Origin of the sequence: Streptomyces sp. NPDC046977 (genome assembly GCF_040644455.1) — a bacterium.
Taxonomy (GTDB): domain Bacteria; phylum Actinomycetota; class Actinomycetes; order Streptomycetales; family Streptomycetaceae; genus Actinacidiphila.
On record NZ_JBEYWO010000002.1, the window covers coordinates 56,038 to 168,489 of the forward strand.

The following is a 112,452-nucleotide window of genomic DNA, read 5'->3' on the forward strand; positions in this document are numbered from 1 at the left end:
GGTCGCGCTCCTCCCGGACGCACTCCCGGAAGACCTCCTCCATCAGGGGGTCCAGCCCGGAGGTGGGCTCGTCGAGTATCAGCAGCTCCACATCGGAGGCGAACGCGGCGACGAGCGCGACCTTCTGCCGGTTGCCCTTCGAGTACGCGCGGCCCTTCTTCGTCGGGTCCAGCTCGAAGCGCTCCAGCAACCGACCCCTGCGCGCCCGGTCCAGCCCGCCGCGCAGCCGCCCGAGCAGGTCGATGACCTCGCCGCCGCTGAGGTTGCGCCAGAGCGTGACGTCACCGGGGACGTAGGCCAGGCGCCGGTGCAGCGGGACCGCGTCCCGCCACGGGTCCCCGCCCAGCAGTTGGGCGGCCCCGCTGTCCGCGCGCAGGAGCCCCAGCAGGACCCGGATGGTCGTGGACTTCCCCGCCCCGTTGGGCCCGAGGAAGCCGTGCACCTCGCCCGTCTCGACGGTCAGGTCCAGGCCGTCCAGTGCGTGTGTGCGGCCGAAGGACTTGTGGAGTCCGGCCACACTGATTGCCTTCGTCATGATTGTGAACGTACAGTAGATTCACGAATTTGTGAAGATAAGGAACCGTATAAACTCCGGACGGGAGGCGATAGAGGTGGCAGAGCGATCCATCGAGCCGATGACGTTCGTCGAACGGTTCGCGGCGGAACTGGTCGAGGCCGGCATGCAGCGTATGGCCGCCCGCGTCTTCGCGGCGCTGCTCGCCTCCGACACCGGCATGCTCAGCGCCGCCGAACTGGCCGAACGCCTCCAGGCCAGCCCCGCCGCGGTCTCCGGCGCGGTCCGCTACCTATCCCAGGTCGGCATGCTGACCCGCGAACGCGAGCCGGGCTCCCGGCGCGAGCGCTACCGCGTGCACAGCGACCAGTGGTACGAGACCTTCACCCGCCGCGACCGCATCCTCGCCCGCTGGGAGGGCACCCTCCGCGACGGCATCGAGGCCGTGGGCCCCGACACCCCCGCCGGCCGCCGCATCGCGGAGACCGCCGCCTTCTTCGACTTCCTCCAGAACGAGATCGTCGAGCTGATGGACCGCTGGCGCGACCGCAAAACCGAACTCCGCAAGAGCGGCCTCCTCTAGCGCCGGGCTCCCCTGTCGAGCGCACGGGCCCCGTTCGGACGGTGTGCGGTCCGACGCGTGCATGGCGAGTGGGCCGAACCTGCGCGGCTGTGACGTGGGGAAGGCCAAGCGGCCCCGTTCGGACGCTGTTCCGGTGAGCGGGCCGATGTGTGCATGGCGAGTGAGCCGAAGGGAGCGGCCGTTGCCGAAAGGGAGAGCGCGCGGAGGCCGCGAGGAACGAGCGGCCGAGCACGGTCGACCGTCGGCGACGGCTTGAGCGAACCGGAGGCGAACCGAGCCTCACAATCAAAAGGACCGCGGCACCGTCAGCCGCCACGCGCCCGGCATCACTGTCCACGTGCGCCGCCGGACCGGCCCCGCGCTCGCCGCGTCCGCGGTGTAGCGGAAGTCGCGCCCGGAGACCGTGACCGTGCGGGCGTGCACCGGGCCGGCCGGGGCGGCCCCGTCGCGGCGGACGAGGACCTCGGCGGTGCCGGGGGCGGCCATGGAGACGGACACCTCCTCGACGCAGTCGTCCAGGTCGGCCAGGACGACCCCGTCGGCCTCGACGCGCAGTCGCTGCACGCCGCGCATGGCGAGCCCCGCGGGGTGGCCGTGCAGGCTGAACGTGCGGGCGAGCGAGCGGGCGCGCCGTTCGACGGGCATCAGCCATGCCGGGGTCGCGGAGGAGATGCGCAGGGCGCCCAGCACGATGCCGCCGCTGTCGTCGAGCAGGAGGTCCAGTTCCCGTTCGGCCCCGTCGAGCACGGCCCGTGCCGCGTTCACCGCGCCGCCGGGCACGCCCAGGGCGCGGGCCAGGGCGGTGCTTCGTCCGACCGGGACCAGCCCGACCACCGCCTCGCCCAGCGCACGCGCCCCGTGCAGTGCCCGTACGGTCCGCAGCAGCGCCGCGTCGTCGCCGACCACGACCGGGCGTCGTCGCCCCCGGTGCTCCAGCACCCGTACGGCCTCTTCCTCGGACTCCGGAAGCGCGATCTTCACGGAGGGCGATCCTCCGCACAGCACATCCTTCGCGATGCGTACGGATTCGCCGTCCATGACACGGGCGGCGGGGTCGATGACCACGAGCAGGGGTTGCCCGACCGGTCGCTGAGCCGACACCTTGGTCCTTCCTCAGGTAACATCTCGGTGCAAGAGCCCCTTGCGCTGCCTTGCGCCAGGGGCTTCGTCTATTCCGGGGCACCGGTCCGACCGCTCTCCCCGCCATGGGGAGCCACGTTGGACATGCCCCGCCCGGAAGGGGTGTACGCCTGTGCCCGCACTTGTGCTGCTCGGTGCTCAGTGGGGTGACGAGGGCAAGGGGAAGGCCACCGACCTGCTCGGTGGATCCGTGGACTACGTGGTGCGCTACCAGGGCGGCAACAACGCCGGCCACACGGTGGTGGTCGGTGACCAGAAGTACGCGCTGCACCTTCTGCCCTCCGGAATCCTCTCGCCCGGGTGCACCCCCGTGATCGGCAACGGTGTCGTCGTCGACCCGGCGGTCCTGCTCTCCGAGCTGAGCGGGCTGAACGAGCGCGGCGTCGACACGTCCAAGCTCCTCATCAGCGGCAACGCGCACCTGATCACGCCGTACCACCAGACCCTGGACAAGGTGACGGAACGCTTCCTCGGCAAGCGCAGGATCGGCACCACCGGCCGCGGCATCGGCCCGGCGTACGCGGACAAGATCAACCGTGTGGGCATCCGGGTGCAGGACCTCTTCGACGAGTCGATCCTGCGGCAGAAGGTCGAGGCCGCGCTGCACGACAAGAACCAGGTGCTGGTCAAGATCTTCAACCGGCGGGCGATCAGCATCGACCAGGTTGTCGAGGAGTACCTGGGCTACGCCGAGCAGATCGGGGGCTACGTCGCGGACACGACGTTCCTGCTGAACTCCGCTCTCGACGAGGGCAAGGTCGTGCTCCTGGAGGGCGGCCAGGGCACCCTGCTGGACGTCGACCACGGCACGTATCCCTTCGTGACGTCCTCGAACCCGACCGCGGGCGGTGCCTGCACGGGCTCGGGCATCGGCCCCACCAAGATCAGCCGGGTCATCGGCATCCTGAAGGCGTACACCACCCGCGTCGGCGCGGGCCCGTTCCCGACCGAGCTGTTCGACGAGGACGGCGACGCGCTGCGGCGCATCGGCGGCGAGCGCGGTGTCACCACCGGCCGGGACCGCCGGTGCGGCTGGTTCGACGCGGTGATCGCCCGCTACGCGACCCGGGTCAACGGCCTCACCGACTTCTTCCTCACCAAGCTCGACGTGCTGACCGGCTGGGAGCGCATCCCGGTCTGCGTCGCGTACGAGATCGACGGCAAGCGCGTCGAGGAACTGCCCTTCAGCCAGACCGACTTCCACCACGCGAAGCCGGTCTACGAGACGCTGCCCGGCTGGAGCGAGGACATCACCAAGGCCAAGACCTTCGCCGACCTGCCGAAGAACGCGCAGGCGTACGTGAAGGCGCTGGAGGAGATGTCGGGCGCCCCGATCTCGGCCATCGGCGTCGGCCCCGGCCGGACCGAGACGATCGAGATCAACTCGTTCCTGTAGCCGCACCCGGGGCCGCGGGACGGTCCCACCGGACGAAGGGGCGGGCGCGCCGTACAACCTGTCGGCGCGCCCGCCCACCGGGATACAGGGTGCCAATGGGAGCCCGTCCGGGCGTCTGCTTAGCCTTGGGGCCATGACCCCTCCTTACGCAGACCCCGAGACCGGCGCCGCCGTCAAGGCCGCCGACCGCGCGCACGTCTTCCACTCCTGGTCGGCGCAAGGCCTGATCGACCCGCTCGCGGTCGCCGGGGCGGAGGGCGCGTACTTCTGGGACTACGACGGCAACCGCTACCTGGACTTCACCAGCGGCCTGGTGTTCACCAACATCGGTTACCAGCACCCGAAGGTCGTCGCCGCGATCCAGGAGCAGGCCGCGAAGCTCGTCACGTTCGCGCCCGCCTTCGCCGTGGAGGCGCGCTCCGAGGCCGCCCGGCTGATCGCCGAGCGCACCCCCGGCGACCTGAACAAGATCTTCTTCACCAACGGCGGCGCCGAGGCCGTCGAGAACGCGGTGCGGATGGCCCGGCTGCACACCGGCCGCCCCAAGGTGCTCTCCGCGTACCGCTCGTACCACGGAGGCACCGCCGCCGCGATCAACCTGACCGGTGACCCGCGCCGCTGGGCGTCGGACAGCGGCTCGGCCGGTGTCGTCCACTTCTGGGCGCCGTTCCTCTACCGCTCGCCGTTCCACGCGGAGACCGAGGAGCAGGAGCGCGACCGCGCGCTGCAGCACCTGGAGGACACGATCGTCTTCGAGGGGCCGCAGACCGTCGCCGCGATCGTGCTGGAGACGGTGCCGGGCACGGCGGGCATCATGGTGCCGCCGCCCGGATATCTGGCGGGCGTCCGCGAGATCTGCGACCGGTACGGCATCGTCCTCGTCCTGGACGAGGTCATGGCCGGTTTCGGCCGCACCGGCAGCTGGTTCGCCGCGGAGCAGTTCGACGTCGTCCCCGACCTGCTGACCTTCGCCAAGGGCGTCAACTCCGGTTACGTGCCGCTCGGCGGGGTCGCCATCAGCGAGGAGATCGCCGCGACGTTCGCCACCCGCCCCTACCCCGGCGGGCTGACCTACTCCGGCCACCCGCTGGCCTGCGCCGCGGCCGTCGCCACGATCGGGGTGATGGAGGACGAGGGCGTGGTCGCCCGGGCCGCCGAACTCGGCGAGCACACCATCGGCCCCAGGCTGCGCGAACTGGCCGGCCGCCACCCGTCGGTCGGCGAGGTGCGGGGCCTGGGCGCCTTCTGGGCGCTGGAGCTGGTGCGCGACCGGGAGACCCGCGAGCCCCTGGTGCCGTACAACGCCTCGGGCGAGGCGAACGCCCCCATGGCGGCCTTCGCGGCGGCCTGCAAGAAGAGCGGTCTGTGGCCGTTCGTGAACATGAACCGCACCCATGTGGTGCCCGCCTGCAACATCACCGAGGCCGAGGCCAAGGAGGGCCTCGCGCTCCTCGACGCGGCCCTGTCGGTCGCGGACGAGCACACGGTCTGAACCCGGCCGGCCGCGCGTGACCGACGCCACAGGCGCCGACCACCCGCGGCCGGGCCTCGCATAGGGTGAGGCGCATTCAGGCGCACGCACATCCGAGGGAGGCACCGGGCATGCGGGATGGTGCAGACGCAGGGCGCCCCGTCAGACGGAGCAGTCTGCGCCAGCAGATCGCCGACGCTCTGCGCGACGAGGTGCTCACCGGCCGCATGGCCGCCGGACGCCACTTCACCGTGAAGGAGATCGCCGAGCTGTACGAGGTCTCCGCGACGCCTGTGCGCGAGGCGCTGGTCGACCTCGCCGCGCAGGGACTGCTCGAGGTCGAGCACCATCGCGGCTTCCAGGTGCGCCGCTTCAGCGAATCCGAGTTCCGCTCCATGGTGGGGGCCCGCACCCTGGTCGTGGAGGGCATCTTCCGGCGGATCGCCACACGCGGCATGCGGGAGGTCGAACCGGCCGCGGTCGCCTCCGTCCGCCGCCGCGCGGAGGCCGCCGCGCCGGCCGCCCGGGCCGGTGAGCTGGACGTGCTCATCGGCCACGACATCCGCTTCTGGCGCGAGCTGACCGCGCTGGCCGGCAATGCCCATGTCGCCGAGTTCCTGGACCGCATCCGCATGCAGACCTGGGTGTACGAGGTGCCCTTCCTGCGCGCCCGCACCTCCCTGGAGGGGGTGTGCTGGGCGGACCACGTGGAGCTGGTGGGCGCGGTCGAGAAGCGCGATCCGGAGACCGCCCAGCGGATCATGGAGGAATTCAACGACCACTCTCTCGCCCTGATGCGTCGGCCCCCCGCCTCCTAGCCGACTACGCTGGCCCGACCACGTACGGAAGGACTTGGAGCGCCTGTGGCCTGCGACTTGTGGCTGGTTCCCCTGGTGGACGTGCTCTGCCACAGCCCGGACAACCCGTTCGCCGAGGAAATCGCCCGCTACGACAAGGCACTGAGCGACGCCGGTCTGCCACCGGTGCCCGTCTACAGCTACATGCCCGGCCTGTCCGGCGACGTCGCGCCGGTCGCCGGTTTCGACTACGACGCGCTGCACTTCCTGCGCAGGGCGTACCTGCTGCAGATCCAGGGCCTGGCCGTCACCCCTGTCGACGAACTCGGCGGGGACTACGAGCAGTTGCTGGAGATGTTCGAGACCACCGCCCAGCAGTCGCACCTGGTGTGGCACTACGACCACGCCGGCGCCTATGTGCCGCTGGACTTCCCCTTCCCGCTGGTCAACGACGAACTGCTGGAGGGCGGCGGCCCCTTGGGCTCGGCCCACGGGCTGCTGCGCGAGCTGGACTTCGTGGCGCCGGTCATCGGCATCGACCCGCTCAACCCGCCGCCCCCGCCCCTGCCGCCGGCCGGGCCCACCGAGCTGGAGGAGCCGGCCGCCGCGCCCGCTTCCGGCGACGGCGGCCCCTTCGCGCGGGAACGGCACGTGTGGCTCGGGCTGCACGCGGCCGCCACCCGGTCGCTCGGCCAGGGCTCGATGATCGTCTTCAGTTAGCCGTTCCCAAGGCGCGGTTCAGCCGGCGCGCGGCCCCTCCGGGGGCCGCTGGCGCGGCATGTTCGGCCGGCCGCCCGGCAGCAGCGGGAACCGCCCGCCGGTGCCGGGCGTACCGCCGCCCTCCGGGCTCCGCGCGCCCCATCCCCAGGTCAGGGACTGCGTGCGCAGGGGGGCGCCGCCGGCCCGGAAGTCCAGCATCCAGTCGGCGGTCTCGGACCGTACGAGCTCCGAGACGTCCTCGGAGAAGCGGCGCAGCACCGTCAGACAGCGCTCGGCCGCCTCGGCCGCGGTCCCCTCGGTGGGGCCGAGCACCTCGCGCACGGACTCCGAGGCCCAGTCGTAGCGCAGTGCCTCCAGACGGCGCTGCACGGCCTGCGCGGTGGCCACGTCCCGCATCCAGCCGGCGGTCAGGCCGAGATGGCGGTCCAGACCGACGCAGACCACGGCCAGCAGCAGCGCGGCGTACGCCCAGCGGTCGCGCACCCCCGCGCCGGTCACGGCGACGACGGCGCCGGAGGTCGCGGCCAGTGCGGCCGCGACCCGCAGCCCCCTGGCCCACAGCCGCTTGCGCACCCGGTCGGCGAGGTACCACTCGACCGTGCGCAGCGCCTCCGCCTCGGCCCAGCGGTAGAGCTCCTCCAGCCGTTCCGCGGGCTCGCCCCAGTCGCCCAGCGGGAACGAGGGTGCCCGCAGGTCCTCCCGCTGCCGGTGGAGCGCCCGCCGTTTCGGTTCCTCCCGAGGTACTTCCTCGGGATACATGTCCGGCTGGCTCACCTGCACGCTCCCTCGTGACGTCGATGACGGAGCCCCCTTCTTACCGCCGAACGGCTGAGCTTGCGAAGTGGATGACGGTAATTCCGCCCTTACGGGGTGCTTGATCAGGTATGGGCTCCCGCAGGCAGCACCCGAACGAGTGACGACCGCGGGCGTCGGGAGGGGCACGGGGGAGCCGGTGGCCAGCCGATACCCTTGGCGCCGTGAACGTCCTTGTCATCGGCGGCGGTGCCCGCGAACATGCCCTGTGCCGCGCTCTGTCCCTCGACCCCGACGTGGCGGCGCTGCACTGCGCCCCCGGGAACGCCGGCATCGCCGAGGTGGCGCGGCTGCACGCGGTGGACCCCCTGGACGGGGACGCGGTCGCGGACCTCGCGACCCGGCTGGGGGCCGACCTCGTGATCGTCGGCCCCGAGGCCCCGCTCGTGGCGGGCGTCGCGGACGCGGTGCGCGCCCGCGGCATCGACTGCTTCGGCCCCTCGCGAGAGGCCGCGGCCCTGGAGGGCTCCAAGGCGTTCGCCAAGGACGTGATGGCGGCGGCCGCGGTGCCCACCGCGCGCGCGTACGTGTGCACCACCCCCGCCGAGGTCGACGAGGCGCTGGACGCCTTCGGCGCCCCGTACGTCGTCAAGGACGACGGCCTGGCCGCGGGCAAGGGCGTCGTGGTGACCGACGACCTGGAGGCCGCCCGGGCCCACGCCAACGCCTGCGAGCGCGTCGTGATCGAGGAGTACCTGGACGGCCCGGAGGTCTCGCTCTTCGCCGTCACCGACGGCGAGACCGTCGTCCCGCTCCAGCCCGCGCAGGACTTCAAGCGCGCCCACGACGCGGACGAGGGCCCCAACACCGGCGGCATGGGCGCGTACAGCCCGCTGCCGTGGGCCGACCCGCGGCTGGTCGAGGAGGTGGAGCGCACGGTGCTCCAGCCGACCGTCGACGAACTGCGCCGCCGCGGCACGCCCTTCTCCGGGCTGCTGTACGCGGGCCTGGCCATCACCTCGCGCGGTGTGCGGGTCATCGAGTTCAACGCGCGCTTCGGCGACCCGGAGACCCAGGTCGTGCTGGCCCGCCTCAAGACCCCGCTGGCGGGGCTGCTGCGGGCCGCGGCGAGCGGCCGGCTGGCCGCCTTCCCCGCGCTGCGCTGGAGCGAGGGCGCGGCGGTCACCGTCGTGGTCGCGTCCGAGAACTACCCCGGCACGCCGCGCACCGGTGACCCGATCACCGGCCTGGACGAGGTCGCCGCCGAGGACGAGCACGCCTACGTGCTGCACGCGGGCACCAAGGCGGACGCCGACGGGCGGGTGGTGAGCGCGGGGGGCCGCGTCCTGTCGGTCACGGCGACCGGGGCGGACCTCGCCAAGGCCCGCGAGCGCGCGTACCGGGCGGTGGCCCGGATCGGCCTGAAGGGCTCGCACCATCGTTCGGATATCGCGGAAAAGGCCGCCAGGGGCTGAACCCTGGGCAAGGCCACTCCAAGGGGTGATGGCTTGCCCATCCTGCTGACGTGAGCCCGGGGCCCAACTAGGGTGCGGCGCAAGCGCACTGCGAGAGCGCACGACCACCGCACAATCGGCCCTACCGGCATTGCGGTGTCCGTGGGCGGTGCGACAGTGGGGGCATGCAGTCGCGTCAGCAGCTTGGGGGTGAGCACACCGTTGGCCGGGGAAGCAGGTGAAGGAGCCGCGCGGGCACGCGCGCTGGCCGTCCTGCGGATTCGCAGCATCGCGCTGGCGGTGGTGCTGCTGCCCGCCGCGCTGGCGGTCGTGCTGCTGGTCGGCGGCGCGACGGGCCGGATCGTCGGCGAGACCTCGGAGATCCTGCGCTGGCTGGTCGTCGGGGGCGCGCTGCTGGTGCTGCTGCTCGCGGGCGGCGTCGCGGCCGTCGTCGTCCGGGCGCGACCGGCGGTGAGCCCGACGGTCCCGGTCGCCGAGAAGTCCGCCCCGGACCTCTACCGCATGGTGCGGGACCTCGCGGTGCGCCTCCAGGTGCCCGTGCCCTCCGCGATAGAACTGACCCCGGACTGCGACAGCTGGCTGGAGGACCGCACCCACGGCACGCGCCGCAAGGCACCGCCGCAGGCGCCGGCCCTGGTGATCGGCTCGCCCTTCATGTGGTGGATGCGGGTCGCCGAGCTGCGGGCGCTGCTCGCCCCGGTCGTGGCGGGCACGGGTCCCGCGGCCGATCCGGACATCGCGGCGGCCCGCCGCTTCGTACGCGGGCTGGACGCGGCGGCCGGCGTGGCCACGGCGGCCTACGAGCCCTCGCTCACCGGATGGATACGCCGGCCCGCGTACGCCTTCCTCGGCTGGGTCGCCAAGCTGCTGCTGCGCGCCTGCCGGGTGCATGCCGCCGAGATGGAGCGCGCGGTGGCCGGCGCCGCCTCGGAGCGGGCCCAGGCGGTCGACTACGGGCTGCGGATCGTGGCCCAGGAGCAGGTGGGCCTCGCCTACGCGGGCTGGGACCGGCTGCTGACCCGGGTGGCGCTGCCGGCCTGGCGGATGGGGCGCTGGCCGTCCCGGCTGGACGCGGGCGTGGTGGCGGCGCTGACCGAGCTGTCGCGGCGGGACCGGCTGGCCGAGGGGTTCGAGTCGCGGCTGGGCGAGCGCCCCGCGTGCGACCTGCTGGAGGAGCCGGGCACTGTCGACGAGGCCGCCTCGCTGCTGGCGGCGCGGCTGTTCCACGGCGGTCCGCGGCAGCAGGGCCCGGACTGGTCGCCGGTCGCGTGGGACACCTATCCCGAAGAGGTCGTGGACCGGATCTGGCGCAGCGACGCCGCCCGCCTGATCACCGTCCTCGACGAGGCGCACGAACCGGCCGGGGCGCTCGGTCCCCGTCGGGTGTCCGTCCCCACGGGCGCGGCCGCGGGTCTGTCCGGCGCCCCCGACCAGCCCGGCCGCGCGACCCTGGCCCGGGTGCTGGACCGGCTGTCGGCGGGCGGCAGCGAGGAGCTGGCCGCCCGGATCACCCGGCACGTGGCCCGCGAGGAGGCCGCGCGGGAGGAGACCACCCGCGAGGAGGCCGCGGCCCAGGCCGCCGTGGACGGCGCGTTCGCCCCCGTCTACCACCTGCTGCCGCCCCGCACCGGCCGGGAACTGCTCACCGACCACGTCACGGCCATGGTCTGCTGCGCCGCCGTGGACACCGCGGGCGCGGCCCCCGGCCTCGACTGGCTGGACGGCCCGGCCCTGCTGGTCGGCGGGGTGCGCCGGGGCGACCTGTCCTGGCCGGTGCTCCGGCTCGTGGAGAACGGGGACGCGGCCCCGCTGCGCTCCTGGCTCACGGCGGTGGGCGTACGCCCCGAGAAGCCGATACGGCTCGTCTGACCGGAAGTTGACCGGATATGTCCCGTCGGCGTGAATCCCTTCCAATAAAACGCCACGAACAGTGACCGGGACAGCGCATTGTGTGATGTCCTGGACCTGGGCACGCGTACACCACCTCGGGGGACGGCGAGGAGGGGAAGAATCGTGGTGAGGGAGCAGGTCCACCGGTGGCAGTCCGGAGCGCTGGCGCACGGCGTCACCGACCCGTTCGGGCAGGGCCCGGTGCCCTGGCTGCGCGGGGCCGAGCAGTATCTGGACGACACCGGCCAGGTCGTTCCCTGGTACGTCGATCTGACGGCCTCCCGCGGCGAGTCGCACGGCGCGCCGCGCGTCCCGGGACCCCGTTCCGCGGACGATGTGCGCTGCCAGATCAAGGGCTTCGCCACCGGCGCCTCCGTGGCCCCGGGCGACGCGATCGACTTCCGTGTCACCGTCGACCCGCCGCAGAGCTACAACGTCGACGTCTACCGCATCGGCCACTACGGCGGCGACGGCGCGGCCCAGGTGGGCACCAGCCCGCGGCTGTCCGGCATCGTGCAGCCGGTCCCGCTCACCGCCGGCCGCACGGTCTCCTGCCACCACTGGTGGCAGTCCTGGCGGCTGCAGGTCCCCTCCTACTGGAACCCCGGCGCCTATGTCGCCGTGCTGACCACGCAGGACGGCTACCGCAGCCACATCCCCTTCACCGTGCGCGACGACCGCCCGGCCGATCTGCTCCTGCTGCTGCCGGACGTGACCTGGCAGGCGTACAACCTCTACCCCGAGAACGGCAGGACCGGTGCCAGCCTCTACCACGCCTGGGACGAGCAGGGCCGGCTGCTCGGCGAGGAGGAGGCCGCGGTCACGGTCTCCTTCGACCGGCCGTTCGCGGGCGCCGGGCTGCCGCTGCACGTGGGCCACGCCTACGACTTCATCCGCTGGGCCGAGCGCTACGGCTACGACCTGGCCTACGGCGACGCCCGCGACCTGCACGCCGGCAGGATCGATCCTTCCCGCTACCGGGGCATCGTCTTCCCCGGCCACGACGAGTACTGGACCGTCCCCATGCGGCGCGCCGTCGAGGCCGCCCGGGACGGCGGCACCTCGCTGGTCTTCCTCTCCGCCAACACCATGTACTGGCAGACCGAGCTGGGCCCGTCCCCGGCCGGTGACCCCGACCGGCTGCTCAGCTGCCGCAAGCGCCGGGACGCGCCGCCCGGCCGCAGCGCGCTGTGGCGCGACATGGGCGAGCCCGAGCAACTGGTGATCGGGGTGCAGTACGCCGGCCGGGTGCCGGAGCCGTCCCCGCTGGTGGTGCGCAACGCCGACCACTGGCTGTGGGAGGCCGCGGGAGCCGGCGAGGGCGACGAGATCGAGGACCTGGTGGCCGGCGAGGCGGACCGCTACTTCCCGCGCACCCCCCTGCCCGGCTACTCCGAGCGCATCCTGCTCGCGCACTCCCCGTACGAGGACTCCGCGGGCCGTCGGGCGCACCAGGAGACCTCGCTGTACCGGGCGCCGTCCGGGGCGTACGTCTTCGCCTCCGGCACCTTCGCCTGGTCGCCCGCGCTGGACCGCCCCGGGCATGTCGACGAGCGCGTGCAGCGGGCCACCGCCAATCTGCTGGACCGCATCTGCAAACACGGCTGACACCCCGCCTCGCGCCCGTCGGGGCGGCGTGCGGGAGAATCGGGAGCCGAACCACCGATCGGGGAGGCCCCCATGTCCGGATTCGTCGAGAAGCCCGAGCCCGTGCAGGTACCGGGACTCGTGCACCTGCACACCGGCAAGGTGCGCGATCTGTACCAGAACGAGGCCGGTGAGCTGGTGATGGTTGCCAGCGACCGGCTCTCCGCGTACGACTGGGTGCTGCCCACCGAGATCCCGGACAAGGGCCGGGTCCTGACCCAGCTGTCCCTGTGGTGGTTCGACAAGATCGCCGATCTCCTGCCGAACCATGTGCTGTCCACCGAACTCCCCGCGGGCGCCCCGGCCGAGTGGGAGGGCCGCACCACGATCTGCAGGTCGCTCAGCATGGTCCCGGTCGAGTGCGTGGCGCGCGGCTACCTGACCGGTTCCGGTCTGCTGGAGTACCGGGCCGACCGCACGGTGTGCGGGCTGGCACTGCCCGAGGGCCTGACCGACGGCTCCGAGCTGCCCGCGGCGATCTTCACCCCCGCCACCAAGGCCGCGGTCGGCGAGCACGACGAGAACGTCAGCTACGAGGAGGTCGCCCGCCAGGTCGGCGCCGACACCGCCGCCGCGCTGCGCCAGGCGACCCTCGCGGTCTACTCGCGGGCCCGTGACATCGCCCGGGAGCGCGGCATCATCCTGGCCGACACCAAGTTCGAGTTCGGCTTCGACGGCGGGACGCTGACCATCGCCGACGAGGTGCTGACCCCCGACTCGTCCCGCTTCTGGCCCGCCGAGGAGTGGGAGCCGGGCCGGGCCCAGCCCAGCTACGACAAGCAGATCGTGCGGGACTGGCTGACCTCCGCCGAGTCCGGCTGGGACCGGCGCAGCGAGCAGCCCCCGCCGGCCCTGCCGGCGCACGTCGTGGAGCGGACCCGCACCCGGTACCTCGAGGCCTACGAGCGCCTCACGGGCCTGAGCTGGTAGCCCCTGCCTCGCGGCGTCGCGGGCCCCGGTCGTTCCCGGCCGGGGCCCGCTGCCGTTCCCCCGTCCTTCCGCCCTCCTGCCCGGTTCGCCGTCCACAGCCTGTGGACGGCGGGCCAGGACGCGGCCGACGCGGCGTCAGCGCTACGCCCTTCGCGGGTGGGTGGGGTGTCAGCGGGCCGGTCCGAGCCGCAGTTCGCGGGCGAGCGACCGCTCCAGGGGACTCAGCGGCACCTCGGGGCACAGGCGTTCCGGATGACCCGGGGGCAGCCCGTCCCGGCGGGCGGCCGGCGGGACGGGCTGCGTCCCGTCGATCGCGAAGTACAGCTCGCCCAGCGCGACCAGTTCCCTGGTGAGGACTCGGCCCATGGTCCGTACGGCCTCGCGGGCCGCCGCCCGGAGGGACTTGCGCATGGGGGACCTCCTGATCGGGCACCCCGGCCGGGGCGGGCGGCGCGCGCCGCGCGGTGCCGTCAGGATCGGCGCCGCGCCCCGGTGCCCGCGCGCCGACACGCTCGGGCGGGGCGCCGCGTCCCCCTCCCGGATCGCCCCGGGAACGCCGAAGGCCCCGGTCGAATGACCGGGGCCTTCTTTCCTGAGCGGACGACGAGGCTCGAACTCGCGACCTCAACCTTGGCAAGGTTGCGCTCTACCAACTGAGCTACGTCCGCATGCGCCGCGCGTTCCCGTGCGGTGCGTCATCCACTATAGCCAACCCGGGGAGTGCTCGGCACACACCACGCCCTGTCCTTTCGCCGTGGCGTGTGCCGCGGGCCGTCCCGGCGGTCCGCGTGCCGGGCACGGCGCTGCCCCGCGCGCGGCCGCGGGAGCCCAATTCCCCAGCCCGGTACCGGTCTCGGCCGGTGTCCGGGCGCGATCCGGCGTGCCGGCGGTCTCCGGCCCCGGCGCCCCGGCCCGCCACGATGTGGGGACGGTCACAAAGCCGCGGCCGACGGAAAAGGCGAACGCGCACGAAGAAGGCCCCGGTCGAATGACCGGGGCCTTCTTTTCTTGAGCGGACGACGAGATTCGAACTCGCGACCCTCACCTTGGCAAGGTGATGCTCTACCAACTGAGCCACGTCCGCAGGACGCGACCACTCTACCCGATCGTGAAGACCGGTCGAGCAGTCAGAGCGGGTGACAGGGATCGCACACTGCGCCTTCCCCCTGGAAGGAGGATGTTCTACTACTGAACTACACCCGCGTGATCCGTGAGCCCGGCCTTTCGGCCCTGCCCTCGGCGCGCCTCTGACTCTAGCGGATCAACGGGGGTGGCTGTCCAATCCGTTCGGCCGGGGGCCGGCTCGCGGACATCAGTTGGCGGCGGCGTGCGCCTCGTAGACCTTCTTCGGAATGCGGCCGCGCGGCGGCACGTCGAAGCCGTTGGAACGCGCCCAGGCGCGGACGGTGGCCGGGTCGGAGGTCAGCGCGGTGTGCTTGTAGGTCTTGCCGAGCCGGCTGTGGCGGCGTCCGGCCTCGACGTACGGCGCGAGTGCGGTGCGCAGCGCCTCGGCGTTCCCGGAAGAGAGGTCGATCTCGTACGACTTCCCGTCGAGGCCGAAAGTGACCGTTTCCGCTGCTTCACCGCCGTCGAGGTCGTCGGAGAGGGTGACCACTACGCGCTGCGCCATGGATGCCGGTCCTTTCGTGGAGAAGGCTGGGAGCCTGCCTTGGCCCCGTTGTTCTACCGAAGTCGGCGGCCCGGGGTCAATGCTTTCCCTTTTTATATGCGGAAATCTTTTCCCGGGAGCGCGCCCGGAGAATTTCCCCGGCTGTGCCCGGGCAATCCGGTCACCCGATATTCCGGGACCATTCCGGCTTATCTACCCGCGTAGACTTTCCGGCAGGGTACGGTGGGGACATCACCGCAGCACACCACCGGGAGTGACCGTGGCACGCGTCGTAGTCGACGTCATGCTCAAGCCGGAGATCCTCGACCCGCAGGGCCAGGCGGTGCAGCGTGCACTGCCGCGCCTGGGGTTCGAGGGAATCGCCGACGTCCGCCAGGGCAAGCGTTTTGAGCTCGAACTGGAGGGTCCGGTCGACGACGCCGCCCTCGCCCGTATCCGCGAGATGGCCGAGACCTTCCTCGCCAACACCGTCATCGAGGACTTCGTCGTGAAGGTGGAGTCGTGACGGCGCGCATCGGCGTCGTCACCTTCCCCGGCACGCTGGACGACCGGGACACGCAGCGTGCCGTGCGCCTGGCCGGCGCCGAGGCGGTTCCGCTCTGGCACCGGGACAAGGATCTGCACCAGGTCGACGCCGTCGTCCTGCCGGGCGGATTCAGTTACGGCGACTATCTGCGCGCGGGGGCGATTTCCCGCTTCTCGCCCGTCATGGACTCGATCATCGCGGGCGCCAAGGACGGCCTTCCGGTCCTGGGTATCTGCAACGGCTTCCAGGTGCTCACCGAGACTCATCTCCTGCCGGGCGCGATGTTGCGCAACAATCACCTGCACTTCATCTGCCGGGACCAGAAGCTGGTCGTCGAGAACAACACGACCTCCTGGACCGCGGATTACGAGCAGGGCCAGGAGATCAGCATCCCGCTGAAGAACATCGACGGCCGCTACGTCGCCGACGAGCACGTCCTGGACGAGCTGGAGGCGGAAGGCCGCGTGGTGTTCCGCTACGCCGGCCTGAATCCCAACGGCTCGCTGCGCGACATCGCCGGCGTCACCAACGCCGCGGGCAATGTCGTCGGCCTGATGCCGCACCCCGAGCACGCGGTGGAGTCCCTCATCGGGACGGGGCGCACCGACGGCCTCGGATTCTTCACCTCGATCCTCAAGAAGCTGGTCACCGCATGAGCCGCACGCCTCTGGACACGGTCGAGCACGCGGCCGTGACCCCCGACGTCGAACTGCCCTGGGCCGAACTCGGACTGAAGAAGGACGAGTACGAGCGCGTGGTCGAGATCCTCGGCCGCCGTCCCACGGGCGCCGAACTCGCCATGTACTCGGTGATGTGGTCCGAGCACTGCTCGTACAAGTCCTCGAAGGTCCACCTCCGCCAGTTCGGCGAGAAGGCCCCGCAGTCGGACGCCCTCCTCGTCGGCATCGGCGAGAACGCCGGCGTCGTCGACGTCGGCCAGGGCTACGCCGTCACCTTCAAGGTCGAGTCGCACAACCACCCCTCGTACGTCGAGCCCTACCAGGGCGCGGCCACCGGCGTGGGCGGCATCGTGCGCGACATCATCGCGATGGGCGCGCGGCCGGTCGCGGTCGTCGACCCGCTGCGCTTCGGCGCCGCCGACCACCCCGACACCAAGCGCGTCCTGCCCGGTGTCGTCGCGGGCATCGGCGGCTACGGCAACTGCCTGGGCCTGCCCAACATCGGCGGCGAGGTCGTCTTCGACTCCTGCTACCAGGGCAACCCGCTGGTCAACGCCGGCGCGATCGGCGTCATGCGGCACGAGGACATCCACCTCGCCAAGGCGTCCGGCGCCGGCAACAAGGTCATCCTCTACGGCGCCCGCACGGGCGGCGACGGCATCGGCGGCGCCTCGATCCTGGCCTCGGAGACCTTCGACGACGCCAAGCCGTCGAAGCGCCCGGCCGTCCAGGTCGGCGACCCCTTCCAGGAGAAGCTGCTCATCGAGTGCACCCTGGAGGCCTTCCGGGAGAAGCTCGTCGTCGGTATCCAGGACCTCGGCGCGGCCGGACTGTCCTGCGCCACCTCCGAGCTCGCCTCCAACGGCTCCGGCGGCATGCGCGTCACCCTCGACGACGTACCGCTGCGCGACTCCACGCTCTCGCCCGAGGAGATCCTCATGAGCGAGTCGCAGGAGCGCATGTGCGCGGTCGTCGAGCCGGAGAAGGTCGCCCGGTTCCTGGAGATCTGCGAGAAGTGGGACGTCATCGCGACCGTCATCGGTGAGGTCACCGACGGCGACCGGCTGGAGATCTTCTGGCACGGCGGCAAGATCGTCGACGTGGACCCGCGCACCGTCGCCCACGAGGGCCCGGTCTACGAGCGCCCCTACGCCCGCCCGTCGTGGCAGGACGCGCTGCAGGCCGACGACGCGAACAAGCTGCCTCGCCCGGGGACGGCCGAGGAGCTGCGCGACCAGGTCATGCGGCTGGTCTCCTCCCCGAACCAGGCCTCCAAGTCCTGGATCACCTCCCAGTACGACCACTTCGTGCAGGGCAACACCGTGCTGGCCATGCCCGAGGACTCGGGCATGATCCGCGTCGACGAGGAGACCGGGCTCGGCGTCGCCATCGCCACGGATGGCAACGGCCGCTACGCGAAGCTCGACCCGTACACGGGCGCGCAGCTCGCGCTGGCCGAGGCCTACCGCAATGTCGCGACGACCGGCGCCAAGCCGCTCGCCGTCTCCGACTGCCTGAACTTCGGTTCGCCCGAGGACCCCGCCGTCATGTGGCAGTTCGCGGAGGCCGTCCGCGGCCTCGCGGACGGCTGCCTGCAGCTGGGCACGCCGGTGACCGGCGGCAACGTCTCGCTGTACAACCAGACCGGGGACGTCGCCATCCACCCGACGCCGGTGGTCGCCGTGCTCGGTGTCATCGACGACGTCGCCCGCCGCACGCCGGTCGCGTTCGCGGAGACGGGGCAGCTGCTCTACCTCCTCGGCGACACCCGTGAGGAGTTCGGCGGTTCGGCCTGGTCCCAGGTCGTCCACGACCACCTCGGCGGCCTGCCCCCGAAGGTCGACCTGGAGCGCGAGCGGCTGCTCGGCGAGATCCTGATCTCGGGCTCCCGGGACGGCATGATCGACGCCGCCCACGACCTGTCGGACGGCGGCCTGGTGCAGGCCGTGGTCGAGTCCTGCCTGCGCGGCGGGAACGGCGCGCGGCTCGTGGTGCCGGACGGCCTGGACCCGTTCGTGTTCCTGTTCTCCGAGTCCGCCGGACGGGCGGTCGTCTCGGTCCCGCGCAGCGAGGAGCTCCGCTTCACCGACATGTGCGGCGCACGCGGCCTGCCCGCGACGCGCATCGGTGTCGTGGACGGCGAATCGGTCGAGGTGCAGGGCCAGTTCACGATCGGGCTGGACGAACTGCGCACGGCGCACGAGGACACGATCCCGGCCCTGCTGGGCTGACCGCACGGCGCTGACGACGCGCCTCCGTGCCGCTGGGCGCGGGGGCGCGTTGACCTTTTGGTAACCGGCAGCACGGACGGCCGGTCCATACTCCACGCGTGAGCGACCGCAGAGCCCCCGGCGAACTGCCCTTGTGGCGTGCCCGCGACACCAGGCGCTGGGCGGCCTGCCGGCCGGCCGTGTGGTCCCGGCCGTGGTGGGGCGCCCTGGCGCTGGCCGTCGCCGTCGGCGCCGTCCTGGTCCTCGCGCCCGGGGGTCTTGCGGCACCGCACTGCTGGCTGGCGGCCGCCCAGGTGTACTGGCTGTTCCGGCTGCCCTGGCTCACCTTGGTGTCGGCCCCGCTGTCTGTGGCGCTGCTGGTGTGGCTCGCCGAGCCCGCGACCGCCCTGCCGGTCAGCGCGGCGCTCGCCCTGTGCTGGGCCGGCGCCCGTCACCGTCTCGCGGTCCGGCGCCGCCAGCGGCTGCTCGCGGCCAACGCCGCCGGTGCCGTGCGCCTGCGGCTGCCCGCGCCGGTGCCCGCGCTGCGCCGCCGCGGCCTCGTGCCGGTCGCCGTCGGGCTGCCGTTGTGCGCGGCCGCTGCCGTACCGTTCCTGCTCCCGGTCGCCCTGGCCGGGTTCACCCTGCTGGTCACCGGGCTGCCGGCGATGCGGCGGGCCGCGGCACTGCGCCGGGACGAACTGCCGGTGCTGCGGGTGCTGTCCCGCGAGGACGAGGACACCCGCGTGTGGGTCTACGCGGCCGACGACACCGCGGGCCGCGTGCCGGTCTTCTCCTGCCCGGTGTGGCCCGGTTCGGCGATCCCCGGCGACGCCCACGCGCCCGGCGACAGCCGGCTGCGCGACACGCTGCTGTTCGGGGCGCCCTTCGAGGGCGCGGAACTGGCCCTGCTCTCCGCCGACGTGGAACACGGACCGCTGATCGACCGGGTGGCCGGACCGGTGCGCCCGGTGGCGGGTTAACCTGCGTCCGCAAGGCAACCACCGCCACGACGAGGGGTCCTGACCGATGTACGAGTACAAGGTCGTCAACTTCCGTGAGTCGCTCATAGGGGACGCGATCGACAGCGACAAGCTGGAGAAGACGCTCAACAAGCACGCCGAGGACGGCTGGCAGCTCAAGGCGATCACCGCCGCCGACGTCAAGGGCCGCATCGGTCCCGGCGCCGTCGAGGGTCTGCTGATCACCTTCGAGCGGGCGCGCCAGGCCTGACCGCCGCGGTCCCGGTGCGGGGCCCGGCCGGCGCGTAGGCTGCACGCCATGCCGCCCGCCGCCCGCCGCCCCCGCACCTACGACCCGGCGCGGACCGCCGCCGCGCTCACCGCCCAGGCGGGACACGTCCTCGACGCCGCCCGCGCCCTGAGCACGGAGCAGCTGTCCGCCTCCTCGGGGCTGCCCGGCTGGGACGTTCTCCACCTGCTGGTGCACATGGCGCGCCAGATCGAGGTGGTCCCCCGGGTGCTCGGCGAACCGGCCCCGGCCAGGGCGGACCTGGACCTGACCGGCTGGGCCCGCTCCACCAACCGCATCGCCGTCAACCTGGACACCGACACCCGTGAGGCCGCGCTCGGCACCGCGGACGCCGCCGGGCGCCTGGAGTCGGCGGCGGCCTCCCTGCACGACGCGCTGCCCGAGGCGGTCGACCCGGCCCGGGTGATCGCCATCACGCTGGGCGCGATGCGCGCGCCGGACTTCCTCGTCACCCGCCTCGTAGAACTCGTCGTGCACAGCGACGACCTGGCCACGGCGACCGGTGTCCCCGTCCCGCTGGACCGGCAGGCGCTCGCCGCCGTGGTCCGGCTGCTGGCCGACACCCTCGCCGTCACCGCGCCCGGCAACTCCGTCGAGGTCCGCGTGCCGCCGTACGCGGCCGTCCAGTGCGTCCCCGGCCCCCGGCACACCCGCGGCACCCCGCCCAACGTCGTGGAGACCGACCCCGTCACGTGGGTGCGCCTGGCCACCGGGCGCACGACCTGGGACACCGCCCTCGCCGCCGGCACCGTCTCCGCGAGCGGCGAGCGCGCCGACCTCGCCCCGTACCTGCCCCTGCTCGGCTGAGCCGGCGAGGTCGTCCCCGTCAGGCGCCGATGCTGCCGGCGGCGCCGGTCGCCGTGATCGACTTCGCGCCGGAGGACGTGTGCCGGTCCTGATGCCTGTGATCAGGTGGCGCGTCGCCGTTACCGGAAGAGCCGGCCTGTGTGCTGGGCGGAGGTGACCCGGGGCGACCGGACCTGCGGGGGCGACCTGGTCGTGCGCCGCACCAAGGGCCCGGGCGACCTTCGCCCGGACAGCGTCAGCGACCCCCGGTGGGAACGCAGGCGCCGCGGCCGGGCCGACGGCCGTGATCCGCGACCGGGAACCACGCCCGCGAGGTCGGTCGGGACCGTGCAGGACGAAGGTCACATGCCCATGCGCCCCATGGGTTTACGCGCATAGAACACGGGTTTGTCGGGTTCCCTCGTTCGGACGACACCGCAACCTGCCCTAGACTCGGAGACGTGCCACGTGGTGACGGACGACTCAACCACGACCTGCTCCCCGGTGAGAAGGGCCCCCAGGACGCTTGCGGCGTCTTCGGTGTCTGGGCTCCCGGCGAAGAGGTCTCCAAGCTCACCTACTTCGGGCTGTACGCCCTGCAGCACCGCGGACAGGAGTCCGCGGGCATCGCAGTGAGCAACGGCTCCCAGATCCTGGTCTTCAAGGACATGGGTCTGGTCTCCCAGGTCTTCGACGAAACCTCCCTCGGCTCCCTCAAGGGCCACATCGCGGTCGGGCATGCCCGTTACTCGACCACGGGTGCGTCGGTCTGGGAGAACGCCCAGCCCACCTTCCGCGCCACGGCCAGCGGCTCCATCGCCCTCGGCCACAACGGCAACCTGGTCAACACCGCCGAGCTGGCCGAGATGGTCGCCGCGCTGCCGCAGGGCAACGGGCGGGCCACCAAGGTCGCAGCGACCAACGACACCGACCTGGTGACGGCGCTGCTGGCCGGGCAGGCCGACGCGGACGGCAAGCCGCTGTCCGTCGAGGAGGCCGCCCGCCAGGTGCTGCTCAAGGTCAAGGGCGCCTTCAGCCTGGTGTTCATGGACGAGCACACCCTCTACGCCGCCCGCGACCCGCAGGGCATCCGCCCGCTGGTGCTGGGCCGCCTGGAGCGCGGCTGGGTGGTCGCGTCGGAGTCCGCCGCCCTGGACATCGTCGGCGCGAGCTTCATCCGGGAGATCGAGCCCGGTGAGCTGGTCGTCATCGACGAGAACGGGCTGCGCTCCTCCCGCTTCGCGGAGGCCAGGCCCAAGGGCTGCGTCTTCGAGTACGTCTACCTGGCCCGCCCCGACACCGACATCGCCGGGCGCAATGTCTACCTCTCCCGGGTGGAGATGGGCCGCCGGCTGGCCAAGGAGGCCCCGGCCGACGCCGATCTGGTGATACCGACCCCGGAGTCCGGCACGCCGGCCGCCGTGGGCTTCGCCGAGGCCAGCGGCATCCCGTACGGCTCGGGCCTGGTGAAGAACTCGTACGTGGGCCGGACGTTCATCCAGCCCAGCCAGACCATCCGGCAGCTGGGCATCCGCCTGAAGCTGAACCCGCTCAAGGAGGTCATCCGGGGCAAGCGCCTGGTGGTCGTGGACGACTCGATCGTCCGCGGCAACACCCAGCGCGCACTGGTCCGGATGCTGCGCGAGGCCGGCGCCGCCGAGGTCCACATCCGGATCTCCTCGCCGCCCATCAAGTGGCCGTGCTTCTTCGGCATCGACTTCGCCACCCGTGCCGAGCTGATCGCCAACGGGCTGACCGTCGACGAGATCTGCAAGTCGCTGGACGCCGACTCGCTGGCGTACATCTCGATCGACGCCATGGTCGAGGCGACCACCATCGCCAAGCCGGACCTGTGCCGCGCCTGCTTCGACGGCGAGTACCCGATGGAGCTGCCGGACCCCGAGCTGCTCGGCAAGCACCTCCTGGAGACCGAGCTGGCCGGCGGCCCCGACGCCGCCGACGCGCTCCGTCGTCCGTAAGCACACGACGCAAGGACACCTCACAGTCATGTCCGAGAACACCGGTGCCAGCTACGCCGCGGCGGGAGTCGACATCGAGGCGGGCGACCGCGCGGTCGAGCTGATGAAGGAATGGGTGAAGAAGGCCACCCGCCCCGAGGTCGTGGGCGGTCTTGGCGGCTTCGCCGGGCTCTTCGACGCGAGCGCGCTCAAGCGCTACGAGCGCCCCCTGCTGGCCTCCGCCACCGACGGCGTGGGCACGAAGGTGGACATCGCCCGCCGGATGGGCGTGTACGACACCATCGGCCACGACCTCGTCGGCATGGTCGTGGACGACCTGGTCGTGTGCGGCGCCGAGCCGCTGTTCATGACCGACTACATCTGCGTCGGCAAGGTCTTCCCCGACCGGGTCGCCGCCATCGTCAAGGGCATCGCGGAGGGCTGCGTGCTGGCCGGCTGCGCCCTGGTCGGCGGCGAGACCGCCGAGCACCCGGGCCTGCTCGGCGAGGACGAGTTCGACGTCGCGGGCGCCGGCACCGGCGTGGTCGAGGCGGACCGGCTGCTGGGCGCGGATCGCATCCGTAAGGGTGACGTGGTGATCGCCATGGAGTCCTCCGGTCTTCACTCCAACGGGTACTCGCTCGTGCGTCATGTGCTCTTCGACCGGGCGGGCTGGGCGCTCGACCGCGAGGTCCCGGAGTTCGGCCGCACGCTCGGCGAGGAGCTGCTGGAGCCCACCCGGATCTACTCGCTGGACTGCCTCGCACTCACCCGCACCGCCGAGGTGCACGCCTTCTCGCACGTCACCGGCGGCGGCCTGGCCAACAACCTGGCCCGGGTGGTCCCGGACCACCTGCGCGTCACCGTGGACCGCTCGACCTGGACGCCGGGCGCGGTGTTCTCGACCGTCGGAGAGCTCGGCGGGGTGGCGCGCCTGGAGCTGGAGAAGACCCTCAACATGGGTGTCGGCATGGTCGCCGTGGTCCCCGAGGAGTCGGTCGACGTGGCGCTGACGACGCTGGCCGACCGGGGCCTGGAGGCCTGGGTGGCCGGCGAGGTCCTGGAGCGCGGCGACCGCGCCGAGGCCGTCGAGCTCACCGGTGAGTACGCGAACTAGCGCGCCCGGGGCCGCGCCCCACACGGCGGGCAGCACGAAACCCGGTCCGGGCGTGCCCGGACCGGGTCAGCGGTCAAGCTGGATTGGATTGTGCTGCGTCAAGCGCGACGACGTTGGGACGAGGGCTCGGACTCCTCGTCGTCCTCGTCGTCCTCATCGTCGCCGTAGAGATCCGCGTACCGTGCGTACGGGTCGTCTTCCAGCTCGTCGTCATCGTCGTCTTCCTGTACTTCCGGCGGATTTACCGGCAGCGGTGACGATGCGCCCAGCTCTTCGGCCAGACGTGACAGGTCCGTGCCGCCGCTGTTGTACTTCAGCTGGCGGGCGACCTTCGTCTGCTTGGCCTTGGCCCGGCCGCGCCCCATTGGCTCGACCCCCTCAACGTGGGGCTCGACGGCCCCGAGTCTTGACACGCGTTCACGATGTGGAACGGGCCCTCGCACGAGAGTCCCGGTCCGTAGGGCTTCAACGGTACCTGCTTCCGAGGCCGCACGGTACGTCGCCCGCACGACGCGCGTCGGAGCAGGGGCCCGCCGATGGCCCGTCCTGGCTGGTCAGTCGTGATTTTACCTTCTTCCGCCGCGGTCTGGCTGCCAGGGCGTGGTAACGACCGAATCTCCAGTCTGCGGCCCGTGTCCCGGGCGGCCGGCGAAGGCCTTGCGGGTGAACGACGGGCGCGGGCACACCGTACGACGGCGGGGCGGTCAGGTGTCCGCTTTGTGATGGAGGACACGCCCCCGCCTGACCTGGCGGGGGCGTGCTCACCGTGCCGTCAGTGGGCGGCCGAGGGCCGCAGCCAGCGGTCCGCCGGGGTGCGCTCGGCCATGCGCTGCTCGGCGAGGCGGTCGGCCGCCGCCGCGGGCGGGATGCCGTCGGCCGCGGCCCGCTCGAAGATCGCCAGCGTCGTGTCGAAGATCTTCGTCGCCTTGGTGCGGGCCCGCTCGAAGTCGAAGCCGTGCAGTTCGTCGGCGACCTGGATCACGCCGCCCGCGTTGACCACGTAGTCGGGCGCGTACAGGATGCCGCGGTCGGCGAGGTCCTTCTCGACACCGGGGTGCGCGAGCTGGTTGTTGGCCGCGCCGCAGACGACCGCGGCGGTGAGCACCGGCACGCTGTCGTCGTTGAGGGCGCCACCGAGCGCGCAGGGCGCGTACACGTCCAGCGGGGTCCTGATCAGGACGTCAGCGTCGGTGACGGCGGTGACCTGGGGGTGACGGGAGGTGATCCGCTCGACGGCTTCGCCGCGAACGTCGGTGACCACGACCTCGGCACCGTCCTTGAGCAGGTGCTCCACCAGGTGGTGGCCGACCTTGCCGACGCCGGCGACGCCGACCCGGCGGCCGCGCAGCGTGGGGTCGCCCCACTTGGCCTGGGCGGCGGCCCGCATGCCCTGGAAGACGCCCCAGGCGGTCAGCACCGAGGAGTCGCCGGCGCCGCCGTTCTCGGGCGAGCGGCCGGTGGTCCACTGCGGGTTGGCGCGGGCCACGACGTCCATGTCGGCGACGTACGTGCCGACGTCGCAGGCGGTCACGTAGCGGCCGCCGAGCGAGGCCACGAAGCGGCCGTAGGCCAGCAGCAGTTCCTCGGACTTGACGGTGTCCGGGTCACCGATGATCACGGCCTTGCCGCCACCGAGGTCCAGCCCGGCGAGCGCGTTCTTGTACGACATGCCGCGGGCGAGGTTGAGCGCGTCGGCGACGGCCTCCTCGTCGGAGGCGTACGCGTGGAAGCGGGTGCCGCCGAGGGCAGGGCCCAGGGCGGTGGAGTGGATCGCGATGACGGCCTTGAGGCCCGTGGCGCGGTCCTGGCACAAGACGACCTGCTCGTGTCCTCCCTGATCCGATCGGAACAGGGTCCACAAGGGGGAGACGAGGCCGGATGTCTGACGTACGTCGGTCACTGTGGTGACTCCCGATGTCCAGAGGTCGCCCTCCGAGCGGGTGGGGAGGGCCGGTTGCGAGAAGAGTAGAGCCACCTGGTCGTGCGCATGCTCCCAGTGTCGTGGATCACTCCCGGTGGGGGAAGCGGCATGGGACGATGCAGGGCGTATGCCGTCGTGAGGGAGCGGGTGTGGGCTTGTCTTCGGTACTGGTCCCGTACGCGTCGTATCTGCGCGTGTACGAGCCGCTGGCGGCCTTCCCGGAGCCCGAACGGGGCCGTTGGTACAGGTATGCCGCGGCGGGTGCGGAACGGACCGCACAGGACGAACTGCGCCAGTCCCTGGCCGATCTCCTGCCCGTCCCCCCGGTGCCCGTTCCGGTGCACGAGAGCCCGGACGCCTTCGTGGCCGTCGTCGACGGTGTGACGCACATCTGCCCCTGGCGCACCCGGCTGCGCGGCTGGCTGGCCCTGGAGGAGCTCACCGAGGAGTTCCCCACCGCGGTGCTGGACGCCGTGCTGCCCAAGGTCGTGCGGGAGCAGGCGGAGGCCGACTTCGCGGCGTGGCGGGCGGAGAAGCCGGAGAACGCCGACGCGCGGCCGTGGATCCGCAGCGCGACCTGGCATGTCCCGGTGCGCTGGTTCACGTTGTTCGACGACTCCGAGCGGGAGTACGAGCCGGCGGGCGCGGGCGAGTCCAAGCAGCCGGTGATGCGCTACCGGACCCCCATGGTGCAGGCCCGCCGGCGCACGGCGCGGGGCCTTCGGGTGCTGAAGGATTCACTCGAAGAGGGTGCTCTGATCGACGGCCTGGTAGATGTGGGGCGCTGGCTGGAGGAGTTCCACCCGCGGTCGCTCGTCGAACTCGACTACGGCGGTCTCGTCCACGTCATCTCCCCGGAGCGGCTCGCCGAGGACCACTCGGCCACCGATGTGGCCGACGCGCTGGCTGCGCTGCGCGACGGGGACGGCGACCGGGCCGGTGAGGCGTACGAGCGGCTCACCGACCGCTGGCGGGCTGTCCGGGAGCTGCAGTACGCGAGCTGAGGGGCCGTCGGAAGTCCTTTGGCCGGGGGACCTTGGTCCCGAGTGCGGTCGACCGGTACCTTTGGCCTAAGGGTGACGTAAAGCACCTTTGGGGGGCTTGCCCTCATCCCTACCCCCCATGACAATATGGGACATCGGGTCCGTAAGGACCTTATTCCGTCTGCTTGGGCGGAATGTCCGGTATTGCATCCCTTGAGGTGGGGCTGTTGCTCGTGGGTTGGCTGTGACTGATCGTCACTCAGGTGTGACTGTCCGTTATGGCCCGGTCCATCGGCTTCCGTCGAGCTTAGACACCTCAGAGGGCAAATCCATCGGTTTGGCCGACACGGCTGGACAGATGGTGTAGTTGTAGTGCCGAGGACAAGCCGTTCGTCCTATTACCGACTCGGCCCGCGTCCGCCATTTCGGGCAACGCGGGTCAAGGTGCAGAATTTAGAGGAAAGAACCGTGTTGGTTCGGTTCTCTCGAGGAGGCCGCTCATGACCGCTCGCACCCCTGATGCCGAGCCGCTGCTGACCCCCGCTGAGGTCGCCACGATGTTCCGCGTGGACCCGAAGACGGTCACGCGCTGGGCCAAGGCTGGCAAGCTCACGTCCATCCGCACGCTCGGCGGGCATCGCCGCTACCGCGAGGCGGAGGTCCGTGCACTGCTGGCGGGCATTCCGCAGCAGCGCAGCGAGGCCTGACCTGATCCAACGGGCGCTCGCGCAGGGCCCCCAACCTGCCGAAACGTCCACTCCAACGGGCCCCTGCCCCCATCGGGGAAGCCCAAAGGAACCTAGATCGCACCGGAGTCCGCCGGCTCCGGTGCGATCTTTTTTGTGCGCCTCATGTGTCCGTCTTGTGTAGACGTGAGGCTCATGGGCACGGTGCAATTGCACATATTAAATTGACGGCCCCCCAGGAGCCCTCAAGTTCCCCCAGAGTCGGAACACTTGACGTGACTCCCGTCACACGCCCAGGTCTTGCCCCGGATGTTCCCGGTGCGGTAGTGACCTTCCGCACGTCGTGCGGTGTGCGGCCGCCGGAACGGCAGGCGGTCCCGGCGGGTCGGTGGCGGCCCCAACCGCCCGTGGAGGGCCGGACGGTGGAGTCGGATGCCGTTGGCCGTCCGCCGACCCGCTCGGCGGCCGTCCGTCGCCGGGTGAGGCCATGAGCCAGACGTACCACGCAAGAAGGCCCGGATCCAGGGGATCCGGGCCTTCCTTTACTGCGGTCCTGACGGGATTTGAACCCGCGGCCTCCACCTTGACAGGGTGGCGAGCACTCCAAACTGCTCCACAGGACCAGGTTTCGCCGCCCTCTTTCCTGGCGACGAGGATGACTGTACAGCAGGTCAGAGGGTGAAAGCGAACCGGTTACCGGGCGGCCTGCGAGCGGACCGCCGGCATCCCCCGGGGGTCAGCCCCAGGCCTCGTCCAGCGCCTTGAAGATGCGCTTGTCGGAGACGGGGAACGCGGTGCCGAGGGCGTGCGCGAAGTAGCTCACCCGCAGCTCCTCGATCATCCAGCGGATGTCGCTCACCCGATCGGGGACGGGACGCCCGGCCGGCCGCGCGGCGAGCAGCTCGGCGTACTCGGCCTGGATCTCCCGGACCTTCTCCATGCGCGTGGTGTCGCGCTGGGCGCCGCTGGGCATCTGCTGCAGCCGCCGGTCCACGGCGACCAGGTAGCGCATCAGGTCCGGCAGCCGGCGCACCCCCGTGCCGGTCACGAAGCCGGGGTGCACCAGGGCCGCCAGCTGCTCCTTGACGTCCGCGAGGTTGGCGACCAGCGCCAGGCTCTGGGTGGCCTTCAGACGGCGCTCACAGGCCTGCCAGGCGGCCAGCACCTGCCGGACCTGCCCCACGGCCTTGATGGTCAGCTCGACCAGCTCCGCGCGCACGGAGTCGTAGAGCTTGCGGAAGGACTCCTCGTCCCAGACCGGTCCGCCGTTGTCGGCGATGAGCCGGTCGGCGGCGGCGGTCACGCAGTCGTCGAAGAGGGCGGCCACCGAGCCGTGCGGGCTGCGCGACAGGGCGAGCTTGTCCTGGTTGGACAGCCGGTCCGCGACGAACTTCGCCGGGTTGGCGGGCACGTTCAGCAGGATCAGCCGGCGGGTGCCGCGCCACATCGCCTCGGCCTGCTCGGCCTCGGTGTCGAAGAGCTGCACGCCCACGCTCTCGCCCTCGTCCACCAGCGCCGGGTACGCCTTGACCGGCTGCCCGGCCCGCCGGGTCTCGAAGGTGCGCGGCAGAGTGCCCACGGTCCACTGCTTCAGGCCCGTGCGCCGCTCGATCCCGATGGAGCCCGCCGCGTCGAAGGCCTTGGTGATGGCGGCCTTGGTCTTCGGGCGGAGGCTGAGCTTGAGCGCCTCCAGGTCCTTGTCCTCGGCCAGCTTGCGGCGCCGCTCGTCGGTCACCCGGAAGGTGATCTTCAGATGGTCGGGCACCTTGGCGAGGTCGAAGTCCTCGGCCGTGACCGGCACCCCCACCATGCGCTGCAACTCCCGCGCCAGCGTCTCCGGGAGCGGGTCCTGCACCGGTACGACACGGTCCAGGAACGCCTTCGCGTAGTTCGGCGCGGGAACGTAGTGCCGGCGGATCGCCTTGGGCAGCGAGCGGATGAGCTCGGTGACGACCTGCTCGCGCAGGCCCGGGATCTGCCAGTCGAAGCCGTCCGGGGTGATCTGGTTGAGCACCTGCAGCGGGACGTGGACGGTCACGCCGTCCGCGTCGGCGCCGGGCTCGAACTGGTACGTCACCCGCAGCTTGAGCTTCCCCTGGCGCCACGAGTCGGGGTAGTCGTCCTTGGTGACGGCCTCGGCGTTCTCGTTGATGAGCATGGAGTGCTCGAAGGTGAGCAGCTCCGGCTTCTCGCGGTGCTCCTTCTTCCACCAGGAGTCGAAGTGCGCCCCGGAGACGACGTGTTCGGGCACCACGCGGTCGTAGAAGTCGAAGAGCGTCTCGTCGTCCACGAGGATGTCGCGGCGCCGCGCCCGGTGCTCCAGCTCCTCGACCTCCGCGAGCAGTTTGCGGTTGTCGTGGAAGAACTGGTGGTGGGTCCGCCAGTCGCCCTCGACCAGCGCGTTGCGGATGAACAGCTCGCGGCTCGTCTCCGGGTCGATCTTCCCGTAGTTGACCTTGCGGTCGGCGACGATCGGCACGCCGTACAGCGTCACCTTCTCCAGCGCCATGACCGCCGCCTGGTCCTTCTCCCAGTGCGGTTCGCTGTAGGACCGTTTCACCAGGTGCTGGGCGAGCGGCTCGATCCACTCCGGCTCGATGCGGGCGTTGACCCGCGCCCACAGCCGCGAGGTCTCCACCAGCTCGGCGGACATGATCCAGCGCGGGGGCTTCTTGAAGAGCGACGATCCGGGGAAGACCGCGAACTTGGCGCTGCGGGCTCCCAGGAACTCGTTCTTGCTGTCGGTGTCCTTCAGGCCGATGTGCGACAGCAGGCCGGCCAGCAGCGACTGGTGCACATGCTGGGCGTTGACCTCGTGGTCGCCCTCGGCGAGGTGGATGCCCATCGTCTTGGCGACCGTGCGCAGCTGGCTGTAGATGTCCTGCCACTCGCGGATGCGCAGGTAGTTGAGGAACTCCGAGCGGCACATCCGGCGGAAGGCGGAGGACGACAGCGCCTTCTGCTGCTCGCGGACGTAGCGCCACAGGTTGAGCAGCGCCATGAAGTCGCTGGTCTCGTCCGCGAACCGCCGGTGCTTCTCGTCCGCCTGCTGCTGCTTGTCCTGCGGCCGTTCGCGCGGGTCCTGGATGGACAGCGCGGCCGCGATCACCATGACCTCGCGGACCACGCCGTTGCGCTCCGCCTCCAGCACCATCCGGGCCAGCCGCGGGTCCACCGGCAGCTGGGAGAGCTTGCGGCCGGTCTGGGTGAGCTTCTGGCCGTCCAGCGCGCCCAGTTCCTGCAGCAGCTGGACGCCGTCCTTGATGTTCCGGGCGTCCGGTGGGTCGATGAAGGGGAAGCGGGCGATGTCGCCGAGGCCCGCGGCGGTCATCTGGAGGATCACGGAGGCCAGGTTGGTGCGCAGGATCTCGGCGTCGGTGAACTCCGGGCGGGACAGGAAGTCGTCCTCGGAGTAGAGCCGTACGCAGATGCCGTCCGCGAGCCGGCCGCAGCGGCCCTTGCGCTGGTTGGCGCTGGCCTGGCTGATCGGCTCGATCGGCAGCCGCTGCACCTTGGTGCGGTGGCTGTAGCGGGAGATGCGGGCGATGCCCGTGTCGATCACGTAGCGGATGCCGGGGACGGTGAGCGAGGTCTCCGCGACATTGGTGGCCAGCACGATGCGGCGGCCCGTGCCGCGCTGGAAGACCCGGTGCTGCTCGGCGGAGGACAGCCGCGCGTACAGCGGCAGCACCTCCGTGAACCGCAGCTGCCGCTTGTTGAGGGCGTCGGCGGTGTCGCGGATCTCCCGCTCGCCGGAGAGGAAGACCAGGATGTCGCCGGGCCCCTCGGCCTGGAGCTCGTCGACCGCGTCGCAGATCGCGGTGACCTGGTCGCGGTCGTCGTTGTCGGCCTCTTCCGCCAGAAGCGGCCGGTAGCGCACCTCGACCGGGTACGTGCGCCCGCTGACCTCCACGATCGGGGCGTCGCCGAAGTGCCGCGAGAAGCGCTCCGGGTCGATCGTCGCGGAGGTGATCACGACCTTGAGGTCGGGGCGGCGGGGCAGCAGCTGGGCGAGGTAGCCCAGGATGAAGTCGATGTTGAGGCTGCGCTCGTGCGCCTCGTCGATGATGATCGTGTCGTACTGCAGCAGCTCCCGGTCCGTCTGGATCTCGGCGAGCATGATGCCGTCCGTCATCAGCTTGACCAGCGTGCTGTCGCCGACCTGGTCGGTGAAGCGGACCTTCCAGCCGACCGCCTCGCCCAGCGGGGTGCGCAGCTCCTCCGCGACGCGCTCGGCGACCGTGCGGGCCGCGATCCGGCGGGGCTGGGTGTGGCCGATCAGGCCGCGGACGCCGCGGCCCAGCTCCAGGCAGATCTTCGGGATCTGGGTCGTCTTGCCGGAACCGGTCTCGCCCGCGACGATCACGACCTGGTGGTCCCGGATCGCCTCGAGGATCTCGTCCTTCTTCCGGCTGACCGGCAACTGCTCCGGGTACGAGATCGCGGGTATGGCCGTGCGCCGTGCCTCGACCTTGAGCGAGGCCTTGTCGATCTCGGCCCCGATCTCCGCCAGCACCGCGGTCCGGGCCTCCGGCTTGCGAATACGGCGTGCGCCGTCGAGGCGGCGGCCGAGGCGCTGCGCGTCGCGCAGGGTCAGCTCGGTCAGCCGGGTGCCGAGCTCGGCGAATGCGGGGGTGGCGGGCTGCGTAGACATACGCGTTCCAGCATCGCATTCGGTGCGGCTCCCGGGCGAACCCATTTAGGTCACGCACCCCCGGCGCGCGACACCCGTGCGATGCGCGGGTGCCCCGGGGGGCGGGCCGCGACATGCGGCATCCCCGGAGCAGGGAGACGATCGAGGAGCGGAGTCCCCCCGGGAAGCGGGCCGTACGTCCTGGCTTCCCGCGGACCGGGGCTCCGCGCGCGTGATCCACGACCCGGCACGTCCGCAGGAAGGACCCCCACCATGGCCGCTCCCACCGTTGTGATCACCGGCGCGCTCACCGGCATCGGCCGTGCCGCCGCGGAGGCGTACGCGCGCCAGGGCGCGAACGTGGTGGTCTCCGGCCGCCATCAGGAGGCCGGAGAGCAGCTCGCCGGGGAGCTGGGCGCCCTCGGCGGCCGTGCGGAGTTCGTCAGGACCGATGTGCGTCTGGAGGCCGAGGTGCAGCGGCTGATGGAGCACGCCGTACAGACGTACGGGAAGATCGACGTCGCCTTCAACAACGCCGGCACCGAGGGCACCCCCGGCGGCGTCGAGGACATCACCGACAAGGAGTACGACGACGTCTTCGACACCAATGTGCGCGGCACGGTGCTGAGCATGAAGCACGAGTTCCGCGCCATGAAGCAGGGCGGCGGCGGCAGCATCGTCAACATCAGCTCCACCTACGGCCAGATGGGCTTCCCGGGCGCCTCCTTGTACGTGGCCAGCAAGCACGCCGTCATCGGCATCACCAAGGTGGCGGCCATCGAGGGCGCGCTGCACGGCATCCGGGTGAACGCGGTGGCTCCCGGCTTCACCCGCACCGCCATGTACGAGCGGGTCACCGCCTCGGACGCGTTCCGCCAGGCGGTGGACTCCATCCTGCCGCTGCATCGTCCGGGCACCCCGGAGGAGATCGCGGACGCCGTGGTCTTCCTCGGCTCCGACAAGGCCTCGTACATCACCGGGCAGACCCTCACCCTGGACGGCGGGCTCATGGCCGGCTGGCCGCTCTTCCCGGTCGGCTGACCTCGCGCGCCGCGGCGCCGGCGCCGGTGCCGGTGCGGACACAACGCAGAACCCCCGCCGAGGAATCTCGGCGGGGGTTCCTGCCCTTACGGGCTGCTGTGGCTGGGGCCGGGGTCGAACCGGCGACCTATCGCTTTTCAGGCGATCGCTCGTACCAACTGAGCTACCCAGCCAGCGCGGTCCTGACGGGATTTGAACCCGCGGCCTCCACCTTGACAGGGTGGCGAGCACTCCAAACTGCTCCACAGGACCTTGCTTTGCGCTTCTCTGTGCGAGACACAGTCTCGCACAGGTCAGTGCGTGCCCCCAACGGGATTCGAACCCGTGCTACCGCCTTGAAAGGGCGGCGTCCTGGGCCACTAGACGATGAGGGCTGATGGCCCGCCGGGCGGTGTTTCGGCCGTCGGGGACGTGAGAAGCATATGGGATGCGGCGGGGGATCGCCAAAACGCTTTAGCCCGCGCCCGTCGGGCGGACCCCGGGGGACGGTTCGCGCCCCGGCGTCACCTCCTCCGGCAGATGGCGGGAGACCTCGGCCGTCGACTGCCCCAGACCGCCCAGCGTGATCTCGTCCCAGGCCTGCAGGGCGTGGCTGTCGCGGTCCAGGTAGAGCACCGACGCCTCCACCTTCTGCGGCGTGTCGCCCTCCACGGCGCGCAGCCCGCCGCCGCCCGTCGTGCCCTGCACCATCAGGCGGCTGCCGTGCTGAAGGACGCTGACGTCGCGCTGATGGGTGTGCCCGGCCAGGATCAGCGGGACGGTGCCGTCCGCCTGGGCGGCCGCGATGGGGTTGTGGGCGATGGCGATGTCGACCGTCTGGCCGGCCGCGTCCTGCCGCCGGACGGAGTCGGCCAGCCGCTGCCCGGCCCGGCGTTCCGCCGCGTCGCCCGCGGCCTCGACCGAGCGGTCGGGGGTGAACTGCGGGTCGCCGATGCCGGCGATCCGCAGCCCCTTCACGACCGCCGACTCCCCGTTGTCCACCACGACGGCCCCCTTGCGCGCCGCCACCGCGCGCTGGCTGTCCATGGAGTCGTGGTTGCCGCGCACGAAGACGTAGGGCGCGCCCAGGTCCGGGATGGCGGAGGTGAAGCCGTTCTCGGCGGTGGTGCCGTGGTCCATCAGATCGCCGGTGTCGATGATGACGTCGATCCGGTACTCGGCGACGACGGACTGGATGATCTGCCAGGCCGCCGGGTTGAGGTGGATGTCCGAGACGTGCAGCACCCGCAGGGTCGACGGGTCGGGGCTGTACGCCGGCAGCGTGGACGTCGCGTCGTACAGCCGGGTCATGTTGGTGACCAGCCGGGCCAGCTCCTGCTGGTAGACGTCGAAGTCGCTGACGATGCTGCGGGCGTTGCCGACCACGGACGGCGCGCTGCTCAGCAGCCCGGAGAACTTGGGCTCCAGGACGCTGCGCGGGTTCCACGTCCCGTACGCCGTGCCCGCGCAGGCCGCCAGCACCGCCAGCGACAGACCGCCGGCGGCCAGCGCCCTGCGGGGCGTGCGGTAGACGGCCAGGCCCAGGGCGGTGGCGCCGGTCAGCACGGCCAGCGTTGTGCGCAGCGCGAGCTGCGCGGTGCTGTTCCGCACGTCCGTGGCGATCTCGTCCTGGAGCCCGCTCAGCCGCTCCGGGTGCCGGACCAGGGCCTGGGCGCGCTCGGGGTCGAGGGTGTCGACGTCCACCACCAGCCGCAGCGGCCCGTCGTGGCTGTCCAGCTGCAGGGCTCCCAGCGGAGCCACGTTCACCTTGGTGTCCCCGGTCCACGACGGGTGCAGGGACATCCGGGTGTTCATCGGCCCCACCGGTTCCCTGATGCTCCCCAGCACCACCAGCCCGAGCCAGCCGCCGATCAGGGTGACCGCGACCAGCGCGAGCGCGGTGAGCCAGGGACGGCGCGGCGCGCCGAGCCCGGGGACAGCGGGGACGGCGGGGCGGGTGCGGGAAGAGGCCGAGGGGGAGGAGCGCCGGAGGGTACGGCGCAGCGCGGACCGGACGCGGTGCGGCAGATCTCGGAGCATTGCCGACGTATGCCCTTCTCCTCCCCGGCGTATGCCCCGTCAGCCCCAGCCCAGCTCGTGGAGGCGCTCCTCCTCGATGCCGAAGTGGTGCGCCACTTCGTGGACGACGGTCGTGGCGACCTCCTCCACGATCTCCTCCGCGGTGGAGCACAGCCGCAGTGTCGGGCCCCGGTAGACCGTGATGCGGTCCGGCAGCACCCCGGCGTACCACTCGCCGCGCTCGGTCAGGGGAGTTCCCTCGTACAGGCCGAGCAGTTCGGGGTCGGCCGGGTCGGGTTCGTCCTCGACGAACACCGCCACGTTGTCCATGACCCGGGCCAGCTCGGGGGGGATCCGGTCCAGCGCGTCGCTGACCAGTTCCTCGAACGCTTCGCGCGACATCTCCAGCACACCGCCCATTGTCCGGGACGGCCGGTCGATCGGGCAGTGTCCGACGCGGACCGGATCGCACGAGCACGGCACCCGCGAAGGCGGCGGCCGCTCCCGGCCCTGGTCGGCGCGCCGCACAGTCCGGTGCCGAGCGGGAGTTGGAGCCGCGTGGACGCTCCGGCGGCGACATGCCGCCCCAGGGGCGCGGGGAACGGCGCGACCAGCCCGGGCGGACCTGTCCCGGGCGTCACGCTCGGCCGAGTGGCCGGGGCGTTCGCCCGCGCCTGGACCGCACGGTCCGTCAGACAACGCGGGGGTGCGCCGGTCGCGGCCCCGATCGCGACGAGCAGCCGGTTCATCCGCGGTCCCTCCGGGCGGTGCCGCGTACGGCCGCGGCCGTCGGGCTCCGCGACCGGAGGGCGGTGACCTGCATCACGCCCTCCCCGCGCGGCGGGACGGCGACGTAGCCGGCGGCCGCTGCACGCCGATCGCCGCGCAGCCGGCCGCGCTCACCGGGAAGGTCGCCCACGGGGAGGTCCCTGCCGCGGTGGGCGACGACAGCCCGGCCCCGGAGCGGGCGAACGCCCCGGCCACTCGGCCGAGCGTGACGCCCGGGACGGTGCCCGGGCGCCGTGGCGGGAGGGCCGGCCGGGGGGCGTGCGGGCGTGTGCGTGTCCCCAGGGGCCGCGGGCCCGTTGGGCAGCGCGGAACCCGCTCCGTCGGGCGACTGCCTCCGGAGCCTCCTCAGTCCTTCCTCCGCTCTCCTCAGACCTTCCGAGGTGCTCCCGTGACCCCTGCCACAGCCCGCGCGCGCACGGCGGCCGTACTGCTTCTCCCCGTACTCGCCCTGGGGTCCCTGACCGGCTGCATGACCGTCGGCGGCACGGGCAGCGACGCCAAGCCCGACGGGATCTCCACCGGGATCGCGGGTGAGGACGGCGGGGCCGGCGGCACCGGCTCGAACGGCGGGCTGGGCCTGCCCGCCGCCGTCCCGGGCGCCCCGGGGGGCCGGCCGGGCCGGCCGGGGCACTCCCCGTCGGCCTCGGGATCGCCGTCGGCGACCGCGCAGGAGTCGGTGCCGGGGCCGACCCAGGGCCCGGGCGGCCCGCACAGCGGCAAGCCCTCGGGGCGGCCGTCGTCCTCGCCGCGGCCCTCGACGCCGGCGTCCCCGACCGACCGGCCCTCGCCCTCGTCGTCGCCCGGCGGCGAGTCCTCGGCGCCGCCCTCCGGCGGCCCCTCGCCCGAGCCGTCGCCCTCCAGCGCGCCCTCGGCGAACGGGGCCGTCTGAGGCGTCCAGGACCGAATTGGCCAAAGCGGTCTTCTATGCGTATGCTGGCAGATCGTTTGATCCCCTTGCCCGGCGCCGAACCGAGACGCGCCGCGTTGGCGCGTTCCTTTTCTCCTGTGGCTGACCGCATAGAGGCGGTTGTAAGCAACCTCCGGAGCTGGCGCGTGCCGAAATCTCCGAGAGGTTTTAGCTTCAGCATGTCTATTGACACTGCCGACCGTTCCGCCATGCCCTTCGACACCAACGACACCGACACCGATGGCGCCGTCAGCACCGTTGACGAGGCCGTCACCGAGGAGCACTCCGCTCCCGAGGTCACCTTCGGCGACCTGGGCCTGCCCGAGGCCATCGTCCGCAAGCTGGCGCAGAACGGTGTCACCACCCCCTTCCCGATCCAGGCCGCGACCATCCCGGACGCCCTGGCCGGCAAGGACATCCTCGGCCGCGGCCGCACCGGCTCCGGCAAGACGCTCTCCTTCGGCCTGCCGCTGCTCACGCAGCTCTCCGGCGGCCACACCGAGCGCAAGCGCCCGCGCGGTGTGATCCTCACCCCGACCCGCGAGCTGGCGATGCAGGTCGCCGACGCCCTGCAGCCGTACGGCGACGTCCTCGGCCTGAAGATGAAGGTCGTCTGCGGCGGTACGTCGATGCAGAACCAGATCTACGCCCTGGAGCGCGGCGTCGACATCCTCGTCGCCACCCCGGGCCGGCTGCGCGACCTGATCGACCGCGGCGCCTGCTCGCTGGACCAGGTGCAGATCGCCGTCCTCGACGAGGCCGACCAGATGGCCGACATGGGCTTCCTGCCCGAGGTCACCGAGATCCTCGACCTGGTTCCCAAGGGCGGCCAGCGACTGCTGTTCTCCGCCACGCTGGAGAACGAGATCGACACGCTGGTCAAGCGCTACCTGAAGGACCCGGTCACCCACGAGGTCGACCCCTCCGCGGGCGCGGTCACCACCATGACCCACCACGTGCTGATCGTGAAGCCCAAGGACAAGGCGCCGGTCACCGCGGCCATCGCCGCCCGCAAGGGCCGCACCATCATCTTCGTCCGCACCCAGATGGGCGCCGACCGCGTCGCCGAGCAGCTGCGCGAGGCGGGCGTCAAGGCCGACGCCCTGCACGGCGGCATGACCCAGAGCGCGCGCACCCGCACCCTGGCCGACTTCAAGGACGGTTACGTCAACGTCCTGGTCGCCACGGACGTCGCGGCGCGCGGCATCCACGTCGACGGCATCGGCCTGGTGCTGAACGTGGACCCGGCCGCCGACCACAAGGACTACCTGCACCGCTCGGGCCGCACCGCCCGCGCGGGCGAGTCCGGCACGGTCGTCTCCCTGGCCCTGCCGCACCAGCGCAAGCAGATCTTCCGGCTGATGGAGGACGCGGGCGTCGACGCCTCGCGCCACATCGTCGGCGGCGCCGGCGCGTTCGACGAGGACGTCGCCAAGATCACCGGCGCGCGTTCGCTGACCGAGGTCCAGGCCGACGCGGCCGGCAACGCCGCGCAGCAGGCCGAGCGCGAGGTCGCCGACCTCACCAAGTCCCTTGAGCGCGCGCAGCGTCGGGCCGCCGAACTGCGCGACGAGGCCGACCGCCTCACCGCCCGCGCCGCCCGCGAGCGCGGCGACGACCCCGAGGCCGCCGTGGCCGCCGCCCAGGCCGAGGCCGCCGAGGCGGTCGCCGCCGCTGCGGCCGCCGTCCCGGCGCAGGCCGAGGCCCCCGCGGAGCCGGCCGAGCAGCGCACCTTCCAGCGCCGCGACGACCGGGGCAACTACGAGCGCCGTCGTGACGACCGTCCGTCGTACGGCAACCGCGACCGTGACCGCGGCGACCGGGACCGAGGAGGTTACGAGCGCCGTGACGACCGTCCGTCCTACGGCAACCGCGACCGTCGCGACGACCGCCCGGCCCGTCCGTCCCACGACCGCCGTGACGACCGTCCGTCCTACGGCAACCGTGACCGTCGTGACGACCGCCCGTCGTACGGCAACCGTGACCGCCGTGACGACCGTCCGTCGTACAACAGCCGTGACCGCCGTGACGACCGTCCGGCCCGTCCGTCCTACGAGCGTCGTGACGACCGTCCGTCGTACGGCAACCGCGACGACCGTCCGGCGGCCCGCTCCTACGACCGTCCGTTCAACCGCGACCGCCGTGACGACCGCCCGTCGTCCTTCGGCCGCGACCGCGACAACAACGACCGCCGCCCGTACGGCCGTCGTGACGACCACCGCCCCGGCACCACCGGTACCGGGACCGGCACCGGCTCCTTCGGCCGTCGTGACGACAAGCCGCGCTGGAAGCGCAACGGCTGACGCTCTCCGCACAGCCTGAACGAAGGGGCCCGGCAGGTGAACACCACCTGCCGGGCCCCTTCGCGTGTCCCCCGTGGCTCCGGGGCCTCCGGGGCTGAAACGGTGGCGGCCTGGTCCCGGTCCGTAGGGCGAATACGGTCAATTTCAGCCAGCGGGCGACGCATGCGGTGCCCCCGGCGAGGGAATCGCTCGGGGCATGACAATTCCAAAAGGGTCGGACGAGACCAGAGGGCCCACCGCTCCGGTCACCGACGAGGAACGCCTCGCCCAACTCGGCTACACCCAGGTGCTGGCCCGCCGCATGTCCGCGTTCTCCAACTTCGCGGTCTCCTTCACGATCATCTCGGTGCTGTCCGGCTGCCTGACGCTCTACGCGTTCGGCATGAACACCGGCGGCCCCGCCGTCATCACCTGGGGCTGGGTCGGCGTCGGGCTGATGACCCTGGTCGTCGGCCTGGCCATGGCCGAGATCTGCTCCACCTACCCGACCTCCGCGGGCCTCTACTACTGGGCCCACAAGCTCGCCCCGGCGCGCAGCGCCGCCGCGTGGGCGTGGTTCGCGGGCTGGTTCAACGTGCTGGGCCAGGTCGCCGTGACCGCGGGCATCGACTTCGGTGCGGCGAGCTTCCTCAACGCGTACCTGGACCTGCAGTTCGGGTTCACCAGCACTCCCGGCCACACCATCGTGCTGTTCGCGGCGATCCTGCTGCTGCACGGGCTGCTCAACACCTTCGGCGTGCGGATCGTCGCGCTGCTCAACGACATCAGCGTCTGGTGGCACGTCCTCGGTGTCGCGCTGATCGTCGGCGTGCTCGCCCTCGTGCCCGACCGGCACCAGTCGACCTCGTTCGTCTTCACGCACTTCGTCAACAACACCGGCTGGGGCAGCGGCGTCTACGTCGTACTGCTGGGCCTGCTCATGGCGCAGTACACCTTCACCGGCTACGACGCCTCCGCGCACATGACGGAGGAGACCCACGACGCCGCCACCGCCGGCCCGCGCGGCATCGTCCGCTCCATCTGGATCTCGTGGATCGCCGGCTTCGTGCTGCTGCTCGGCTTCACGTACGCCATCCAGTCCTACGACGACACCCTCGGCACCTCCACCGGCGTGCCGCCCGCCCAGATCCTCATCGACGGCGCCGGCACCGTCGGGGGCAAGCTGTTGCTGCTCGTCGTCATCGGCGCCCAGCTTTTCTGCGGTATGGCCTCCGTCACCGCCAACAGCCGCATGATCTACGCCTTCTCACGCGACGGAGCCCTGCCGTTCTCCGCGACCTGGCGGCACATCAACCCCCGCACCAGGACCCCCACCAACGCGGTCTGGCTCGCCGCCACCGGTGCGCTCGTCCTCGGGCTGCCCTACCTGATCAACCTCACCGCGTACGCCGCCGTGACGTCCATCGCCGTCATCGGGCTCTACATCGCGTACGTCATCCCCACCCTGCTGCGCCTCCACAAGGGCGACGCCTTCGAGCGCGGGCCCTGGCACCTGGGCCGCTGGTCCCGGCCCATCGGCATCGTCGCCGTCGCCTGGGTCGGCTTCATCACCGTCCTGTTCATGCTGCCCCAGGTGAGTCCCGTCACGGTGGACACGTTCAACTACGCGCCCATCGCCGTCCTGGTCGTCCTCGGCTTCGCCGCCACCTGGTGGCTGGTCTCCGCCCGCCACTGGTTCCTCCGCGACCACGCCCCCGCCCCCACCGACACCGCCGGCTGACACCGCGGTCGCCCCCTCCGCGACGGCGACCGCGTCCAACAGGCCCAATGCACTCGGAGCGACGGCCACCGTCCGGCTATGCTGCGGTGTGCGGGCCGTTAGCTCAATTGGCAGAGCAGTGGACTTTTAATCCATTGGTTGTGGGTTCGAGTCCCACACGGCCTACCGAGAGGATCAACAGGAAAACCCTTGTTGACCTGCGAAGATGCGTCCCGGATGGACTTCACGATCCGGGGCGCACTCGCTTTTCTGGGGCCGGGTGAGCCCGGCGTGAGCCCGGCGGTTTCGCCAACAGCCTTTGGACGGGACCTCGGAACGAGCGCCGCGGCCTTCTCGGACACCTCTCGATCGATCTCCGGGAGGAGGCTCGTATAGGTGTCCGACGTCAGGGTGATGGTCGAATGGCGCAGAGTCTCCTTGATTGTGTGGAGATCGCCGCCGCCAGCATGCGTGAGCGTTGCTGCTCCGTGACGGAGGTCACGGAGATTGATCGGCGGCAGTCCGGCGGCCTCGGAGATTCGGCGGAAGGTGCGGGACACGGTGTCCGGATGCAGCCACCCACCGTCCTCACGGGTGAAGACCTTGCCCGTGTCCTGCCACGCGGAGCCCCACTCCAGGCGCTCCCGGTTCTGCTTCGCCCGGTGGGCGCGTAGAACGGCCACTGTCTCGCTGTCGAGGTGGATGGTTGCCGCACTGCCATCCGTCTTGGGCTCGGACTCGTACGGCGCCCATCCGTCCGTCACGATCTCCTTGGCGACCGTGAGTTCGGAACGATCCAGGTTCACGTCCGTCCAGTCCTGGCCAACGGCCTCACCGCGACGCAGGCCACGGAAAGCAATCAGGTGGAAGAGGCCGTAGAGCCGGTCTTCTTCGGCTTCATCCAGGAAGCGGCCCAGTTGTGCCGGGGTCCAGACCATGACGGCGCTCGGTTTCTGACTGGTCTTTTCCCAGCGCTGGACGCGCTCTTCGGTCCAGAGCAGCGCCTTGGGGCGTTTGCCGGAGTCCAGTTCCACATGCTTGGCGGCGTTGAAGGTGATGAGCTGCCGGGCGATGGCCGCGTTCAGCGCGGCCCGCAGAGTGGAACGGATGCGCTGCCGCGTAGCGGCGCTAGTGGTCTTGCGGAACGGCGGCATCTCCGCCAGCTTGGCCCGCTCGGTCTCAAGGCGCTTGCGCTCACGACGGGACGGGGCCCCAGGCTTTCCGGGCCGGCATCTGGCCACCTGTTCGTGGCGCGCTGCGTTCTCGGCCGCGATCACTTCGTTTTCATCGCTGATGCCCTCGAACATCTCCTGCACGTGACCGACGTTCAGGCGGTCCAGCCGGAGATGCCCGATGCGGGGCCTCAGATGCACCTTCACGTGGCTGCGGTAGCCGTTTGTCGTGGTCGTGCGCGTCTTCTTCGATGCGAGCCAGGCATCCAGCCATTCGCCCACGGTCATTTCCGACCTGAGGTCGACGCCGCCGCGCAGCTTGCGCTTGGTCTCGTCCACGTCGGGGATCGGCAGCTTCTCCGCCGCAACCTTCTCCAGCAGTTCGGCAATGCGCTGGTAGCCCTCGGTGTCGCCCTTGTCGGGGATGGCTAGCAGGGCGCGGACCTTGTCCAGGTCTTCCTGCGCAGTCGTCGCGGACTCGTACCCGCCCCGCCGGAAGGTACGGCGGGAGCCGTCTTCCTTGGCCGGTAGTTCCTGCCGCAGGTTCCAGACGCCGTGCCGCTTCTGCCTGAACTTCGGACAGGCCTGGCCGTACTGCCTCCCGGTCTCGGGGTCGCGGCAGGCGCACCGTCGGAACGTGGATCCTTTCACCCCTCACCGCCTCCTTCGCTGTCAACGTGCACCAGCTCAGAGGGCAAGGCGGGAGGGGTGAAGCCCAGGGAGCGCATGCGCGACCGAATTACCTGGAGGGATCGTTCTGCCTGCGCTTGACTCGTCTTCATGCCACCCACGGCCACGTCGGTGGGCACGCCCCGCTTCTGGGCCTCCAGCGCAAAGTCCATGGCTTCCAGCCAGTTGGCCAACGAGTCATCGTGTTCTTCCCACAGCTGGGTGGGCACGTCGCTCTGGCGCCAGTCGGTTGCCGGGGATCGGTCTCTGCCGGCAAACCACTTCACCGCTTCCCAGATGTCCATCTCGCGTCCCGGGAGGACTTCCCCTCGCTCTTCGTGCCCAAGTGGCAGGAGCAGAAGTACCGGGTGGGTGCTTAGGGCTTCGGCGAGAGCCACTAGGTCATCGGCGTCAACGCGACGCTCTCCGGCCTCAATGCGGCGAAGGCCGAGGACAGGGATGGGGCGCCCGATCTCGTTGAGCCGGTTGGACAGGCCCACGTAAGTGAGTCGCTGATCCTCACGTGCGCGCCTGATGTTCTGCCTCAGCATCTCGCCCGTTGGGCCTAGTGCTGTCCTCTGCTTGGCCGCCATGTCGCGAGCATCGCATCATTTTGATGCGTGCGCAAGCTGCGCCTGATGCGCGCGCCGCATGGATTCGATGTATCGTGACCGCCATGCAGGCCTATCAAAATGATTCGCCGGGCGATGTTCTTCGACCTGTCCGCGTATGCATTCCGGACCCGGATGAAGAGCCCACCATCACCGTGTCGGCCGCAGCCCGCATTGCGGGAGTGGCCCTGAGAACCGGGTACGCCGCAGCTCAGCGAGGCGAGTGGCCCGTGATCCGAACGGGACGGGCAGTGCGAGTGCGCACCCGCCAGTTCCTGGAGCAGTGCGGCTTCTCGGCCGGCGCTGCCTGAGGGGGAGTCGATCAATGACAGCACGACGCCGCCCAGAAGCGGCCACCAAGGGGATGACCCTCGCCGAGGTGTTGGCACTGCCCGTTGCGGTGACCCTGGACGACGCGAACCGCGCCCTGGGTATCGGACGGTCCGCGGGCTACGCAATGGCGAAGAGCGGCACGTACCCATTGGAGACGCTGAAGCTCGGGCGGGCATACCGCATCCGTCGAGCAGATCTTCTGGAACTGCTGGGCATCGCTCAGCCGGAACCCGCCGTGCGCCAGCTCAGGGGGCTGAGGCCTGGTGAGCAGCGCGAACACCCTCAACTCCGCATCGTCTGACCGCAACAACGAGAACGGCGCCCCAGGTGGGTGAACACCGGGACGCCTCGATCTCACGCCATCGCCCAGAGGGACGGTCCGGGCGGTACGGACAAGGACTCGCAATGACAGTATCTCCTGCTCCTTCCGGGGCAGAGACGTGATCGGCGAGCAGGGGAATCCTCTGCTGAGCGCCGCCTTGAGCTACGCCGCGGCCGGCATCGCGGTCTTTCCGCTCCAACCTGAAGGGAAGATGCCGCTCCTCCCCTCCACCCATCCCGGCAGTGACGCAGAGGCCCGCGCGGCCCGGAAGGCATGCCAGCCGCCCATCTGCGGGGACTTGGGGCATGGCCTGTGGGACGCAACCACTGACCAGGCGACGATTGCGGACTGGTGGCTGCGAGAACCGAACGCGAACATCGGCATCGCCGCGGGACTGTCCGGACTTCTGGTCTTGGACATCGATACCAAGGACCGCAAGCGAGGGGCCGAAACTCTCGCCGACCTAGAGGCCGAGCACGGCCCGCTCCCGGCCACGTACACCGTGCGGACCTGGTCCGGCGGCATGCACTACTTCTTCAAGATGCCGGAAGCCCCCCTGGGCAACACGGCTGGGACGGAGAGGGCGGGCCTGGGACCAGACATCGACACGCGTGGGGCCGGTGGGTACGTGGTGGCGGCGCCCTCGGTCATCCGCGAGAACGACAAGGAGGGCGTCTACACGGTCCTGCAAAGCGCCCCAGTAGCCGTCCTCCCCTCATGGGTGGCCGAGAAGCTGACCAAGCCCAAGAAGGGGTTTGTAGCGCCCGGCAGGGCGACGCAGCGCCCTCCGGCTGCTGAGCACGTGGACACGACCACCGGACTGATCCTGTCCTCGGGCGAGTTGCCGTCCGGACTCCTCGCCTGGGCGCAGCGCCGTATCCGGCAGGTGGCAAATCTGGAGGTCGGAGGCCCGGCAACGCAGCCCGTCAATGACGTGGCGCTCCAGTTGGGTCATCGGGCGCACCTGCTCGGGGAAAACTGGATCCGCACTCAGCTGCTGGCGGCCGTTGACGACAACTGGGAAGACGGCCACGAGAAGGCGTACGCGGCCATTGAGACCGGGTTGCGCGACGGCATGGACGAGCCAGTGGCATGGGTGGAGCGGCCAAGCCCTACCACTGGCCGGACGGATACACGCACGTCCGGCCAGGATCTGCCGGCCACGGCGGTGGATGACGAAGATCTTCTGCCTCCGCCGTACGTTCCGGACGAAGTCGTGGAGAAGCTGCTGCCGAACTGGCAGGTAGAGGATGTTCTGACGCTGCGCCGCTGGCGTGCGGACTGGATGCGCTGGAGGGCGACGCACTGGCGCGCCCAAGGCGGCGAAGCGGTGCGTGCTGAGCTATACCCGCTGCTCAAGGGCAAGAAGTACGTCGCGGCCAACGGTCGCGTCGAGAAGTGGGGAGCCAACCGGAACAAGGTTGCCGACCTCATCGAAGTGATGGCGGCCACGATGTACCTGGACCAGGACACCGCGCCTGGTACATGGATCGAAGGTACGGGCCCCAGCGGGATCATCGCCTGCCGGAACGGGCTCCTGGAGGTGCGCACGCGCACGCTGCATCCGCACTCCCCCCGGTTCTTCAACTCCTCCAGCCTGCCCTTCGACTACGACCCCGAGGCGCCCGAGCCCACCGAGTGGCTGAAGTTCCTTGAGTCGGTGTGGGGCGACGATCAGCAGGCCGTCAACACCTTCCACGAATGGGCTGCCTACGTCCTCTCCGGACGTACCGACCTGCACAAGATGCTGCTTGTCATCGGACCCAAGCGGTCCGGCAAGGGGACACTGGCCCGCGTCCTCACTGCACTGGTAGGGGCGGAAAACGTCGGCGGCCCCTCCATGGGCGACTTTGCGAAGAACTTCGGCCTGTCCGATCTGGTGGACAAGCCCCTGGCCATCGTGGGTGATGCCCGTATGCCAAGCACGGGTGAGCGGGAGATCGTGGAGCGGCTGCTGACCATCAGCGCCGCGGACGGCATCCGGGCGGACCGCAAGAATCGTGAGGCCTGGGTGGGTCGGCTGCCGACCCGCATCGTCATCCTCTCGAACGAGTTGCCCTCGTTCGCGGACTCCTCCGGAGCCATCGCCAGCCGGTTCATCATCCTTCAGATGACCAAGTCCTTCATTGGCAAGGAGGACACCGACCTTGAGCGCCGGCTGATGGTGGAGCTGCCCGGCATCCTCAACCTGGTGCTGGACGCCATGGAGGCACTGGAACAGCGCGGCCATATCGCCGAACCGGCCTCCTCCGAGACGGCCCGGGAGATCTTCTCCGAGCAGACCTCCCCGATTGAGGTGTTCCTGAAGGAGTGCTGCGAGGAACGCCCTGACCCAGAAGCCGTGACCCCGGTGGCCGGGCTCTTCCTCGTGTGGAGCCAGTGGTGCACCGCCAGTGGGCGCGGCGCGTACATCGGGACCAAGGAGGGCTTCGGCAAGAAGATCCTCTCCGCCCGGCCAGGGGTTCGCCGGGTACGCCCGCGGGGCGAGGACGGCAAGCAGACGCCGCACTACCAAGGCATCAAGCTCCTCCCTCCCGAAGCCCGCCAGGCCACGCCTGAGACGGGGTACTTCTCGCCTGAGACGGGGTTGAGTCGGGTTCCACAACAGCCATTTCCGCAGGTGGGCTGGGCTGAGACGGGTGAGACGGGCTCACTCAGTTCAGCGCCTACAGGAGAGTGGCCAAGCCCTGAGTTCGCTGGTGGTTGGTAATGGCGTACGGCGTAGTAGGAGCCAAGATGCGAACGAACCCGTCTCACCCGTCTCAAGCCCTCTCTACATCCAGGCTGACCTGCAAGTTCGCTGAGACGGGTTCCTTCCGACTCAACCCGTCTCAGCACGTGCACCCCGTCTCGGCGGGGCGGTGGGCATGACCACAACCCAACTGGACCGCGCACGGGCCGTGAAGCGGATTGCGGACCACCTGGCCGATCAGGACAGCTTTGTCCTGGCAATCTCGGCCCGGATGTTGGCGCCGTTGGCGCCGAAGCTGGGGAGGTTGGTCCCGACCTGGGCCGCCTACCTGGACACCGGAGAAGGCCAGGTCACACGTACAGATCACCTCGACACCCTCAGGCTTCTGGCCAACGCGTCGAGCGCGTCCGTCGTGGTCACGATCCCGAAGACTGTCCCCGCCACGGCGGTGGGCGAGGTCTTCGCCATCAAGGTGCAGGTGGACGGCCTGCGCGACTTCCTTGATCTCGATCGCGACTACTGGCCGGCGCTCATGTTCGACGCGCTGGAAGGGGTGGACCCCGTCAGTGCGCGGGTCATCCGCGCCAGGTACCCGGAGCCTGGCCGCCCGAGGGTCACTCCTCATGGCTGCTGATCACCCGTCCATGCAAGATCGATCAGAAGGGCTCCGCCCTATGTCCATCGCCACCACCTGTGGGGCCACTCGCCCAGATTGGGACGACGACCCCTGTTACCGCCTGGCAGGCCATCGCGGGAAGCACCGGTCCCGCTTGGCCCGCTGGGCAGAGCGGGGGGCCAGCAGGCAGGCTCTTGCCCCGCGCTACCTCCCCCCGCACCGCAGAGGGACTGAAGAGGTCCCCGCCGGGTCCCGGATGCGTTACCTGCCTCCGCACCGCCGGAAGGCCACCGTGGTGGTTAGCCCCCAGGAGGAGAACCAGTGAGCCTCGGCAGTTTCCTCAACAGCGTGGGTGACGGGATCGCCACCGGTATTGCGGACGTTGCCTGGGCCGGCAACGTCGTGGACCGGTACATCAACCCGTTCCACGTGGAAGCGGGCAGCTCCCAGCACCCGGTCTCCGAGCAGGACCGCGGCACGTACAACCAGGGCGCGGGCATCTACGTCAACAACTCTGTGGTCCCGCCTGTCACCGGGGCGGTTGAGGCCGTCGGTTCGGCCATCAACTGGGCCTTCTCGAATGGCGTATCCCAGCCGATTACGACGGCTGCCTTGGTGGGCAAGCTGGCCCGCAAGGACGACAACGACCCCTGGGGTTTCCGCGGCCCCTACTTCCAGGCCGACACCTGGGCCAGGGCCTGGCACGCGGCGAACTACATCAGTCCCGGCCAGTCAATCGCGCTCAACAAGAGCGAGGCTGAAGCGGCGGTTGCCTCGCCCCTGGAGTACTACAAGCCGGAGTCGGCCTACCTGCCCGCCGGGTTCGATGACCTGCCCGAGGATGAGCAGCAGCGCATCCTCCAGCAGGCTGGCATGCCGGCCATCGGCAACGCGTACATCCAGAACATGCGTCGCGAGTCGCGGCTTTTCAAGTACGCATCTGGGACGGTGGACCTCGCCTTGCGCTGGTACGCGGACCCGGTGTTCATCGCGGGCCGGGGCGTGGGCGCTGTGCGCCAGGCCAAGTACGTCAAGGCCCGCCCGTCCACGGGCTGGTCCGCCGAGGACATCGACAAGCTCATCGAGCATTCCACGATGGCCAAGGCCCAGCGGTACATCTACGACAACCGTGACAACCCGCAGCTGCTGAACAACCTTCAGATGGCCCGGGAGAGCGCGATGGGGCCCCGCTTCGGGGCCATCGCCTCCCTGCTCAAGACCCCGGAGGAGGTTCACGACTTCCTCCGCGTGGGCATGGGCGACGTCAGCGCCATCGAGCGCCTGCAAGGCGTCAATGCCGCTGCCGCGGCCCGGATCGAGCAGGACACCGCCCGCCTGTCGGCGCTGGACCTGTCCCGGGGCAAGTACGCCTCCAACCCGAACATCCAGTCCATGGTGGATCGACACATGGAGCGCCTGAACTCGCAGATCAATGCCGATGAGGCGCTGGTCCAGCGGTACGGGCAGATTTTGGAGCACTCGGACGAGCTGGACAAGATCCACCTGTCCCGGTGGTCCTTCGCCCGCGCGGAGCAGCGCACGGAGGCGCAGAACCTGTACGCCTCCGGCGCGGCCCGGCACGGCGGCGCGCAGCGCCTGCGACTGCCCCAGGGCATGCAGCGGGCTGCCGTCGTGGACGGCAAGGCCCAGTACGTGAACACGCCGCTGCACGGCGGGTTCGTGAAGTCCCGGGTCTACGGGGCCGGCGACTTCTTCGCCACCCCGGTCACGGTGGTGCGCTCCCTGAAGGAGATGCGCCCCAACGGGTACATGCGCGTCGATGACATCGACCGCGACTCCCTGACCGAGCTGCGGGGCCAGTTGGCCCGGATTCCCGGGATCACGCCGCAGGTGCGGCAGGACATCCTGAATCAGTACCTGAAGACCGCGAGCGAGGGCGAGCGCATCTCGCTCCTGGACGACGTGGGTCGGCTCGGCACGGCAAAGGTGGCCGAGAAGCACGGACTGGGCGCGCAGGCCGGGCTGGAGATCTACAAGGCGCACCTGGAGCGCAAGCAGGGCATTGCCGACGGCCTGAAACGCTACAGCGCGGCCACCCGCCCGGGACCCCAGGGCACGGCGGCCGAAGGCGCCACGCTTCGCGTGGACGAGTTCGTGGACGACGGCGGCAAGCTCGTCATCCACCCCAACACCACCACGCGCCTGGCCAACGATCACGTCTTCCAGGATCTGGATGCGCTGGACACCGTCCTGGCGCGGCACACCTCGGCCCTGCGGGCCATCCGGGAATCCCGCCTGGGGAACCCGGACTGGATCATGGACGGTGCGGACTACATCACGCACCTGTTCAAGTTCGCCACGCTGTTCCGCCTCGGCTACATCCCCCGCGTTCTCGGGGACGACGTCGCGGGCCAGTGGGCCCGCCTGGGCTCCGCGGCCATGGCTATGCGGGTCGGCTGGGGTATCCGCAATGGCGCCACCAACGCCGCGCGGATGTACGCCCGGCCGATGAACGCCGCCATCGAAGCGTCCGCCCGCGAGGGCGTGAAGTACGCCGATGGCGAGATTGCCAACCTGACGGCGCAGATGCGCCCGCTCAAGGCCCGCGTGGAGGGCATGAAGGCCTCCAACGCCCGCGACCTGGAGATCGCGCGCCAGCGCGTGGACCATGCCCGACAGGTGCTGCGCGACCTGCCCCCTGGCGCCCGGCCGGCGCAGACGGCCGCGGCCCAGAAGCTGTTCGACAGCCGCGTACTCCAGCTCCAACAGGCGGAGCGCCGGGCCGTGATGCCCGGCTCGGTCGGCAAGAACCTGAAGTACCTGGACATGGAGCGCCAGGTCGGATTCCTCCAGCGCTACCGCGACCTGTCGCTGAAGAACGCGGACGATGCCGCAGAGCAGCAGACCAAGCGCATCCAGGGCAACCAGGCCGTCATGGTGGGCGGCCAGCGATTCCCTGCCGCCTTCGAGGGCGGCGAGGGCGAGATGTACCAGACCCTCATCAGCCCCGATGACTCCCTGGGCCACATCTTCTCCAGCAACAAGCAGCTGGTGCACGGGCACCTGATGCGGTCGTTCGACCACGGCGGCAAGGTCATCTCCGCCTCGCAGGACGAAGTCCTCCACGCCGAGTCCTGGGCGCACGCCATCAACAACCAGCTGATGCAGGACCCGCTGGCACGGCTGGCCGTACAGGGCGCCTCGGAGGCCGAGATGGCCTCCTGGATCCGCCGGACCGCCGAGGGGCGGGCCTGGCGCCGCCGCATGGGCCTGAAGTTCGTCACGCCCGAGGACTACGCCAGCTCCGTGTACCACGACGTGACGGACTACATGCCGCTGCCGGAGATCCGGCAGGCAGCCCTGGAGGGGTCCCTGACCCCGGAGTTCCTGAAGAACGCCATCCCCAACGCGGCCCACCGGCCCGAGGTCCACACCGGTCAGGTGGGGCTCCAGGGACAGCTGAAGTACCGCCGGGCCCTGGACCGGGTGGTGCAGTCCTGGTTCAACGTGGCGGCGAACATCCCGGCCAAGCGGATGTCACGCCACCCCCTGTTCAACCAGCTCTACGAGGGCCATCTCAAGACGCTGGCCAAGCAGCGCGACCTTCAGGGCGGTTGGACCGTCTCCGACATCGACGGCCTGACGACCAGCGCGCGCCGGCTGGCGCTGCGGGACACCCGCCGCCTGGTGTTCGACATCGCCCACCGCAGCGACGCTGCCGCGGCGATGCGCTTCATCAGCCCGTTCTTCTCGGCCACCACCGAGGCCTTCCAGCGCTGGGGCCGCGTCATCGCGGACAAGCCCCAGATCGTCGGCTACGCCGCGAACTTCTTCAACGCCCCCGCGTCCCTCGGGCACCTGCAAGACGCCGACGGCAACAGCATCATGCAGGACGGCACCGTCATGGTGAAGAACGAGACGGGCCACTGGGTCCGCAAGCTGGTCCCGAAGGGCGACCGCTACATCGTGGGCCGGGCCCCGAAGTGGCTCGTGGACTCGCCCGTGGGCCTGGCCTTCGGCATGGAGCGCAGCTCCGGGAACTTCGTCCTGTCGCAGAACTCCATGAACATCGTGACCCAGGGGGATCCCTGGTTCCACCCGGGCGTGGGCCCGATCGTCCAGATCCCGGTCAACGAGGTCGTCAAGGACAAGCCGAAGCAGGCCGAGCTGGCTCGGCACCTGGGCATCCTGCCGTTCGGTCCGCAGACCGACGGCCCGTTCGGCACGGGCCCGGTGGGCCGGGCCGGCACCTTCCTGGCCCCGGCCACGGTCAAGAACTTCCTGACCTCGTTCGACACCTCGGACGAGCGCTACCAGCGCATCAAGCTCCAGATCATGCAGCGCGCCGCGTACGAGCACGAGGAGCTGGGCAAGCCCATGCTCACCGCGGACCAGATTGCGGACCAGACCCGGAACTACTGGCTGTTCTCTGCCGGCTCCGCGTTCCTCCAGCCGTTCTCCACTCAGCGCAAGGACGGGTACCAGTTCTACCGGGACCAGTACAACGCCCTGCGCCGGCAGAACCCGCTGACCGCGGATGACGAGTTTCTGGACCGCTACGGGGAGTCGTACTTCGTCTTCGCCCAGGCGCAGTCCCAGAACCAGTCCGGCATCCCCGCCACCATGAAGGCGGTGGAGCTTCAGAAGCAGTGGGCCGGAGTGCTCTCCGAGCACCCGGAGCTGGGCGCCCTGATCATCGGCCCGGAGGGCAACGGTCCGTTCTCGCCGGAGGCGTACGCCTACCAGCTCAACCACCCGCTGGTCCCGGGCGGAGCCGAGATGCAGCGGTCCAAGATGACCGCTGACCAGGCGATGGCCGAGAACCAGCGCCGTGCCGGCTGGTCCAAGTACGTGTCCAAGATGAACGGCCTTCAGGCCGAACTGGTCAACCGCGGCCTGAAGTCCTTCGAGGACGCAGGCGCGGAGGATCTGCGCGCCACCAAGCGCGCCGTGACCATGCTCTACGGGGACCCGCTCCTTCCGGACGGGTCCCAGAACCCGTACTACAACGCGGCCTGGTCGGAGGACTTCTACTCCCTGGACGCGCGCAAGACGGACCGCCTGGTGGCGGCCATGCAGGACGTGGCGTACTCGCCCCTGGCGCAGGAGAAGCAGCGCACCGACCTGCGCACGCTCCAGGAGTACCTGACATACCGCAAGGCCGTGGTCCAGCTCCTGGGCGCCCGCAAGGCGGCCGGTGGAGCCCAGAGTCTGGGGGCCAAGGCGAACACGGACCTGGCCCGGGTGTGGGGCCAGGTCGTGGACGGTCTGGTGGAGCGGGACACCCGCTTCGGGGACCTGTACCACCGGTACCTGAGCCGTGATCTTGGAGTGGACGTACAGGAGGAGGAAGGGTCTGCTGACACCGCATTCGCTGCGTAGATAGCCCTGCGCGAACGAGAGCCCGGCGGCTTGCTCGGCTGCCGGGCTTCGTCGTGCCCGGTGCTCATCCGCTGGGCCGCGGATGCACCATGGCTTAGTCCAGCCCGGTTGAAGCGGTCGGGCAGGTCGTGGCTCCCACTTCCGGTGCGCTGGCCACCTCATCGGCAGCCAAGGGGCGCTTCGGCATCTTGGCGCCGGGTCGCCTGGTGTACCAGGCGAAGAAGTCCCGGATGAGCGCAGAGCGGTCAGTGGGGGGCTCGCTCCGGGCGGCAGCCTCGCCCGCGGCTTCCCACAGTTCAGGGGGGATGCGAACGGGCTTTGCGGGGGTCTTAGGCATGTCCACATGGTAGCCGCGTGTATCTACACAGGGGAAGGCCGTGAGGGTGCGAGTGTAGATACAGCAATCTCGGAGAACCCCTTGCGCGGCACTGGCCAGGTGTCTAGCGTGTAGATACACAGAGGGCCCCGGAACTGGGGAATCTGTTGATCTGCCCTGGCCTGAGCGGCCCCGCCTGGTGCTGGAACACTGAGCGGGGCCTAGGCCGAACCCCCTTCGGAGCAGGGAGAACGACCATGAGCACAACCGTAGGCGACGCCGGAGCCCCCCGCAGGGTCATTGCCATCGTGGATGACAGTCCCGTGGAGATCGAGTGCCCCGCCTGGTGCGTGATTGACCACGAGTCCGATTCCCTGGTGGATCTCGCCGACGTGCACCACAACGGCCCTGAGATCTCCGTCTCCATCCCGACCGGCACCGGTCCTCGCAGGGTGCTCACCGCCTGGATGTCGGCTTGGCCGTATGGGCTCGACCTGGACGGCACCGCTGCCGGCATGACCACTGCTGGCCTGGCTGTTGACGATCCGGCTGCCAGCACTGGCGAGTGCGAGAACCTGAGCGCGGCCCAGCTCACGGCATTCGCAGACCAGTTGTCGGCTCACGTCGACCAGCTCCGCCGTCTGGCGGAGCAGCTGTCCGCCGCCAACGGCGGCGCCTGGTAGGCCGATCCGTCCGCAGTACGCGGGAACGCCCCCCACCCAGCAGGGTGAGGGGCGTCTTCGCTGTTCTGGCGCGGCAAGCCTCCTGGGCGCCTCAGAGGCGCCTGTGGGGGCCAGTTGGCCCGATGGTGCCGCCTATGGCAGTCATCGCACGAGAAGGGCGTACACGGTCCTTCCTGAGTGCTGTGCGGGGTTGCGTCCCGCCTTGCTCTATATCCCCTGCGCCCCGCTGCCCCGTAGGGGCACCAGTAAGCCCGGCGGTCCTGCCGGCTCTGCCGGGCCATGGGGCGACGGAGCAGGGCGCCTGCTCCCGGCATGAAAAGGGCGAGGCCTAATGGCCGGAGGTGCGTGGTGCACACACCGACCCGGGGGTGTTAAACCCGGGCCGCATGGGATGGGATGGTCTTCGCCCGGGAATGCGCCAGAAACTCCCCAGCAAGGAGGCTGGGGTGCCCGTAGGGCACCGCGGAGGCATTGGCCAACGCTCCCCGGCGTGCCAGAAAGAGCCCAGGTCCGAACCGGTGTGGCCGTAATCCGAAACCCCCCAGGACAGACCCCCAGGACTCCCCAGGGGCACCCCAGTCGTCAGGGTTCAGCGAGGCCGGCGGTAGCCGGCTCGGACCGGGTCTGCCGCCCCTTTGGGGCGTTGCTGGGCATCTGCCCGGCCATCGGCCGGAGCGCCCCTCTGGATTGGCCAGCGCCAGCTGGCGCGGAGGTCCGGTCGTTTCGGTGTGGAGCCGAGCCGGGAAGCGGTTCCACCTGCGATCCGACCGGGATCGCGCTCCTGGTCCGCTGGGTAGCGGATCGTCTTCTTCCGAATGATTCTCGGGATGTCCTGGCAGGCCAGAGGCCTGCTCCGAGGTTCGGATGCCCCCCCCGGGGGGCGCCCCGATCTGGGGGCGCTCGGGATTCGGCCGCTCCAGTCTGTGTCTGGGTGGCGAGGTGGTGGCGGGGAGTCGCCTGCGGCAGCGGCTTCACGCCTAGGGGGCGTGCTGTAAATGTGCTTGCCTCGTGAAGGATTTGTGGTCGTTCTTGGGATGCGCCGTAAAAAATTCGGCCTACTGGCCCGAAGGGCGCACAAAATGCGAGAGAAGGCGGCTGAAGCCGCTCAGATGTCTACCCCTGATCAGGCCTTTTCCGCATCGTGGAAGTTCTCGGAGGTTTGTGATCAACAGGCTTCATCCAGAGGGATGGAGCCTGTTTCCTCATGGCGGACCCTGTGGGCTGACCCGGGCCCTACGATCCCGAGCATGACCGACAGGCCACGCCGCAGCCTCCTGATAGCCGCCGTTCTCGGAGGCCTGATGGGCTCCGCTTTGACCCTGGCCGGGGCGATGCTGGTAATGCCCCGCCCTGAGAGCATGCCGGGGCCCGCCGGCCCACGGGGAGCGCAGGGACTGCCCGGTACCCCGGGCCTGAGGGGCGCTGACGGGCAGGCAGCCACAGACGCGCAGATGCAGCGTCTTGTGCGTGACAGCTTCCTGGGAAGCTACGTGATCAAGGGGCCGTCCTGCCCTGCCGGCTCCAGCGACAGCAGACTGCTCCAGATCCCGGACAGTGAGTCCCGGGTCGGGGAGACCTTGACGCTCTGCTACTTCGGCCCGTAGTGCAGGCCGCGCGCCCCGAAGGAGTCGCCCTTCACCGGGCGACCGCGGCGCAGGAACCAGCGGATCTTTCGCCAGATCTTCATGATCGGCCTCTCCTTGCTGCATCGGGTTGAGGTTCGTCTCAACCATGCCGTTGACCCGGTGACGGGGGTCCACTAGGGGGCTGGCTGTCACTCGGGCGGTGGGGTGTCGCCGGTATCTGGTGGAATTCCAGTGGCCTACCAACGAGTACCGCGTTAGCAGTCACGGGTAGGCAACAAAAGCGTTTCTCGATTGCTCGCCTTGCTACCGTGCCACGGCCGGATGACGCGGGCATCGCTGCGGGGGAGGATGCATGGGGGGAAGGCAAGTACTTCTAGAGGGAGGCCCGACGGTGAACACTCACGTGGACATCTCGCTTCGGGGTCCTCACGCAGGGATGGACGCGGACGACTCCCTTGGTGCCATCTCTGCCCTGCTCAGGGTGGTCGCTGAGCTGGAGCGGATGGAAGTTCAGAAGGGCGCGCGCGCCCGGATGACCCGGTGGACGTTCAAATCACTCAGCCTCGGCAGTCTCACCACCACTCTGGAGCCCCTGAAGGTCGCCAAGGACTCCAGCTTCACCATCGTGGATCGCGTCCTTGCCCAGATGGTGAACGGTTTCGCAGTGGCAGAGGCAACGGAGGAACTCCCTCCGAGTTGGACTCCTCGGGTGGCGTACTTCGCGGCTGACGCGGCCCGGCGCCTGGGAGCGTCCCCCGACGTCGGTATGCGCCTTGCGCTTGGGGGTGCAGAGCCCGTAGAGGTTGAGGTGACGCAGCGGGCGCATCAGAACCTGACGCGGGCAATGAAGGCCCGGTACACGTCGTTCGGGTCGCGAAGGGGTCACCTTGGGGGGCTGTTCGACAGCACCCACGGGCACATTCGTGCGGTACTGCGCTCAGAGGTCGGTAACGAGCGGATCCCGCTGGAGTGCCCTGAGGCGCTGCGCGAAGACCTGCGTCACGCCTGGGGCGGTGACCGCGTTGAGGTATCGGGACGAATCAGTGAGAACGCTCGGGGGCAGGTAGTGCGCATAGACGTGCAGGAAGTGGAAGTCCTCTCAACGCAATGCGCTCTGTCTGCGAGGGATCTGACCGCGGGATTCTGGCCTGACATGACTGACGGCCTCAGCGCCCGGGATCACCTGGCGGTGATCCGTGGTGAGGCCTGAGCGTCCCAAGAGCGTCTACCTTGACGCCTGCTGCTACATCGACTGGGCTACCGGGCAGTACTCGGGGACCAGCGTAGAAACGTGGCTGCGCGCGGCGAGGGCCGAGCAGTTGCAGATCTACGCTTCCACCCTGCTGCTTGCCGAGGCGCGCGGGGGATCCCGGGCCGAGCCCAATCCGGCCGCGGAGCGCCAGATTCGCAACCTGCTGTCCGAGCCCTACGTGACCCTGGTCGATGTGAGCCGGCGCGTTGGCCTGCTGGCCCGGGACCTCATCGTGGACTACCCGAAGGTGCGGAACTGGGATGCGGTGCACATGGCGTCGGCTGTGGCTGCCAGGGCGGATGTCTTCCTGACGCGGAACGTCAACGACTTCACGCCGGGAATGGTGCACCGCGGCGTATGGGTCGATGAACCGTACGAGTTCGGTGGCGAGGGGTTGTTCCTCCTCCCCGGCCTTGGCGAGGGGACCGAGGAAACGGCCTAGCCGAAGCGGAGCCAGAGTGCCCCACGGTCCGCCGGGACTGTGGGGCACTTCTTTGTCCGGGGATGCTTTTTTCTGCGCTGCGGTCATGCGTCTGGCTTGGGCAGCTCGCTCACGAACGTACCCAGGCCGGGGTGCATCACAGCCAGGTCGGCAGCGCGCAGCTCCTGAAGGACACGCCGCGCGGTGACGGCTCCGATCCCCCACTCGGAAGCGATGTCCAGCATCCCCGGCAGGCGCGAGCCTGGCGGGTACGTGCCGTTCGCGATGCGCTCTTCCATCACGTCGTACACCTGCCGCCACCTGGGGATCTCTGGCTTCCAGTCCATCCCAACAGGATGGGTCCGGTATGCCTGCTCGGCTAGATGATCACTATGGGTCTGCTCATCACCCCTATCAGACCCATCAGACCTGTTCTACGCTGGGCAGAAGAGAGCCCCGCAGCCGCTGACACGGCCCGGGGCACGGTCGACCGGAGAGGGGCCGACATGGCTCACGGTACCGTTCAGCACAGTCCGCGCGTAGCTGCTGGGCTAACGCTTCTTGAGGGCCGCGCACAGCGCGCCCACCGCCTCTACCTTGAGCACTCGCAGGCCTGCGACGACTGCGGCCACGGGGCGACCCGCTGCACCGTCGCGACCGGGCTGTGGGTCGTCTTCACCGAGGCCCGGGACGGCGAACGGTGACCGCCGGCAAGAGCGGCATGCCGCAGTCCTGCGCGCGCTGCGGGAAGACCGACACCGAGACCGTGCCGTTCATGGTGGAGACGGGCTCCGGCCCAGGCGGCATGGGCGTCGTCTGCGCCGACGCTGCCGCCTGCGTGAGCCGCGCCCCCGCCCCGCGCTGGACCGCGCCAAGGTGAGACTCCGTCCGCCTCCGACGGCGAAGTTTTACGGGAGGCAGACGGCAACGCCCCCGCCGCACGACTGCGGCGGGGGCGACTTGTGGTCCCTCGTCTCAGGCCGTTCAGTCCCGGAAGGTCGGGCTGAACCAAAGTTCCACTTCGGGCTGGAAGTCGAGAACGACGCTGTTGCCCGCCTGGAGGACACCATCCAGGGTGACCTTCACGATGGTGGGCCGGATCTCGATGAATGCGATGCGTCCGTGGAGGGCGATGCCGTCATTGGTCTCGTAGGAAAAGGCCTCGCCAACGAGGGTGTCGTTCAGGTCTCGGGCCTTTATGGCCTTCGCGTTCGGGTCCACAATCATCGGCCGTTCCTCCTGTGCAGTGGCTGGCGTAAGGCCACAGAGGCTAAGCCGTCACGCCGACACTGTGCGGGGGAATGGCCTATCCCCCGCCAGGGCTGCGACCGGGCGGGGAGGCAAAGCGGATGTCCAGCAGCTTCCGCCCTGGCTTCGGGTACGGGGCGCAGGCGTGCCACGTGACACGGGCGCGGGTGTTGCTGACGTCAGTGACGCAGCCCATCTCCTTGCAACTGTGCTGCGGCGTCTTGGTCACGACAGCTCCTCTCGGGACCCAAGACGCTAGCCCCGGCCAGAGTCGTTGGTGATGGAATCGCCATATCTGTCACTCGCGCGGCGCCAAGCGTTGTTAAGGCGTCGGCCCCAGCGAAGCCGCCGCCCCGTGCCGCAACAGCGACGACAGGGCTCCCCGGTCTTCCTGCCAGTTGGCGTCCTGCCGGTGGCGGAGCAGCGAGAACAGGTCCGGAACGGTTGCAGCACGCACAGTGCCGTGTACCCGACGGCCCACGAGAGTACGGCCAGGACGACGAGCGCCATAACGAATCCTCCTTCATCAGTTCCACGTTCGTAGGCCTGACCTGCAACTTTTCAGTCCGGCGGGCGGTTTGCCCGGCCGGTTGAGCTGCGGAGTGTGTGAGCCGCGAGGCTCCGCCAGATCCTCGTCAGGTCGAAGTGACCTGGAAGAGGGCTGGCCTATGGCCGATTCGGATGACGGGGATGAGCAGTCGATACGCGACCATCCCGAGGGGATGGAGCATGTCCATCTCTCCATGGAGGGCCCAGGCATCTCCCGGGCCGCTCACGAGGAACTGCTTCACATCCTGTTCGGCCCCCGCCCGGAGGAGCCGTCGCCCGGCGCCCAGGGGGGCGAGGATGAGTGACGGCCACTTGACCCAGGAGCAGATCAACGCCTGGGTGGACAGGCAGATGGCCGCAGCTCCCGTACGGGACGACGCCTGGCGGCGCCGGATGACCGACATCATCGCCGATGGCCTTGCGCGTTCACGTAAGGCGGCAGAAGACCACGAGGGGAAGGACTCGACGGCGCCTGAGGACTAGCGCTCCGAACCGCAGCCCGTACCCGTCCTTGAGCGTGGGCGGGGGCTGTTGGGGGAGGGCTTGCTAGACGCTAGTCGCCTGGTCAGCCGTCGGATTGCCCGCTAGCGGGGGTGCTAGACCTAGCAGCGAGGACCGCTAGGTCTAGCGCTCCTACTCGGTCAGGCTGCGGCCCGGTCGGCGTCGCGGCGGGCGACGGCCGCGGCCACATCGGAGCGGAGGATGCCCCGACGGTTCCGGCCCTCGCCGGCATCGTCGGTGCCCCAGACCTGATCCGTGGTGACGCCCCACGGCTTCAGGGCTGAGGTGACCTGGGCGCTGGACCACTCGCCGTAGACGTCGGCTCGCAGTTCGGCCAGGCGCGAAGCAATGCGTTCGCACCACGCCTTGTCTTCGTCGGGCGGGAGCACCTTGAGGACGTCGCCGAGCACGTCCATGCCGGTGCGTGCCTCTGGCTGCTCGCCAACCGCGTGGCCCGTGATGTTGCCGTACTCCTCCCGCATCACCCGGGCCCTGGTCACGATGCCCTCAGCAGCAGGGGCATCGACGTAGGAGCCGCAGACAATGCGGGGGTCGTCGCCTTCGCCGACCATCCAGCAGATGCCCCGGTCGGATCGGGCGAACATGGTCGCCCTGATCCCCGCCTTGTACATGGACTGCCCCAGGACCATGTCATTCGCCAGCTGGCTGATGACCTTGAGGCAGAACCGCAGGACGGCGTTGTCACTGATGCCCTTGGGCAGGGACTTCGCGTCCGGGCGCTGCGTCCCGAACATGCCCACGATGCCCAGCGCCGGCCCGCGCTTCACGATGTCCGTACAGATGGATTCGATCTCGGCACCGTACTTCTCGTGCTCGAATCCGACCTGGCACTCATCCATGCCGACCACGATGGGATGCAGGCCAAGGGACTTGTCGTCCGCCAAGACGGGGGTGACCTTGTTCTCCGGGCACCGGGAGCGCGGCAGAGTCTTGATGACCTTGGCGCGGCGGCGCAGCTCCTCCTTCAGCTCCCGGAGGGACATGAGGACGTACAGCACGTCCCCCTCTTCCTCACCGGCCCGGTACCGGTGGCAGACCGACTCAAGGGCGCTGAAGTCGCCGGTGCCCTTGAAGTCGAATGCGTACAGGTGGGCCCGGGGGTCCAGAGCGGCGATGAGCAGGAACAGCCGCATGAGGAAGGTCTTGCCCATGCGGGGGATGGAGCCGACCACGACGGAGGCGAACATCAGCGTCACGGACACCCAGCGCATGCGCTGGTCGTTGCCGAAGATCACGGGCTTGAAGAGGTCCACCTGCCCCTCTGCGAGCAGGGGCCAAGTCGGCTTCTTGGTCTCGTTCATGGGCTTGTCCCCGACCCAGAGGACCATGCGTCCTTCGTGCTCCTCGGGGTCGCCAGCAGGCCAGACGCAGCCCAGCTTCCTGCGAAGCCCGGACGCCAGGGCCTGGCGTTGCTCCATCACGTCTTCGGGAACCACGCCGTAGGGAAGGTCCAGGTCGGCCCGGTAGCCGGGTCCATCCCGGGTGATCTCCGAGGTGAACCGCATGCCGTCCATGTCCCCGCCCTTCTTCAGGGCGGCAGAGATGCGCTGGTTGCCGATGGCGTTGAGTCCTCGCAGCACGATGGAGCTGGTCAGCTTCTCCACCTCCGTGCGCAGCACGGCTGGCCCGATGACTGGTGCATCCTGCGCCTGGCCGGCGTAGCCCAGTCCCAGCACGGATACCGCCGCGGCGGAGTACAGCCAGGCGTCTCCCAGGATGTAGAGGGTGATGGCCGCGGCAGCGCCCAGCACCAGTGCAACCAGGGCGAGAGAGCCGCGGAGACGAACCCGGTCTGCGCGGAGCCTGGCGAGACGCATGTATTCGTCGGCGTCCTCGGTCCGCACGGCCCAGTCCCTCAGGGGCGCGGCTTCTCGGTCCCAGACCCATCGCCCGGTGCTGGACGTCAGGCGCATGGCCCCGCGGGGGGCCATCGCTGTCAGTCGCGCCATGTAATAGGGGACACGGATGCCGTGATAGATCGTGGCGTAGCCCAGGCGGGAGCCGGTGTGGCACGTGGTGGCGAGGAAGCCAGTGCGGGTGGTCATCCAGCCCGGGACGATCGGGCGTCGCTTCTCGTTGAAGACGCCCGTGCTTGCCAGTCCCGGCGGGTCCACGGGCCGTGGCTGCTGATTCTGAGGAACGTCCGGTCCGGCTGAGTCCGGCGTGTCCGCCGGGCGTGCTTCCGGTCCGTCCAGGATGTCAGTCATCCTGAGATCTCCTGCTCTCTTGGGAGGTGCGGGGAACCCAGGGCGGCCGGTTCGCCGGCCAGCTGCTCGGCCGCCCTGGCGCTACTTGCTTCGGACGTCGTTCCAGATGTGGCGCAGCACGATGACGCAGATCGTCAGAGCCACAACCGAGATGGCCACCGCGACAGCGGACAGGGCGAAGGCCAGGAGCAGGAGAGAGCTGCCGGTGCCGATCGCGAGCCACTTCATGACCTGCCCGGCTACGGGCTGGCGGTGGTGTGCCGGTTGGTAGCACCCGCAGTCGTGCCGGTGTCCGTGCTCAGGGAGGTTCATGCGCTGACCCCGTCTACGATTTCCCGTCGAAGCGCAGCGGCGTCACGGCGCGACAGGCCGAGTTCGGAACGCAGGGTGTCCACGGTCACCGGGCGCCGGGTTGACTTGACCGCCTCCCGATTGAGTCGCCGTGCCTGTCGTCGCAGGTCGGCGGGGGTAACCGTCACGGGTTCGGCGACCATCTGACGGGTGCTCTCTGCGGCCACGGACTTGGTCACCTGGCGGCGCAGATCTGCGGCTCGGTGGGTGTCCCATACGGGGGTGTTGCCGGGCAGCGTCGTGACCAGCGGCCTGGGAGCCGCCATGACTTCGCGGACATCGGCGAAGTGGTCGGCCAAGGTGGCAGTTAGTTCTTGCGCATCTGGAGTCGGGCTGACCAGCGGCAGTTCCGGTACGGAACCACCGAACATGCTTGCCAGAGCGGCGTCAGCGCCTTCGCGAAGACGGTCGCGCTGTACCTGCACCAGGTTCGCGCCCAATTCGGCATCGCCTACACCCACGCGCTTTGCCAGGCGCCAAGCGGCCTTCTGCGACCGCTTCCGTGCGCCCTTGTCCGGGTGGTTCGCGGCGCGGGCCTGGTGGTAGGCGAGGCGCTGCACAGTCTCGGCGTTACGGCGCTGCGCCTCGGCGTCCACGCCGGTGCGGTGGACGACGATCCGCCGGGCGAGCAGGCCCAGGCCCTCAGCGGAGACGGTCATCGCCATGGGGGTGACGGCGAAGACGACTGCCTCAGTGGTCGTCTGGGCGACCGCGGCCCCGGTGCCGGCGGCCAGCATGGGCAGCACCCACAGGCCCATACGGACCGGGGCGGGGACGGACTGGCCGAGCATGACCAGGCCGACCGCGACCAGTGCCAGAACGAGCGTGGTGCCTTCACCGGCCGCGACCACGCCCAGCGCGGTGGCGGAGCGGTGGAAGACGGACGTGATGTTGGCGTAGGTGCCGACGCCTCCGAGGGCGCCGAACGCGATCATCGGGATGGCGGCGCAGGTGAGGACAGCGATCTGCCCCCTGGTCAGCTTGTTGCTGGTCATCGGGTCCACCTCCGGGTGGCGCGGGCGAGGCGAGGGTACGCAGCGAGGCCAGCGATGAACGCCCAGATCGCCGGCTGGGCGGCGACCAGGCCAAGGGCCGCGGTGAGCACGCCCGGGGCGAGCAGCCACAGCAGCGCTAGGACGGCGCCTGCGATGAAGGACTTCATGGCGCGCTCACCTCGCCGGGGGACTGGGGCCGCCACACCTGATACGTCACGGGGGTGGCATCGGTGTGCCGCTGAATGAGCGCGGCATCGCGGTCCAGGCCGCCTGCCGGCACGGTCAGGATGCCGTCCAGCATGGACAGCACGTGGGTGGCGCGGCGTTCCATCAGACGCTGGTAACTCTCCACGTCGGCGGGCTCGATGCTGGGCAGCGGGATGTCCAGGGCGTCGCGTATGGCCTGAAGGAGGGCGCGCGCGTCGGAGGGAATGGAGCTGGGCGTGTGCGGGTGCACGGTACGGTCCTGCATGGGTCTGGCTCCCTTGATCAGAAAGGGTTTCCGGATCAGGGCGCCGTTCGGTGGGTGAGATCACTGAACGGCGCTGCTTTGTCCACAGGTTGTGGACAGGGGAGCCGGGAGGGGACCGCCCAAGCGGTCGGAGAGGTGTGAGCCCGAAGTGAGCCCGGACGCCTTTGGACGGACACTCATCGGGAGGCACTGAGCGGCATGCATACCCGCTCTGACCTGGATAAATGAGCCCGACGCGGATCATGCGTCACCGTCCGGCACGGACTCATCGCGACTTTTAATCCATTGGTTGTGGGTTCGAGTCCCACACGGCCTACCTCCGGGGCCCAGGCACATCCGCCTGGGCCCCCAGGTGTTCCAGCGGTCGACGCCCGTGAAGGCACTGCCAGTTGCGGCCCGGCCAGGACGACTGTGTCTCAGGTCACGCACGGGTCCCGGACATGGCGGCCCCGTGGCAGTCACGGCTTCGCCGTTCGGGCACCGGCTCGTCCGCAGCGGCGGCGGGCCGGCGGAGACGGAGGACGACGGCTGGTCCCGCGGCGGACGGCTCCGGGGTGCGGGCCCACCTCGTTCGACTTACGTTCGAAAGGTCGGGTCGTGCGGGACGCACCCAGCACCCCAGCACGCAAACCTCGGAAGATGGGAAATCCCATGGACCCCAAGGATCTGCACGTGGGCGACAAGGTCGCGATCAGCGGCTTCGGCAGCTTCGCATCAGGAAAGATCGAACGGGTTCCGCAGTCCGGAGCCAAGAAGTTCATGATCTCCGACCCGAAGACGAAGAAGGTCGAGCAGGTCGACGCCGAGCAGATCGTCCGGAAGCTGGACTGACGGCAAAGGCCCCCACCGCCCGTCAGGGATCGGAGGGGGCCGATGCCCGCCGGTGAGGCCGGCGGGCGGGGTCAGGAGGCGTAGCGCGTCACCTCGGTCACCCGGCACGTCACCTTCCCCGTGGCCTCGGCCGTGCCCTGCGCTTCCTCCTTGGCCGTCTGGCCCGGGCGCAGGTTGTTCGTCGCGGCGTAGCCCTCGCTGATCCGCGTGCCCTTCGCGTCGACGAACTCGACCTCCACCATGTAGTTCGACGTCTTCGAACTGCGGTTGGTGATCGTGAGCTTCGCGCTCGGCCACGTGGTGTAGGGCTCGATCTCGCACGCGGTGAGCGTCACGTCGCCCGTCGGGCCCGCTGCTTCTGCTTCCGCTTCCGCTTCCGTGACGCCGTCCTCGGCCTTCATCGCGGGTGCGTCGCCCGAGGCCCTGCTCGCCCCCGGCTTGGGATCGTCATCGCTGCCGCCCCCGCTCGCCGCGACCGCGACGATCCCGAAGAGGACGAACAGCAGCACGATGCCGAGGCACCCGAATCCGACGATCTTCCCCGCGCCGGACTTCCGGGGTGCCGGCGGCGGAGCGGCCCATCCCGGCTGCGGCGGTCCCGACGGCGGCGGGTACTGAGGCTGCGACATGGCGTCCCCCTGGGTCGTGGTGCGTGTGTGGGCAAAACTCGCAGAGCGGTGCATGCAGTGGCATGTCACCACGAACTCCGTGACGCGGCCGTGACCGTATGGGGACGGATCACATATTGTCGGGCGTACGAGGGCAGTTCACGCCGGACGACCGGGCCGCGCCGCGTGGGCGGGGCCCGGGTTCCGTAACGGACGGGGCGTGTGCGCCGGAGTGGAGCGCGCCCGTATCGTTGGGCCACCGCGAGCGCCGCCGCGCGGCTCGTCCCGCCACGCTTGCGCTGCCGACGCCCATCGCACTTGCCAGGAAACCGGACCTCATATGACCGCACCCTCCTTGCACAGCTCCGCCGACCTCGCCTCCCTCAGCCCCGAACTCCGGGACGACCTGCGCGGGTACGCGGACCTCGGCGGCTTCACGCTGACCGCCGCCACCCACGCCTGGTACGCCGCCGCGGAGACCATCGGCGGCCCCGAGGAGGCACGCGCCGCCTCCACCGTGCTCACGGAACTGCGCGTCCGTGACCTGCCCGCCGTCGTCAGGGCCGCGGACCGCATCGGCGAGGGCACGGACTTCGACGCCCCCGGCACCGTGGAGGAGACCGAACGGATCGTCGCGCTGCTGCTGCGCGTACGGTCCACCCTGCGGACGCTGAGCCCCGAGGCGTACGGGCTGTCCGACGACGAACTCCACGAACTGATCGCCGCCACCGCGAACGGCGCCTGGCGGCGCGAACGCGGCCTCAAGCTGTCCTGGCTGCGCCGCCGCGCCCCCGGCAAGCGAGCCCGCGCCCTCGCCTCCGGACGGGCCCGGCGCGACGCCCTCCACGCCGCGCTGACCGCGACCTCCGCCGACCGCGCCGCATGGGCCGCCCTCCAGGTCCCCGGCCGCCCGGCCCTCCCCGCCGACGCGGACTTCCTCGACGAAGGCGCCCGCGCATCGCAGGCCGCCGTCGAGGGCCTGGGCGAACTCGGCCGCCTCCTGCGGTCCGAGAGCGACCTCAAGACGCTCCCCTTCGCCGAACTGACCGAACTCCTCGAGCGCCTCTCCGCCGACGAGGGCACCCTCTTCCGCCTCCCCACGCTCCGTACCGCCCGGGACCGCCTCACGGAGGCCGGCCTCACCGACGTTGTCGCGGAACTCACGGAGCGCCGCACCGACTCCGCCGCCCTTACGGCCCTCCTGGGCGACACCGCGACCGCCGGCACGGCGCCCGTCCCCGCGCCCCGGGTGCCGGCGGACGCCGCCGCGGCGCCGGAGGATGCGCCCGAGGCCGCCGTTGAGCGGGACGCCGTGGCCGAGGTTGAGCCCGTCGTCGAGCCCGAGGTTGTGGCCGAGCGCGAGCGCGAGCGCGAGCCCGAGCCCGAGGCGGAGGTTGTGGTCCTGGCCGAGGCTGAGCCCGTCGTCCCGGCCGAGGTCGTGGTCCCGGCGGTCGAGGTGGAGCGGGAGGTTGTGGAGGCGTCTGTCTCTGAGCCGGAGTCCGTGACTTCTGTGGAGTCCGAGTCGGCGGCGGTTTCCGAGCCGGGAGCCGTGGTGGAGCCCGAGGTTGTGGCCCCGGTGGAAGCTGAGGTCGCGGTTGACGCGCAGCCTGAGACCCCGGCAGCGGTTGTGGCCGAGCCCGAGGCGGAGGCTGTGGTCCCGGCCGAGGTTGAGCCCGTCGTCCCGGCCGAGGTCGTGGTCCCGGCGGTCGAGGTGGAGCCGGAGGTTGTGGAGGCGTCTGTCTCTGAGCCGCAGTCCGTGACCTCTGTGGAGCCCGAGGCGGAGCCGGAGGTTCCTGAGCCGGAGACCAAGGTCGAGCCGGAGGCCGAGGAGGCTTCCCTCTCCGAGCCGGAGTCCGACACGGTGGCGGCGGTTTCCGAGCCGGGAGCCGTGGTGGAGCCCGAGGTTGTGGCCCCGGTGGAAGCTGAGGTCGCGGTTGACGCGCAGCCCGAGACCCCGGCAGCGGTCGCGCCCGAGCCCGAGGCCGTGACCCAGCCGGAGCCGGAGGCCGACGCGCAGCCCGAGCAGCCGGTGGCGGAAGTCCCGGAGCCCGAGGCGCAAGCCGAGGAGGCGGACGGCCAGGAGCGGCCGGCGAGGCCGGCGATCGAGGCGGGGAAGGCCGTGACGGCGTACGCGCCCGAGGAGTTGGCCGCGCTTGTGCGGTGGATCGACACGGACGGCGTCAAGCGGACGGACGACGAGCTGCTCCGGGCGGCGATGAAGGAGCTCGGGTTCGCCCGGCTCGGGCCGCGCATCAAGGAGGCGCTGGGCGCGGCGGTCGCCGCGGCGCGGGCCTGACCGCAGCACGAGGGCGGGTCTCGGGCGGCGCGGGCCGCACCACCGTGGGGGCACTTTCCGGCCAGGGAAAGGGCCCCCACGGGCGTTTTCCGGACGGGTCGCGCGCGAAGAGTGCGCCTGTGTCGTACACGCGTTTGCGGGATGTACGTTCGTTTCCCGACGGGGCAGAGCCGAGGACCGCGGGAAGCAGCGCGCCCCGACGCGCGCGGGGGGACCCATGAACACATACCGCCGTGGGCTGCCGTGGCGCCGGAAGGCGGCGGGTCCGCGGCGGCTGAAGGCCGCGCGCCGCTTGGCGTCCCGTTTGCGCCCGGCGTATCCGCGTCCCGGGCGGAAGGGGATCCGCCGCTGGACGCCCTCGTGGCGGCAGGTCCTGGGGCTGGTGCTCTTCGGCCTGGCAGGGATCTGCACCGTGGTGGGCGTGGCCTACGCGGCCACCGACATCCCGGAGCGCCTCAACGACTTCGCCACCCAGCAGGACAACGTCTACTACTGGGCCGACGGGTCCGAGATGGCGAGGACCGGTCCGGTCAACCGTCAGGACATGCCGCTGGACAGGATCCCGGAGAAGGTCCAGTGGGCGGTCCTGTCGGCGGAGAACGCCACCTTCTACAGCGACTCCGGTGTCTCGATGAGCGGCATCGGCCGCGCCGCGCTGAACATGGCGGGCGGTGGTGACACGCAGGGCGGCTCCACGATCACCCAGCAGTACGTGAAGAACGCCTATCTCAACCAGAACCAGACCTTCACCCGCAAGTTCTCCGAGGCCTTCATCGCGATCAAGCTCGACAAGAAGATGAGCAAGCCGGAGATCCTCCAGCGGTATCTGAACACCAGCTGGTTCGGTCGCGGCGCCTACGGTATCGAGCGGGCCTCCTGGGCGTACTACGGCAAGGACGCCTCCGAACTGACGCCGAGCGAGGGTGCGTTCATCGCCTCCCTGCTCAAGGGGGCGGGCCTGTACGACCCGGCGCTGAGCAGGGCCAACCACAAGCGGGCCGTGGCGCGGTGGGGCTGGATCCTGGACCGGATGGTGGAGACGGGCCATCTGTCGAAGCGCGAACGCGACTCCTACCGCACCTTCCCCGAGCCGCACGAGCCGCCCAGGTCGGCCGGCCTGGACGGGCAGACCGGCTATCTCGTGGACACCGCGCGGGCGTACGTCAGCGCCCACTCGCCGATCTCGGACCAGGCGTTCGACCTCGGCGGCTACCAGGTCCACACCACCTTCGAGAAGCCGAGGGTGACCGCGCTGGCGGCCGCGGTGAAGAAGGAGCTGACGGGCGTCCCGGGTGCGCTGCAGGTGCGGGCGGGGGCGGCCTCGGTGAGCACCGGCGGGCGCATCGTCGCGCTGTACGGGGGGCCGGGCTACCTGGAGCAGGGTTTCAACGACGCCAACATCGCCATCGTCCCTTCGGGGACGACCTTCATGCCCTTCGTGCTGGCCTCGGGCATGGAGAACGGCGTCCTGAAGCAGCGCGGCGAGGACCGCGTGCCGGTCGACGGCTCGACTCTCTACGACGGCGACGACAAGGTGGCGATCCGCACTCCGGAGGGACCCTACTGGGACCGGGGCGGACGGGTGGTGAAGGGCAGCAATGACGGGGGGCGTTCCTGGGGGCTGATTTCCCTGCGGGACGCGCTGGCCAACTCCGTCAACACCCCCTTCATGCAGCTCGGCATGGACGTGGGGCTGGACCGGGTGACGGCGACCGCGATCCGTGCGGGCATGCTGGGCAGCAGCATGGGGGCGCGGGTGCCGGCGTTCTCGCTGGGCAACTCCACGCCGAGCCCGATCCGGATGGCGAGCGCGTACGGGACCTTCGCCGACGGCGGTGTCCACGTCGAGCCGTTCTCCGTGGACCGGATCAACCGGCACGGCTCGGTGGTCTTCCGGCAGGAGGGGAAGGGTACGCGCGCGCTGGCGGCGAGGACCGCGGCCACGGTGACCGAAGGGCTGCGCGACTCGGTCGACCACGGGGCGGGGCATGCCGCGGCGGCGGCCGGCCCGGACGCCGCGGGGAAGCCGGGCGTCGCGGAGGACGAGTGGATCGGTGGCCCGGTCGCCTCCTGGTTCGCGGGCTACCGCGGTGAGGTGTCGACGGCGGTGGCCTTCTTCCGGGTGGACCCCGAGAAGCAGGAGCTGGTCGTGCTGAAGGGCCCGGGGGTCTCCCGGATCAGCCCGGCGCGGGTGTGGACGCGGGTCATGTCCGGCCAGGGGTGAGCCGGGGCGGGGGCGGGGCCGGCCTGTTCGGCGGTGGCGCCGCGCGTCACTTGAGGTAGGTCGTCCAGTCCGGTGCCTGGGCGGGGTCGAGGAGCCGGAGTTTGTCCAGCACCTCGGGGTCCTGGGCGTCCAGCCAGTCCGCGAGTTCCTTGAAGGAGACACAGCGCACGTCCTTGCGGACGCAGACGTCGCGCATGACGTCCTCCACGGCCTTCATGTACACCCGGCCGTTCCACGTCTCGAAGTGGTTGCCTATGAACAGCGGGGCGCGGCTGCCGTTGTAGACGCGCTGGAAGCCGTTGAGGTAGCCCTGGCGGGTCTTGCGTTCCCACTGGGGGTACAGGGCGGGGTCGCCCTCGGTGCTGTCGCCGGATTGGTTGGCGAGGAAGTTGAAGTCCATGGACAGCACCTGGAAGTCGCTGTCGGCGTAGGGCACCAGCTGCAACGGGAAGTCCCAGATGCCGTTCTTCTTCACGGGCCATATCTGGAAGTCGCCGGGGGAGCTGGCGTCGTACCGCCAGCCGAAGTCCTTCGCGGCCTTCAGCAGGTTCTTCTGGCCCTCCAGGCAGGGGGCGCGGCCGCCGGCCAGGTCCTTGGCGTAGTCGAAGGGGAGCGGGGGGATGTCCTTGAAACCGGTGTTGGTCTTCCAGCGCTCCACGAAGAAGTAGGCCTGCCTGATCTCGCTCTTCCACTCCGCGACACTCCAGTCGCCGCCCCCCTTGGCGCCGCAGAAGTGCCCGTTGAAGTGGGTGCCGATCTCGTCGCCGTCCTCCCAGGCGCCGCGCAGCTGCTCCAGGGTCTGCCTGATGTGCTCGTCGGTGGGGAAGGAGATGGCGGCGCTGCCGACGCCGTGCTGCGGGGGGTGGTACAGCGACCGCTTCGACTCCGGCACCAGGTAGATGCCGGTGAGGAAGAAGCTCATGTGGGCGTGCGTGTCCTGGGCCACCTTCCGGAAGTGGGAGAAGAGGTGGTCCTGGTTCTGCAGGGCGCCGTCCCAGGAGAAGACGACGAACTGCGGCGGCTTCTCGCCGGGTTTGAGTTTCTCGGGTACGAGCTGGCCGGGCTGCGGGCCGGTGTAGGCGGTGGAGCCGTCACCGATGACCCGGGTCCTGCCGTCCCAGCGCTCCGCGGTCCTCCCGGCGCGGGCCGTGGTGCCGTGGGTCGTGGGGTACTCCGTCGCGCCGTCGGGCGGTGCGCCGCCGGCGGTGTCCGGCGCGTGGCCCACCCCGGAGAGCGCGAGCAGCAGGGCGGCGACGGCCCCCACAGCAGTGAGCGCGGCTGTGACGCGTCCGGTTCTCACCATGCCAGCACGACCGCCTCACACCCCGAACGTACGCTCGCAAGAGCCTTACGCCTTACTGACTACGAGTAGTGCTTGTGAGGTTGCGTCACACGCGTCACCTTCTGCGCTTCTGCTACTGGCGGACGCAGAACGGCCGGGTCATGCCCGCGCGGCGGCCCGCTCCCGCCGGTGAGCCCGTCATAGGGGGCGACTTCCAGATTTCACCTGAACTCTCTTGTCGTGCCCGTTTCTACGCGCGTAACTTGAGCCGGTCCGCTGTGCGTTGGTCCGAATCCGACGGGCCGACGGCCGTTGAAGGAGAAACCTCGTGCCGATCGCAAGACCGAGCCGATCCCGCAGCCGAACCGCGGCATTCGCTCTCATATCGACGGGAATCGCCACTTCCGTCGCCCTGACCGGACTGCCTGCCGCCCACGCTGCCCCGTCCTCGTCCGCTGTTGTCGCCGAGGTGTACGGCGGTGGCGGCAACTCGGGCGCGACGCTGACGAACGACTTCGTCGAGCTCGCGAACGCCGGTACGGCCCCGTACAACCTCTCCGGTTACAGCGTGCAGTACCTGCCCGGTTCGCCGTCCGCCTCCTCCAAGTGGGGCGTGACGCCGCTGACCGGGTCCATCGCCCCCGGCGGCCGCTTCCTGGTCACCGAGGCCGCCGGCACCGGCGGCACGACCGCCCTCCCGGCCGCCGACGCCAGCGGCAACATCGCGATGAGCGGCACCACGGGCACCATCGCCCTGGTCTCCGGCACCACCCCGCTGACCTGCCTCACCGCCGCGGACTGCGCCGCCGACACGCGCATCGTGGACGTGGTCGGCTACGGCACCGCCACCGTCCGCGAGGGCAGTCCGGTCGCCGGCGCGAGCAACACCGCCTCCGTGTCGCGTGCTTCCTCGCTGGCCGACACCGACAACAACGCGGCCGACCTGACCGCCGGCAACCCGAGCCCGGTCAACAGCGCGGGCCAGACCCCGGGCGGCCCCGGCGGCGACCCGGGCGACCCCGGTGACGGCGGCCCGACGCAGCCCGGCACCACCCGGATCCACGACATCCAGGGCACTACCCGGGTCTCCCCGCTCAAGAACCAGACCGTCACGGGCGTGCCCGGCATCGTCACCGGCGTGCGCACCACCGGTTCCAAGGGCTACTGGATCCAGGACCCGGACGTGGATGCGGACCCGCGCACCAGCGAGGCCGTGTTCGTCTACACCGGCTCGGCCAACCCGACCGTCGCGGTCGGCGACAAGGTGCTGGTGACCGGCAAGGTCTCCGAGTACTACCCGGGCACCGGCACGCAGTCGCTCACCGAGATCACCGGGCCGAACGCCACCGTGCTGTCGAGCGGCAACACCCTGCCCGCCGCGGTCCGTCTCGACCAGACCGCCGTCCCGGACACCTACGGTCCGGACGCCGCCGGCGGCAGCATCGAGAACCTGCCGCTCCAGCCGAACGCCTACGCCCTGGACTTCTACGAGGCCCACGAGGGCGAGCTCGCCCGCTTCACCGGCGGCCGGGTCGTCGGCGGCACGAACGAGTACGGCGAGGTGTGGCTCACGCTGAAGCCGAACGAGAACCCCTCCGAGCGCGGTGGCACCGTCTACGGCTCGTACGCGCAGCCCAACACCGGCCGTATCAAGGTGATGTCGCTGAACAGCGGCGCCCCGGTGCCGGCCGCGAACGTCGGCGACAAGTTCACCGGCGACACCGCGGGCCCCATCGACTACGACAGCTTCGGCGGCTACAACGTCCAGGCCACCACCGTGGGCAGCCGGGTCGACATGGGCCTGAAGCGCGAGGTCACCCGCAAGCAGAAGGACGCCGAGCTCGCGGTCGCCACGTACAACGTGGAGAACCTCGACCCGTCCGACCCGGCCGACAAGTTCGCGCGGCTCGCCGAGGGCGTTGTCACCAACCTGTCCTCGCCCGACATCGTGGCCCTGGAGGAGATCCAGGACAACAACGGCGCGGTCGACGACGGCACCGTGGCCGCGGACCGGACCGTGAGCAAGTTCATCGACGCGATCGTCGCCGCCGGCGGCCCGCGCTACGACTGGCGCTCGGTCGACCCGACGAACGACACCGACGGCGGCGAGCCCGGCGGCAACATCCGCCAGGTCTTCCTGTTCAACCCCGACCGCGTGGTGTTCAAGGACCGTCCGGGCGGCGACGCCGGCACCGCGGTCGCGCCCGTCGCGACCAAGAAGGGCGTCCGGCTGTCGGTCTCGCCGGGGCGGATCGACCCGGCCGGCTCGGCGTGGGGCAGCAGCCGCAAGCCGCTGGTCGGCGAGTTCGAGTTCAACGACAAGCAGGTCATCGTCGTCGCGAACCACTTCAACTCCAAGGGCGGCGACGAGCCCCTGCACGCCAAGAACCAGCAGCCGAACCGTTCCTCCGAGGCGCAGCGCAAGCAGCAGGCCACCGAGGTCAACACCTTCGTGAAGTCGCTGCTGGACGTCGACAAGAACGCCCGCGTCGTGGTCCTCGGCGACCTCAACGACTACGAGTTCTCCGACGCCCTGTCCACGCTGACCTCGGGCGGGGTGCTGACCGACCTGCTCACCACCCTCCCCGCGGAGCAGCGCTACACCTACGTGTACGAGGGCAACTCCCAGTCCCTCGACCACATCCTGCTCAGCCCGGACCTGCGTCGCTACGACTACGACGTCGTGCACATCAACGCCGAGTTCGCCGACCAGGCCAGCGACCACGACCCGCAGATCGTCCGCATGCGCCTGAGCGGCGCCCAGGCCGACGACTGACGGTCGCGTCAGCACGCGGAAGGGGGGCGGTGCCGGCGGGCACCGCCCCCCTTCCGCGTGTCAGCGGTGGTCGCGCTCGTGGTGCGGGACGCCGTTCCTGAGCGCCTCGTCGCCCGTCCAGGTGGCCAGCAGCTGCAGCGCGGCCTCGGAGGACGAGCCGGGCTCGGCGGTGTGGATGCACATGGACTGGTCGGCGTCGGCGGGGAAGACCACGTTCTCGTAGGCGAGCGTCAGGTCTCCCACGACCGGGTGGTGGTAGTGCTGGACGCCGTGGGTCCGTTCCCGGACGCCCTGGTCGGCCCACCAGTCGCGGAACTCCGGGCTCTTTATGGTCAGTTCGCCGACCAGCTCGGTCAGGCCCGGGTCGTCGGGGTACCGCGCGGCCTGCGCGCGCAGGGCGCCCACGAGTTCGGCGGCGTAGGCCGCCCACTGCCGGTACAGGTCCCGCGCGGCCTCGTCGAGGAACAGGTAGCGCGCCAGGTTGCGGTCCCGGTGCGGGAGCGCGTCGAAGTCGGTGATCAAGGCGCGGGCCAGCCGGTTGGAGGCCAGTACGTCGCCGTGCCGGCCCAGCACGAGGGCCGGGGAACGGCCGTCCAGCAGATCGAGCACGCGGTGCACCTCGGGCCGGACCCGCTGCGGCCGGTGGGGCGGGCGGCGGCGGGCGGCCTGCCGCGGCCGCGCCAGCTCGAAGAGGCTGGCCCGTTCGTTCGCGTCCAGGCGCAGGGCACGGGCCACGGCGTCCAGCACCGCGTCGGAGACATTGTGCTGCCGGCCCTGCTCCAAACGGGTGTACGAGTCGGTGCTCACGCCCGCGAGCCGAGCCAGCTCCTCCCGCCGCAGCCCCGGCACCCTGCGCGCCGTGCCGCTGACCGCCACCCCCGCATCCTGAGGGCTCAGCCGCGCCCTGCGGGTCCGCAGGAACTCCCTGAGCTCGGCGTTGTGCTCCATGTCCTCCAGTATGGGCGGCCGGTCATGCACGCGCCCGGCCCCGCGTCCCGGCCCAGGTCGGGGGCGCGAGAGGGGTTTCGGAACGGGACCGGGCGGCGCATCCCGGGAGACGGGCCGGACGTGGGCTAGACGCCCTCCTCCAGATGGCGGAGGCGTTCCTGGAAGTGGTCGAGGCGGGCACGCAGGGCCGCGGCCTCCGCGGCGAGCTCCTGCCGCAACGGCGGGCCGTCGGCGGGGAGCGGGGCCTCACCGGTGACGTTGACGCCGGGGCCCGCGAGCCGGCCGAAGTCCGCCGGGTCCAGCACCCACAGGCCCGCCGCGCAGGCGCGGCAGGTGCCCTGGAGGGTGCGCCAGCCGGGCAGGCCCGTGCCGTCGCGCACGAAGACGCGTGCCGGACGCCCGCAGCGGCAGGCCGCCATGCGGACGGTGCGCACCCGCTGCCGGGCGTAGCGCATGCCGCGTTCGTACCGGGTGTACGCGCCCAGCACGCTGACCTGGAGGATCACCGCGTCACCGCAGTCCGTGGCGCAGGTGAGCGCCTGCGCCTCGGCGGCCGTGTGGAGGCAGTAGAAGCCGCAGTCGCAGCCCCGGGCGGGGCTGGCGTGCCGTCTCCCGTAGCCGCACCGGGCGTCGTCGAGCACGCCGTACACGATGCGCCCACCGAGGGAGACGCCCCGGAAGCCGACGCGCGTGCCGTCCGCGGAGAGCATGGGGAACGCCAGCTTCCAGCCGGTCGGCGGCACCGCCGGCCGCTCCTCCGGCAAGCGGCGCCCGTACCTCACCGGGCCGCGGCCTCGGCGCTCTCGGGCTCCTGCGCGGCCGTGACATCCGCCGACGAGGCGGTCCGGGCCGTCACCTCTGCCGCGACGTCGATCTCCTTCGCGACACCGGGCGGCTCGTCGCCGGTCTCCTCCGCGTAGCCCTTGGCCAGTGCTTTGCCCAGCTTCATGCCAGCCTCCAAGATCGGGCGAATCCGCCGTACTCGGGCATGATGACGCACCCGCGCGGCCGTCGCATAGGGGGCGTGGGGGCTCCCCGCCGCCCGGGACCGGGCTCCGGCCGCGCGCCTTCCTCCGAGGGGCGGCCGCGGGCCTCAGTGGTCACGTCATTGACGGCACATCAGCGTCCGATGGCCTCTTATGGCTCGTCACGACGGCCGCTATGCCCCGGTTCTGCCACTTTTCGATGCCACGTCAGCCCCACGCATACGCAGCCGTTGCGTGTCAAGAGTGACGAGGGTCACGGCGCCGTCGTGTGACCCGTGGGACGCCCGGGGAATTTCGGCGCCGGGTCCGCGACCCCCGTCGCCGCACGCCCCGCGCCTCCGTGGCGGGCGCCGCGCTCCGCGAGGGCCCGAACAGCGGCCGTCCGCCCCACCGCTTTCCGGCCTCACGGGTGGCGTGAAGTGCACCGCAGGCCAGGAAGGCGCTCCGGCGCGGACGGTGCTCCGCGACCTCTCGGCGCCTTCCGGGGGCGGGTGTTGGGTGGCCGGGACCCGGGGCTGATCCTCACTCCTCGTGAGCAGATCACTCCCTTCCGCATAACGACTGATGCACACTCACATATCTCGTTGGTCACGGCAGTCACAGCGGAATGTCCGCCTCTGACCGTTCCATCCCTATAGATTCCCGCTGTGAACTCGCCGAAGCGGCTTGGAATTGGGTGCCGCCTCTATTAACGTTCGATAACGCAGCGCGGTCACCCGTCGCCCGCCAGGGTGGCGCCGTGCGCTTGCCGAATCCCGTCCGCGGGAACCGGGGAACCACTTCCTGGGGTGAATCGGGGGGCTCGCACAGTCCTCGTAGGAGACCTTCCTGCTCCGAACCCGTCAGCTAACCCGGTAGGCGAGAAGGAAGGAAAGGAGTGCGCCCGCGTGGCGTCGAACGAGCCTGCCCTGATACCCGGACAACAGCACCAAACGACCGGGTACGCCAACCCCGAGTGGGACACCGCCGAGTGGAACATGGCCGCCGGCTGGAACCCCCCGGCCACCGAGCAGACTCCGCCGACGAAGAACGCGATAGACGGCTGGGACACCGCGGAGTGGAACTTCGCCGCCGGCTGGGTCGAGGAGGCACTCGCCGCCGCCCCTGAGCCCGCCGCCGAACCGGTCGAGCCGGTCGCCCCCTTCACGCCGGTCGCCCCCGTGCCCGAGCCGCGCAGCGCGGTCGAGGCCGCCGCCTTCCTCGACGAGGCGTACGGCGTCCGCGAGACCGGCCCCGCCCATGAGGCGGACACCCGGGACACGAACACCGCCCAGCCGCTCCCTCCGTTCGGCGAGCCGGAGCCGGCCACCGAGCCGTGGAACCCCACCGAGGAGTCGACCGCCCCCGTCCGCGGCCGGCACCGCGTGGCCAAGCAGCGCACCCTGGGCCGCGGTTCGGCGGTCTTCGGCGTCGCGGCCGTGGCCGTGCTCGGTGTCGGCGGTGTCGCGACCGCCGAGGGCAAGAACCCGCTCCCCGTCTCCCTCCCCAAGATGCCCGAGGTCTCCAAGGTGCCCGGGATCGGCGGCCTGCTCGAGAGCGAGCCCACGGCCAAGCCCGTGGCCCAGGCCCTGACCCCCGGCGCCGGCGAGGCGCTGCGCGCCCGCATCCTCGACCAGGCCCAGCAGCAGCGGAACGCCGCCGACCTCGCCGCGCGCACCGCCGCGCAGCAGGAGGCCGCCGCCAAGGCGGCCAAGGCCGCCGCCGCACAGCAGGTGCGCGTGGAGGCCGCGGCGAAGAAGAAGGCCGCAGAGGAAGCCGCGAAGAAGGCCGAGGCCGCGCGCCTGGCCGAACTCGCCAAGAGCTACACCCTGCCGCTGACCTCGTACACGCTCACCGCGAGCTTCGGGCAGTCCAGCTCCCTGTGGGCCAACACCCACACCGGCCAGGACTTCGCCGCCCCCACCGGTACCCCCGCCAAGGCCATCCACAGCGGCACCATCACCGAGGCCGGCTGGGCGGGTTCGTACGGCTACCGCATCATCCTGACCCTCGACGACGGCACCGAGCTCTGGTACTGCCACCTCTCCTCGATGCTGGTCACCTCGGGCAAGGTCTCCACCGGCGACACCATCGGCCGCGTCGGCGCGACCGGCAACGTCACCGGCCCGCACCTGCACATCGAGGTCCGCCCCGGCGGCGGCGACCCGATCGACCCGATGCCGTGGCTGCGCAGCATGGGCATGAACCCGTGACCCGATGAGCTGAGAAGAACGTCGTACGCACGGACCCCGGCGGCCTGGTGGCACCCCCGACACCAGGCCGCCGGTCCGTTGTCCGGTGGACGTACTGCGGCGGACGTACTCCGGCGGACTACTACGGCACGAGGAAGTTGTAGAGCTCCGAGACCCTCGGCGGCCCGCTCGGCTCCGGGAACCCGGACTCCTTGGCCGCGGGCATCATGATCAGCAGGTAGGCCTCCAGCGCCTCGGCGGAATTCCACACGTTCACGATCCGCAGACCGTCATTGGTGATCACTGCGGCGTGGGCCAGCAACCCGGCGGGCGGATGGTCGGGGCCGAATCCGGCGCGGTGATTGGCCTCCTCGTACTGCAGGGCCGTCACGCCCGGGAACTCGACCTCCGCCAGGACCGTCATGGGAACCTCCCGTTTCCCTCTACGCCCAATTTCCCCCGGCTGCGGAGCGCCCGCAACGGGAGATGGCCGCGCACCCCAGGGGCACGCGGCCACACTGCGAGGGCCGGGAAGGGCGCTACAGCGCCTCCATCCGCACGTCCGCCGAGTCGCAGGCCACCGTCTCGTCCACGTAGACCTCGCACACCGGCCGCCCGTCGGGCGTCATCGTGTGCTCGACCTCCCACAGGCTGAGCTCCTCGCCGCTCGCGAGCAGGAACGCGTGCTCGTACAGCGTCCAGCCCACCACCCGGCCGGTCCCGATCCGGGTGTGCCGGCCGGTGACGTACGCGATGTCGTGGCCCACCGCGGAACCGAGCCGGGCCCGCAGGTCGTCGCCCGGCGCGTCCCCGTTCTCAGCGCGGCGCAGCAACCGCCAGGCGTGCTCGGCGGAGTACTCCCGCTCGTACTGTCGCGGGCAGGGCACCGCCTCCGGGCCGAACCGCGGCAGCCGGGCCAGCCACTCCGCGGCCTCCGCCTCCAGCTCCTGCGGCGCGGGCTCGCCGAAGCGCAGGTCGATCACGTGCTGCGCGGCGAGCAGCACCTCCGGGTCGGCGTACACCTCGTACAGCGGGTCCTCGCCCGGCCCGGTGTTGTGCTCGATCTCCCACAGCACCTGGGTGCCGCCGTCGGCGAGCAGGAACGTGTGGCGCAGCGTGCGCCGGCTCAGCCGCCGCGGCGGCCCCTTGCGCTGGCGGAAGGACGCCAGCTCCGTGCAGCCCATCAGCGCGGTCGCCAGCCGCCCCAGCACGACGTCGTCGATCTCGAACGCGTTCTGCGCCCGCGTCAGCACCACCTCGACGTCCGCCGGACCTGCCCCACCTGGTCGCGCGTTCCCCATGCGGTCCTCCTGCTCACGGCATTCCCCGCGCACCATTGCTGAGCACACAGCGTAGTGGCCCGTGAGCACTCCGCGTCGGGGGTACGGGAAAAATGGTGCACGCCCACCCGTAGGAGGCGCGTAAACGGGATGACCCCCCTCCCGTACCGCCCGATGCCACTATGCGCCCATGCGCGCGCTCTTCGTAGGCCTCTGCACACTTGACGTCATCACACGGGTCGGCCACGTCCCCGCCCCCAACGAGAAGCTCACCGCCTCCGCCCAGCTCATCGCGGCCGGCGGACCCGCCACCAACGCCGCGGCGACCTTCGCGCACCTCGGGGGCGACGCCGTCCTGCTCACCGCCTTCGGCGGCCATCCGCTGGCCGCGGCGATCGACGAGGACCTGGCGGCACTCGGCGTCGCCGTCCTCAACCTCACCGCGGACTCCCCGCAGCCGCCGGCCGTCTCCACGATCCTGGTCACCGAGTCCACCGGCGAACGGGCCGTCGCCTCCATGAACGCCACCGCCCCCGGAACGGTCCCGCCCTCACCCCCGGGCGACCTGCGGGCACTCGTCGCCTCCGCCGACCTCGTCCTGGTCGACGCCCACCATCCGACGCTGGCCCTCCCGGCAGCCCGCCACGCCCGCGCCGAAGGCATCCCCACCCTGCTCGACGCCGGCAGCTGGCGCCCCGGCACCGCCCCCCTGCTCCCCTACACCGACCTCGCCGTCTGCTCCGCCGACTTCCGGCCCCCGGGCACGGCGTCCCCCGCCGACGTCCTCACGTTCCTCCGCGGCGCCGGCGTCCGCTGGCCGGTCATCACCCGCGGCCCTCTCCCCGTCCTGTGGGCCGACGGCGAAGTCCCCGTCCCGGCCCCCACCACCGTCGCCGACACCCTCGGCGCCGGCGATATCTTCCACGGCGCGCTGGCGCACGCCCTCCTCACCCACGTCCGCACCCGCCTCACCCCCGCCCTCCTCACGACGATCCTCCGCTCCGCGGCCGAAACCGCCTCCCACTCCTGCGCCTCTTTCGGCACACGGGCGTGGATGCGGACGTGAGGCCGCCGGGGCGGCATCAGAATCCGAGGCTTACGACCTGTTCCGTCCGCTCGTCTTGTTCGCGATCACGAGGAAGAGCGTCGCGCCCACCGCGAGGACGACCCAACCGACCGCCGCCTCAGAGACGGACATCTGCGTCTGCTTGGGCAACAGCGACAGCCCGCCAAGCACAACGAACATGGCGAACATGTAGCTCAGCCCCGCCATCAGCAACCAGCGCAGCAGTCGGCTCACGCGCACGTTGGACGACTTGTCGGTCATGGGGATTCCGCCTCTTACTCGACGATGTTGTGGCACTGGGTCCCGCGCTTCTCACCACTGGCGAAAAAATCCGCGCAGGCTTTCCCGTAGTGCTTCAACGTCCGCCTAGAGTCATCGACACGCCCAACCGCTGTCATGAAAGTGCACGAGTGGTGCATGGCACCCGGCCGAATGAGGTATGTCTTCCCGTCCGCATCCGAGTAGCGCCAGTCGATGTGCCAGTTGCACCACTTGCCGCCCCCGGTGTCGCCACCGAGGATGTCCTGCACGGACGCTTCCTCCCGGGTGATTGTCCGCCCCCTCCCCTTGATGACGTGACCGATCGTGGCTCCGGGGGCGCAGAGCTGCAGACCCTTGACGTCAAAGCAGAAGCTTCCGACCTTTCCGTACCCCACTGCCGTCGCCGAGGCCGGCGCCGAGAAGCTGATGACCGTGGCGACGGCAGTGGATGCGGCCAGGGCGGCCTGGGTGACGTACCGCGCAACGACGTTCGCTCGCTCCATGGGGACTCCTCCGATGCTCTTGAACTGCGGTTGCACCGGAAACGGGAGGAGTGGATCACGGGGTACGTGGTGTTGCACGGCGGTGACACAAGGTCGCCCTGAGGAGTGGTGCAGGAACCTTCAAGCGGCAGTTCTGCAACAGGATCAGCCGACGGCGAGCGCCGAGTACGTCCAGACGTCGGCGGGCAGTTCGCGTTTGTCGGTGATGTCGAAGTAGTGGAACGAGCTCGACAAACCATTCTCAAGTGCTTCCCAGAGCCGTATCTCGGCGGCGATGCGGCCGTTGCAATACGCGTCTTGGACATTCCGGCCGTCTGTGCGCTCGGGCGTTGCCTTCACGCCCGGCAATTCCAAGGGGGCGAAGTGGTCCACGATTTTGCGGTAGGTGGGTGATACCCCGTGGTGGAACTCATCGAAGACGACGACGTCGAAGTGGTCTGACGCAAACCTTTCGAGCGCCTTCTCGTTGAGAGACTGGACGCTGGCGAAGACGTGGGTCCAGTTCTCCGGGATCGTGCCGCGGACGAGGAACTCGCCGACGCTCGCATCTGTGAGAGCGTCCTGGTAGGTGCGCTGAGATTGTTCGGGATCTCTTGCCGGTGCGCGACGAAGAGGAGCTTAAGCTCACCCTTGCCGAGCACCCTGCGCAGGTTTCTGCAGTCGAGCGCGGCCATGACTGTCTTGCCGGTTCCTGTCGCGGCGATGAGGAGATTCCGATGGCGGTCGTGGACGTCCCGTTCGACCTACAGCCGCTCCAGCATGACGCGCTGGGCCGGGTACGGACGCACTTTCAGCCCGGACAGGCTGATGGGGCGACTGGACTGCCCGTCCCACGGCGCTCTCGCCGACGCCTTCCTCACGACGATCCTCCGCTCCGCGGCCGAAACCGCCCCCCGCTCCTGCGCCTCCTTCGGCACGCGGGCGTGGATGCGGTCGTGATGCCGCCGGGGCGGTCCTACGACCTGCCGCTGCGCCGCCCCGCGACCCCCACGAAGATCGCCGCCGCCACACCCAGAACGGCCCATCCCACGGCGGTCTCCGACAGGGACGTCTGCGTGTGCTTCGGCAGCAGTGACAGCCCGCCCAGCACGACGAACATCGCGCACAGGTAGCTGCCCCCCGCCGCCAGCATCCACCGCACCAACCGTCCCTGCCGCGTGTTCGACGACTTGTCGCTCATGGGGATTCCGCCTTGCTTCGTGACCTTGCCAGGCACCGGGACTTTCCCGTCAGTGCTTCAACGCCCGCCCACACTCCCCGACACGGGCTCATGGCAGTCTCAATTCACGGGTGTTGCTTGTGGGGCGAGAGCGAATGCGGTATCCGTAGGCTTAGTTGCGCCCCTGAGCGTCGTCGCGGGACGAGGTCCACCACAGCACGACAGTGCTGAGCGCCACTCCCGCGACAAGGACGATCCATCCGACCGCGGCGTCGGACAGCGAGTCCGCCAGACTGCCTGGAAGCAACGCCAGGCACAGCGGTACGAAGATTGCGGCTACGACGAAACTCAGGATCACGGCCAGGAACCAGCGCACCAGCCTGCTGCGTAGTGCGCCCTGAAATCCGTTGCTCATTGTCGTGCTCCTGGCCTGCTAGTCGATGACGTTGTGGCACTGCGTCCCGCGCCTGATCCCTCCCGCGACGAAGTCGGCGCAGGCCTTGCCGTAGTGCTTCAACGTCCGTCGCGTCGTGTCGATGCGGCCTAGCGAGCTCACGTACGCGCACTTGGGGTGTTCAGGGCCCCGACTCGTGAGATACGTGCGGCCATCCGTGTCGGAGTAGCGCCAGTCGATACGCCAGTTGCACCACCGGCCGCCTGCCGTGTCCCCGCCGAGAGTGTCCTGAATGGATGCCTCCTGACGTGTGATGGTGCGGCCCGAACCCTGGATGAAGTGCCCGATGGTGGTGGCTGGGACGCAGATCTGGGTCCCCCTCATGTCGAAGCAGAAGCCCGCGACCTTCCCGTAGCCGATGGCCGAGGCCGACGCGGGTGATGCCGACGCCACGAACAGGGCGGCCGCGCTCGTGATGGTCAGCGCGACGTGCCTCGCAACGACGTTCGCTCGCTCCATGGGGACTCCTCCGATGCTCTTGAACTGCGGATGCACCGGAAACGGGGGGAGTGGATCACGGGGTACGTGGTGTTGCACGGCGGTGACACAAGGTCGCTCTGAGGAGTGGTGCAGGAACCTTCAAGCGGCGGTTCTGCAACAGGATCAGGCGAGGACCAACGGCACGGCACCTCGTCGGCCGGGTACCCGCCCCGGAGGTTCGGCGACGCGGCCATACTGGTGCCATGCCCCCGACAGCATCGTCACCGGCCGTCGCGGCACGCATGAGCCGGCAGACCTCCCGCGACACCGCACAGGAACTGGCCGTTCGCCGGATACTGCACGGCAGCGGGTTGCGCTACCGGGTGCACGTTCCCGTTCCGGGCATGCCGCGCAGGACCGTGGACATCGTCTTCGGCAAGCTGAAGATCGCGGTGTTCCTCGACGGGTGCTTCTGGCACGGCTGTCCGCAGCACGCGACGAGTCCGCGCTCGAATGCCGAGTGGTGGCGCGCGAAGCTCGACAGGAACATGGCACGCGACCTCGAGACCACGGCCCACCTGGACACGGCCGGATGGACGGTCCTGAGGTTCTGGGAGCACGAATCGCCCGAAGAGGTCGCACATCGAGTTGCCGACGCGGTGGCGGCTCGGCGGGCGGCCCGAGCGGCGTCGTCCTGACGCGACGTGTCGGGCCTCGCGGCGTGACGGGGCGAACCCTCCGCCCGCAGCAGGCGCGTCGCGCCGCGCGGGCGCAGCATGGCCCCATGAGTGCGAGCGAGACCCCGGTCACCGATGGGTTCGAGAAGGCGCTGGATGCGTTGCGGCGGGCGCCGTACGGGGTGGGGGACGCGGCGCTGTGGGAGGTGGAGGGGAGCGTGCTGAGGGAGGCGCGCGTGCATTTGGAGGCGTGGGAGCGGGTGGTGCGGGGGTTGGAGGTGGGGCGGGTGACGGAGCGGGGGGAGCTGGGCTGCCGGGACGGGGTGGCCGGGCTGGTGCGGAAGCTGCCCGGGCCCGTGGCGGAGGTGTACGGGGAGGCGCTGGGCGAGGTCGACGGCCGGTACATGGAGCTGACCGTGGAGGACGACGAGGCGCCCGGCGGCGCGGGCGGCTGGTGGTGGGGCCGGCGGCCGCGGGCGGGGTGGGCGTGACAGTGGGGCCGGGCACACTGGTCGTATGTGCCGAAGCATCAAGACGCTGCGTCCGCCGATGACGACCGACGTCAGTGAAGAGGACATCAGGGCGGCCGCCCTGCAGTACGTGCGGAAGATCTCCGGGTTCCGGGCGCCGGCGGCGCACAACCGGGAGGTCTTCGAGGAGGCCGTGGACGCGGTGACCGCCGCCACGCGGGAGTTGCTCGCCGGGATCGAGGTGCGGGGGCAGCAGGCTTCGGCCTAGCGGCCGGTGCGTGGCGGCGAGGGCGTGTCCTTCGGGGCCTGGGGGCGATTTCGGTAGGTTGTCGCCTGCTTGTATCGGTCTGTCCGCCCACCGCTCCGCTGAGGTACGCCATGTCCGTTGTCCGCAAGGCCCTCGTCGTCACCGCGCTCACCGCCGTCCTGCTGGCCAGCGCGGTCGTCTGCCAGTCAGCGGCCGGGGAGTGACACGTACTGGTGCAGCCCCGGGATGGTGAGCCGGTTCGCCCGCAGGAGCTGGATGTAGGTCACGACCTGCGTGAAGAACAGCGGGATCGGGATCGTCAGGCCGGGCGGCAGCGGGGGTGGCATGTCCGGGGTGAAGGTGACGGGCAGCAGGCCGAGGAGGTTGCCGCTCAGCACCCGGGTCAGCAGGACGACCGGGCGGCCGGTGGCCGTCGTCGTGCTCCAGGGTCGGCCGTCGGTCTCCAGCTCGCCCTGGCAGGGCGCCCACGGCGTGGGGACGGGTGAGACGTGGCCGATGCCGGGCAGTCCGAGGTCCAGCAGCGGCAGTGCGAGGCCGGGCAGTCCGTGGAACGGCGGCGTCCAGTGCTCGGCGCGGCCGCGGGCGCAGGCCGGTGAGAGCAGTCCCGCGGTCTGGCGCAGGTTCGCGATGTCGACGCGCCAGGCGGTGAAGACCAGGACGCGTTCGGGGCCGTGCCGGGTGGGGACGAGCGTGATGCCGCGGTACGTCAGCCCGGTCAGTACCAGCAGCGGTGTACGGACCCGGAACGGCTGCTCGGCGGCGAGGCCCGTCCCGCGGTAGCGCCCGGCGCCGATGGACAGTTCCAGCGAGACCTGCGGCAGGCACCAGGGGGAGTCCGGTGTGCTGCCGCCGACGCGGATGCGTGGTGGGAGCAGCGACAACGGCGCGTCCATGCCGCGGTCGGCGGGCGGCCGGGGCACGATCAGGTCCAGCAGGCTGTCCGGGGTGATCGTGTTGCCGGACAGGATGCCGGTCGGGACGTGCGGCGGCTGCGGCCTCCTCTTCCCCGGGTCGTTGCCGTGGGCCTCCCGTCCGCGCTGCGGCGCCGCGCGCCGGGGGGCCTCCTCCGCGCGCGGCGCGGGCGGCGCGGAGGATGCGGCGGGAGTACCGCGCAGCCCGAGCAGGTCCGACACCGCGCCGAGCAACCCTCCGCCGCCCGCCGACGGAGAAGGCGGAGAAGGCGGGGAAGACGGGGAAAACGGGGTAGACGGGGAAGGGACGGGGGCCGCGCGGCGCTGGGACGGCACCGGCGGCGCGGCCCTCGGCGCCGGCCCGACGTCCAGCTTCCCGTGCACCGGCACCGGCGCCTCCAGTTCGACCCCCAGATGCAGCCCCGCCCGCACCTCCTTCGCCGTGCCGGTGCCGTGCACGGTGGGGTGGCGTGCGTGGTACAGCCCGTCCAGGACACCGCAGATCGCCTCGCGCGCGCGCCGGGTCGCCTCCGCGCCGGACGGCGGCCCGTCGGCGCTGTGCCGCGCGTGCGGCAGGGGCGGCGCCATCGGCTGAAGCCCTCCGGCGAGCAGGGCCCCGCCCACCGGGATGACGCCCAGGGCGCGCAGCTTCGCGACGGTGCGCGGCCGCGGTGCGGCGGCCGCGGTTGCGGCGGCGGTGCCCGCCCGCGCGCGGCCGCTCGTCCCCGGCTGCGGTTCGGCGGGGGGCGCGGCGGGCGGTACGACCGGAGGCGCGTCCGGCGGCTCCGGTCCCTCCGGGGCTTCAGGCTCCCCCGGTCCGCCGCTCGGGCCCGGGGTCTCCGGATCGCGCGCCGGGTCCGTACCGCCCCCGCCGCCCCAGTCCGGTACCGGCCGCCCCCGTCCCCAGCGGCCGTTGCCGTCGCCGTACGGCACCCAGCTCACCGCCATCGCGCCGCCCATCACCCCCAGCAGGAAGCCGATGAGGAAGCCGCCGAAGTTCGACAGCACCAGGGAGGCGACGGAGAAGATCAGGGTGGCGATGCCCGCGAACGTCCGGTAGTGCGGCGCGAACCACATCGTCAGGCCCAGGACGATCAGGAAGACGCCCATGAGCAGGCCGGAGACGCCCGCGATGCCCTCGTGGATCATGAGGGACAGCGGCGCGAGCGGGATGGAGAGGATCTCCAGGCCCGCGAGCAGGGTCCAGAAGCCTGCCCAGAAGGGCCGGGAACGGCGCCAGAAGCGGAAGCGGGACCGGATTTTCCTCGGTGGGATCAAGGTGGCGGCCCCCCTCAGAAGCAGGACTGGTCGCCGCGCCGCACCGTGAGGTGCAGGTCCGGCAGTCTGAACGTGGCCGCGCTGATGGAGCGCGTGGTCTGGCGGAGGTCGTCGACGGTGACCGACGACGCCTGCTCGGCAAAGGTGCCGGGCGTGCCCTGCACACCGGGGACGCCTTGGACGGTGCCGGCGTCCTGGCCGATGTTGATGTTGCGGAAGACGGCGTCGCCCCGCAGGTCGTGGGCGTTGGCGATGAGGCGGTCCGCGTGCGCGGGCGTCGAGGTGAAGCGCAGGGTGACCGGGCCGAGCAGCGGGACGTTCTGCACGATGGACTGGCACAGGTGGTGGAGGGTGGCCGAGCGGATGCCGGTCAGCGCTTCGGGGTAGAGCCCGTCACGGCCCCGCTGGACGACGCCGAACTGCACGAAGCCGTCCCCAACGAGGCGCGACGAGCGGATCTGGAAGCTCTCACCTGCCACCGGGAAGGAGGTGGCGGAGACCCCGAAGGACGTGGCCAGCGCGCCGGAGGCCATCGTCGCGACGAGAGCGCCCGCGGTGGCGAGTGTCGGCACCATGACAAGGGCGAGCCGCTTCCAGCTGGTGCGGCCGGAGGAGCGGGCGTCAGAGGTCTGCACGCCTGGTCAACCGTCGGACAGTCTGATCGGTGGCTCGGTGCCCGGGGGCAATCACCCCGACGGCGGTACGCGCTCGCCCATTCGGGTCAGGGCGTGCCGCGAAAGCGGGCGGCGCACCCTCAGGAGCAGGGCTGCGCGCCCTGCTTCACGGTCAGGTGCAGATTCGTGAGCCGGAAGGTGGCGGCGCTGATCGAGTGGGTGGTCTGCCGCAGGTGGTCGATACGGACGCTGTCGGCCTGCTGGCCGAAGGCGCCGGACGGGCCCTTGGCGCGGCCGTCGCCCGGCAGCTGCGCGGCGTCCGTGCCGATCCGGATGTTGTGGAACGTCGCGTCGCCGGCGAGGTCGTCCGTGTCGACGATCAGCTGGTCGGCGTGGACGGGCTTGCTGCCACCGCCCGCCTTGATCAGCATGGTGACCTTGCCGAGCCCGGGGAGGGAGCTCACCACCGACTGGCACAGGTTGTGCAGGTCGGCGGAGCCGATCGCGGCGACGGCCTCGGGGACGTCGCCGCCGGCGGAGGAGTCGGCGGTGAGGTACTGCGTGAATCCCGTGCCTTCCAGGGAGTCCGCGGTCACCTGGAAGCTCTGGCCGGACAGCGTGGCGGTCGTCGGTGCTGTCGCGAGCGAGACCGGCACCGCTCCCGCGCCTATTCCGGCGGCGAGCACGGCCGACACGGCCAGGGTCGGGACGAGGGCGATCGCCATCCGTTTCCAGCTGGTCCGGCCGGAAGGGCGGTGGCGCGGGCTGGGCGAGCTGCTCTGGTGGTGGCTCACATCGCCATTGCAACCCCGGCCCGGGGGCCCGGCAACCGCGGCCCCCCGCCGTGGATCAGCGGTGGCGGCCGCCCTGCGAGTACGGGTAGGGGCGCGGCTGCTGCCAGTACGGAGCCGGGGCCGGGGCCGGTGCCTGGACCGGTGCCGGAGCCTGGGCCTGGCCCTGCGGCGCCGCGGGCTGTCCCCAGCCCCCCGTCGCACCGTACGCCGCCGCCCCCCACTGAGGAGCACCCCACTGCTGCTGCGCCCCCCACTGCGGGGCTCCCCATTGCGGAGCCCCGTACGGCGCCGCGCCGTAGCCGGCCGGAGGGCGCTGCCCCCAGGCGTACACGGCCGGGAACGGGGGGCGGATGGTGTGGGCCGCATGGGTGAGTGCGGGCTGGGCGACGGCCTTGCGCTCCCACAGGTGGTGCAGCAGTTCCTGCTCCCGCGCGTGGAAGTCGGGACCGGCCGCGCCGCGGTTGGCGCGGGCCCGCAGGAAGGCCAGCGAGGTGGCGAAGGACACGTACTCGCGCACCGTACGGGCGGCGGCGGCGCCTTGTGCGCGATGGGCGGCGGAGCGGGCCACCGAGCGGCCGCGCATGGAGCCGATGGCGAGCGGCTCGGGCAGCGTCAGCCAGCCGGCCATGGCGTACAGCGGCAGCTGGGTGCGGATGGTCTTGAGCTCATTGGAACGGGACCAGATCGCGAGCCAGATCAGCAGGCCGAACAGCGGGATCATCAGCGTCGCGTACACGGCGAGGAAGCCCAGCGGGCCGAACGAGGCGGAGCCGTTCCAGGTGCCGTGCAGCGTCATCGCGAGCAGCCAGCCGCCGATCGGGGCGAGCCAGCGGCGGGCCCGGCCGGGGCGGGAGGTCGCGGCGATGCCGAAGCCTATGCCGGTGAGCGAGGTGAACAGCGGGTGGGCGAACGGGGTCATCACGATCCGGACCACGAACATGGCGGCGGTGGTGCCGACGCCCCCGCCGCCGAGCGCCTGGTCCTCGGCGAAGCCCGAGCCGAGGTAGAGGATGTTCTCGGTGAAGGCGAAGCCGGTGGCGGTGAGCCCGGCTATGACGACGCCGTCGACGAGGCCGGTGAAGTCACGCCGGCGGAAGAGGAAGAGCAGCAGGATCGCCGCGCCCTTGGCGCTCTCCTCCACGAAGGGCGCGACAAAGGTGGCGCCCCAGCTGTCGCTCTGCGCGGGGCTGGCGGTGAAGGTCGAGGCCAGCAGTTCGGTCGCGTACTCGTTGGCGAGGATGGCGACCAGGGTGGCGGCGCACGCGCCCCAGGCGAAGGCGAAGACGGCGTTGCGCAGCGGGGTGGGCTCGACCCGGTCCAGCCACAGGAAGGCGCCGCCGAGCAGCGGCACGGGCAGGATCGCGAGGGTGAGGCCGACGAGGAAGCCCTCGGTGCCGGTCTGCCGCCGCACGAGCGCCAGGATGATCACTCCGCACAGGGCGAGCACCGAGAAGAGCGCCACCAGGCGCAGTGTCCGGTTCTCCCAGAAGTGGCGGCGCGCCTTGTAGTGCCACTGGCCGGGCGCGGGCAGCGCGAACCCCGGTTCTTGCCGGCGTTCCGGGTACTCGGGGACGTCCGGGTGGGCCGCCGGGCCCGGCAGGGGCGGGTCGGGCGTGTGCGAGTACGAGGACACCCATTGACCTTACGGGGGAGTGGCTGCGGCGCGCGACGGTGTTACGCACAACGTCACGGGTGGGCCACAACGATCGCCCCGTCCCCGCCGCACGTCAACAGGGGCTTCCGGCGCCGCCGGTGTCGCGGGGCCCGCGCCGCTACCGGCGGGTGAAGACGAGGTCGTTGACGACGTGGCCCTTGGCGATGCCCTGCCGTTCGAACTTGGTCATCGGCCGGAAGTCCGGGCGCGGCCGCGCGTAGCCCTCCCCGTGGGCGTTCACCAGGTGGGGGTCGGCGGTCAGGACCTCCAGCATCTGCTCGGCGTACGGCTCCCAGTCGGTCGCGCAGTGCACGGTCGCGCCGGACCGGAGCCGCGAGACGGCCAGGGCCACGAACTCGGGCTGGATCATGCGGCGCTTGTGGTGCCGGGCCTTGGGCCAGGGGTCGGGGAAGAAGACGCGCAGTCCGGCCAGGGAGCCGGGGGCGAGCATGTCGCGGAGCAGGATGACGGCGTCGCCGTTGGCGACCCGGATGTTGGTCAGGCCGTTGCGCTCGGCGAGGCGGATGAGGTTGCCCTGCCCGGGGGTGTGCACGTCGGCCGCGAGGATGCCGGTGCCGGGGTCGGCGGCGGCCATGGCGGCGGTGGCGTCGCCCATGCCGAAGCCGATCTCCAGGACGACCGGGCGGTCCGCGGCGAGGTCGGCGTCGGCGAAGAGGGCGCCGAGGTCCAGCGGGCTGCCGTCGATGTCGACGCCCCAGTTCGTCCAGTGCCGTTCCAGCGCCGTCTGCTGCCCGTGGGTGACCCGGCCGCGACGGGGGTGGAAGGTGCGGATGCGCTGCTCGGTGTGCGCGTCCGGATGCGGGTGGGAGGCGGGGCCGCCGGGGAAGTGGGGGGTGTGGGGCTTCGACATGATGCGTCGATTTTACGTATGCCCCGCGGCCTCCAGTGCCCGCCGGGCGATCTCCCGTCCGATCGGCAGGGAGGCGGTCGCGGCGGGCGACGGGGCGTTGAGCACGTGCACGAAGGGGCCGCTGCCGGCGAAGAGGAAGTCGTCCACGAGCTCCCCGTCGCGCAGCACCGCCTGCGCCCGTACGCCCGCGGCGGACGGCACGAGGTCGGCGGCGGTCACCTCGGGCAGCAGCCGGCGCACCTCGTCGGTGAAGGCCCGCTTCGACAGCGACCGGCGCAGCTCGCCCGCCTCGTACCGCCAGTGCCGGCGGGCGATCCGCCAGGTGCCGGGGAAGAGCGCCGTCTCCAGCAGGTCGCGCGCGCTGACGGTGCGCCGCCGGTAGCCCTCGCGGGCCGGGGCGGGGACCGCGTTGGGGCCGATGTGCACGGTGCCGTCGATGCCGCGGGTCAGATGGACGCCGAGGAAGGGGAAGGCGGGGTCGGGCACCGGGTAGACCAGGCCGCGCACGAGCCCGGCGCGGGCCGGGGCCAGCTCGTAGTACTCGCCGCGGAACGGCACGATCCGTACCCCGGTGGTGTCGTCCCCGGCCATTCGCGCGATCCGGTCGGAGTGCAGGCCCGCGCAGTTGACCAGCACCTTCGCGCGGACCGGCGGCCCGGTGCCGGGTTCGACGACCACGCCGCCGCCGTCGCGGTGGACCGCGCGTACCTCGCTGCCGTACGCGGTGCGCGCCTCGCCGGACTCCTCGGCCAGGCGGGCCATCGTGCCTGCGACCGCGGTGAAGTCGCACACCCCGGTGGTGCCGACGTGGATCGCGGCCAGGCCCGCGACGTGCGGCTCGCGCTCGGCGATCTGGGCGGGGCCCAGTTCGCGCACGGGGATGTCGTTGGTGCGGCCGCGCTGCACCAGGGCGTGCAGCCGGGGCAGCTCCTCGCGGGCGGTGGCGACGATCAGCTTGCCGGTGACCTCGTGCGGGATGTCGTACCGGGCGCAGAACTTCACCATCTCGGCGGCGCCCTGCGTCGCGTAGCGGGCCTTGAGCGAGCCGGGGCGGTAGTAGATGCCGCTGTGGATCACGCCGCTGTTGTGGCCGGTCTGGTGCCGCGCGGGGCCGGGTTCCTTGTCCATGACGACCACGGACGTACGGGGCGAGGCGCGGGTGATCGCGTACGCGGTGGCCAGGCCGACGATGCCGGCGCCGATCACGACGACGTCCGCGGTGTCCATGCGCGCGGTCACCTCCCGCTTGAGGCTTGGCCCGCCCGCGCCCCCGCCAAACCTGTGAGGGGACCGGTGTGTCGTGGTCGTCTCGCGCTTGCCCCGCGGTCACCTCCCGTACGGCGAAGGCCGCCGCACCCGGGCGGGTACGGCGGCCTTGGCGAACCGCGCCGCGGGCGTCAGGCGGCCGACTTGCGGCGGACGAGGACGACGACCGCGGTGCCCACGCCGAGCACGAGGAGCGCGCCGCCGCCGATGGTCAGCACGCCGGCGGCGCCGGTGAACGCCAGGCCGCCGGAGCCGCCCCCGGAGGACGTCGAACCGCCGGTGCCGGACGTGCCGCCCGAGGCGGACGCGTCGTCGTCGGAGGAGGACGGGCTCGGGCTCGGGGTGGCCGACGTGCCGGCGGAGGGCGAGCCGCCCGTCGAGGTGTCGTCGTCGGCCGGGTTCAGCACGATCCACGCCGCGTTGTTGGACTGGTTGGGCTCGGACGGGTTGTTCCAGGCCTGGAGCGCGATCCTGGCCCTGGCGTTCTTCACGACCGTGTCGATGCGCAGCTCGAACGGGTAGGAGAGCTCGGCGTTCTCCAGGAGCGGGGTGTCCACCCAGCACAGGTAGCCCTTGACGCCCTGGGCGATGGTGGTGGCCCGGCAGCCGCTGGGGCTCTTGGTCACCGTGGCGCCCGTCGGCACCTGGACGGTGAAGCCGATCGGCTCACCACCGGAGCGCAGCGCGCTCAGCCAGGCGGGGCCGTCGTTGCGGAAGCCGATGTCCGCCTTCACGGTGTCGCCCGCCCCGCCCCGCGCGGTGACGCCCGTCAGCACGAGGTCGTAGATGTTGTGGCTGGGCAGGTCCAGCTCGGTGTAGCGCGAGTAGTCGTCGGCCGAGGCGCCCGGGACCTCCTTGAGGGCCAGCGGGGCGCCGGTGCCGGGCGTGTAGCCGCCCGTCGTCAGCAGGGTCTTGGCCTGCTGGGCGCTGACCGCGGAGAAGCCGTAGCTGAGGACGTCGCCGAGCGCGAAGTCGGCCGTTCTCACCTTCAGCGGCTCGGCCAGGGCGTAGGCCGTGCCGGGCTTGTAGGTGCCGTCGAAGCTGCAGATCGCGTCGGTGCCCTGACGCAGCAGCGATCCGTCGGTGGTCTGCTTGTAGGCGCAGTTGCCGTAGCTGTCGGGCAGGCTCAGCCCGCGCGAGCCATGGAGGTGCAGCACGGTGCCGTCGGCGGCCATGCCGCCGGCGTTGCGGAACCCGACCGGGGCGTTGTAGGTGTCGCCGGCGGCGAAGCCCTTGGGCTCGCTCAGGTTGTGGCCGAGGAGTTCGGGACCGCCGACGAGGACATCGATGGTGAGCGGCGCGAAGGCGACGCCGTCGCCCTCGCCGGTGACCTTGATGGTGCCGAAGTCGCCTGCCTCGCTCTGCCCGTTGAGGTCCAGGCGGATGCCGCCGAGCCGGTTGCTCTGCTCCCCGGCGTTGATCTCGTTGCCCTCGCAGACGGCCGTCATGCCGGTCGCCGTGCAGGGCAGCTTGACGGCCGCGACACCGTTGAGGCCCGTGGCATCGATCGTGATCCTGTACGCGCCCTCGTGGGCGACGGGGATCACCCCGTCGTCCCCCGGCTCGTCGTCGCCGGGTGCCGAGAGCCGCAGCGTGACCTGCGGCTCGTCGGCGTCGCCGTTGTCGCCCTGGAGGGAGAGGTCCACGCGGCTCTCGCCGGTGATGCTCACCGGGAGCGGGGTGCCGTCGTCGGCGACGGCGGGTGCGGCGGCGCCGAACCCGGCGGCCAGGACGGCGACCGCCGCGAGCGCGCGCGCTGCCCGGGAGACGGAACTGCGGACGGGACGTCTCATCAACGTTTCCTTGTCGGATCGTGTGACGCTCGCGTGCGCCGCCCTCGGCACACGCACATCAGACTCGCGGGACGCCGGCTTCGTTGCCCATGGGCACGTCACAGATCCATCACAGGTTGGCTCCTTGAGCGTGATCCGGGCCGGGCAAGCGGGAGGGCCCCACGCAAGTGGGGCCCTCCCGTTGCCGATCGGCCCGTGGGCCGGCGGGACGCTTACGCCGGTGCCGCCAGCAGCGGCCGGGCACGCTCGCGCAGTTCCGCCACCCGCGGCTCGTTCCCGTACGGCTCCAGCCGGTGCAGCAGGTCCCGTACGTACTCGGTGGTGCGGGCCGAGGAGATGCGCCCGGCGACCTCGACGGCCTTCACGCCGGCCGCGCAGGCCGCGTCCAGGTTGCCGGACTCCAGTTCCGCGACCGCCGAGACCACCAGCCGCAGCCCGTGCGAGCGCACGAACTCCTCCGTGGGCCGGGCGAGCGCCGTCTCCGTGAACCGCCGTACCTGGCCGGGCACCTTGAGGTCGCGGTAGCACTCGGCGGCGTCCGCGGCGAGCCGGTCGTAGGAGTAGAAGCCGAGCCATGCCGGGTCCGCGTCGCCGTCGCGGGCGCGGTCGAGCCAGGACTCGGCGGCGGCCAGCGCGGCCTCGCAGGCGTGGCTCTCCCCGGCCTTGGCGTGGGCGCGGGCCTCGACGAGGTGGAAGAACGACATCGTGCGCGCCGTGGCCAGCCCGCGGTTGCGCTCCAGCGCCGCCTGCGCGAGGTCGACGCCCTCGTCGGCGAAGCCCCGGTAGGTCGCCTGGAGCGACATCGACGCCAGGACGTAGCCCCCGAGGGGGACGTCGGCGGCGGCACGGGCGAGCCGCAGCGCCTGGATGTAGTAGCGCTGGGCGGCCTCCTGCTGCCCGGTGTCGAAGGCCATCCACCCGGCCAGCCGCGTGAGTTCGGCGGTCGCGCCGAACAGCGACCGGCCGACGTCGTCGGAGTACGAGCCGAGCAGCAGCGGCGCTGCCTCGACCCGCAGGCACTCCGAGACCATGCCCGAACGCCAGTCTCCGCCGCCGTACTTGGAGTCCCAGCGGCGCGCGTCCTCCGCGGCCTCGCGCAGCTTGCCAACGTCGGAGTGGCCGACGTGGTGCATGCCGGGGGCGGGGTCCTCGCGGGCGACGCGGGCGTCGGCCGGGGTTATCAGCCAGCGCGAGGCGGGCGTGACGTACGCGCTGACCGCGAACGACCCCGCCAGGCTCTGCCAGATGCCGCCGCCGCCCGGGCCGCGCCGGCCCGGATCGAGCTTCCACAGGTCGGTCGCGGACTTCACCGCCTCCCCGATGTCGCGGTGGAAGGCGAGGCCCACCTCGGGCGCGGGGTCGGCGTCGGCCAGGCCGATCTCGTGCAGCGGCACGGGACGGCCGAGCTTGCTGCCGATGGCGGCCGCGATGAGGTGGGGCGCGGCGCCCTGCGGCACCATGCCCTTGGTCACCCAGCGGGCCACCGAGGTCTTGTCGTACCGCAGGGTCAGACCGCGCTGGGCGCCCAGGTCGTTGACCCGGCGGGCGAGTCCCGCGTTGCTGATGCCGGCCAGGGCGAGAAGGGTGCCGAGTTTCTCGTTGGGCCCTCGGGGTTCTTTGGTCACGACCATTACCACCTCTCGCCGTAAGCGCGAGGGCCGTGTACGCCTGCCACGCCTGTCACACCCTCTCGACGCACCACAACGGCTGCCCCGGCGTCTCTTGTGGAGACGAGCGGGGACCACCGCCGCCCGAGGGCATGCGCCGGACCCCGAGCCGCCGGGACCTTCGCTTCTCGGGTGAACCCAGGGTAGTTCTCCGCATCCCGACCGTTAAGAGCTGTTGTCCCGGATGGCGAGATTCCTGCCCTGAATGCGGCCTCGCGACTCCTGCTGGTGGCGCGTGCTACCGGCGTATGCGGCCGTGCGCCCATCCGCGCGCTCTGTGCCGATTCGTGCGGTGGCGGTTCCATGGTGCCGTGGGTCGGCCCGCGGCTCTCATTTGCGGCTATGGGGGGTAGCAGCGGGCCAGGGGGCTCCGCCACCACAATCCCCGCGGGTGGCGGACCGGTCCGGGAGGCGTGCCACGCCCCCCGGACCGCGCCGCCCGCACGGCGCACAACGGACGAATGCGGGCCGGTGGGACATTGGCCTGAAAACGACGTTTCAACTCCGTCGGCGTACGTTAAGTGCCTCTGACCGGCGGGGAGTTGGGCCGAAACGGCCCCGCGCCGGACCGCGCGCAGCAGGCGGCCCGGTGCTCGACCATGCCCTCATGCGCCTCCTTTCGCGCTCCTCCGTGGCAGCATGTTCCCCGGACGGAGCGGCAGTTCGGCCTGCCGCGGGGGCCAGTTGTCCACGAAGAGGCCCCCCTGGTCCACAACCTGTGGAGGCGGGCGATGCGGTGGCTGGTGGGCTGGAGCAACGCCGCGGTGGGACAGATCCCCGGGGCGCACGCCCGCACCCTGCTGCCTGTGGGCGCCCAGCTCCTGTGGAGCGACCCCGATCCGCTGTGGGCCGTGGGCGACTGGCGCCCCGACGAAGTGCGCCTGGTGCACGCCGAGAACGGCTCTGTCGCTCGGCTGGCCGTGCTGGGCCGCTGCGCCGCCTCCGACGCCGACCTGCGGGTCGGGCTCTTCGCGGCGCGCGGCGGGGCGCTGCGCCATCTGACCACCTGGGCCGGCAGCTACACCTGCGTCCTCCAGATAGGGCGCCGCATCACCGTACTCGGTGATCTCGCCGGTGCCCGGCCGGTGTTCCACACCCGGTGGGCGCGCGGCACCGCGTACGCGACCGCGGCGCTGCCGCTGGCCGACCTGACCGAGGCCGCGCTCGACGTCACGTACCTGGCGGCGCTGCTAACCTGCCCGGACTCCCCCGAGGCGCTGGGCGACGGCACACCGTACGCGGGCGTGCGCCGGGTGCCGCCGGGGCACGCCCTGATCCTGCGGGAGGCGGTGCCCGAGGTGAGCGGTTACGAGCCGACCGCCTCGCTGGCGGTGGCCGGCACCCCCGCCGCCCACGTGCCGCCCGAGCGCGCGATCGCCGGCGTCCGGGACGCCCTGGTCGACGCGGTGCGCGCCCGGCTGGCGCAGCCCCGCTTCGTACCGGATCCCGGGGAGGAACCCGCGCCCGGCGTGGGCGCCGACCTGTCCGGCGGCAGCGCCTCCTCCACGCTCGCCCTGCTGGCGGCGGGGCTGCCCGGCATGCCCGGCACCCCGCTCGGACACGGCGCGGCGGCCGGCCAGCGGCTGCTCGCGGTGACCTTCAACGACCTGACCGCGGGCGGCGGTCCGGCCCGTGAGGCGGAACTGGAGCGGGCCCGCGCCATGGCCGCCGACCCGCGCCTGCACCATGTGGTCGTGCCCGGCGGCGCGCGGGCGCTGCCCTATGCCGACCTCGACGCCGTCCCCCTCACCGACGAGCCCGGCCCCTCCCTGGTGGCCGCCGGCCGCCACCGGATGCGCCTCTCGGCGGGCGGCGCCGACCACCTCGTCGGGCACGGCGCCCGCCAGGTGCTGGACGCGCACCCCGCGCGGCTGGCCGACCTGCTGCTGGACCGGCGCCGCCGCAGCCTGCTCAGACCCGTCACGGCCCTCGCGCGCGCCGACGGGCCCGCGGGCCGCTCGGTGTTCGTGCCGTTCACGGTCTACCGCGCGGCGCGGCGGCTGGCCCGTACGAGTTATCAACAGGGTGTGCAGAACACGGCGGCGCAGCTGATGGCGGGCCGCTTCGACGAGCACACCGGCCCCCTCCAGGCCTCCCTGGCGGCGCTCGCCTGGTGCCGCCCGGGTCCGGCGGCGCGCTGGCTCACCGGCGAGGCACTGGCTGAAGTATCGGTTCGCCTCCAGGAGGCGGCGGCCCGTCCCCGTACCGCCGTCGAACGGCCCGGCGAGCGCCGTGCGCAGGCCGCGCTCGCCCGGCACGCCGCCGACCACCGGGTGTTCGAGCAGTCCGCGGAGGTGCGCAGCCAGCGGATCCACGCGCCCTTCCTCGACAACCAGGTCGTGCGCGCCGCCCGTGCGCTCCCCGAGACCCTGCGCGTCCAGCCCGGCGCCCGCGCCACCGTTCTGCGCTCGGTGCTGGAGGGCGCGGGCATCCGCGACCTGCCCCCGGGCTGGGGCGCCAACTCCCAGGTATCCGCGGCCGTCGCCGCCCGGACCGGCCTGCGCGCCTCCGTCGACGGACTGCTCGACCTCTTCGACGCCCCCCTGCTCGCCGACGCCGGGCTCGTCGAGGCGCGTGTCGTCCGCGCCGCCCTGCGTGCGGCGGCGGGCGGGGAGCCCGTCCCCACTGACGGACTCGCCGAACTCGTCGCCACCGAGGTGTGGTTGCGGCGCCTACTCGCCCGCCGCGGCTCCTGCTGGACCGGCACCGACGCCCCCGCGCAACGCGCCGTCGCGGGCGGTGTGCACCGCCTCTCGCTCTGAGTCATCCCTTCGGAAAGAACATGTGACGGAGCGTCAGTGGTCGGCGGGCCTGCCGGGACCACCCGCTTTGGCGTCGCCGGGGGAATCCGGGAAACTCTCCTCATGCGCATCCCTTCCGTCACCGCGGTCGTCCTCGCCGGGCTGGCGGCCCTCGTGGCCCTCGGCCCGGTCGCGTACGCCACCAAGGAGAGCGGTGACGGCAAGGGGGCGGTCGCCGTCTACGACGAGGCGCTGGGCACCTCCCGGGGCGACAAGGCCACCGTCTGCACCTTCCACATACGCGGCGAGGGCTTCGGCCCGGGGCAGGCGGTCAACTGGGCCGTGAGCCGCGCCAAGGGCGGCCCCGCGATGAACGGCACCTTTGTGACGGGGGACGAGGGCACGGGCAGTTCGGCCCGCATCGTGCTCGCCAACGGCGGCTACACCCTGACGTGGATCGGGGAGGGCGCGAAACCGCGGCCCTTCACGGTGGCGTGCGGACCGGAGACACAGACGTCCGCACCGGCGGCGCCGGCCTCGCCCGCGCCCTCGTACACCCCGGTGCCCGCCGCGTCGACGGCCCAGGTGCTGCCCGGACAGGGACCGCTGTCGGCGGCCTCGGGCAGCTTGGGAGCGTCGTCGGGGACCGCGGGCACGGTGGGCGCGGCGCTGGCCGCGGCCGCACTGTGCGGCGGCGGGGCCGCGGCGGTGCTGCTGCGCAGGCGGCGCCCGGCACGCCGGGTCAGCAGGCACCGCAGGGCAGCGGGCTGAGTCCGCCCGGGGCGGGGCTGTCGGTGCCGTGCCCGACAATGGTGGAGCCGTAGGACACCGAGGAGCACCACAGGACGGACGGGCACCATGGCGGTATGGGACGACGTGGTCGGCCAGGAACGGGTGACGGAGCAGCTCGCCGCCGCCGCGCGTGACGCCGACGCCTTCGTGACGGCCGTCGCCGGGGGCACCGCCTTGCCGTCCGCGTCGAAGATGACCCACGCCTGGCTGTTCACCGGTCCGCCCGGCGCGGGCCGCGACACGACGGCACGGGCCTTCGCCGCCGCGCTCCAGTGCGTGAGCCCCGACCGCGCCCTGGGCGGCGCGCCGGGCTGCGGCTTCTGCGATGGCTGCCACACCACGCTGATCGGCACCCATGCCGACGTCGAGGTGGTCCGCACCGACCTGCTCTCCATCGGCGTCAAGGACACCCGTGACCTCGTCCGCCGCTCCGTCCTGTCCCCGGCCTCCGGCCGCTGGCAGGTCATCGTCCTGGAGGACGCCGACCGCCTGACCGAAGGCGCCGCCAATGTGCTGCTGAAGGCCGTCGAGGAGCCCGCGCCGCGCACGGTGTGGCTGCTGTGCGCCCCCTCCGTCGAGGACGTCCTGCCGACGATCCGCTCCCGCTGCCGCCACCTGGTGCTGCGCACCCCGCCCGTCCAGGCGGTCGCCGACGCCCTGGTGCGCCGTGACGGGATCGACCCCCTGGTCGCCGACGCCGTCGCCCGCGCCACCCAGGGCCACATGGACCGCGCGCGCCGGCTTGCCACCGACGAGCAGGCCAGGGCGCGGCGGGCTGCCGTGCTGAAGCTGCCGCTGCGCGTGGACGACGTCGGCGGCTGCCTGAAGGCGGCCCAGGAACTCGTGGACGCGGCGACGGAGGACGCCAAGGCGCTGTCCGAGGAGCTCGACGGCAAGGAGACCGAGGAGCTGCGCGCCGCGCTCGGCGCCACCGCGGGGGCCGGCAGCCGCATGCCGCGCGGCACGGCGGGCGTGATGAAGGACCTCGCCGACCGCCAGAAGCGCCGCTCCACCCGGACCCAGCGCGACACCCTCGACCTGGCCCTCACCGACCTGGCGGGCTTCTACCGCGACGTGCTGGCCGTGCAGGTCGGCACGTCCGTGGCCATCGCGAACGTCGAGGCACGCGACGCCGTGGAACGTGTCGCCTCCGGCTCCCGCCCGGAGAATTCGCTGCGCCGCATCGAGGCCGTCCTCGCCTGCCGCGACGCGCTCGACCGGAACGTGGCGCCCCTGCTGGCCGTCGAGGCGATGACCCTGGCACTGCGGGCCGGCTGACCGCGCCGCTCGCCGCCTGTCCTACCCCCGAAGCGCCGCCGACCTGCTCATTTGTGCGGCGGACGGGTGATCGTCCGCGTTCCCCCGCGTCGTCGCCCGGCGCACCGCGAGCCCTTGCCCCAGGCTGGCGTGCGGTGCCCCCGCTCCCTGTCCCCGCGGGGGTGAGCGAAGCGAGCGGGGGCGCGCCCCTGCCTCCGGCGCGGGTGCCCGCCCGTGCCCGGAGGGCTGTGGGGGACCTGCGCGAGGTGGTGTGCCGTACGTGCCCATGGTGGCCGAGGTCGTCCTTCTGTACGCATGGCCGGTGCTGGCCGCCGCCGCCGCACTGCTGCTCGCCCGTTCGGCGCTGCGGCACTGGTGGGAGCAGCGCGCGGGCCGCGTCTACGAGCTGCCCGTGGCCTACGGCGGCGCGGTGCTGCGGGCGGCCGGGGCGGTCCTGGCGGTCGGCGCCGCGGTTCTGACGGCGTCCTTCCCGCCGTTCGGAGGCCTCACGGGGCACGGCGGCGCCCGGGACACCGTCGTCGCGGCGGCCCCCGCGCCGCCCGCACCCGCGGACGTCCGGCCCGGGCAGTCCCCGGAACCGGAGGAGGACGACGCCCCGCCGCGCACCCTGGGCCATCCCTCCGGCGGCACCCTGGAGGAACTGGAGGACGGCACACGCGTCTGGCTGCCGCCGCAGTACGACTTCCCGAACTCCGCCGGGCTGTACTTCCCCCTGGTCGTCGCCCATCTCGACCCCGCCGACCCGGACCTGTTCGCCGGCTTCGCCGCGCAGTCGCTGCGCGGCCTGGCCGACCCCGTCGTCGTCGTACTGCCCGCCCGCTGCGGCGGCGGGGCGGTGGAGCTGCCCGACGCGGTGGGCCGGCTCTACCGCGTCCTGCCGGACCGGACCGCCCGTGCCGTGCTCGGGGTGGGCCAGGACGCGTCGTGCGTGGTGCGCCGCCAGTTGGAGCGCCCCTCCCGGTACGCGGCCGCGATCGGCGTCTCGGGCGCCTACGAACCCGACGGCCCGCAGGACATGGACGGCGGCGCCGCCCGCCCCGCCCCGCGGACGCCCGGCGTCGGCGCGTACCAGGCCGGTGCCGCCCCACGCCCGCAGCTGCTGCTCGCCGTGCCGTCCGGCGAGGAGAGCGCCCGCAGCTCCGCCCTGGCCCTGCGCGGGCGGATGCGCGGGATGCCCGCCGAGGTGCGGGTGCTGGACAACATCACGCCGCGGCGCAGGCTCTTCGCGCTGGTCGCGGGGTACGTCACCGAGAAACTCGACGGACCCGGGCGGCTGTGACCGTCTCCGTTCCTGTCGCGGAATCACCCGTATGAGGGCTGTGGATAACGGTTCGCCCGCGGCCGTGCGGATACGCTCGCAAATACCACCACGAGGGAACCGAGGCTCTGATGGACACCCCGCGCCTGCTCCGTACGTCCGGCACCGTCCTCGCGGTCGCCGGGCTCCTGTTGTCCGCCTGCACGACCGGGGGGACGAGCCATTCCGCCGCGGCCACGTCGGCCGCGCAGTCGCTCAAAGCCCTGCCCACGGACATCCCGCAGGATCTGCGGCCGTACTACGAGCAGAAGATCAGCTGGCAGTCCTGCAAGGACATGCCCGGCATGCAGTGCGGCACGATGAAGGCGCCGCTCGACTACAAGCACCCTTCCGGCGGCACGGACCTCACCCTGGCCGTCGCGCGCAAGAAGGCCGCGGGCCCCGGCAAGCGCATCGGTTCCCTGCTGGTCAATCCGGGCGGCCCGGGCGGCTCGGCCATCGACTACCTGCAGTACGCCGCCTTCGGCTACCCCTCGGCCGTCACCGCCCGGTACGACATGGCCGCGATGGACCCGCGCGGTGTCGCCCGCAGCGAGCCGATCGTGTGCCTCCCCGACAAGCAGATGGACACCTTCGCGGCCACCGACGTCACCCCGGACAACCAGGCCGAGATCGACAAGCTCGTCGCCGAGGACAAGGCCTTCGCCAAGGGGTGCCAGCAGCGCTCCGGCAAGCTGCTGGAGCACGTCACCACCGTCGACGCCGCCCGCGACATGGACATCTTCCGCTCGCTGCTCGGCGACGCGAAGCTGAACTACGTCGGCAAGTCCTACGGCACTTTCATCGGCGCCACCTACGCGGGCCTGTTCCCGAAGCGCGTCGGGCACCTCGTCCTGGACGGCGCCATGGACCCGGCCGCCTCCGCCCTCGAGAGCAGCCGCGCGCAGGCCGGAGGGTTCGAGGTCGCCTTCGACGCCTTCGCCAAGGACTGCGTCGGCCGGCGCGACTGCCCCCTCGGCACCAAGAGCACCGCCGACGCCGGCCGCCACCTCGACGCCCTGCTCCGCTCCCTGGACGCCAAGCCGCTGCCCACCGGCAGCAGCCGCAAGCTGACCGAGGCGCTGGGCGCCTCCGGTGTGATCTCCGCCATGTACGACCAGAGCATGTGGCCCACCCTGCGCACGGGGCTCGCCAAGGCCTCCAAGGGCGACGGCAGCGTCCTGCTCCGCCTGTCCGACGCGTACTACGAGCGCGACAACAAGGGCCACTTCTCCAACCTCATGTACGCCAACGCCGCGGTGAACTGCACCGACCTCCCGCCGGCCCTCACCAGCCCCGAAGCGGCCGACCGCGCGGTCTCCACCTTCCGCGAGGCCTCCCCGCACTTCGGCGACAACCTCGCGTGGTCCAGCCTCATCTGCGCCTACTGGCCCGTCCGCCCCATCGGCCACCCCCAGCGCATCGAGGCCCGCGGCGCCGCCCCCATCCTCGTGGTCGGCACCACCCGCGACCCCGCCACGCCCTACGGCTGGGCCAAGGCCCTCGCCGAGCAGCTCGACTCCGGCGTCCTGCTCACCTACAACGGCGACGGCCACACCGCCTACGCCCGCGGCAACGACTGCATCGACACCGCGGTCAACACCTACCTCCTCAAGGGCACCCCGCCCGCCCACGGCAAGACCTGCTGACCTGCGCAGGAGGGAGGCCCCGGCCATGGTCGGGGCCTCCCCCAGAACTGTGTAGACTTGGGCCCGCTGCCGATGCGAAGCTGTCGGGAGCTCGCCGCCTTAGCTCAGTTGGCCAGAGCAACGCACTCGTAATGCGTAGGTCTCGGGTTCGAATCCCGAAGGCGGCTCAGACGCAAAGTGGCAGGTCAGGCGCCACATGAGGACGGGCCCCACGGAGATCATTCCGGGGGCCCGTACACATTTAGTACACCCTGGTTCGATCACCCAGACCCGGTGAGTGACGCATCCGCAAGGGCGAGTGCGACCTTGCGGCCGACATCGAGAGCGTCGGCCACCTCGTCCAGCCGGTCCGGGAACAGGTGCCCGTAGATGTTGAGGGTCATCGACGCGTCCTTGTGGCCCAGCATCGTTTGAATCACCTTCACGTCGGCGCCGGCCGCGATGGCGAGCGACGCCGCGGTGTGCCGCAGCTTGTGCGGGGTAATGCCCATCCCTGCCAGGCCAGCGGCCTTCACCGCTGGATCGAACACGCGGTTGCGGAAGTTGTTGTACCGGAGCGGTCCACCCTCGGGGGCCCGGAACAGTAGGTCGTCCATGCCCAGTGGCGCGGCCAGGGTGCCCAGTTCGTCAGCGAACGAGCGGGGCAGCGGAACAGACCGCTTCTCGTGGTTCTTCACCGGACCCAGGGCGAGGACGCCCTTAACGTCGGTGTAGTTCTGCACGATCCGGATCCGCCGCTTCGGCACGAGCAGCCGGCCGGTCTTGATGGCGGACGCCTCCGCCCAACGAATGCCGCAGTAGCCGAGCACCAGGATCAGCAGGCGGTACTCGCCGGCCGCGAGCGCCAGGCGCTCGAGCTGGTCGTAGGTGAGGTACACGTGCTCGTCGTCGTCGTCGGGCCGTGGCAGCTCGTGGTCGTGGCACGGGCTCGTGGCGATGCGTTTCGAGAGCACCGCGTGTTTCATCACCATGGAGAAGACGCGGTAGGTCTTGATGATGCGCGCCGGGCCCAGCACCTTTCCGGCCTTGCCAGGCTCAGTACACAGTGCCGTCAGCCATGCGGAGACGTCCTCCCACTGGACCGCGCCGACCTGCCAGGTGCCCCACCGGGGAATGACGTAGGTGTCCAGCAGCTCTCGGTAGTCGTGCCGGGTCGTGCGTCCGATCTTCCGCTTCGAGTCGTACCACTCGTCGGCCACCAGCTTCACCGCGGCCTTGCCCGACTTGGGGTCACGATAGGAACCCTTGTCGAGCCTGGCCGTGATGGCGTCCTTCTCGGCCTCGGCCTGTGGCAGCTTGCCGAACGTCTTGGCCTTCGGCTTCCCGTCCGGGCCGTACCAGCGGACCCGCCAGCGGCCGGGCGGCTGCCGCTTCCCGCCCTCACGCCTCCCCGCCTGCCAACTCTCCATGGCCTCGCGGTAGTCCTTGTGGTTCGTTCGGTCCTCAATCCACACTCGGGCCATCGTCGTCCCCTCCCTGGGCAAGCTTCTGAATGACGCGGAGGCTCTTCGCCCCCTCGGGCATGAGGTCCTGCAGTCCAGCCCAGTGACTCCGTCGGCCTGGCGGCCGCGAGTACAGATCGAACTCCAGCAACGGCATGAGGTCGTTGCCCTCGGGTTCGGTGAGCGGCGCCCGCCCATCGACCCAGTCCCAGGCAGTAGCGGCAGACACGGCGCCGGCGCCGGTGAGTTCGATGGTTTCCACATGCCCGTCCTTCAAGGGCAAGAGCAGCGCGGAGGGCGAAACGCCGAAGATGACGGCCAGCGCCACAAGGTCGTCGACGGTTACCTGCCTCTGCTGACGTTCGATCTTGGCTACAGCTGATGGCGTGATCGGCCTACCTGCCTCGGTCAGCGCGCCTGAGAGCGCATAGATGGTCAGCTCACGGTTCTCTCGCAGTCGCCTGACGTTGCGCGCCACCGCCTCAGCGGTGGGGCCGTACTGGACTGCAGGGCGGGGGCGGCGCTTGTCGTCACTCATGAACAACATCGTAGAGCCCACGGTGTCCATTTCCGTCTCGGGAGTGCTACCTTCTTCCTCGTCACGTGTTCACTGTATCTATAGCAGTGGTCAATGTGAACACCGAAAGGGAGAAAGTGATGGCCAAGAAGGTCGTTCGCGACGAGACCGCGCAGCCCCTCAGCGACGAACTGCTCAGCCCCAGGCAGGTGCACGGGGCCTACGGCTTCAGCCCCCAGACGCTGGCCAACTGGCGGTGGAGCGGCCAGGGGCCGGACTACATCAAGACGGGATCGACGCGTAGCGCGCGTATCAGGTACAAGCGGACAGCCATCGAGGCGTGGCTGCAGGCGCGGACCGTCACCGTGGGGGGTCGCGCAGCATGAGCACCAAGCACAACGCCCCCGATGGCGAGTCGGGGGCGCAGAATGACCAGCTGGCCGGCGGGTCTGACAACACCGTACCGCGAGTCAGGCGGGCCCGTCCCGTCCTCATCGCCACCCGCGGCCGCATCGAGTTCATCACAAGATGCCCCGGCTGCAAGCACATGCACCGCCACATCCACCTCGGCATCGTCGACGCACCCTGCGGGGCCAGCTACAACCTCGGCCCCCGCCGCGGAAGGGTCGCGTGACGCCCCTCGACGGGGCCCAGTGGCTCATCCGTCACGGATTCCCCGTCTTCCCCGCCGACCACCCCGCGACACGGCGCTGCACCGGCATCGGGCGCGGACACGACTCCGCGACCTGCGACAAGCGCGGCAAGCACCCCACCGTCGCGTTCACCCGGGCCCACACCCTCGACGAACGCAAGGTCCACGAGACGTTCAGCCGCGGACTACGGAACCCCGCCGTAGCCGTCGGCGCCTGCTCAGGCCCTGGCGGGACGCAACTGCTCGTCATCGACAGCGACCGGCCCGGGGCCATCGAGGATGTAGCAGGCGCGGGGGGTGAGTCGTGGCCGGCGACCATGCGCGTCTGGACCGCTAAGGGCCACCACGACTACCTGTGGGCGCCTCTCCACCTCCGGCTCGGCAACGGGCTCGGCGCCCTGGAGGGCAAGTTCGACGGCGACGTCCGCGCGGGCAACGCCTACGTCATCGGCCCCGGTTCGCTGCACGCGTCGGGCGTCGTGTACGAGCTGGACGACCCCGAGCGGCCGCCAGTCCATGCGCCGGCCTGGCTGCTGGACGCGCTGGTGACCCGCCCCAACTTCGCGGCCCACCGCACCCGCTGGCAACGGGCGGCGCGCGGTGACGCGCAGCCGCGCGGCGCGCGGGGGCTGGTGGCGTTCGTACTCGACAGCCCTCAGGGGGCGAGGAACAACCGCCTGTTCTGGGCCGCATGCAGGGCAGCCGAGACCGTGCGTGACGGCGGCGCCGACATCCGGGACGACCTGCTGTCCGCAGCCATCCGCGCAGGCCTCAGCGAGCGGGAAGCGACCACGACCATCCACTCCGCATACAGCCGCACGGGAGCCACCGCATGAACCAGAACGAGGCGGGGCAGGAGGGCGGGCCGTCGCCGACCGGACGCCCGTGGCCCGCGCTGGGAGAGGCCGCCTATCACGGCCTGCCCGGCAAGATCGTAAAGGCCATCGAACCGCACACCGAGGCCGACCCCGCCGCGATGCTCTTCTCCCTGTACGCCGGCGCCGGAGCGTACATCGGGAAGGGCCCGCACATGGTCGCCGGCGCCGAGCAGCACGGAGCCCGCATCTGGCCTCTCGTCATCGGCCGCACCGCCGGCGGCGTGAAGGGCACCAGCTGGGCCGAGGTGCGACGCGTCTTGAAAGCAGCCGCCCCCGACTTCATGCAGGCGAAGGTCGTCGGCGGCCTCTCCTCCGCTGAGGGACTGATCTACGCGGTGCGCGACGGCGAAGACCCCGACACTGCCAACGAGGACCAGGGGTTCGACCCTGGCGTTTCCGACAAGCGCCTCCTCGTCGTCGAGACGGAGTTCGCATCCGTCCTCGCCCAGGGCAAGCGCGAGGGCAACACGCTGTTGCCGCTCATCAGGCAGGCGTGGGACGGCGGCACGCTGCGCACCATGACCGTGCGGCCGCGCGTGGCCACCGATCCACACATCGTGATCATCGGCCACATCACCCCGACCGAGCTGCGGGTGAAGCTCAACGACGCCGAGCGGGCCGGCGGCACGATGAACCGCTTCCTGCCCGTCATGTCCAAGCGGTCCAAGCTGCTGCCGCACGGCGGGCAGATGGAGCAGTCGGAGATCAAGGCTCTCGGCGCCGAGCTCGCCGTGGTCATGGACAAGGCCAAGGGCCTCGAAAAACTCAGCCGCGGCATGGACGCCACCAAGCACTGGGAGGCCATGTACAAGCGGCTGGCGGCCGACCACGCCGGGGACGGCAGGGTCGCCCAGGTCGTCGCCCGCGCAGCCCCCCAGGTGCTCCGGCTGTCGGTGATGGCCGCTCTCCTCGACGGCGCCGACTACATCGACCTGCCGCACATGCTGGCAGCAGAGGCGATGTGGGACTACGTCGAAGACTCCGCCTGGTACGTGTTCAGCGAGGGCTCGGGCAACACCGACTTGGACCGGCTGAAGCTGTTCGTCGACGTCGCCGGCCTCGACGGCGTCACCCGTACACAGGTCACCGCCGAGTGCTTCGGCCGGAACCGTAAGGCGGCCGAGATCGACGCCCTGTGGACCAAGCTCCTCACCCTCGACGGTTACGAAGAGCGACAGACCGCCACCGGGGGGAGGCCCGTGAAGTGGATCCGACGAAATAAGCCTATGTAACTAAAGAAGCAGGTCAGGGCGTGAACTGGCTTACTGACTTAGTTCGTAGCCACGAAAGAAGTCCCCCGTAAGTCAGGGCATGTGACCTGCATCTTTCGTTAGTTCGGCTTAGTTCGTAGCCCCCGACCGCCACCCTGCCACCCCACTGGAAGGACTACACGCCGTGACCGCGACGCCTACCGTCACCGCCCGCGTCGACAACGCCCTGCTCATCGCCCGCTGCCCCTACTGCCAGGGCGAGCACACCCACGGGCGGGGCACCGGGCACGTCGTAGCCGACTGCCTCACACCCGACAGCGGATCGGGATACGTGGTCATCGACCCCGACCCCAGATGACCGCAGCCCGGTCACCGACCCAGCCACCCCGGCACCCCCCGGCACCCCACCCCACCTGCAGCGCATCACCAAGCGCATCACCACCCCAGAAGACCCCGCATCACCACCAAGGAGACCGACATGACCACCGCCCCCCGCTTCCGCCGCACACCCCCCGTCACCCAGTACGGCACCGCCGACATCAAGCACATGACCCCCGAAGAGATCGCCGCAGCCGACGAAGCCGGCCACCTCCACGACCTGATCAACGGCAACGACCCCGACGCCACCGTCGACCACATGCCGCGCTGCCAGAACCCCCAGGCAGTACGCGACCTGCGAGACACCCGCACCGCCCGCACCGGCGACCCCGTCGCCTACTACTGCCCCAGCTGCAACGCCACCAAGGAGGTCTGACATGCCCCAGCGTCAGGTGTCACCCCGCAAGGGCGACCACATCCACGCCAGCTTCCCCGAGCTGCACAACATCCCCGAGCCTGCCCGGGCCGCAGTCGACAACTTCCTCAACATGCGCGTCCGCGTGGCCGAAGCACAGGACGCCTACCGCGAAGCGCACCTCGCCCTGGGCGACGCCAAACAGAAGGAAGACCAGAGGCTCAAGCAGCACATCATCGACGGCGGCACCACCGCCACGTTCGAGCGCACCGCCACCCGCGAGGGCCAGGCAGCCATCGACAACGCGCACCAGGACTACCAGGTACTCAAGGAGCTGATCGCCCCCGCGTACCTCCAAGCCATGAACGCGCTGGAATCCGTCGCCCTCGATGGCGCGGCCCACGCCCAGCAGGAGGTAGAGGCCACCGCCCCCGCCTACCTCGCCGCGATCGAGGCAGCCGAGCGCGCACGACGGGACTACCTCAATGCCGTCGGCCTGCGCTACTTCTGGGCCTTCCTCACCGAGCAGCACCAGGCAGTCGCGGGCGCCGGCATGTCCGACGTCATCATCCTGCGAGAAGGACCCATCACCCGCGTCGACGACGGCGTGTTCGCCATGCTCCGATCCGACGCCAAGACCCACACCCGCATCGACGGCACCAGCACAGCCACCAGCAGCTGGTAACCCCCAGACCGGCCCGCGGCGCCTCCTCCTGGCCGCCGCGGGCCCCAGGGGGATGACCCCGGCCGGCCGGGGGGTCGACGACGCGGGGGAGGGCTGGCCGGGTTCGGTCGACCAATCAACCCCAACGAGCCTTTGGAGGTGGGCGATGCCCGCACAGCGTGATCCGACGAAGCCCTACAGTCGTGCGCACCGCGGTCAGGGCCGCGTGTCGAACGTCGTCGACCTGCCCGCGGCCGGGTGCCTGCTGCCGGTGCCTTCGATGCCGGCAGGGCGGGCCTGGACCGATGAGGACCGGGCGCGGTGGGAGGAGTTGTGGCAGTCCCCGCAGGCGACCATGTGGGACGACACGGCGCGGGGCACGGTCGCGGTGCTGCTGGTCTATGAGGCTGCGGTGCTGGCCGGTACCGCGTCTGCTTGGCAGGCCCAGGAGGCGCGTTACGCCGGGGAGGCATTGGGGCTGACTCCTCGGGCGATGGTGCAGCTGGGGTGGCGCATCGTGGACGGTGACGAGTGACCACGGCGCGGCGCCAGGCACGAGTTGCGGCCGCGCGTCCTCCGGTGCCGGCCGTGTCCGCGGACTGGCGGGACCCGGTGAACGGGATTGAGCGGTGGCCGCCAGGCCCAGGCAACCCGGTGTCGCTTGACGTGATCTGTCGGGCCCGGTCGAAGGCTCGGGAGGCGCGTGACCGCGCGCAGGGAGGCGGAGGGGAGGCAGGGAGTTCTCCCTGATCACCTCCCTGCGGCGTCTCCCGGTCTGGCCTGCGCGAACAGTCGTTCAGGGAGGCAGGGAGGCGGCCGGTTTCGGGCACGGGATCGCCTGGGTGCAGGGGTCGGGGGGCTTCCGGGGCGGCTCCCTCCCTGGCCCGAAACCCGAAACTTCCCAGCTCGCCCCCGACACCGGGGGCGAAACCGGTTTCGCCCCGGCCCGAAACCAGCCGCTACGCCTCCGGCCGGCTGACGAACGTGCCCTTGCCTCGCACGGTGTGGACCAGGCCCCGCTCCCGGAGCTCCCGCACGGCGCGCGCGACGGTCATGCGGGCGATGCCGTAGGCGCCTGCTAGCGCCAGTTCCCCGGGGATGCGGTCGCCAGGCTGCAGACGCCCGTCGTCGATCTGCGCGGCGATGTGGTCGGCGACGACCATGTACACCAGCTCAGGCCCGTTGGGGTCGATCACCGGGATGTCGCTGTCAGCCATGCCCGCAACGTATGTGCCTATTGACCTGCGGAGACACACGTAGGGGTCTACACATGCCTACAGTGCCCTATATGGTGGCATCCCTTAAGGGGAAGCCCCGCAGCCGCTCACAACGGCCCGGGGCACGGCCGACGCTACGAGGGAGCGACGACATGGCTGAGCCTACTGAGCGATGGATCGACAGCGGAAGCGGCCCGGGGCGGACCGTTCCCGCCCGCGTCCAGACCGCCGTAGGGCGCGTCAACGAGCGCTACAGGGACTTCCTGCACCACGTCCAGACCTGCGCGGCGTGCCAGGGCCCGGACGGCGACTGCGACGTCTCGCAGGAGCTGCGGGCGGCATGGCTGGAAGAGCGCGGCAAGAGCGCCTGAGACGACGACGCACGGCCCTCGGGGATCATCCACCGGGGGCCGTTGTCGCATGCAGCTAACCCCTTCTCAAACCCCTCCCCCACCGCCGCTGTTGGCGTTGGGGTTGGCTGCTGACCTGCGGAAATCTTCCTCTTCCTCGCCCCTTCCGGCCGGGGGAGGGGTAGCCTGTTGTAGTGGATCGCGAAGGTAGCGGCCCCCCTCTACCGGAGTAGGGACCCGGGTAGAGGGGGGCCGCGGTGCGTTCACCTGCGCGGTAGTGGGGGTAGAGGGGTCAGACCGCTACCGCGTACTCGGCCGCCAGGTGCCCATACCCGGCGAGCAGGAGGGCGGCGAAGGTGCGGGGCAGGGTGTCGCCCTTGCGCTCGTTGCAGTCCCTGCAGGCGAGTACGAGGTTCGCCGGCAGGTTGCACGCCCACACGCTCTTGGGGACGTAGTGGTCGATCGACACGCCCTTGAGGCAGTCGAACGAGGTACGGCAGTAGTGGCACTGCCAGCCGTCCCGCTCGGCCAGGTACAGGCGCATCTCCTTCCACGCCTGCCGTTGCTGCATACCCGGGTTCGACTTCGCCTTGCGACCCCCGCCCCGGAGCGGGCGGATCATCTGTTGCAGGCGCATGGTGTAGGACTGCAGGCGGCCGATGTACGCCTCCATCTGCGCGACGTCGAGTTCAGCGACGTTCACCGCCCACTCGTCGAGCGACACGGCGACCGAGGGCAGTGCGGCCCCGGGCTCCAGCGTGAGTTCGGCGGCGAGGATCTCCCGCCCGTCGGGCAGCTGCAGCGTGACGGTCTCACCGATGTGGGCGTCGTCTTCGGCCGGCCGGGGAGCGGTGTGGTCGGTACGGCACCACGGCGGGCAGCCATTGACCAGGTGCAGGTGCGTACTCGTACTCATCGCGCATCCCCCTTCGACGTACCCCAGCCCTCGCTGGCGTTGGTGTCGGCGTGCTCCTTGCGGGCGTCGTGTACCTGGGCCGCGATGTGCTCGAGCTCGTCGGCGTACTTGCGCAGCTGCTCGGCCAGGTCGATCAGGCCGTTCGGACCGAGGTGGTTCTCCCCGGTGCCCAGCGTCGGCCACAGGACGGCGGTGGGCTCGCGCAGGTCGCGGCCGAACGGGTACTGGTGGATCTGGACGAGCAGCTGCTCGTCGTTGGTGCCGAAGCTGCTGGGGACCATCAGGGCCGACTCCTCGCCGCGGTGGGCGAAGTCCTCGGCGTGCACGCCGTGGGCTACGTCCTCGGCGTGGTCGTCGGTGCACCAGGTCGGGCAGGTCGCGGTGAGCTGGTGGCCGGCGATGCCGCGCAGGCGGACTCTGAGCGCGGGGGCGGTGTTGTTGGCCGGCTGTACGGTGGTGCTCATGGTTCGGGCTCCTTGCTTGCGGAGGGTCCGGACCTAGGCCCCGGTTGGTGTTCGCTGCACCTCCGGGGCCGCTCCCTTCGGGGGGCGGTCCGGTGTTCACCATACATCCTCCGGTGTTCAAAGTGAACACCATGCGCGACGTAATGTGGCAACGCCCCCCGATGGGCAGTACACATCCAGTACACGTCAGTACGGGATAAGCCGGGATAGCCAAGTATGGCTAGGGATTGCAAAGATGCAGGTCAGGGACCATTTTCGACCTGCGCCGCAGGTCGCGGGAGTGGCTTGCAAGACCTCGTAATGCGTAGGTCTCGGGTTCGAATCCCGAAGGCGGCTCATCGTGAAACCCCCAGGTCGGAACGGTCCGGCCTGGGGGTTTCGTCGTTCAGCGGATGCGGCGGCGATGGCGGGACCGGGCCGCGCGTGTGTCGGCGGTCTCAGTTCTGGTCTCAGTGGGGCCCGGATCGGGGTCTGTGGGAGCGGGCGCGAAGAACTCGCCCATGCGTCGCATGGCGTCCTTCGACAGGTGGGATCGGCCCTTCACGTAGCGGCGGGTCTGGCTGATCTGGGTGTGCCGCAGAATCTCCATGATCGTGGTCATGTCGACCCCGAGTTCGTTCAGGATCGTGCCCGCTGTGTGGCGGCTTCCGTCGTACAGTCGGCGGTCGTCAATCCCGGCCTCGGTCAGCAGTTCCTTGAATTCATCGTAGTCGGCGCGCGGGTCGAGTGGGCGTCCGTCCGGCCGCGAGAACACGACGTTGTGTTCCTCCCAAAGCTCGCCGGCCGCGGCTCGCATCGCGTCATGGCGGGCCTTGTGGTCCTCCAGGAATGGGGGTCCATGCAGGAGGCGCCCCGAGCGGGATGCTAGGGGCGCCTCAGAGCGTGGGTAGATCAGTTGTGGTGGGACGGAAGGGCCGCTACGTAGGCTTCCAGGTCAGCGCGCCTAATCCGACGCGTACGGCCCAACTTGATGTACTTCAGGGCGCCTTCGGCTATCAACTCGTAGACGGTGGAGCGGCCGATGGCGAGCGCCTCGGCGGCCTCCTCGGGCTTGTAGAGGAGCCGGTCGATGGGGGCAGCAATCGCGGTACTCATCCGGATGTCTCCTAGGAAGGTGTCTCTGCGGGCCTTCTCAGAAGTCCGCTACATCCGCTACACCGCAGGTCAGGGGCCTGTTTTGTGTAGCGGATTCGTAGCGTGTAGCGGATTGGTGCCGCTACGCGGTGCGGCCGGCGGGTGCGGTTGTAGCGGTTTCTGGGGTGATGTAGCGGATGCCGGGAAGCTCATCCGCTACGGATTCACCCTCGTTGA

At 71.0% G+C, this 112,452-nt stretch carries 103 protein-coding genes, 9 tRNA genes, 4 pseudogenes and 1 riboswitch (2 of these 117 cut by a window edge); of the genes and pseudogenes, 60 read left to right on the forward strand and 56 right to left on the reverse strand.

The genetic code is table 11. The features are described from left to right. Positions 1-535 carry the 5' portion of an ABC transporter ATP-binding protein gene (locus ABZ883_RS02735; RefSeq protein WP_360900378.1) on the reverse strand. It extends 386 nt beyond the left edge of the window, so 535 of the gene's 921 nt are visible here — the first part of the coding sequence; its start codon is at positions 533-535; its stop codon lies off the left edge, out of view. Positions 536-635: 100 nt separating this feature from the next. Between ABZ883_RS02735 and ABZ883_RS02740 the strand changes: the two genes are divergently transcribed. Continuing rightward, positions 636-1,097, forward strand: a complete 462-nt coding sequence (locus tag ABZ883_RS02740; protein ID WP_360901604.1) for a MarR family transcriptional regulator — start codon at positions 636-638, stop codon at positions 1,095-1,097. 285 nt (positions 1,098-1,382) lie between these two features. On the opposite strand, the gene ABZ883_RS02745 is transcribed toward ABZ883_RS02740, so the two are convergent. Then, positions 1,383-2,162, reverse strand: a complete 780-nt coding sequence (locus ABZ883_RS02745; protein ID WP_360901607.1) for a diacylglycerol kinase — start codon at positions 2,160-2,162, stop codon at positions 1,383-1,385. 187 nt (positions 2,163-2,349) lie between these two features. On the opposite strand from ABZ883_RS02745, the gene ABZ883_RS02750 reads away from it, so the two are divergent. From ABZ883_RS02750 to ABZ883_RS02765, 4 genes are all read left to right on the forward strand, one after another. Beyond that, positions 2,350-3,633, forward strand: coding sequence for an adenylosuccinate synthase (locus ABZ883_RS02750; protein WP_360900381.1), 1,284 nt, complete (start codon positions 2,350-2,352; stop codon positions 3,631-3,633). Between the two features lie 133 nt (positions 3,634-3,766). Continuing rightward, positions 3,767-5,125, forward strand: a complete 1,359-nt coding sequence (locus ABZ883_RS02755; protein WP_360900384.1) for an aspartate aminotransferase family protein — start codon at positions 3,767-3,769, stop codon at positions 5,123-5,125. Between the two features lie 110 nt (positions 5,126-5,235). Further along, positions 5,236-5,922 (forward strand): GntR family transcriptional regulator, encoded by a 687-nt coding sequence (locus ABZ883_RS02760; protein ID WP_360900387.1) that lies wholly within the window; start codon positions 5,236-5,238, stop codon positions 5,920-5,922. 45 nt (positions 5,923-5,967) lie between these two features. After that, positions 5,968-6,621: a hypothetical protein gene (locus tag ABZ883_RS02765; protein ID WP_360900390.1), complete on the forward strand. Its 654-nt coding sequence runs from the start codon at positions 5,968-5,970 to the stop codon at positions 6,619-6,621. Between the two features lie 18 nt (positions 6,622-6,639). On the opposite strand, the gene ABZ883_RS02770 is transcribed toward ABZ883_RS02765, so the two are convergent. Next, positions 6,640-7,395 carry an SLATT domain-containing protein gene (locus ABZ883_RS02770; protein ID WP_360900393.1) on the reverse strand — a complete coding sequence of 252 codons (756 nt, stop codon included), beginning with the start codon at positions 7,393-7,395 and terminating at the stop codon, positions 6,640-6,642. A 203-nt stretch (positions 7,396-7,598) separates the two neighbouring features. On the opposite strand from ABZ883_RS02770, the gene purD reads away from it, so the two are divergent. The 4 genes from purD to ABZ883_RS02790 all read left to right on the forward strand — a co-directional run bounded on the left by purD (position 7,599) and on the right by ABZ883_RS02790 (position 13,316). Next, positions 7,599-8,849, forward strand: coding sequence for a phosphoribosylamine--glycine ligase (gene purD, locus ABZ883_RS02775; RefSeq protein ID WP_360900396.1), 1,251 nt, complete (start codon positions 7,599-7,601; stop codon positions 8,847-8,849). 189 nt (positions 8,850-9,038) lie between these two features. Beyond that, positions 9,039-10,718 carry a hypothetical protein gene (locus tag ABZ883_RS02780; protein WP_360900399.1) on the forward strand — a complete coding sequence of 560 codons (1,680 nt, stop codon included), beginning with the start codon at positions 9,039-9,041 and terminating at the stop codon, positions 10,716-10,718. Between the two features lie 144 nt (positions 10,719-10,862). Beyond that, positions 10,863-12,347 (forward strand): N,N-dimethylformamidase beta subunit family domain-containing protein, encoded by a 1,485-nt coding sequence (locus tag ABZ883_RS02785; protein ID WP_360900402.1) that lies wholly within the window; start codon positions 10,863-10,865, stop codon positions 12,345-12,347. A gap of 72 nt (positions 12,348-12,419) precedes the next feature. Beyond that, on the forward strand, positions 12,420-13,316 hold the full coding sequence (locus tag ABZ883_RS02790) for a phosphoribosylaminoimidazolesuccinocarboxamide synthase (RefSeq protein WP_360900405.1): 897 nt from the start codon (positions 12,420-12,422) through the stop codon (positions 13,314-13,316). A 168-nt stretch (positions 13,317-13,484) separates the two neighbouring features. Here ABZ883_RS02790 and ABZ883_RS02795 read toward each other — a convergent pair whose 3' ends face one another. The 5 genes from ABZ883_RS02795 to ABZ883_RS02815 form a co-directional block, all read right to left on the reverse strand. Next, positions 13,485-13,727 carry a DUF6059 family protein gene (locus ABZ883_RS02795; protein WP_360900408.1) on the reverse strand — a complete coding sequence of 81 codons (243 nt, stop codon included), beginning with the start codon at positions 13,725-13,727 and terminating at the stop codon, positions 13,485-13,487. Positions 13,728-13,911: 184 nt separating this feature from the next. Beyond that, positions 13,912-13,984: transfer RNA gene (locus tag ABZ883_RS02800), tRNA-Gly, on the reverse strand. Between the two features lie 343 nt (positions 13,985-14,327). Further along, positions 14,328-14,400 (reverse strand) — tRNA-Gly (locus ABZ883_RS02805). Between the two features lie 47 nt (positions 14,401-14,447). After that, positions 14,448-14,519: transfer RNA gene (locus ABZ883_RS02810), tRNA-Gly, on the reverse strand. A gap of 109 nt (positions 14,520-14,628) precedes the next feature. Continuing rightward, positions 14,629-14,946 (reverse strand): Lsr2 family protein, encoded by a 318-nt coding sequence (locus ABZ883_RS02815; RefSeq protein WP_360900411.1) that lies wholly within the window; start codon positions 14,944-14,946, stop codon positions 14,629-14,631. 259 nt (positions 14,947-15,205) lie between these two features. Here ABZ883_RS02815 and purS point away from each other — a divergent pair, with 259 nt between their 5' ends. The 8 genes from purS (at position 15,206) to purM (ending at position 23,492) form a co-directional block, all read left to right on the forward strand. After that, the gene (gene purS, locus ABZ883_RS02820) at positions 15,206-15,451 is read left to right on the forward strand and encodes a phosphoribosylformylglycinamidine synthase subunit PurS (RefSeq protein ID WP_360900414.1); all 246 of its coding nucleotides are present in this window, start codon (positions 15,206-15,208) and stop codon (positions 15,449-15,451) included. Further along, positions 15,448-16,128 carry a phosphoribosylformylglycinamidine synthase subunit PurQ gene (gene purQ / locus ABZ883_RS02825; protein WP_360900417.1) on the forward strand — a complete coding sequence of 227 codons (681 nt, stop codon included), beginning with the start codon at positions 15,448-15,450 and terminating at the stop codon, positions 16,126-16,128. The genes purS and purQ overlap by 4 nt, the downstream gene beginning before the upstream one ends. Then, complete coding sequence (gene purL / locus ABZ883_RS02830; RefSeq protein ID WP_360900420.1) at positions 16,125-18,383, forward strand: phosphoribosylformylglycinamidine synthase subunit PurL; 2,259 nt, start codon at positions 16,125-16,127, stop codon at positions 18,381-18,383. The genes purQ and purL overlap by 4 nt, the downstream gene beginning before the upstream one ends. A gap of 98 nt (positions 18,384-18,481) precedes the next feature. Then, positions 18,482-19,342 (forward strand): hypothetical protein, encoded by an 861-nt coding sequence (locus tag ABZ883_RS02835; RefSeq protein ID WP_360900423.1) that lies wholly within the window; start codon positions 18,482-18,484, stop codon positions 19,340-19,342. Positions 19,343-19,388: 46 nt separating this feature from the next. Beyond that, positions 19,389-19,592 carry a DUF4177 domain-containing protein gene (locus ABZ883_RS02840; RefSeq protein ID WP_360900426.1) on the forward strand — a complete coding sequence of 68 codons (204 nt, stop codon included), beginning with the start codon at positions 19,389-19,391 and terminating at the stop codon, positions 19,590-19,592. Positions 19,593-19,640: 48 nt separating this feature from the next. After that, entirely contained in the window at positions 19,641-20,438 is a 798-nt protein-coding gene (locus tag ABZ883_RS02845) for a sterol carrier family protein (protein ID WP_360900429.1), read from the forward strand. Between the two features lie 440 nt (positions 20,439-20,878). Next, positions 20,879-22,396 (forward strand): amidophosphoribosyltransferase, encoded by a 1,518-nt coding sequence (gene purF / locus ABZ883_RS02850; protein ID WP_360900432.1) that lies wholly within the window; start codon positions 20,879-20,881, stop codon positions 22,394-22,396. Positions 22,397-22,424: 28 nt separating this feature from the next. Beyond that, on the forward strand, positions 22,425-23,492 hold the full coding sequence (gene purM / locus ABZ883_RS02855; RefSeq protein ID WP_360900435.1) for a phosphoribosylformylglycinamidine cyclo-ligase: 1,068 nt from the start codon (positions 22,425-22,427) through the stop codon (positions 23,490-23,492). Between the two features lie 98 nt (positions 23,493-23,590). On the opposite strand, the gene ABZ883_RS02860 is transcribed toward purM, so the two are convergent. Both ABZ883_RS02860 and ABZ883_RS02865 read right to left on the reverse strand, forming a co-directional pair. Continuing rightward, positions 23,591-23,905, reverse strand: coding sequence for a DUF3073 domain-containing protein (locus tag ABZ883_RS02860; protein WP_360900438.1), 315 nt, complete (start codon positions 23,903-23,905; stop codon positions 23,591-23,593). 359 nt (positions 23,906-24,264) lie between these two features. After that, positions 24,265-25,392, reverse strand: a complete 1,128-nt coding sequence (locus tag ABZ883_RS02865; protein ID WP_360900441.1) for a Glu/Leu/Phe/Val dehydrogenase dimerization domain-containing protein — start codon at positions 25,390-25,392, stop codon at positions 24,265-24,267. Positions 25,393-25,562: 170 nt separating this feature from the next. Between ABZ883_RS02865 and ABZ883_RS02870 the strand changes: the two genes are divergently transcribed. Together ABZ883_RS02870 and bldC are read left to right on the forward strand one after the other, a co-directional pair. Further along, entirely contained in the window at positions 25,563-26,417 is an 855-nt protein-coding gene (locus ABZ883_RS02870) for a hypothetical protein (RefSeq protein ID WP_360900444.1), read from the forward strand. A 479-nt stretch (positions 26,418-26,896) separates the two neighbouring features. Beyond that, positions 26,897-27,103: a developmental transcriptional regulator BldC gene (bldC, locus tag ABZ883_RS02875; protein WP_003949541.1), complete on the forward strand. Its 207-nt coding sequence runs from the start codon at positions 26,897-26,899 to the stop codon at positions 27,101-27,103. A 527-nt stretch (positions 27,104-27,630) separates the two neighbouring features. Here the strand turns inward: bldC and ABZ883_RS02880 are convergent. Then, positions 27,631-27,705 (reverse strand) — tRNA-Asp (locus ABZ883_RS02880). Between the two features lie 113 nt (positions 27,706-27,818). After that, positions 27,819-31,736 (reverse strand): ATP-dependent RNA helicase HrpA, encoded by a 3,918-nt coding sequence (gene hrpA / locus ABZ883_RS02885; protein ID WP_360900447.1) that lies wholly within the window; start codon positions 31,734-31,736, stop codon positions 27,819-27,821. A gap of 252 nt (positions 31,737-31,988) precedes the next feature. Here hrpA and ABZ883_RS02890 point away from each other — a divergent pair, with 252 nt between their 5' ends. Further along, positions 31,989-32,756 carry a glucose 1-dehydrogenase gene (locus ABZ883_RS02890; protein ID WP_360900450.1) on the forward strand — a complete coding sequence of 256 codons (768 nt, stop codon included), beginning with the start codon at positions 31,989-31,991 and terminating at the stop codon, positions 32,754-32,756. A 99-nt stretch (positions 32,757-32,855) separates the two neighbouring features. Here the strand turns inward: ABZ883_RS02890 and ABZ883_RS02895 are convergent. From ABZ883_RS02895 to ABZ883_RS02915, 5 genes are all read right to left on the reverse strand, one after another. Continuing rightward, a tRNA-Phe gene (locus ABZ883_RS02895) sits at positions 32,856-32,929 on the reverse strand. Between the two features lie 4 nt (positions 32,930-32,933). Beyond that, positions 32,934-33,008: transfer RNA gene (locus ABZ883_RS02900), tRNA-Asp, on the reverse strand. A gap of 49 nt (positions 33,009-33,057) precedes the next feature. Continuing rightward, a tRNA-Glu gene (locus tag ABZ883_RS02905) sits at positions 33,058-33,130 on the reverse strand. 79 nt (positions 33,131-33,209) lie between these two features. Continuing rightward, the gene (locus ABZ883_RS02910; RefSeq protein ID WP_360900453.1) at positions 33,210-34,775 is read right to left on the reverse strand and encodes a metallophosphoesterase; all 1,566 of its coding nucleotides are present in this window, start codon (positions 34,773-34,775) and stop codon (positions 33,210-33,212) included. A 39-nt stretch (positions 34,776-34,814) separates the two neighbouring features. Further along, positions 34,815-35,165, reverse strand: a complete 351-nt coding sequence (locus ABZ883_RS02915; RefSeq protein WP_360900455.1) for a metallopeptidase family protein — start codon at positions 35,163-35,165, stop codon at positions 34,815-34,817. A 766-nt stretch (positions 35,166-35,931) separates the two neighbouring features. Here ABZ883_RS02915 and ABZ883_RS02920 point away from each other — a divergent pair. From ABZ883_RS02920 to ABZ883_RS02935, 4 genes are all read left to right on the forward strand, one after another. Then, entirely contained in the window at positions 35,932-36,432 is a 501-nt protein-coding gene (locus ABZ883_RS02920) for a hypothetical protein (protein ID WP_360900458.1), read from the forward strand. A 197-nt stretch (positions 36,433-36,629) separates the two neighbouring features. After that, positions 36,630-38,753, forward strand: a complete 2,124-nt coding sequence (locus ABZ883_RS02925) for a DEAD/DEAH box helicase (RefSeq protein ID WP_360900461.1) — start codon at positions 36,630-36,632, stop codon at positions 38,751-38,753. A 196-nt stretch (positions 38,754-38,949) separates the two neighbouring features. Continuing rightward, a complete protein-coding gene (locus ABZ883_RS02930; protein WP_360900464.1) occupies positions 38,950-40,473 on the forward strand; it encodes an amino acid permease in 1,524 nt (507 codons plus the stop codon). Positions 40,474-40,565: 92 nt separating this feature from the next. Continuing rightward, a tRNA-Lys gene (locus ABZ883_RS02935) sits at positions 40,566-40,638 on the forward strand. A gap of 257 nt (positions 40,639-40,895) precedes the next feature. Here the strand turns inward: ABZ883_RS02935 and ABZ883_RS02940 are convergent. Then, a pseudogene (locus tag ABZ883_RS02940) lies at positions 40,896-41,390 on the reverse strand (tyrosine-type recombinase/integrase); the annotation flags it as partial. Here ABZ883_RS02940 and ABZ883_RS02945 point away from each other — a divergent pair. Next, positions 41,316-42,056: a hypothetical protein gene (locus tag ABZ883_RS02945; protein WP_360900467.1), complete on the forward strand. Its 741-nt coding sequence runs from the start codon at positions 41,316-41,318 to the stop codon at positions 42,054-42,056. The pseudogene ABZ883_RS02940 and the gene ABZ883_RS02945 overlap by 75 nt on opposite strands. A 215-nt stretch (positions 42,057-42,271) precedes the next feature. Here the strand turns inward: ABZ883_RS02945 and ABZ883_RS02950 are convergent, their stop codons facing one another. Beyond that, positions 42,272-42,886: a helix-turn-helix transcriptional regulator gene (locus ABZ883_RS02950; protein WP_360900470.1), complete on the reverse strand. Its 615-nt coding sequence runs from the start codon at positions 42,884-42,886 to the stop codon at positions 42,272-42,274. Positions 42,887-43,229: 343 nt separating this feature from the next. On the opposite strand from ABZ883_RS02950, the gene ABZ883_RS02955 reads away from it, so the two are divergent. The 7 genes from ABZ883_RS02955 (at position 43,230) to ABZ883_RS02985 (ending at position 56,489) form a co-directional block, all read left to right on the forward strand. After that, a complete protein-coding gene (locus tag ABZ883_RS02955; RefSeq protein ID WP_360900473.1) occupies positions 43,230-43,538 on the forward strand; it encodes an integrase in 309 nt (102 codons plus the stop codon). A gap of 139 nt (positions 43,539-43,677) precedes the next feature. Beyond that, entirely contained in the window at positions 43,678-46,269 is a 2,592-nt protein-coding gene (locus tag ABZ883_RS02960) for a phage/plasmid primase, P4 family (RefSeq protein ID WP_360900476.1), read from the forward strand. A 157-nt stretch (positions 46,270-46,426) separates the two neighbouring features. Next, positions 46,427-46,885, forward strand: a complete 459-nt coding sequence (locus ABZ883_RS02965; RefSeq protein ID WP_360900479.1) for a hypothetical protein — start codon at positions 46,427-46,429, stop codon at positions 46,883-46,885. A gap of 303 nt (positions 46,886-47,188) precedes the next feature. Further along, a complete protein-coding gene (locus ABZ883_RS02970; RefSeq protein WP_360900482.1) occupies positions 47,189-52,210 on the forward strand; it encodes a hypothetical protein in 5,022 nt (1,673 codons plus the stop codon). A 573-nt stretch (positions 52,211-52,783) separates the two neighbouring features. Next, positions 52,784-53,209 (forward strand): hypothetical protein, encoded by a 426-nt coding sequence (locus ABZ883_RS02975; protein WP_360900485.1) that lies wholly within the window; start codon positions 52,784-52,786, stop codon positions 53,207-53,209. Positions 53,210-55,186: 1,977 nt separating this feature from the next. Continuing rightward, positions 55,187-56,005, forward strand: coding sequence for a hypothetical protein (locus tag ABZ883_RS02980; protein WP_360900488.1), 819 nt, complete (start codon positions 55,187-55,189; stop codon positions 56,003-56,005). Beyond that, complete coding sequence (locus ABZ883_RS02985; protein WP_360900491.1) at positions 55,995-56,489, forward strand: PIN domain-containing protein; 495 nt, start codon at positions 55,995-55,997, stop codon at positions 56,487-56,489. Before ABZ883_RS02980 ends, ABZ883_RS02985 begins: the two co-directional genes overlap by 11 nt. An 83-nt stretch (positions 56,490-56,572) precedes the next feature. Here ABZ883_RS02985 and ABZ883_RS02990 read toward each other — a convergent pair whose 3' ends face one another. Continuing rightward, entirely contained in the window at positions 56,573-56,815 is a 243-nt protein-coding gene (locus tag ABZ883_RS02990) for a winged helix-turn-helix domain-containing protein (protein ID WP_360900494.1), read from the reverse strand. Between the two features lie 159 nt (positions 56,816-56,974). On the opposite strand from ABZ883_RS02990, the gene ABZ883_RS02995 reads away from it, so the two are divergent. Continuing rightward, entirely contained in the window at positions 56,975-57,172 is a 198-nt protein-coding gene (locus ABZ883_RS02995) for a hypothetical protein (RefSeq protein WP_360900497.1), read from the forward strand. Beyond that, entirely contained in the window at positions 57,169-57,348 is a 180-nt protein-coding gene (locus ABZ883_RS03000) for a hypothetical protein (RefSeq protein ID WP_360900500.1), read from the forward strand. Before ABZ883_RS02995 ends, ABZ883_RS03000 begins: the two co-directional genes overlap by 4 nt. A 104-nt stretch (positions 57,349-57,452) precedes the next feature. Here ABZ883_RS03000 and ABZ883_RS03005 read toward each other — a convergent pair whose 3' ends face one another. Then, on the reverse strand, positions 57,453-57,695 hold the full coding sequence (locus ABZ883_RS03005; RefSeq protein WP_360900503.1) for a hypothetical protein: 243 nt from the start codon (positions 57,693-57,695) through the stop codon (positions 57,453-57,455). Positions 57,696-58,577: 882 nt separating this feature from the next. Here ABZ883_RS03005 and ABZ883_RS03010 point away from each other — a divergent pair. Next, positions 58,578-58,748, forward strand: a complete 171-nt coding sequence (locus ABZ883_RS03010; RefSeq protein ID WP_360900506.1) for a hypothetical protein — start codon at positions 58,578-58,580, stop codon at positions 58,746-58,748. Positions 58,749-58,906: 158 nt separating this feature from the next. Here the strand turns inward: ABZ883_RS03010 and ABZ883_RS03015 are convergent, their stop codons facing one another. From ABZ883_RS03015 to ABZ883_RS03035, 5 genes are all read right to left on the reverse strand, one after another. Then, the gene (locus ABZ883_RS03015; RefSeq protein WP_360900509.1) at positions 58,907-60,832 is read right to left on the reverse strand and encodes a cell division protein FtsK; all 1,926 of its coding nucleotides are present in this window, start codon (positions 60,830-60,832) and stop codon (positions 58,907-58,909) included. A gap of 243 nt (positions 60,833-61,075) precedes the next feature. After that, on the reverse strand, positions 61,076-61,222 hold the full coding sequence (locus tag ABZ883_RS03020) for a hypothetical protein (RefSeq protein WP_360900512.1): 147 nt from the start codon (positions 61,220-61,222) through the stop codon (positions 61,076-61,078). Between the two features lie 80 nt (positions 61,223-61,302). Beyond that, complete coding sequence (locus ABZ883_RS03025; RefSeq protein WP_360900515.1) at positions 61,303-62,340, reverse strand: conjugal transfer protein; 1,038 nt, start codon at positions 62,338-62,340, stop codon at positions 61,303-61,305. Next, the gene (locus tag ABZ883_RS03030) at positions 62,337-62,507 is read right to left on the reverse strand and encodes a hypothetical protein (RefSeq protein ID WP_360900518.1); all 171 of its coding nucleotides are present in this window, start codon (positions 62,505-62,507) and stop codon (positions 62,337-62,339) included. The genes ABZ883_RS03025 and ABZ883_RS03030 overlap by 4 nt, the downstream gene beginning before the upstream one ends. Next, the gene (locus ABZ883_RS03035) at positions 62,504-62,812 is read right to left on the reverse strand and encodes a hypothetical protein (RefSeq protein ID WP_360900521.1); all 309 of its coding nucleotides are present in this window, start codon (positions 62,810-62,812) and stop codon (positions 62,504-62,506) included. Before ABZ883_RS03035 ends, ABZ883_RS03030 begins: the two co-directional genes overlap by 4 nt. A 639-nt stretch (positions 62,813-63,451) precedes the next feature. Here ABZ883_RS03035 and ABZ883_RS03040 point away from each other — a divergent pair. Continuing rightward, entirely contained in the window at positions 63,452-63,643 is a 192-nt protein-coding gene (locus ABZ883_RS03040; RefSeq protein ID WP_360900524.1) for a hypothetical protein, read from the forward strand. Between the two features lie 71 nt (positions 63,644-63,714). Here ABZ883_RS03040 and ABZ883_RS03045 read toward each other — a convergent pair whose 3' ends face one another. Continuing rightward, positions 63,715-64,272, reverse strand: a complete 558-nt coding sequence (locus ABZ883_RS03045) for an FxLYD domain-containing protein (RefSeq protein WP_360900527.1) — start codon at positions 64,270-64,272, stop codon at positions 63,715-63,717. 319 nt (positions 64,273-64,591) lie between these two features. Here ABZ883_RS03045 and ABZ883_RS03050 point away from each other — a divergent pair, with 319 nt between their 5' ends. Both ABZ883_RS03050 and ABZ883_RS03055 read left to right on the forward strand, forming a co-directional pair. Next, entirely contained in the window at positions 64,592-66,547 is a 1,956-nt protein-coding gene (locus ABZ883_RS03050) for a hypothetical protein (protein WP_360900530.1), read from the forward strand. A 217-nt stretch (positions 66,548-66,764) separates the two neighbouring features. Beyond that, complete coding sequence (locus ABZ883_RS03055; protein WP_360900533.1) at positions 66,765-68,771, forward strand: transglycosylase domain-containing protein; 2,007 nt, start codon at positions 66,765-66,767, stop codon at positions 68,769-68,771. 46 nt (positions 68,772-68,817) lie between these two features. On the opposite strand, the gene ABZ883_RS03060 is transcribed toward ABZ883_RS03055, so the two are convergent. Beyond that, positions 68,818-70,074 (reverse strand): hypothetical protein, encoded by a 1,257-nt coding sequence (locus ABZ883_RS03060; RefSeq protein ID WP_360900536.1) that lies wholly within the window; start codon positions 70,072-70,074, stop codon positions 68,818-68,820. Between the two features lie 307 nt (positions 70,075-70,381). Here ABZ883_RS03060 and ABZ883_RS03065 point away from each other — a divergent pair, with 307 nt between their 5' ends. Beyond that, on the forward strand, positions 70,382-72,829 hold the full coding sequence (locus ABZ883_RS03065; protein WP_360900539.1) for an endonuclease/exonuclease/phosphatase family protein: 2,448 nt from the start codon (positions 70,382-70,384) through the stop codon (positions 72,827-72,829). Positions 72,830-72,889: 60 nt separating this feature from the next. On the opposite strand, the gene ABZ883_RS03070 is transcribed toward ABZ883_RS03065, so the two are convergent. From ABZ883_RS03070 to ABZ883_RS03080, 3 genes are all read right to left on the reverse strand, one after another. Next, positions 72,890-73,777: a helix-turn-helix transcriptional regulator gene (locus ABZ883_RS03070; RefSeq protein WP_360900542.1), complete on the reverse strand. Its 888-nt coding sequence runs from the start codon at positions 73,775-73,777 to the stop codon at positions 72,890-72,892. Between the two features lie 125 nt (positions 73,778-73,902). Beyond that, complete coding sequence (locus tag ABZ883_RS03075) at positions 73,903-74,520, reverse strand: hypothetical protein (protein WP_360900545.1); 618 nt, start codon at positions 74,518-74,520, stop codon at positions 73,903-73,905. A 35-nt stretch (positions 74,521-74,555) separates the two neighbouring features. Next, positions 74,556-74,726 carry a hypothetical protein gene (locus ABZ883_RS03080; protein WP_360900548.1) on the reverse strand — a complete coding sequence of 57 codons (171 nt, stop codon included), beginning with the start codon at positions 74,724-74,726 and terminating at the stop codon, positions 74,556-74,558. Positions 74,727-75,499: 773 nt separating this feature from the next. Next, positions 75,500-75,639, forward strand: a riboswitch (cyclic di-AMP (ydaO/yuaA leader). An 11-nt stretch (positions 75,640-75,650) separates the two neighbouring features. Here ABZ883_RS03080 and ABZ883_RS03085 point away from each other — a divergent pair. Continuing rightward, positions 75,651-76,955 (forward strand): M23 family metallopeptidase, encoded by a 1,305-nt coding sequence (locus ABZ883_RS03085; RefSeq protein WP_360900551.1) that lies wholly within the window; start codon positions 75,651-75,653, stop codon positions 76,953-76,955. Positions 76,956-77,076: 121 nt separating this feature from the next. Here ABZ883_RS03085 and ABZ883_RS03090 read toward each other — a convergent pair whose 3' ends face one another. Both ABZ883_RS03090 and ABZ883_RS03095 read right to left on the reverse strand, forming a co-directional pair. Further along, on the reverse strand, positions 77,077-77,358 hold the full coding sequence (locus ABZ883_RS03090; protein ID WP_360900554.1) for a hypothetical protein: 282 nt from the start codon (positions 77,356-77,358) through the stop codon (positions 77,077-77,079). A 115-nt stretch (positions 77,359-77,473) separates the two neighbouring features. Continuing rightward, positions 77,474-78,235 carry a DUF6227 family protein gene (locus ABZ883_RS03095; protein ID WP_360900557.1) on the reverse strand — a complete coding sequence of 254 codons (762 nt, stop codon included), beginning with the start codon at positions 78,233-78,235 and terminating at the stop codon, positions 77,474-77,476. Between the two features lie 169 nt (positions 78,236-78,404). Between ABZ883_RS03095 and ABZ883_RS03100 the strand changes: the two genes are divergently transcribed. Then, entirely contained in the window at positions 78,405-79,280 is an 876-nt protein-coding gene (locus ABZ883_RS03100; protein ID WP_360900560.1) for a PfkB family carbohydrate kinase, read from the forward strand. A 30-nt stretch (positions 79,281-79,310) separates the two neighbouring features. Here the strand turns inward: ABZ883_RS03100 and ABZ883_RS03105 are convergent, their stop codons facing one another. The 4 genes and pseudogenes from ABZ883_RS03105 to ABZ883_RS03120 all read right to left on the reverse strand — a co-directional run. Continuing rightward, complete coding sequence (locus tag ABZ883_RS03105) at positions 79,311-79,541, reverse strand: hypothetical protein (protein WP_360900563.1); 231 nt, start codon at positions 79,539-79,541, stop codon at positions 79,311-79,313. Between the two features lie 14 nt (positions 79,542-79,555). Beyond that, a complete protein-coding gene (locus tag ABZ883_RS03110) occupies positions 79,556-80,044 on the reverse strand; it encodes a hypothetical protein (protein WP_360900566.1) in 489 nt (162 codons plus the stop codon). 144 nt (positions 80,045-80,188) lie between these two features. Next, positions 80,189-80,416, reverse strand: coding sequence for a hypothetical protein (locus ABZ883_RS03115; protein ID WP_360901675.1), 228 nt, complete (start codon positions 80,414-80,416; stop codon positions 80,189-80,191). A gap of 6 nt (positions 80,417-80,422) precedes the next feature. After that, positions 80,423-80,718: pseudogene (locus ABZ883_RS03120) on the reverse strand (DEAD/DEAH box helicase family protein); the annotation flags it as partial. A 28-nt stretch (positions 80,719-80,746) separates the two neighbouring features. Here ABZ883_RS03120 and ABZ883_RS03125 point away from each other — a divergent pair. Continuing rightward, the gene (locus tag ABZ883_RS03125) at positions 80,747-80,983 is read left to right on the forward strand and encodes a hypothetical protein (RefSeq protein ID WP_360900569.1); all 237 of its coding nucleotides are present in this window, start codon (positions 80,747-80,749) and stop codon (positions 80,981-80,983) included. 16 nt (positions 80,984-80,999) lie between these two features. On the opposite strand, the gene ABZ883_RS03130 is transcribed toward ABZ883_RS03125, so the two are convergent. From ABZ883_RS03130 to ABZ883_RS03140, 3 genes are all read right to left on the reverse strand, one after another. Then, positions 81,000-81,224 (reverse strand): hypothetical protein, encoded by a 225-nt coding sequence (locus tag ABZ883_RS03130; RefSeq protein ID WP_360900572.1) that lies wholly within the window; start codon positions 81,222-81,224, stop codon positions 81,000-81,002. 151 nt (positions 81,225-81,375) lie between these two features. Further along, on the reverse strand, positions 81,376-81,618 hold the full coding sequence (locus ABZ883_RS03135; protein ID WP_360900575.1) for a hypothetical protein: 243 nt from the start codon (positions 81,616-81,618) through the stop codon (positions 81,376-81,378). A gap of 18 nt (positions 81,619-81,636) precedes the next feature. After that, complete coding sequence (locus ABZ883_RS03140; RefSeq protein WP_360900578.1) at positions 81,637-82,116, reverse strand: hypothetical protein; 480 nt, start codon at positions 82,114-82,116, stop codon at positions 81,637-81,639. A 224-nt stretch (positions 82,117-82,340) separates the two neighbouring features. Here ABZ883_RS03140 and ABZ883_RS03145 point away from each other — a divergent pair, with 224 nt between their 5' ends. The 3 genes from ABZ883_RS03145 to ABZ883_RS03155 all read left to right on the forward strand — a co-directional run bounded on the left by ABZ883_RS03145 (position 82,341) and on the right by ABZ883_RS03155 (position 83,492). Beyond that, the gene (locus ABZ883_RS03145; protein ID WP_360900581.1) at positions 82,341-82,775 is read left to right on the forward strand and encodes a very short patch repair endonuclease; all 435 of its coding nucleotides are present in this window, start codon (positions 82,341-82,343) and stop codon (positions 82,773-82,775) included. A gap of 86 nt (positions 82,776-82,861) precedes the next feature. Continuing rightward, positions 82,862-83,245 (forward strand): hypothetical protein, encoded by a 384-nt coding sequence (locus ABZ883_RS03150; RefSeq protein WP_360900583.1) that lies wholly within the window; start codon positions 82,862-82,864, stop codon positions 83,243-83,245. Positions 83,246-83,270: 25 nt separating this feature from the next. Beyond that, positions 83,271-83,492: a DUF2277 domain-containing protein gene (locus ABZ883_RS03155; RefSeq protein ID WP_360900586.1), complete on the forward strand. Its 222-nt coding sequence runs from the start codon at positions 83,271-83,273 to the stop codon at positions 83,490-83,492. Between the two features lie 185 nt (positions 83,493-83,677). Here the strand turns inward: ABZ883_RS03155 and ABZ883_RS03160 are convergent, their stop codons facing one another. The 8 genes from ABZ883_RS03160 to ABZ883_RS03195 all read right to left on the reverse strand — a co-directional run bounded on the left by ABZ883_RS03160 (position 83,678) and on the right by ABZ883_RS03195 (position 94,298). Then, positions 83,678-85,681: a DUF6114 domain-containing protein gene (locus ABZ883_RS03160; protein WP_360900589.1), complete on the reverse strand. Its 2,004-nt coding sequence runs from the start codon at positions 85,679-85,681 to the stop codon at positions 83,678-83,680. A 14-nt stretch (positions 85,682-85,695) separates the two neighbouring features. After that, a complete protein-coding gene (locus ABZ883_RS03165) occupies positions 85,696-86,316 on the reverse strand; it encodes a DUF6230 family protein (RefSeq protein ID WP_360900592.1) in 621 nt (206 codons plus the stop codon). A 119-nt stretch (positions 86,317-86,435) separates the two neighbouring features. Further along, positions 86,436-87,089, reverse strand: a complete 654-nt coding sequence (locus ABZ883_RS03170; RefSeq protein ID WP_360900595.1) for a DUF6230 family protein — start codon at positions 87,087-87,089, stop codon at positions 86,436-86,438. Between the two features lie 55 nt (positions 87,090-87,144). Further along, complete coding sequence (locus ABZ883_RS03175) at positions 87,145-88,620, reverse strand: PrsW family intramembrane metalloprotease (RefSeq protein WP_360901610.1); 1,476 nt, start codon at positions 88,618-88,620, stop codon at positions 87,145-87,147. Between the two features lie 241 nt (positions 88,621-88,861). Next, complete coding sequence (gene trmB / locus ABZ883_RS03180; protein WP_360900598.1) at positions 88,862-89,614, reverse strand: tRNA (guanosine(46)-N7)-methyltransferase TrmB; 753 nt, start codon at positions 89,612-89,614, stop codon at positions 88,862-88,864. Positions 89,615-89,626: 12 nt separating this feature from the next. Further along, positions 89,627-90,841 carry an L-2-hydroxyglutarate oxidase gene (gene lhgO, locus ABZ883_RS03185; RefSeq protein ID WP_360900601.1) on the reverse strand — a complete coding sequence of 405 codons (1,215 nt, stop codon included), beginning with the start codon at positions 90,839-90,841 and terminating at the stop codon, positions 89,627-89,629. 170 nt (positions 90,842-91,011) lie between these two features. After that, complete coding sequence (locus ABZ883_RS03190) at positions 91,012-92,673, reverse strand: hypothetical protein (protein WP_360900604.1); 1,662 nt, start codon at positions 92,671-92,673, stop codon at positions 91,012-91,014. A gap of 212 nt (positions 92,674-92,885) precedes the next feature. Beyond that, the gene (locus tag ABZ883_RS03195) at positions 92,886-94,298 is read right to left on the reverse strand and encodes an MFS transporter (RefSeq protein ID WP_360900607.1); all 1,413 of its coding nucleotides are present in this window, start codon (positions 94,296-94,298) and stop codon (positions 92,886-92,888) included. A 773-nt stretch (positions 94,299-95,071) separates the two neighbouring features. Here ABZ883_RS03195 and ABZ883_RS03200 point away from each other — a divergent pair. From ABZ883_RS03200 to ABZ883_RS03225, 6 genes are all read left to right on the forward strand, one after another. Then, positions 95,072-97,102: an asparagine synthase-related protein gene (locus ABZ883_RS03200; RefSeq protein WP_360900610.1), complete on the forward strand. Its 2,031-nt coding sequence runs from the start codon at positions 95,072-95,074 to the stop codon at positions 97,100-97,102. A gap of 102 nt (positions 97,103-97,204) precedes the next feature. Then, positions 97,205-97,852, forward strand: a complete 648-nt coding sequence (locus ABZ883_RS03205) for a hypothetical protein (RefSeq protein WP_360900613.1) — start codon at positions 97,205-97,207, stop codon at positions 97,850-97,852. 87 nt (positions 97,853-97,939) lie between these two features. After that, positions 97,940-99,151, forward strand: a complete 1,212-nt coding sequence (locus ABZ883_RS03210; protein WP_360900616.1) for a DNA polymerase III subunit delta' — start codon at positions 97,940-97,942, stop codon at positions 99,149-99,151. Positions 99,152-99,401: 250 nt separating this feature from the next. Further along, positions 99,402-100,430 carry a hypothetical protein gene (locus ABZ883_RS03215; protein ID WP_360900619.1) on the forward strand — a complete coding sequence of 343 codons (1,029 nt, stop codon included), beginning with the start codon at positions 99,402-99,404 and terminating at the stop codon, positions 100,428-100,430. A gap of 110 nt (positions 100,431-100,540) precedes the next feature. Beyond that, positions 100,541-102,097 carry an alpha/beta hydrolase gene (locus ABZ883_RS03220; RefSeq protein ID WP_360900622.1) on the forward strand — a complete coding sequence of 519 codons (1,557 nt, stop codon included), beginning with the start codon at positions 100,541-100,543 and terminating at the stop codon, positions 102,095-102,097. 93 nt (positions 102,098-102,190) lie between these two features. Next, positions 102,191-102,264 (forward strand) — tRNA-Thr (locus tag ABZ883_RS03225). A gap of 93 nt (positions 102,265-102,357) precedes the next feature. On the opposite strand, the gene ABZ883_RS03230 is transcribed toward ABZ883_RS03225, so the two are convergent. Then, positions 102,358-103,506: a tyrosine-type recombinase/integrase gene (locus ABZ883_RS03230; RefSeq protein ID WP_360900625.1), complete on the reverse strand. Its 1,149-nt coding sequence runs from the start codon at positions 103,504-103,506 to the stop codon at positions 102,358-102,360. Between the two features lie 34 nt (positions 103,507-103,540). Continuing rightward, a complete protein-coding gene (locus ABZ883_RS03235; RefSeq protein ID WP_360900628.1) occupies positions 103,541-104,077 on the reverse strand; it encodes a helix-turn-helix transcriptional regulator in 537 nt (178 codons plus the stop codon). 119 nt (positions 104,078-104,196) lie between these two features. Between ABZ883_RS03235 and ABZ883_RS03240 the strand changes: the two genes are divergently transcribed. The 8 genes from ABZ883_RS03240 to ABZ883_RS03275 all read left to right on the forward strand — a co-directional run bounded on the left by ABZ883_RS03240 (position 104,197) and on the right by ABZ883_RS03275 (position 108,729). Further along, positions 104,197-104,442, forward strand: coding sequence for a helix-turn-helix domain-containing protein (locus ABZ883_RS03240; RefSeq protein ID WP_360900631.1), 246 nt, complete (start codon positions 104,197-104,199; stop codon positions 104,440-104,442). Next, the gene (locus ABZ883_RS03245) at positions 104,439-104,690 is read left to right on the forward strand and encodes a hypothetical protein (RefSeq protein ID WP_360900633.1); all 252 of its coding nucleotides are present in this window, start codon (positions 104,439-104,441) and stop codon (positions 104,688-104,690) included. The genes ABZ883_RS03240 and ABZ883_RS03245 overlap by 4 nt, the downstream gene beginning before the upstream one ends. Then, positions 104,687-105,544 (forward strand): bifunctional DNA primase/polymerase, encoded by an 858-nt coding sequence (locus tag ABZ883_RS03250; protein WP_360900636.1) that lies wholly within the window; start codon positions 104,687-104,689, stop codon positions 105,542-105,544. The genes ABZ883_RS03245 and ABZ883_RS03250 overlap by 4 nt, the downstream gene beginning before the upstream one ends. Continuing rightward, positions 105,541-106,818, forward strand: coding sequence for a DUF3987 domain-containing protein (locus ABZ883_RS03255; protein ID WP_360900639.1), 1,278 nt, complete (start codon positions 105,541-105,543; stop codon positions 106,816-106,818). The genes ABZ883_RS03250 and ABZ883_RS03255 overlap by 4 nt, the downstream gene beginning before the upstream one ends. A gap of 163 nt (positions 106,819-106,981) precedes the next feature. Continuing rightward, positions 106,982-107,155: a hypothetical protein gene (locus ABZ883_RS03260; protein ID WP_360900641.1), complete on the forward strand. Its 174-nt coding sequence runs from the start codon at positions 106,982-106,984 to the stop codon at positions 107,153-107,155. A 120-nt stretch (positions 107,156-107,275) separates the two neighbouring features. Beyond that, a complete protein-coding gene (locus ABZ883_RS03265; RefSeq protein ID WP_360900644.1) occupies positions 107,276-107,551 on the forward strand; it encodes a hypothetical protein in 276 nt (91 codons plus the stop codon). A gap of 1 nt (position 107,552) precedes the next feature. Beyond that, complete coding sequence (locus tag ABZ883_RS03270) at positions 107,553-108,215, forward strand: hypothetical protein (protein WP_360900647.1); 663 nt, start codon at positions 107,553-107,555, stop codon at positions 108,213-108,215. Positions 108,216-108,360: 145 nt separating this feature from the next. After that, a complete protein-coding gene (locus ABZ883_RS03275; protein WP_360900650.1) occupies positions 108,361-108,729 on the forward strand; it encodes a hypothetical protein in 369 nt (122 codons plus the stop codon). A gap of 424 nt (positions 108,730-109,153) precedes the next feature. Here ABZ883_RS03275 and ABZ883_RS03280 read toward each other — a convergent pair whose 3' ends face one another. Further along, positions 109,154-109,411 carry a winged helix-turn-helix domain-containing protein gene (locus ABZ883_RS03280; protein WP_360900653.1) on the reverse strand — a complete coding sequence of 86 codons (258 nt, stop codon included), beginning with the start codon at positions 109,409-109,411 and terminating at the stop codon, positions 109,154-109,156. A gap of 152 nt (positions 109,412-109,563) precedes the next feature. On the opposite strand from ABZ883_RS03280, the gene ABZ883_RS03285 reads away from it, so the two are divergent. After that, complete coding sequence (locus ABZ883_RS03285; protein WP_360900656.1) at positions 109,564-109,782, forward strand: hypothetical protein; 219 nt, start codon at positions 109,564-109,566, stop codon at positions 109,780-109,782. 271 nt (positions 109,783-110,053) lie between these two features. On the opposite strand, the gene ABZ883_RS03290 is transcribed toward ABZ883_RS03285, so the two are convergent. From ABZ883_RS03290 to ABZ883_RS03310, 5 genes and pseudogenes are all read right to left on the reverse strand, one after another. Beyond that, entirely contained in the window at positions 110,054-110,677 is a 624-nt protein-coding gene (locus ABZ883_RS03290; RefSeq protein WP_360900659.1) for an HNH endonuclease, read from the reverse strand. Further along, a complete protein-coding gene (locus ABZ883_RS03295) occupies positions 110,674-111,141 on the reverse strand; it encodes a hypothetical protein (RefSeq protein WP_360900662.1) in 468 nt (155 codons plus the stop codon). The genes ABZ883_RS03290 and ABZ883_RS03295 overlap by 4 nt, the downstream gene beginning before the upstream one ends. A gap of 385 nt (positions 111,142-111,526) precedes the next feature. Next, a pseudogene (locus tag ABZ883_RS03300) lies at positions 111,527-111,973 on the reverse strand (tyrosine-type recombinase/integrase); the annotation flags it as partial. A gap of 59 nt (positions 111,974-112,032) precedes the next feature. Continuing rightward, positions 112,033-112,236, reverse strand: coding sequence for a helix-turn-helix domain-containing protein (locus tag ABZ883_RS03305; RefSeq protein ID WP_360900665.1), 204 nt, complete (start codon positions 112,234-112,236; stop codon positions 112,033-112,035). Positions 112,237-112,357: 121 nt separating this feature from the next. After that, a pseudogene (locus tag ABZ883_RS03310) lies at positions 112,358-112,452 on the reverse strand (DUF3631 domain-containing protein); its annotated part runs 778 nt beyond the window's last position; the annotation flags it as partial.

Excerpts from the sequence above, each read along its gene's own strand:
- hrpA (WP_360900447.1), bottom strand. The coding sequence starts at position 31,736 with ATGTCTACGCAGCCCGCCACCCCCGCATTCGCCGAGCTCGGCACCCGG.
- ABZ883_RS03080 (WP_360900548.1), bottom strand. The coding sequence starts at position 74,726 with ATGAAGCTGGGCAAAGCACTGGCCAAGGGCTACGCGGAGGAGACCGGC.
- ABZ883_RS02955 (WP_360900473.1), top strand. The coding sequence starts at position 43,230 with ATGACAGCACGACGCCGCCCAGAAGCGGCCACCAAGGGGATGACCCTC.
- ABZ883_RS03200 (WP_360900610.1), top strand. The coding sequence starts at position 95,072 with ATGCGGTGGCTGGTGGGCTGGAGCAACGCCGCGGTGGGACAGATCCCC.
- ABZ883_RS03155 (WP_360900586.1), top strand. The coding sequence starts at position 83,271 with ATGTGCCGAAGCATCAAGACGCTGCGTCCGCCGATGACGACCGACGTC.
- ABZ883_RS03095 (WP_360900557.1), bottom strand. The coding sequence starts at position 78,235 with ATGGGGAACGCGCGACCAGGTGGGGCAGGTCCGGCGGACGTCGAGGTG.
- ABZ883_RS03290 (WP_360900659.1), bottom strand. The coding sequence starts at position 110,677 with ATGAGTACGAGTACGCACCTGCACCTGGTCAATGGCTGCCCGCCGTGG.
- ABZ883_RS02930 (WP_360900464.1), top strand. The coding sequence starts at position 38,950 with ATGACAATTCCAAAAGGGTCGGACGAGACCAGAGGGCCCACCGCTCCG.
- ABZ883_RS03305 (WP_360900665.1), bottom strand. The coding sequence starts at position 112,236 with ATGAGTACCGCGATTGCTGCCCCCATCGACCGGCTCCTCTACAAGCCC.
- ABZ883_RS02890 (WP_360900450.1), top strand. The coding sequence starts at position 31,989 with ATGGCCGCTCCCACCGTTGTGATCACCGGCGCGCTCACCGGCATCGGC.
- ABZ883_RS03270 (WP_360900647.1), top strand. The coding sequence starts at position 107,553 with ATGCCCCAGCGTCAGGTGTCACCCCGCAAGGGCGACCACATCCACGCC.
- ABZ883_RS02755 (WP_360900384.1), top strand. The coding sequence starts at position 3,767 with ATGACCCCTCCTTACGCAGACCCCGAGACCGGCGCCGCCGTCAAGGCC.
- ABZ883_RS02910 (WP_360900453.1), bottom strand. The coding sequence starts at position 34,775 with ATGCTCCGAGATCTGCCGCACCGCGTCCGGTCCGCGCTGCGCCGTACC.
- ABZ883_RS03055 (WP_360900533.1), top strand. The coding sequence starts at position 66,765 with ATGAACACATACCGCCGTGGGCTGCCGTGGCGCCGGAAGGCGGCGGGT.
- ABZ883_RS03210 (WP_360900616.1), top strand. The coding sequence starts at position 97,940 with ATGGCGGTATGGGACGACGTGGTCGGCCAGGAACGGGTGACGGAGCAG.
- ABZ883_RS02790 (WP_360900405.1), top strand. The coding sequence starts at position 12,420 with ATGTCCGGATTCGTCGAGAAGCCCGAGCCCGTGCAGGTACCGGGACTC.
- ABZ883_RS03110 (WP_360900566.1), bottom strand. The coding sequence starts at position 80,044 with ATGGAGCGAGCGAACGTCGTTGCGCGGTACGTCACCCAGGCCGCCCTG.
- ABZ883_RS03205 (WP_360900613.1), top strand. The coding sequence starts at position 97,205 with ATGCGCATCCCTTCCGTCACCGCGGTCGTCCTCGCCGGGCTGGCGGCC.
- ABZ883_RS03100 (WP_360900560.1), top strand. The coding sequence starts at position 78,405 with ATGCGCGCGCTCTTCGTAGGCCTCTGCACACTTGACGTCATCACACGG.
- ABZ883_RS02760 (WP_360900387.1), top strand. The coding sequence starts at position 5,236 with ATGCGGGATGGTGCAGACGCAGGGCGCCCCGTCAGACGGAGCAGTCTG.
- ABZ883_RS03280 (WP_360900653.1), bottom strand. The coding sequence starts at position 109,411 with ATGGCTGACAGCGACATCCCGGTGATCGACCCCAACGGGCCTGAGCTG.
- ABZ883_RS02995 (WP_360900497.1), top strand. The coding sequence starts at position 56,975 with ATGGCTCACGGTACCGTTCAGCACAGTCCGCGCGTAGCTGCTGGGCTA.
- ABZ883_RS02950 (WP_360900470.1), bottom strand. The coding sequence starts at position 42,886 with ATGGCGGCCAAGCAGAGGACAGCACTAGGCCCAACGGGCGAGATGCTG.
- ABZ883_RS03105 (WP_360900563.1), bottom strand. The coding sequence starts at position 79,541 with ATGACCGACAAGTCGTCCAACGTGCGCGTGAGCCGACTGCTGCGCTGG.
- ABZ883_RS03125 (WP_360900569.1), top strand. The coding sequence starts at position 80,747 with ATGAGGAGATTCCGATGGCGGTCGTGGACGTCCCGTTCGACCTACAGC.
- ABZ883_RS03020 (WP_360900512.1), bottom strand. The coding sequence starts at position 61,222 with ATGAAGTGGCTCGCGATCGGCACCGGCAGCTCTCTCCTGCTCCTGGCC.
- ABZ883_RS03135 (WP_360900575.1), bottom strand. The coding sequence starts at position 81,618 with ATGAGCAACGGATTTCAGGGCGCACTACGCAGCAGGCTGGTGCGCTGG.
- ABZ883_RS03140 (WP_360900578.1), bottom strand. The coding sequence starts at position 82,116 with ATGGAGCGAGCGAACGTCGTTGCGAGGCACGTCGCGCTGACCATCACG.
- ABZ883_RS02795 (WP_360900408.1), bottom strand. The coding sequence starts at position 13,727 with ATGCGCAAGTCCCTCCGGGCGGCGGCCCGCGAGGCCGTACGGACCATG.
- ABZ883_RS03050 (WP_360900530.1), top strand. The coding sequence starts at position 64,592 with ATGACCGCACCCTCCTTGCACAGCTCCGCCGACCTCGCCTCCCTCAGC.
- ABZ883_RS03035 (WP_360900521.1), bottom strand. The coding sequence starts at position 62,812 with ATGCAGGACCGTACCGTGCACCCGCACACGCCCAGCTCCATTCCCTCC.
- ABZ883_RS03220 (WP_360900622.1), top strand. The coding sequence starts at position 100,541 with ATGGACACCCCGCGCCTGCTCCGTACGTCCGGCACCGTCCTCGCGGTC.
- lhgO (WP_360900601.1), bottom strand. The coding sequence starts at position 90,841 with ATGGACACCGCGGACGTCGTCGTGATCGGCGCCGGCATCGTCGGCCTG.
- ABZ883_RS03045 (WP_360900527.1), bottom strand. The coding sequence starts at position 64,272 with ATGTCGCAGCCTCAGTACCCGCCGCCGTCGGGACCGCCGCAGCCGGGA.
- ABZ883_RS03265 (WP_360900644.1), top strand. The coding sequence starts at position 107,276 with ATGACCACCGCCCCCCGCTTCCGCCGCACACCCCCCGTCACCCAGTAC.
- ABZ883_RS03030 (WP_360900518.1), bottom strand. The coding sequence starts at position 62,507 with ATGAAGTCCTTCATCGCAGGCGCCGTCCTAGCGCTGCTGTGGCTGCTC.
- purM (WP_360900435.1), top strand. The coding sequence starts at position 22,425 with ATGTCCGAGAACACCGGTGCCAGCTACGCCGCGGCGGGAGTCGACATC.
- ABZ883_RS03150 (WP_360900583.1), top strand. The coding sequence starts at position 82,862 with ATGAGTGCGAGCGAGACCCCGGTCACCGATGGGTTCGAGAAGGCGCTG.
- ABZ883_RS02965 (WP_360900479.1), top strand. The coding sequence starts at position 46,427 with ATGACCACAACCCAACTGGACCGCGCACGGGCCGTGAAGCGGATTGCG.
- ABZ883_RS02925 (WP_360900461.1), top strand. The coding sequence starts at position 36,630 with ATGTCTATTGACACTGCCGACCGTTCCGCCATGCCCTTCGACACCAAC.
- bldC (WP_003949541.1), top strand. The coding sequence starts at position 26,897 with ATGACCGCTCGCACCCCTGATGCCGAGCCGCTGCTGACCCCCGCTGAG.
- ABZ883_RS02840 (WP_360900426.1), top strand. The coding sequence starts at position 19,389 with ATGTACGAGTACAAGGTCGTCAACTTCCGTGAGTCGCTCATAGGGGAC.
- ABZ883_RS02815 (WP_360900411.1), bottom strand. The coding sequence starts at position 14,946 with ATGGCGCAGCGCGTAGTGGTCACCCTCTCCGACGACCTCGACGGCGGT.
- ABZ883_RS02975 (WP_360900485.1), top strand. The coding sequence starts at position 52,784 with ATGAGCACAACCGTAGGCGACGCCGGAGCCCCCCGCAGGGTCATTGCC.
- ABZ883_RS03285 (WP_360900656.1), top strand. The coding sequence starts at position 109,564 with ATGGCTGAGCCTACTGAGCGATGGATCGACAGCGGAAGCGGCCCGGGG.
- ABZ883_RS03015 (WP_360900509.1), bottom strand. The coding sequence starts at position 60,832 with ATGACCACCCGCACTGGCTTCCTCGCCACCACGTGCCACACCGGCTCC.
- ABZ883_RS03255 (WP_360900639.1), top strand. The coding sequence starts at position 105,541 with ATGAACCAGAACGAGGCGGGGCAGGAGGGCGGGCCGTCGCCGACCGGA.
- ABZ883_RS03060 (WP_360900536.1), bottom strand. The coding sequence starts at position 70,074 with ATGGTGAGAACCGGACGCGTCACAGCCGCGCTCACTGCTGTGGGGGCC.
- ABZ883_RS03275 (WP_360900650.1), top strand. The coding sequence starts at position 108,361 with ATGCCCGCACAGCGTGATCCGACGAAGCCCTACAGTCGTGCGCACCGC.
- ABZ883_RS03235 (WP_360900628.1), bottom strand. The coding sequence starts at position 104,077 with ATGAGTGACGACAAGCGCCGCCCCCGCCCTGCAGTCCAGTACGGCCCC.
- ABZ883_RS02990 (WP_360900494.1), bottom strand. The coding sequence starts at position 56,815 with ATGGACTGGAAGCCAGAGATCCCCAGGTGGCGGCAGGTGTACGACGTG.
- ABZ883_RS03070 (WP_360900542.1), bottom strand. The coding sequence starts at position 73,777 with ATGGAGCACAACGCCGAGCTCAGGGAGTTCCTGCGGACCCGCAGGGCG.
- ABZ883_RS03240 (WP_360900631.1), top strand. The coding sequence starts at position 104,197 with ATGGCCAAGAAGGTCGTTCGCGACGAGACCGCGCAGCCCCTCAGCGAC.
- purL (WP_360900420.1), top strand. The coding sequence starts at position 16,125 with ATGAGCCGCACGCCTCTGGACACGGTCGAGCACGCGGCCGTGACCCCC.
- ABZ883_RS02740 (WP_360901604.1), top strand. The coding sequence starts at position 636 with ATGACGTTCGTCGAACGGTTCGCGGCGGAACTGGTCGAGGCCGGCATG.
- ABZ883_RS02845 (WP_360900429.1), top strand. The coding sequence starts at position 19,641 with ATGCCGCCCGCCGCCCGCCGCCCCCGCACCTACGACCCGGCGCGGACC.
- ABZ883_RS03090 (WP_360900554.1), bottom strand. The coding sequence starts at position 77,358 with ATGACGGTCCTGGCGGAGGTCGAGTTCCCGGGCGTGACGGCCCTGCAG.
- ABZ883_RS03040 (WP_360900524.1), top strand. The coding sequence starts at position 63,452 with ATGGGAAATCCCATGGACCCCAAGGATCTGCACGTGGGCGACAAGGTC.
- ABZ883_RS03295 (WP_360900662.1), bottom strand. The coding sequence starts at position 111,141 with ATGAGCACCACCGTACAGCCGGCCAACAACACCGCCCCCGCGCTCAGA.
- ABZ883_RS03190 (WP_360900604.1), bottom strand. The coding sequence starts at position 92,673 with ATGAGACGTCCCGTCCGCAGTTCCGTCTCCCGGGCAGCGCGCGCGCTC.
- ABZ883_RS03005 (WP_360900503.1), bottom strand. The coding sequence starts at position 57,695 with ATGATTGTGGACCCGAACGCGAAGGCCATAAAGGCCCGAGACCTGAAC.
- ABZ883_RS03230 (WP_360900625.1), bottom strand. The coding sequence starts at position 103,506 with ATGGAGAGTTGGCAGGCGGGGAGGCGTGAGGGCGGGAAGCGGCAGCCG.
- ABZ883_RS03130 (WP_360900572.1), bottom strand. The coding sequence starts at position 81,224 with ATGAGCGACAAGTCGTCGAACACGCGGCAGGGACGGTTGGTGCGGTGG.
- ABZ883_RS03145 (WP_360900581.1), top strand. The coding sequence starts at position 82,341 with ATGCCCCCGACAGCATCGTCACCGGCCGTCGCGGCACGCATGAGCCGG.
- ABZ883_RS03245 (WP_360900633.1), top strand. The coding sequence starts at position 104,439 with ATGAGCACCAAGCACAACGCCCCCGATGGCGAGTCGGGGGCGCAGAAT.
- ABZ883_RS03025 (WP_360900515.1), bottom strand. The coding sequence starts at position 62,340 with ATGACCAGCAACAAGCTGACCAGGGGGCAGATCGCTGTCCTCACCTGC.
- trmB (WP_360900598.1), bottom strand. The coding sequence starts at position 89,614 with ATGTCGAAGCCCCACACCCCCCACTTCCCCGGCGGCCCCGCCTCCCAC.